The organism is Phascolarctobacterium sp., assembly GCF_045124115.1.
Taxonomy (GTDB): domain Bacteria; phylum Bacillota; class Negativicutes; order Acidaminococcales; family Acidaminococcaceae; genus Phascolarctobacterium_A.
Genome location: NZ_JBGVLF010000044.1, coordinates 1 through 93,851, shown reverse-complemented (window position 1 = coordinate 93,851; position 93,851 = coordinate 1). Strand labels below are relative to the sequence as shown.

Below are 93,851 nucleotides of genomic sequence, written 5' to 3'. Positions count from 1 at the left end.
TACAGATATGAGCGTTACCAAGAAAATCTCAAGCAGAAGACCCCCTTCGAATATAGTAGATATCTGCAACTAGCAGTCTAAATATAAGGGGGGTGTCCAAACTATAGGGTCCACGTCACATAAAAAAGGTCACGCAGACGCCATACTCAGCATCTACGCGACCTTTATATTCACAGTTTTAACGGTTAGTCACCGGTTTATTTTTTATTCTTCAGTTCTTCAAAAAGGAGGTCATTGATAACACGGATATAGGTACCCTTCATGCCCAAGGACTTGGTTTCAATCAGGCCTGCGCTTTCAAACTTACGCAGAGCATTAACGATAACGGAACGGGTAATGCCTACGCGGTCAGCAATCTTAGAAGCAACCAAAAGGCCTTCCATACCATCCAACTCTTTCAGGATATTGGTAATAGCTTCCATTTCAGAGTAGGACAAGGTGGACAGAGCGATCTGTACCATAGCTTTCTTGCGGGCTTCTTCCGCAATCTTCGCTGCACGCTCGTGAAGAATTTCTACGCCCAAAACAGTGGCAGCATATTCCGCCAAGAGTAGATCCTCATCATTGAACTTTTCGTCATATTTAGCAACAATCAAGGTACCGATGCGCTCACCATTGCCGTAAATAGGCACAACAGTGGTCATCTTATCCTTGAAAATACACTTTGTATCAGCAATAAAGGAGCAGTTTTGGTTTTCATGGGGAATATTGGCAACGGTTTCCTTCACACCCATGATAAAGTTCAAATAGTCCTCAGGAAAACGACTACCATCAAGAACCTGCTCGCGCATAATATCGCATTCAAATTCGTGGATCAAAGCGTAACCCTTTACACCGCCTTTACGACCTACAATATAGGTGTTAGCTTGGATTACATCACGAAGCAGTTTGGCAATATCGCTAAACTCAACCTTCTCGCCTTTCTGCAGCAATCTGTTAATCTTTCTGGTTTTCTCTAACAATTCCACAAGGACCCCTCCCTTAATCTATGCTCGCGGATGATTTTTCTTATAAACAGCAGCAATGCGCTCTGTGGTTATGTGCGTGTAAATCTGGGTAGTGGATAAATTGGCATGACCTAAAAGCTCCTGCACCGCACGCAAATCCGCTCCATGCTCCAGCAAATGGGTAGCAAAAGAATGGCGGATAGTATGAGGACTTACGTGCTTCCGCAGTGCCAATTGGGAAATGTACTTGTCCAAAATCCTTCTTACGCTACGGTCCGTCAAAACACCACCGCGACTGTTAACTAATAAATATCCATGCTCCGCGACACCGTACTTATTCATTAAAGCAGAACGCACCGGCAAATAGTGCTCCACTCCTAGGCAACAGGCGTTCCCCAAAGGTACCAATCTTTCCTTATTGCCCTTGCCCAGCAAAATTACGAAACGATTTCCTAAATCAATACGCTCCAAAGTAATACCCACCAATTCGGAAACACGGCAACCGGTGGCATATAATAGCTCCAGCAGAGCCTTATCCCTACTTCCCAAAGCAGTAGCTTCGGGCAAATCCAAAAGCTCCGTAACCTCCTCCTCGTCTAAAAAGGAAGGTAGCTTCTTTTCCAGCTTCGGAGAATGTATTCGTGCTAAAGGACTAACCTCCAGCACATTCTCGCGCACTAGATACTTATAAAAGGAACGCAAAGAGGATACACGTCTAGCAATAGTCCTACGCGCATATTTTTGAGCATTCAACTCTGCTAAATACGCACGGATATCTAGGACGCCCACCTGCTGCCACAGGAAGTTCTTCCCCAAGCGTTTGCTCAGGAACTCCCCACAGCTACGCAAATCCTTACGGTAGTTCTCCACCGTCAGCGGTGACGATGCCTTCTCCACCTCCAGATATGTTAAAAAGCGTTCCGGATAATCCTGACTTGCCATAGCACTACTCTCCTTATATAATCCTACACCAAAAGTAAGTTATTGGCAAGCGAATTTTTCTATTCTTCACAATATTCCAACACATTGTTCACCTGCAAAAAAGAACAGTGCCACGTAGCACTGTTCTTCATTGAATCAGTTCATAGAGAAATAAGAATATTTACACAATCTATGTTAGCCCAAATTAGGTTCCATGTCAAGCATAAATTTTTCCAAAGCGTCCAGTGCACGCGCTGCAATCTGTGCGTTTTTCTCTTTTTTCTTGCGAATGCGGACGGTCAGCGGCGGAATAAGGCCGAAGTTGACATTCATGGGTTGGAAGTTTTCAATAGCAGGATTGCTAATGTAGTTTGCCAAAGCACCATGAGCAGTTTCTGCCGGGAAATCCAATACAGGCAGCCCCAAGGCTTCCCTAGCCGCTGCCAAACCTGCCATCAAGCCGGAAGCAGCAGACTCTACATAACCTTCTACACCGGTCATCTGGCCGGCAAAGTAGAAACGTTTATCGCTACGCAGTTGGAAATGGTTATCCAAAAGTTGGGGAGAATTCAAATAGGTGTTTTTGTGCATAACGCCAAAACGTACAAACTCCGCTTTCTCCAAACCGGGAATCATGCCAAAGACACGGCGTTGTTCCGGCCATTTCAAATGGGTTTGGAAGCCTACGATATTGTACAGGGAAGCAGCGGCATTATCTTGGCGTAGCTGCACTACTGCATAAGCTTCCTTGCCGTTACGCGGGTCAACCAAGCCAACAGGCTTCAACGGACCAAAGCGCATGGTGTCCTCGCCTCTGGCAGCCATTTCTTCAATAGGCATGCAGGCTTCAAACACATCATGCTCAAAATCTTTTACAGGTGCGCTTTCCGCATTGCACAGCGCCTCCCAGAAGGCAAGATATTCTTCCTTGGTATAGAAGGGACAGTTAAGATAGTCGGCGCCGCCTTTGTTATAACGGGAAGCACGGTAAACTTTGTCATAATCAAGGGAATCTGCTGCTACAATGGGCGCTGCTGCATCAAAGAAGTGGAAATACTCTTCCTTGAGCATAGTGCGGATATTGGTAGAAAGAGCATCACTGGTCAAAGGACCGCTGGCAACGATAACAGTGCCTTCCAAAGTAGAAAGGTCCGTTACTTCCTCGTGGACAACAGTAATCAAAGGGTTAGCCTTTACTGCCTCCGTAACACCGGCAGCAAAACCGTCGCGGTCCACTGCCAAAGCTCCGCCGGCAGGCACTTGATGCTTATCCGCCTGCTCCATAATCAAGGAGCCCATACGGCGCATTTCTTCCTTCAACAGGCCAACGGCGTTTTCAATATTGCCTGCGCGCAGGCTATTGGAGCACACCAGCTCTGCGAAATAGTCAGTCTTGTGGGCAGCGTCACTTTTTACAGGGCGCATTTCGTGTAAAATTACGGGAATATTATGTCTAGCCAGTTGGTTGGCTGCTTCACAGCCTGCCAAACCAGCGCCAATTACGTGAATAGGGTTCATTTGCTTCCTTTCCTTGCACTTGTTTTACGAGCAGCAGTCTTGCGCACGGCAGGCTTCGCCTCCGCATTCGCCGTTGCGGCCCGCACCGGTTTAGCGTTAGCGCACTCCGGATTACTGCAGAATTTTTTCTTGCGTCCGCTGCGCTCCGTGTGTTCCACCATCATGGCACCGCAGGTCGGACATTTTTCGTTTAAAGGTAAATCCCAAGTAGTAAAATCACACTCAGGATATTGTTCACAGCCATAGAAAATTTTGCCGGTACGTGTTTTGCGTTCCAGTAACTCATGACCACATTTGGGGCAGGCTACGCCAATCTTCGTCAGAATCGGCTTAGCGTTACGGCATTCCGGGAAACCGGGGCAGGCAAGGAACTTACCAAAGCGCCCTTCCTTGATAACCATCATTCTACCGCACTTTTCGCACTTCACGTCGGAAACCTCCGGTGGCGGTGGCGGTACCAAAGGCATTTCTTCCGTAGCCCGCGCCATATCTTTAGAGAAAGGCTCGTAGAAACTACGCAGAACATCCTGACGCGTCAGTTTGTGCTCCGCAATTTCGTCCAGTTTGGCTTCCATTTCTGCGGAAAAAGGCACGTTGATCAAGCCAGGGAAATACTCCGTCAGCATATCCACAGTCATAAAGCCCAGTTCCGTTGCCAACAGCTTTTTGCCTTCTTTGACCACGTAACCGCGACTGATAATGGTGACGATAGTGGGAGCATAGGTAGAAGGACGGCCGATGCCCTTTTCTTCCAACTCTTTAATCAAGGTTGCTTCGGTGTAATGAGCGGGAGGCTCGGTAAAATGCTGTTCCGCAGGCAAAAGCTTGTGCAGCAGCACTTTCGTTCCGGGAGCGATATAGGGAACGCTCTTATCCTTTTCCTCGTCATTAGCCTTGGGATTCAAAGCTAGAAAACCGGGGAACTTCAGTACGGAACCGCTGGCACTCAACTCATAATCCCCTGCCCCAATGGTCAAGGTAGTAGAGTCATAGACAGCATCGCTCATCTGGCTTGCCACAGCGCGGTTCCAAATCAAGGTATACAGCTTTAATTGATCTACCGTCAAATGACGGGCAATCTCACTGGGAGTACGCAGCACGCTGGTAGGACGAATAGCCTCATGGGCATCCTGAGCGTTCTTTTTGGTGCTGTAGTGATTAGCACGGGCGGGGCAATACTCCTCGCCATGGTTATTTTTAATATATTCGCGGATTTCGTCAATAGCAACATCTGCCAAACGTACGGAGTCAGTTCTCATGTAGGTAATCAAGCCCACAGTGGATTTACCCAAGGATACGCCTTCATAAAGCTGTTGGGCAACCATCATGGTCTTCTTGGCAGAGAAGTTCAGCTTTTTGTTAGCTTCCTGCTGCAGATTGGAAGTCGTAAAAGGCGGTACAGGATGACGTTTCTTGTCCTTGCGTTCCGCCTTAGTAACTACGTATTCTGCCTTGGACAAAGCAGCTTCCGCAGCGCGGGCTTCCGCCTCATTGTGCAGCTCCAGCTTTTTGCCTTGGTATTTGACAGTCTTGGCTTCAAAAATAGGAGCCTTAGGCTGCTCCCTTAGCTTAGCATTGATGGACCAATATTCTACAGGCACAAAGGCCTCAATTTCTTTATCACGGTCAGCCACCAGCTTGACAGCTACAGACTGTACGCGGCCTGCGCTCAAGCCCTTGCGGATTTTCCGCCACAGCAGCGGACTCAGCTCGTAGCCTACAATGCGGTCCAAAATACGGCGTGCCTGCTGAGCATCCACCATATCCATATCAATATTACGCGGATGCTTAATAGCGTCCTTAACAGCTGCCGCCGTAATCTCGTGGAACTCGATGCGGCAGTTCTTATCTTCAGGCAAGTCCAAAATATGGGCTAAATGCCAACTAATTGCTTCACCTTCGCGGTCAGGGTCAGTTGCCAGATAAACTTTATCGGCTTTTTTGGCCATAGTTTTCAATTCTTTGATCAAATCGCCCTTGCCACGGATATTTATATACTTAGGCTCAAAGTTATTTTCGATATCTACACCAAAGGTGCTTTTGGGCAAGTCGCGCAAATGCCCCATGGATGCAGTAACCTTATAGTTTTTGCCTAAAAACTTTTCAATTGTCTTGGATTTCGTAGGTGATTCCACGATAACCAGATTCATCGTCATTATATTTCCTCCTACCTACGGTAGTATCTGCGCGCCTGATCCTGTCCTGCCAATCCGGCAGCTTCCAGTTCCAACAGTTCCAAGCTCACTGTAGCGAAATCGGCACCGCTAGCCTCGGTCAAATCCTCTAGGCTGCGTGCACCGCCCTGTAAAAGCTCTAAAAGCTTATTACCCAGCTCCGTCGCCGCACGCTTAGGTACAGGTGCAGACGTAGGCTGCAGGTCATCAGCCTGCTCCACATAGTCAAAAATGGAAGGCTGGGTAGCCTTGAGGCTCATGCCCAACTCCCATTGCACTTTATCTTCTAAAATATGCTGGGGCGTATCCACAAGTTTGGCTCCTGTACGGATCAGCTCGTGACAGCCAATGCTGGTGCCGTCAAAAATGTTCCCGGGGACGCAGTAGACCTCCCTGCCTTCATCCGCAGCAATATTGGCCGTAATGGTGGCGCCACTGCGTTCGGCAGCTTCTGCTACCAGTACGCCTTGACTCAAGCCCACGATAATACGGTTGCGGGCGGGGAAATTCTTGCTCAAAGGCTTGGTTCCCGGTGGATATTCGCTAATAACGGCGCCTCCCTGCTCCACAATCTTGCGGAACAGACCGGCGTTGCTTTCGGGATAATCAATATCTAGACCGCAGCCAACCACTGCCACCGTCACTCCCCCTGCCAACAGTGTCGCTCTATGGGCAGCAGCATCAATGCCCTTGGCACCACCGCTGATAATAGGGATGCCCTGTCGCGCCAGACTAGTTGCGAAATATTCCGCTGCCCGCTCCCCATAGCCTGTGCAGTTACGGGAACCTACAATGGCGCAACAATATTTTTCCTGGGGCAGTTTGCCCAGAACATACAGCACCACAGGCGGATCCCCAATAGTGCGTAATGCTTCTGGATATTCCTCATCCCACAGAGAAACGAGGTGCATACCCAGCTTGCGGCAGTAGTAATCGATTTTGGCAGGCAGTTGTTTGTCGCGGGTAGTGATGAACGCTTCCACCGCCGCCTCCCGCACGCCTGCGGCGCATAAAGTTTGAGCGTCCGCTTCAAAGACTGCACGAGCACTTCCCAAACGCTTACACAAAGCAGTCAATGTCTTACGCCCCAACCCGGGTACAACGGCACAAGCAGCAGCAAGATATAAATTATCCATAGATACAGTCCTCCCTTATAAACACAAATACAGTAAATATATTATGCGTTATTATGCAGTCAGGACTAACCTACTCGCCTCAGCCTTCATAATATGCAATTTTCTTCATTATAATGAAGAAATAAGTATAGGTCAAGTGTTTTTAAAAAGAGGCTGGGACAAAACCAGTCATCGTTACCATATCCCTAGACGAATCATTGCGATTTTAGCTCACCACCCCCTGTCATCTCGCTACGCTTCAATGACATCCCACTAGATAGGGGGAACGAGGCACTATAATCTATTTTTCCGTAAGAATACTTAAAGCATCTAGTAGACAAACGGAAAAACACCTAAAGTGTCTCGGCTCCCCTGTTAGGGGAGCTGGCACCCATACCACTTTTAGTGGTGTGGGTGTCTGAGGGGTTATAAATGAGCGTTAAAAATCGCACGTGAGTCGGAATATGGTAACATGACTACACATGTCCTAGCCTCTTCTCTAATTGCGTTAATATATATGCTTTTATATCATTGGCAGCCTGCGGTTTGGCGTGCTCATTTAAGTGTGTGTTTTTCTCGCTATTCACAGCTTGACGCACAAATTCCGTCAGTTCCGCCAAGTTATGCGCCACATGGGCGCCGCAGTTGGCAGCGAGGAAGCGGGCGTTGCCCTCCTCCTGTCCAGGCAGAGGCTTAAAAATAATAAAGTCCAGCCCCACCGCCAGCACCTCGGCTGAAGTCAGTCCTCCTGCTTTAGTAATAATCATATCCGCAGCAGCCATCATCTTAGGCACGTCCTCGCGGAAACCGTAAATTTCTGCAGTGTCGCCAAAACGCTGCTTTAAAGTTGCCGCCATTTTCTCGTTGCGCCCGGTCACTGCCACAAGGTGCAGGTTGTTTAGCTGCGCCCCTTGCAAAGCGTTCATAATGTCGTCCATAGGTAATAGGCCCTCGCCACCGCCCATGAGCAGGCAGACGCGCTGCTCCGCGCCCCAACCATAATCAGCACGGCAGGCTGCTTTATCAAGGTTGAGGAAGGCTTGGCGCACAGGGATGCCTGTAGCCTGCACATCACAGCCCATGGTAATCTTATCCCGTAGCAACTCGTCACCAATAAAGTAGGTGTCCACACCTTCGCAGAGCCACCAGCGGTGAATGGTGTAGTCCGTCACCACAGCACCCAGCCAAAGCTGGGGATGCTGCTTCTTATAGCAGCCAATGATGCCTGCAGGGGTAGCGTGGGTAGCGATAACGGCGTCAGGACGCACTTTTTCCAAATACCCCTTGCCCAGATATGCAAGCACATTGTTCAGTGCGCTACGGAGCCATAGAGAGCCTCCCTGCTTGTTGCCCCACTTATAGGCAAGCTCATACAGCCATGGGCAGCAATCCAAAATCCACAAATAGGATTTCAAAAAAGCTGTACCTAAAAAGCCGGGGAAGAAGTCGAAGATATTGCCATGAACTACCCGCAGCCCCGGAACCTGCTCCAGCACCTGCACCAAAGCCTCCGCTGCCAGCTTGTGCCCCGAACCGATGGGCGCCGAAAGCAGCAGCACTGTTTTATTTATCTTATCCTTATTTTTCGTCATCTAGATGCACCTATCAACACTCCCTGTTATGCACTGAAACATCATGTTTGTGCAATCAGAGTGTAAAAAAATTCTTTAAATCACTTGAATAACAAGCGTTATTATTGTATCATATTTCTTATAACATTCAATCATTGATTGTCAAATTCTGAGAAAATTTTTGGGAGGCTCTGCAAATGACGAACAGAAGACCTGTGGAAAGCTTTTCCTTTCCTGTAGAAAAAATTAAAGCCGGTTACTACACCGATGCCTATTTCCTGCGTTCTGAAGAAATTCTCAACGGCGACAATTATCATCCCCGCGTACTGATGCAGGTATTTGCCCGCGACCACGTAGTTGTGTGCGGTACTGATGAAGTAATTGCGTTAATTAAAACCTGCGCCTTCCATCCGGAAAATATCGTGATTCATGCTCTCCGCGACGGTGAAGAAGTTGATGAATGGGAAACCGTGATGACCATTGAAGGCGACTATGCAGATTTCGCTCATCTGGAGACTATTTATTTGGGCATTTTGGCGCGCCAAAGCCGCATTGCTACCAACGTACGCCGCGTAGTCAAAGCAGCCAACGGCAAACCTGTACTGTTCTTCCCTGCCCGCTACGATATTTACCAAACCCAAGAAAGCGATGGTTATGCAGCTATGGTTGGCGGCATTACCGGTTTCTCCACCGATGCTAACGCTTTGGCATACGGCGGCAAAGGCTTGGGCACCATCCCCCACGCTCTCATTGCTTCCTACAACGGCGACACTGTAGCAGCAACGGAAGCTTTTGACAAATATGTTGATCCGTCCATCGCCCGTATTGCGCTGGTTGACTTTGATAACGACTGTGTCAACACCTCTTTGGCAGTTGCCCGCAAGCTTGGTAAAAAATTGGCAGGTGTACGCTTAGACACCTCCGGCAGCATGGTTGACAAGAGCCTGTGGACCCAAATCGGTACCTTCAAACCCACCGGCGTTTGCAAAGAACTGGTTTGCAACGTACGCCGCGCGCTTGATGCAGAAGGCTTCAACCATGTGAAGATTATTGTTTCCGGTGGTTTCGATGCTCCCCGCGTAGCAGCTTTTGAAGAAATGGGCGTTCCTGTAGACACTTATGCTGTAGGTTCTTCCTTCTTCGACGGCAACATCAACTTCACCGCCGACATCGTTAAAGTTAACGGCAAGGACTGCGCTAAAGCAGGCAGAAAATACAACCCCAATCCTAAGATGGAATTAATCGATTAACCCTAGTTTTTACAAGCACCGTCGCTTTTGGCGGTGCTTTTTGTCTATATGCGAAGGAGGTTTTACTATGAGTTTGAACACTACCCCCGCTGCCGAACGTATCCACATCGGTATTTTCGGCAAGCGTAACGCGGGCAAATCCAGCCTGATCAACGCCGTTACTAGTCAGGATCTGGCAATCGTCAGCGAGCAGAAGGGCACCACTACGGACCCTGTTTATAAAGCTATGGAATTGCTGCCCTTGGGGCCTGTGATGATCATCGACACCCCGGGTATTGATGACGAAGGGGATTTGGGCCAGCTTCGCATCGAAAAAGCTTACCAAGTGCTGAACAAGTGCGACATCGTACTTTTAGTAGTGGATGCCCAGACTGGCATCACCAAAGAAGATAAAGAGCTATGGGCGAAGGTACAGGAGAAAAACTTGCCCGGCATTGTGGTTTTGAACAAAGTGGATTTGCTCAGCGAAATGCAGCAGGCAATGCTGACTGTTGCCGCCATGCAGCTGACTAAGCATTGCTATCTGGTCAGTGCTGAAACAGGCTTTAATATTAAGGGTCTGAAAGAAGCCATTGCCGCCCTCAAGCCCAAGGAAACGGAACGCCAACTGGTAGGCGATCTGCTGCATCCTTATGACGTAGTTATCCTTGTTACCCCCATTGACAGCGCTGCGCCCAAAGGTCGCTTGATCCTGCCCCAGCAGCAGGTACTGCGCAATGTATTGGACAACAACGCTATTGGCTTAGTAGTACAGGAAACGGAACTTGCCCAAGCACTACTGAAACTGGTTGAGCCACCCCGCCTAGTAGTTACAGACAGCCAAGCCTTTGCTAAAGTTGCCCAAATCGTTCCACCCAACGTACCCCTCACCTCTTTTTCCATCCTCATGGCTCGCTATAAAGGTAGTTTGGAGAATGCAGTACGGGCAGTGCGCACTTTGGATACGATTCAAGACGGGGACAAGATTCTCATCAGCGAAGGCTGTACCCACCACCGCCAGTGCCAGGATATCGGTACGGTGAAAATGCCCGGGTGGATCCGCCAATACACCCGGGCAGAACCAGAGTTCTGCTTTACCAGCGGTGGCGAGTTCCCTGCGGATTTAAGCGAGTACAAGCTGGTGGTACACTGCGGCGGCTGCATGCTCAACGAAAAGGAAATGCTGCACCGCAACAAGGTAGCGTTGGCACAGGGCGTGCCCATGACCAACTACGGCATCGCCATTGCCTATATGCACGGCATCCTGCAGCGCACTGTATCTCCCCTGCCGGACATCGCCAAACTGTTGGAGTAAGTTGTGAAGCTGAGATAAAAACGGTCATCTTTACCATATCCCTAGACGAATCATTGCGATTTTAGCTCATGAGTGCTTAGAATCACAGAAGTGAAACGTACCGAGGAGCAACATATTTTGCGAACAAGATTGGCCGCGAATCTTCGTTGTGATTCTGCACGAAATGAGCGTTAAGAAATCGCGCGTGAGTCGGGATATGGTGACATGACCATATAGATCAAAAGTTCATTTAATACACATAATACAAAAATCACGTAGACACCGAATTGGTATCTACGTGATTTCTATTTTTAGCCAATTAGTTATGTTTTACTCTGCAGCGGGAATGGTTGCGGCAGTAGCAATGTTCTTGCGTACATCATCGCAGCAACGATGGAAATCTGCCTTTTCCGCTTCTGTCAAGGGCAGCTCCAGCACGCGCTCTACGCCGTTCTTGCCAATGAGACAGGGAACGCCAACGAAAACGTCATGCTCGCCATATTCGCCATCCAGTGCAAAGCTTGCAGGCATAATGCGTTTTTCGTCGTTCAAAATGCAGCGAACCATGCGGGCAGCAGTGGAGCAAATACCGTATTCAGTGCAGCCCTTGCCGCTATAGGTTACCCAGCCGCCGCCAATAGCTTTCTTCTGCAGTTCCGGCTTGTCAAAAGCAAAACGTGCATCAGTCTTTTCCAGTACGCTCAGGGGCACGCCGCCAAAGCTTACGCAGGACCATGCAGCCATTTGGCTGGCACCGTGTTCGCCAATCATATAAGCGCTGATGGATTGATGAGCAACACCGGTTTGTTGGGATAATTGACTTACTAAGCGGGAAGTATCCAGACCGGTACCGGTACCGAAGATATGACCTTTGGGCAGACCGATTTCTTTCGCCAGCAAGTCAGTAATAACATCACAGGGATTGGTAATATTGACGATATAACCCTTAAAACCGCTTGCTTTTACCTTTTTAGCATAACTCTTTACTTGAGCAGCAGTATAGTTCATTTCATCCAGACGGTTGCCGGTAGCACACAATGTAATATCGCCAATGCAGTTGACAATAACGTCGCAATCACCTAAATCAGCGTAAGTGCCGGGAGTAATGGTGACAGTATGGGGGCAGTACATCAAAGCATCGCGCAAATCTTGGGTTTCGCTGGCAACTTTCCCCTCTTTAGGGTCTACCAATACCAATTCGTTAGGAATACCTTGGATAATCAAGCTATAAGCAACATGGGCACCAACATGTCCCAAACCAATAATACCAACTTTTTTCTTCATTTCATTCGTCTCCTCTCATTTGACCAAATCTACAAGCTTTTATTTCTTCAAAATAGGTAAAGTTGCACTAGCATGACCCATAATGGTAATAGTATAGTCCTTCTTGCCTTGCTGTGCCAGTTTTTCCTGGGCCAAATCCCATGCTTCCTGCAAAGTCTTGCAAGGAACATGACCGGTCTTCTTAACGAAATCGAAGTTTTCTTCACGAGTTACCAAATAAGCAGTTACATCGTTGACGATGCAGCGGGATTTAAAAGCAACGAAAGCAGGAATGGTAAAGTTAGCACGAATATCTTTTTCAAACTGCTCCATATCGTTGCGGCTGAAGCAATCGGTAAAGATAGCAGGTTCTTTAATATCAGGGCAATCCAAAGTAAAGATCATGATGCCGCCCTTTTTCACTGCAAATTGAGCGTTCATGTGGCATTTAGTTGCTTGGTACAGGTTCAAATCTTTGGGATAACCACCGGCGGAAGCAATAACTACATCAGCCAATTGGTTGATTTCCACACCGCTCATTGCCAACAGATCCTTACAGCCTTTTGCCCAAGCCTCGTACCAATGACCGGCAACAATTTCGCTGATTTCACCATCAGGAGTGAAAACAGTGTTCAACAGGAAATCAGGATCCAGCAGTGCAGCGGACTCCTTCATATCTTGGTGGATGGGGTTGCCTTCCAACAGGCTGGCATCGCAAGCCTTGTTGCAGCCACCACCTTCCACAGGGGACATGGTCATGCAATGGTTATGCATAATGCTGTCGTAAGCAGCAACGCCGGGCATAACTGCCTTGCGACCACCGCCAAAGCCCGCAAAGGGATGCAGAGTAACAGCACCGGTCAAGATAACGCGGTCAGCGTTAGCAACGTATTTGCTGATAGCAACTTCGTTACCTACGGAAGTTTTACCTAAAGTAACCATATCTTCTTTTTTACGGCTGTCATGCTGGATGATACGCAGACGTTTTACCATTTCTTCGCCGCAAACAGTAATATCTTCTTCATGGGTGTGCCCGCGATGGGTACCGGTAGCAACAACTACAGTAATATCTTCGTCCTTAACACCTACACTGTTCAACTCTTCCACAATAACAGGCAGGAACTCTGCGGTACCGCACAAGCGGGTAATATCACTGATAACGATGGCTACGGATTCACCTGCATGAACTATTTCACGCAAGGGTTTGGTACCGATAGGATTACGAATTGCTTCTAAAGCTGCAGCTTTAACATCGGGGCAGACGGTGGCAGCATTGCCGTGTATATCATAGATTACGTGTTCTTCCGGCAGCAGCACTTCTTCTTGGCGTTTGCCGATAGGCAGATAATATTTTTTCATATCGAAACCTCCAATAAAAAAACAATACGCTTCTATTATACTCCTTTGCAGGAGAAAATAAAAGCGTATTTGTGTTCAGCGAAAAAGTATACAAGGATTACCAGCGTTTGGTACTCTTCCAATATTCGCTACGCAAGAGCGCCAAAGCAGTGAACAGCTCCAAACGTCCCAAAAGCATAGCCAAAGCCATAGCTATTTTACCAAGGGCGCTGACGTCCGCATAGGTGCCTGTAGCACCGATGGAGCCGAATGCAGGGCCAACACTGGCTACGCAGGAAGCAACGCCAAAGATGGCCTCTTCCACCGGCATACCGCCCAAAGTAACCAGCAGCGTCAGCAACGCTACAACTAGAATATAGACGAAGAAGAAACGGCTGATATTGGTTACAGTAGCAATGGGCAGTCTAGCCTTACCGTAGTAAACATTAAGCAGCATTTGCGGATGCAGAGTACGGCGCAGCTCCGCCCCCACGGTCTTCATCAGCACGATTAAACGGCAGATTTTGATGCCGCCTGCGGTAGAACCGGCGCAACCACCAGTAAAGTACATAGCACCAAGCAGCAGTTTGGCAAAGGACGGCCATTGGTCATAATCGTTGGCCACAAAGCCTGTGGTACTACCGAAGGAAGTGACATGGAACAAGGCTGCTCTAAAGCCCTCCTCTACGCCATAGCCTGTAACAATAACAATGTTAGCGGCAATCAGCACGGTAAAAACTAACATCATAATGATGTAGATTTTAAATTCCAAATCCTCCCACAGCGCCTTGAATCCGGTCTGGGTTACTTGGTAGTACACAGCGAAGTTGCCTGCGGCCAAAAGCATAAACAAGCTTAAAGTGTACTCAATCATGGGACTAGTGAAATGAGCGACGCTGTTGTTATAAGGAGAAAAGCCGCCTGTAGCGATACAGGAGCAAGCATGGTAAACAGCATCATAAACACTCATGCCCTCACCTGCCAAAAAGCCTGTAAGGATAATGGTCATCAAAAGATAAATATAGAACAGGGCAATAGCAGTTGTACGGATGCGGGGAAGAATACGGCTGTTAGAAAAGCCTGTAACTTCCGCATTAAAAAGATATACCGCACTGCCTGCGATTTGGGGCAGCAAAGCAACGAAAATTACGATGATGCCGATACCGCCAATCCAATGGTTCATAGCGCGCCAAAACAGAATACTCTTAGGCAGCACTTCTAAATCACTAATAGCCGTAGCACCGGTAGTAGTCAAGCCGGACATAGCTTCAAAATAAGCGCTAACAGGATCAAGGACGCCTAGAAGGCTAAAAGGAATACTTGCCAAAGCCGCAGCCAGTACCCACGTAAAGAATACCGTACCAATGCCTTCACGCACAGTAATATCCTTATGGGAAGTTCCCCTACCGTAGCAATCTAACCCATAACCTAAACCTACAGCAATGGCGATGGAAAGCATAATCTCCTTATAGCAGTCCTCGCCATAGTAAAATGCCAACAGGAGCACAATAAGCTGGGCCAAGCCCATGCCAACTGATATTTTGCCTAAAAGGTATGAAATTACTTTAGTATTCACAAATAAGCCCCCACAAATTACCAGTTTTTCTTATCGCGCCAAAAATCAGGACGCAAAATCGCCAGCAATGTAAAAATTTCCAAACGCCCCAAAAGCATAGCCAAAATGCTGATAAAACGCGCCCAATCAGGCAGCATGCCGTAGGTAGCAGTGGGACGCACTACGCCAAAAGCAGGGCCTACACTACTCATGCAGGCTGCAATAATACCGATGGACTCCATTACTGCAATGCCCGACAAGGAAATTAACACCGTAAGCACTACAAAGACCAGAATATAGAGAAAGAAAAAACGGGTAATATTACCAACTACTACAGGGTCGATTTCCCGTTTCCCCATTTTTACGGAATAGACAATACGCGGATGCAGTGTACGCAAAAGTTCCGCCCAAGCAGCTTTGAGCAAAATAACCACGCGAGAGATTTTGATACCGCCGGCAGTGGAACCGCTACAACCGCCCACGAACATTAAGAGCAGCAAAATATTACGGCTAAAGCTGGGCCAATCGTTAAAGTCATCGGAAGCAAAGCCTGTAGTGCTACCAATGGAAACTACTTGGAAAAAACCGTGGCGCAAGCTGTCAGCAAAAGGCATATAGCCGCTGAAATAAAGATTAATAGTTACTAAAACCGTTGCTACAGCCAACAAGCCCAAATAATAATGGTGTTCGCTGTCCTCCAGCACAGACTGCCAATCGCGACGCCAAATCTTATAGTACAAAGAAAAGTTCATACTGGAAATCAGCATAAAGGTAATAGCGATTACTTCTACAAACACGCTGTGGAAGGAAATCAAGCTATCATGGTAGTAGGAAAAACCACCTGTCGCCATAGTTGCCAGCGCCAAGTTAATTGCTTGGAACAAAGGCACCCCTGCCACAAGGAGCAGCACAATCTCCAGCATGGTCAAGGAGATATAGATGGTCAGAATCAAAAGTGCAGATGCTTTAATCTTGGGCACAGTACGCTCCGCCATACCACCGGGCAGTTCCGCATTGAAAAGATAGCTGGTACCGCTGTTCATTTGGGGCATAATGATGATAAAAAGCATAATTACGCCGATGCCGCCGGTCCAGTGCGTCAGACAACGCCATACTAAAATACTGGGTGGAAAATCATTAAAGGAACTGGCGGTAGTAACGCCTGTAGTCGTAAAGCCGGAGACGCTTTCAAACAACGCTGCCAAAGGGTCGGCAGGGTTCAACAGCAAATATGGTACTGCTCCCATAAAGCAAACTAAAAGCCAGCCGCAGCCAACAACAGCGATAGCCTCGCGGACGCGCAAACGCTGGTGCAGGCGGGATTTGCCATAGATGCTGAAAATCGATGCAACAGTCGCTACAAAGACTAAAGTAACAGCAAAAATCCACATGTGCTCAGGGTCGTAAAACGCCGCTGCAATTAAAGGAATCAACATGACCAGCCCAAAAGCGATAGTCAGCTTTCCCAACAAACTATTTACTAACTTTGAGTCCATAGCAATCAGCCTCGGCCTTCAAACAGAGGCACTGTATTTTTAGCAAGTTCACTCTTAATAAAGAGGATAATACGGTCATCCGCATGGAGAATCGTATTACCATTAGGAATATAGGCTTCGTTGTTGCGGACGATAGCGCACAGCAAACATTCTTGGGGCAGTTTTAAATCGCGGACAGCACGACCGTCCACATCACTGTTTTTACCCACAATGATTTCCAATGCTTCCGCTTGAGCACCTTCCAACAAGGATACGGACACAATACCGCCCTTGCGGACGAAACGCAACACCTCGCCGGCACTGAGCAGACGGGAGGACAGTACGATATCTACGCCGACTTTTTCCATCAGTTCGATGTATTCGTTACGGGCAACACGAACGATGGTCTTGCGGGCACCCAGATGCTTAGCAAGCTGTGCCAGCAACAGGTTCAACTTATCGTCCTCAGTCAAGCAGATTACTACATCTGCTTCGGCTACGCCTTCTTCCGTCAGCAAATCGATATCTGTACCATCACCGCACAACACCAAGCCGTTCTTCAGCTTGGATGCCAACATTTGGCAGCGCTCCTTGTCCTTTTCAATAACCTTGACCTGAATGCCTTGTGCCTCCAGCAAAGGCGCCAAGAAACGACCGGTACGCCCTGCGCCGATAATCAGCACACGCTCCAATTGCTCATAAGTATTGGAGAAATTATTTTCAAAATCACGGATGGCTTCCTGCTTGCCAACAAAATACACATTGTCCCCGGGAAGCACGTAATCGTTACCACGGGGGATAATCATACGGTGGCGGCGGAAAACCATGGCCATCAAAATATCCTTAGGAATATTCAAATCCTTCAAGGGAATGTTGACAAAGGGAGAATCTTCCTTGACCTTGGCTTCAAACATACGCACTTTGCCGTCAGCGAACTCATCTACGTTCAAAGCAGAAGGCGTCATAAGGATATGGTCAATTTCCACAGCAGTAATACGCTCAGGATTAATGACTAGGTCTATCTTCATATCTTTGTTCAACATTTCGGGAGCATGAATCGCATATTCTACATTACGAATGCGCGCTACCGTATGCTTAATGCCATGGTTCTTCGCCATAAGGCAGGTTACCATATTTACTTCGTCACTGTCAGTACAAGCAATTATAACATCAGCATCAGCAACATCAGGATCGGCAAAGGTCGTAGGACTGCAGGAGTTGCCTTCGATTGCCAAAACGTCCAAAGAGTTTTGTACTACCTCCTTGCGCTTGGGGTCACTCTCCACCACTACAACATCAAATTGATCTTCTGCCAGTAGTTGGGCAATGCTGTAGCCAAGCTTGCCGGCACCGGCGATAACAATACGCATTTTGAAAGCTCCTTTATCTCGCTAATATTTCAATTGAGAGAAAATTTTATACCTCACTGTATTATAGCACATTAGCTGTTGCAAAAACAACAAAAAGAAAAACCTGCATCCTTTTGGATGCAGGTTTAAGAAACTATGCTGTTTTATTAGCCTTTGATTTGGGACATAACTTCTGCAGCGAAGTCTTCTTGTTTCTTTTCGATGCCTTCGCCCAGTTGGAAGCGTGCGAATTCAATAACTTCAGCGTTGTTAGCTTTCAACAGTTTAGCGATGGTTTGATCCGGATCTTTAACGAATTCTTGATCAACCAGGCATACTTCTTTGTAGTATTTGTTGATGCGGCCCAGAACCATTTTTTCAATGATTTTTTCGGGTTTGCCTTCGTTACGAGCTTGTTCGGACAGAACTTCTTTCTCGTGTTCCAGTTCAGCAGCAGGAACTTGAGAACGTTCCAGATAGCTGGGGTTAGCAGCAGCAACATGCATAGCAATGTCTTTGCCCAGTTCTGCACTGCCACCGTTCATTTTTACCAGAACGCCGATTTTACCGCCGCCATGGATGTAAGCAGCAACCAGACCTTCCGGAGCTTCGTACAGAGCGAAACGACGAACGGAAATCTTTTCACCAATCTTAGCGATTGCAGCGGTAACCAGAGCTTCTACGGTTTGGCCTTCGATTTCGGATGCCAGCAGAGCTTCCAGGTCAGCCGGTTTAGTAGCTACGATATGAGCAGCGATTTTTTCAACCAATTCTTTGAAACCATCGGTTTTAGCAACGAAGTCAGTTTCGCAGTTAATTTCTACAACAGTACCAACTTTGCCGTCTTCGCTGATAGCATAGCCAACAACGCCTTCAGCAGCGATGCGGCCTGCTTTTTTAGCAGCAGCAGCCAGACCTTTTTCACGCAGGAAGTCGATTGCTTTGTCCATATCGCCTTCAACAGCGGTCAGAGCTTTTTTGCAGTCCATCATGCCTGCGCCGGTACGTTCGCGCAGTTCTTTAACCAATGCAGCAGTAATTTGTGCCATGTGTAATTCCTCCTTGAATTTGAAAGAATAAATTATTCAGCGTCTTCAGCGGTAGCTTCTTCAGTAGCAGGAGCTTCTTCGGTTTGCATACCTTGACGGCCTTCCAGAACAGCGTCAGCCATTTTAGCGGTCAACAGTTTTACTGCACGGATAGCGTCATCGTTTGCGGGGATTACATGATCGATTTCGTCGGGATCGCAGTTGGTGTCAACGGTAGCAACGATAGGAATGTTCAGTTTGTGAGCTTCCAGAACAGCGATGTGTTCTTTGCGGGGGTCAACGATGAACATAGCGCCCGGCAGTTTTTTCATATCTTTAATGCCGCCCAAGTATTTGGTCAGTTTTTCCATTTCGTGTTTCAGGCCGATAACTTCTTTCTTCGGCAGAACGTCGAAAGTGCCGTCAGCTTCCATAGCTTCCAGTTTGCGCAGACGGTTGATACGGGTTTGGATGGTTTTGAAGTTGGTCAGCATGCCGCCCAGCCAACGTTCGTTAACGAAGAACATGTTGCAACGGGTAGCTTCTTCCTTCATAGCTTCTTGAGCTTGTTTTTTGGTACCAACGAACAGAATGCTTTCGCCGGATGCAGCAACTTCACGGATGAAGTTGTAAGCTTCGTCAACTTTCTTCACGGTTTTTTGCAGGTCGATAATGTAGATACCGTTGCGTTCAGTGAAGATGTAGGGAGCCATTTTAGGGTTCCAACGACGGGTTTGGTGACCAAAGTGTACACCAGCTTCAAGTAATTGTTTCATAGAGATAATAGCCATTTTAAATTTCCTCCTGTTTTTTACCTCCGCAGGAATTGGGTTAAATCATCCATAAACTGCGCGGCTGACGCAGACAGCAGACGTATTTTCCTGCGTGTATATTTTTAGACTGAAATATTTTATCACAAAAAACGCTACAGCACAAGTATTTTTTCGTAAAAAGCCTTGTAAACTGTAGCGTTTTTTACAATATGCAACTGTTTCACGCAATCAACTTTTAACTGCGTAAGGATTATAAAAGCTTATAAAAATAAGCAACGTAGCCCAACAGCATCAACGCCCCGCCCCAGCGTGCCAAGCGCTGCTTAGGCAGTACGCACAGCCATAAAAGCACAGCAGCACCAATGGTCACATAGGCATCAAAATGGAAGGCAGGCGCAAAAGGAATATCGATAATCAAAGAGGACAGTCCCACAACAAACAGAATGTTGAATACGTTACTGCCCACAATATTACCGATGGCAATATCCGCATTACCTTTCAAAGCTGCAGTTACAGATGTAAACAACTCCGGCAGGCTAGTTCCCAAAGCCACAATAGTCAGACCGATGAAGCGCTCACTGAGCCCTGCATACTTGGCAATAGCGATTGCAGCGCTAACAGTCATATTACTACCAGCGATAATGACAGCCATACCTCCTACGGTACAGAGCAAACAACGGCTCATAGGAAAACCGTATTCGTCTAAATCATCGTCCACCTTTTCCTTCACCGCCATAGTGTACAGGTACATCAGGTAAACGGCAAAGCACAAGCAAAGCACCATACCATCTGCCAAAGAAATAGTACCATCCATACCTTGGAACAGTAGCAGCCCGCTAATAGCAATCATAAAAGGAATTTCTATCCTTACAGTGGATTTTGCCACTGCCAAAGGAATAATGGCAGCCGCCAATCCCAAAATAACAAGGATATTCATAATGTTACTGCCGAGGATATTACCAATAGTAATGTCTGCATTACCCTTCATGGCTGCAGCGATGCTTACCGCTGCCTCCGGTGCACTGGTGCCCATGGCAACGATGGTGAGACCGATGACCAGTTGCGGTATGCCGAATTTGGCAGCAATGCCTGCAGCACCTTCTACGAACCAGTCCGCACCTTTACCTAACAGCACAAAGCCTAAGGCGAGCAGAAAAAATTGTAAAAGCATTTCCATCTGCTTACTTCTCCCACAAATCTACATTTTTATATTCTTCATCCAGCCTACCGCTGAACCAGCGACCGTTAAGTACATTGCTGATGATGAAAGCTTTGCTTTCTGCGCTAATGGACTTATCGTTAGCCATTTCCGCCAAAGCACCTGCGTAACTGGTACGGCTGTTGACGCTATAGATACGTGCACTGACCTTGTTGGCATCGAAAACCATTTCCGGACGATATTCCGGATTCCACTTGTTCCAAGTGTTGCCTAAAAGCACAGTGTTAGGATTACCGGTACGCATAAAGGAACTCAAGGAAGCAATAAACGCCCTGCTCAGTTCTTGCGGACCTTTAGCATTCAGCACTGCCGCATCCTTAATAAAAGGTGTTGCCTGATCCGTCAGGAAGGGCAGGAAAATACCGTGCATAGCGCCATTACGCGTTCTGTATTCCTCCCCCACCACCTCGTTGTTATGACCGAAGTCAAAGGTGCAGACATAAATATCTTCTTTATAATTGGGGTACAGTTTTGCCGCAGCATCCTGACCATTAAAGAGGCCATAAAGCAGACTGCCGTATTTGTTGGCAAAACGAAACTCACGGGTAGTGTTTTCATCCTTATTAATTTCGTCCAAACGATATTTAAAATAAGGATCACGGGCTGCGAAAGAGCTAAATTCGTCGGAACTTGCCAGCAGCAGTAAAGGTACGCTGTTAATATTTTTAGTAGCGAAGCCTTTTTTATCCAGCACTTTACCATCTGCATAGAGATGCGGAAAAGCACTCATGCGAATGCCTGCACCTGCCATTACAGGAGCCAGGCGTTCCGCTTTCAGATTATGCAGATAGTTGCGCACTGCTTTTTGCTCCTTGCCCTTGTCCGTCAGCAGCCAATTAGTTGCAGTAATCACGTCCCCTGCCTTGCCATCTTCCACAACCAAAGGCGCCAGTTTCTTAGCGATCACCTTTTGGCTGGCAACAGAATCCGCAGTGGTCAAGCCACCGCTGAAGGAAACTGCCTTGTCAAACTTGCCTTGGAACAAAGGAGAAATTAGCATGGCAAGTACGTCACGTCCGCCTGCAGAAAAGCCGGACACGGTAATATTATTAGGATTGCCCCCAAAACGTTTAATATTGGCTTTAATCCAATCCAAAGCTGCAGCTTGGTCGAGCAAGCCGTAGTTGCCGCTCTCTTCCTCCGCACTACCTGTTTGCAAAGCAGGCAGATTATTGAAGCCCAGCAACCCCAAACGATATTGAATAGAAACGTAAACTACATTGGCCTCTTGGGCAAACTTATTGCCCTGCCACATAGCGCTGTTGGAGGTTTGGTTGTTGCCACCATGGATGAACACCATAACAGGCAGGTTCTTCTCCTCCGTATCAGGACGGACGATATCCAAAGTCAAGACGCCCTCCTGACCAATAACAGCTTTACCGTTAAATTGGATGTTAGCAGGAGCTTTTTGGGTGCAATCCAAGGGTGCTTTATGTTTTCTCAAAGCTTTTGGTGCTTGCCAACGCTCTGCATCAGCATAGGGCACCCCCAACCATTCCACAACCTTGTGCTGTTCGTCACAAACACCGGTAACAACACCCTGCTCCGTTTTTACATCAGTACCGAAAACGGCAGCCTCAGCAGCAAAGGAAAAGCCTGCAGCCAGAACAACTGCCATAGCCAAGCTTTTACTGAATATCTTTTTCATTCTTCAACACACCTCTATCTTTGTAATAAAGGAAAATCCCTATACCTAACAAAATCATCAATATGCCTGCAAACTGCTGCAACGTCGGCACCTCTCCTAAAATAAAGAAGCTTAAAATGCAGGTGCCCACTGTTTCTCCCAAAATACTCATGGAGATAACCGTTGCTGCAAGCCATTTCAAAAGCCAATTGAAAATTACTTGCCCTAAAATAGTAGCCACGAAAGCCAAACCCAAAAAGTCCAGCCACGTATTGGTGCTATAGCCTACGAAAGCATCACCGCAAGCCCAGCTGTACAAGCCTAAGAAGAAGGCACCGCTGCTGTAGCCCAAGACGGAGTACGGAATGGCTGCCAGACTTTTGCGTACTTCCTGACCAATGAGAAAATATCCTGCAATGACGGCAGCTGCCACCAACGCCAGAATATCTCCCAGGAAAGCACGCCAGCTAATAGCAAAATCACCCCAGCCAATGACGATACTGCCGCCAATAGCCAAAAGGCAGCCCCACATAGCGGCAGCACTGCAACGTTCCCGCCACAGGATAAAGCTACCCAGAATAGTAAACAAAGGCTGCAGCGTGACAAGTACTACGGAGCTTGCTACCGAAGTAAACTTTAAGGATTCAAACCACAGTACATAGTGCAGCGCCAAGACAAAACCGGAGGCAATGCCTAGAAGCAGCTTGCTGCCTGCAAGCTGCAGGAGCTGGTCCCGCTCTTCGCGGCGCAGCAGTAAAGCGGGCAGTAAGGCCAGCGCAGCAAAAAGCAGTCTGTAAAAAGCAATGATGCCTGACGGTGCCTCTGCCAGTTTAGCAAAAATTGCGGAAGAAGACAGAAAAAACACCGCTGCAAATAAAATAATATACCTAAAACCCATACCTAACCTTAACTAAAAGCAAACGCTATTTATAAAACGCCTGCCGCATACAAAGCACATAAAGATTTAGAGTCATACAATTCGCCTTCGGCTACCATACGGCGCAGTTCTTCCGGTGTAAAGGCTTGCACGCCGATAAACTCGTCTTCGTCCGTATGTTGGGCAAATTTTTCCAATCCCCAAGCTTTATATAAATGAATAATTTCATCAGAAAAGCCGGGAGTGGTGGCGATACTGAGCAAATGCTGCCAATGCTGTGCTTCATAACCGGTTTCTTCGCTTAACTCACGGCGGGCGCATTCCAATTTATCTTCTGCTTCGCCATGGTCCAGTTTGCCTGCAGGAATCTCCCACAGCAAAGTGTTCAAGGGATAGCGGCACTGTTTCACCAGCACCACTCTGCCATCATCGAGCACAGGCACAATAGCCACGGCACCGGGATGGCGGATATATTCACGGGTAGTGTCTGCTCCGTTGGGCAGAGTAACGTGGTCACGCTGCACCTTGAGCAAACGTCCGCTAAAAACTTCTTCATTACTACCATCAACGTAGATTTCATCAAGAGCAGGCTCATGGAATTTTTTCAGCATCATAACACTCCTTTATTTCTGCAGCTGTTGCTTAGTACGGTCAGCAGCCTCCAACAGCTCTGTAGCACTGGCGTAGGCAGCAAGGGAAGTAGTATCCCCCGCCGTCATGCGCACCAACTCCTGCAGCCGTTCGTTATAGTCCAAAACCGTCAGTACGGTAGCAGTACGCCCGTTGGCACTTTGCTTTTCAATATGCAGATGGTTGTCGGCAAAGGCGGCAATCTGCGGCAAGTGAGTTATGCACAACACTTGGCCGACGGTAGCAATAGCAGCAATCTTTTCCGCCATTCTTTGAGCGGTAACGCCGCCAACACCTGTGTCGATTTCGTCAAACACCATAGTACCTGCCAAGCCCTTGTCCATCAGCACCGTTTTCACTGCCAAAGCAATACGGCTCAGCTCGCCTCCGGAAGCAACCTTTTCCAAATCATTGACAGGCTCGCCCAAGTTGGCACTAAAGAGGATACGCACTACATCCTTGCCATGGGGCATAAATTTTTCCGTAGGAGAAATCTTGATTTCAAAACGACCATTGGGCATAGCCAAATCTTGAATATGTTTCGTAATAGCAGCGCTTAAAGCTGTACCGCTGGCAACGCGCTCCTGGGTCAGCACTTTAGCTGCCTTTTCCAATTTAGCCGTAGCCTGTGCCAAAGCTTTTTGCGCACGCTCCAAAGCAGCGGCAATATCCTGCAGTTCAGCTACCTTCAGTTGAGTGGCTGCCAAATATGCTAAAACAGACTCTGTACTACCGCCGTATTTCTTTTGCAAGCGGTAAATAGTATCCAAACGTTCCTGTACTTGCACAGCGCGCTCTTCGTTAAAATCACTGCGGCTCAAGTAGTCTGCCAGTTCAGTACGGCAGTCATCGATGCTGATCCAAGCACTGTCGGCAGCATCGGCGTAGCTTTGCAAACGCTCGTCATACTTGGCGGCATGCTGCAGTTCATCACGCACCTGCGCTAAAAGAGAAAGGACGGCATCGTCCCCGTCCAAAGCTTCGTAGGCTTTGTTGACAGAACGGATAATACGCTCGCCGTTGCGCAGCAAACGAGCCTCCGCCTCCAAGCCTTCTTCTTCCCCTACCTGCAGGCAGGCATCCGTAATTTCTTTGATTTCCCACGCATAGCGGTCTAAAAGCAAATCCTGCTGCTGGCTATCCTGCTCCAAGGCAGCTAACGCTTCCTTGGCAGCTACGTAGGCAGCATAAAGTTCCTTATAATCAGCTAAGGCTTTAGCAAGACCGGAACCGCCAAACATATCCACTAAAAGACGGGGCGCATCAGGTTTAAGCAAAGCCTGGTTCTCGTGCTGACCATGGATATCCACCAAACGGGAGCCCAATTGGCGCAACACTGCCAAAGGCACCTGTACACCATTAACCAAAGCACGGCTTTTACCGCTAGCGCTGACTTGACGCTTTAAGAACAAATCGTCTTCCGCATCAATCCCCTGCTCCGTCAGAATGTTTTTGATATCCTGCTGACCGCTCACATCAAAAACAGCCTGCACCCACAGTCCGTCAGTACCACTGCGCACGTAGTCCGCTGAACCGCGTCCGCCCAACACCATGCCGAAGGCATCTATGAGGATGGATTTGCCGGCACCGGTTTCACCGGTAAAAACATTGAAGCCCTTCGTAAATTCTGCGTGAGCATCCTCTAAAAGGGCAAAATTATGAACATGCAATGACTGCAGCATCTCATCACCTCAGCTTAACGATGATATTCGTGCAGACGTTTCACAAGACTAGTAACGCCTTCCTTATTTTCTGTAGCAATGAACACGGTATCATCACCGGCAATGGAGCCTAAAACTTCCGGCCATTTCATGTAGTCCACAGCAAAAGCTACTGCTTGAGCAGTACCGGGCAAAGTGCGAATTACAACCAGAGTATCGGAATGACGCACACTAACGATAGAATCATGGAAAGTACGGTGCAGTCTATCCAGATTGAGCATCACTCCGTGATCTTTGGGATAGGCGTAATGATAATGACCATTGCTGTCAGGCACCTTCACCAACATTAATTCCTTAATATCTCTAGAAACAGTTGCTTGGGTAACATCAATACCTTGCCCCCGCAATGCGGCAGCCAAATCTTCCTGTGTTTCTATTTTATGTTTGTCGATGATTTCCTTAATTTTTGCATGTCTGGTCATTTTCATAATCATTCACCTCATTTTATCTTCAAAAATTATCAACTAAATATTACGCATAAGTTTCTGCTGCCAAGTCTGGTAGTAGTCGCGACTGGTCAAACGGATAAATTCCATGGTATAGGGACTCTTTTCGATGCGTACCACAGTATCATCCCCCACTTCAATGACGTTCTCACCATCGCATGACAGCATCATCTCTTCACTGCCCGGCACTGCCTTCAGCTCAATGCATTCGGACAAAGGAATAACGAGAGCGCGGGCAGCCAAAGAATGAGCGCACACAGGTGTAATCACGCTTACATCCAGGCCTGGCATTACCAAGGGACCGCCTGCGGACAGAGAATAGGCAGTGGAGCCGGTGGCGGTGGAGACAATCAAGCCATCAGCGTCATAACGTCCGGAAGGCTTGCCGTTAATAAACATCCGCAAATGGGCTAGCTTGCTGAACATGCCCTTGGCAAGCACCAAATCATTGAGCGCATGAGCACTCGCCAATACCTGCTCTCCCTTTACTACAGTAGCCTGCAACATTTTCCTACTTTCTATAGCATAATTGCCCTGTGCCAAGCGGCTGATAGCTTTGCCCATTCCAGGCAGGTCTATTTCCGCCAAAAAGCCCAATTTGCCAAAATTAATACCAAAGGCAGGAACGCCTACCGGTACCAAATAGCGCGCCATTTGCAGCAACGTACCGTCACCACCAAGACTTACAGCGCAGTCCAGCGTTTTTAAGGTCGTCGGCTTGTCCAAATCATAGGCAGCACAGCCATAAGTTTCAGCAACCTGCTGAGGCAGCAAAGGCACTAAGCCCCAATCGCGGCATAGCTCCACAAATTCCGGCAATGCGATGCGTACCTTCTCCTTGCTTAAATTAGGAAAAATACCAAGTCTTTTAGCCTTCATGCTCCGCCTCTGCAGTAGTCTTTTTGTCTAAATCACCATGGCTGCGTCCTACTAGTTCAGATACAAAAGCTTCGCTAATGGCATCATCATCGCCCAAGGTCAGATGCAGCAAATATTCAATATTGCCCTCTGGCCCTTTAATGGGGGAAAAATCCAAGCCGGCAATACCGAAACCTTCCTCCTTAGCGAAAGCAATAACATTATTAATAACTTGCTCATGCACGCGAGCATCGCGCACTACACCCTTCTTGCCCACGTTTTCCTTGCCTGCCTCGAACTGAGGCTTAATCAGAGCCACTACGAAGCCATCAGCTTTCAAAATTTTGTGGACTGCAGGCAGAATCTTATCCAGAGAAATAAAAGCTACATCGATAGTAGCAGCGTCCACCTGCTCTGGCAGGCTGTCTGCCTCCAAATAGCGTACATTGGTGCGTTCCATGTTTACTACGCGCTCGTCGTTGCGCAGTTTCCAAGCCAACTGACCGTAGCCTACGTCGATGGCATAGACTTTAGCAGCACCGTTCTGCAAGGCGCAGTCAGTAAAACCACCGGTAGAAGCGCCAATATCTGCCACAACCTTCCCCTTTACGCTAATAGGGAAAATCTGCAAGGCTTTTTCCAGCTTCAAACCACCACGGCTTACGTAGGGCAGCTTATTGCCCAGCAGACGGATTTGTACGTCAGGAGCAACGGGCGTACCCGGTTTATCTATCTTCTGTTCGTTTACCAGCACCTGTCCTGCCATAATAGCAGCCTGAGCACGGGCTCTGCTTTCGAAGAGAGCCCTATTCATCAGCAGTGCATCCAGTCTTTCTTTCTTCACACTATTCACCCTTTACTAAAGCAGCTGTCTTGCGAACAATACTGTCCACATCCAATTCTAAATCTCGTAAGAGTAACTTTCTATCGCCATGACGGACAAATTCGTCAGGAATGCCCAAAGTCAGCACTTGGCAATGCTGCAGCAAGCCTGCAGTGTTGAGACTTTCCAGAACCGCACTGCCCACACCGCCTGCCAAGACGCCTTCTTCCAAAGTAACGATGGCACCATATTTAGCAGCATGCTCTTTCAGCAGTTCTTCGTCCAAAGGCTTAGCAAAGCGCATATTGACCACGCCTGCACTAATGCCTGCTTCCGCCAGTTTAGCAGCAGCAGCCACAGCGCTGGTTACCATGCTGCCAATGGCCCATAGGCAGACATCCTTGCCCTCGCGGAGCACCTCTGCTTTGCCAATAGGAAGTGTTTCCACAGGCCCTGTAATATCCACGCCCACACCGCTACCACGGGGATAACGGACGGAAACGGGGCCATTGTGCGCAAGAGCTGTTTTCAGCATGTGGCGCAGCTCGTTTTCATCTTTAGGCGCCATAATCGTCATCCTAGGTAAGCTGCGCAGATAAGCGTAATCAAAGACACCATGATGAGTAAAGCCATCATCGCCAACCAAACCGGCACGGTCCAAGCACATGGTTACGTGCAGGTTCTGCAGGCAGATATCATGGAAAATGGAATCGTAAGCACGCTGCATAAAGGTACTATAAATAGCAGTTACAGGTTTCATCCCCGCTGCCGCCATGCCTGCAGCCGCAGTTACAGCGTGCTGCTCAGCAATACCCACATCAAAGAAACGGTCAGGATGATCTTTGGCAAAAATATTCAACCCGGTACCATCAGGCATAGCAGCGGTAATGCCCACGATTTTCTCGTCAGTATCAGCCAAAGCGCTCAATGTCTTACCAAAAACTTCTGTATAAGTGATGGGCGCATTGGGATTAGTAATCTTCCTGCCCGTGGCAATATCAAAAGGACCTGTGCCGTGGAATTTGTTGGGACTTTCTTCCGCAGGCTTGTAGCCTTTGCCCTTCTTCGTCAATACGTGGACGAGGACAGGACCATCAATCTTTTTGGCAGCTTCTAAAACTTCAATCAAGCTTTCTACATCGTGGCCATCAATGGGACCAAGATAAGTAAAGCCCAATTCCTCAAAAATGGAGGTGGGCACCATTAGGTACTTAACACTGCCCTTGAGGCGGCGGATCGCCTTCAGCACATCCGTGCCGAATTCCATGTTCTTCAGCCAACCTTCAATATCATTCTTAATCTTGTTATAAGTTTCCCCTGTGCGCAACTGGTACAGGTATTCGCTCATAGCGCCTACGTTTTTAGAAATAGACATTTCGTTATCGTTCAGCACTACAATCATTTTCTTATGCAGCACGCCTGCATTGTTCAAAGCTTCGTAGGACATACCGCCAGTCATAGAGCCATCGCCAATAATCGCAACTACTTCGTAATCCTCGCCCTGCAGGTCGCGTGCTACCGCCATGCCCAAAGCTGCGGAAATAGATGTGCTGGAATGGCCGGCACCAAAAGCATCATGCTCGCTTTCGCTACGCTTGGGGAAACCGGAAAGACCGCCATATTGGCGCAAGGTACGGAAAGCTTCCCTTCTACCGGTAACGATTTTATGGATGTAGGATTGGTGGCCTACGTCGAAAACAAGCTTGTCCATGGGAGTAGAAAAAACGCGGTGCAAAGCCAATGTCAGCTCCACAACGCCCAAGTTAGGCGCTAAATGACCACCATTAGTAGAAATAACACGAATCATATAGTCGCGAATTTCCACCGCCAATTGCTTCAACTGCCCAATGGACAAAGCCTTTACATCTTCAGGAGAATTAATAGTATCTAATAGGGGATATTTCATTAATTGGTTGTTATCCATATTGCAAGACAAAACCTTTCGTTTTATTACAGATAATATCTGGATTATACAGAGAATGAATTAATTCTTTCTCTTAGTCATCATCTTGGTGATTTGGCGCAAGGGTTCTGCGTTCTCGCCAAAGCTGGTCAGGCACTCCAGTGCTTCGTTAACAGTCTTCTCTGCCAATTCATGAGCAGCCTGCAGACCATACAAGCTTACATAAGTAGACTTGTGGTTCTTCTCGTCGCTACCGATAGGCTTGCCCAATTCTTCCTCGGTACCTTCAACATCCAGAATGTCGTCAGTAATTTGGAAAGCCAAGCCCAAAAGATCAGCAAACTTCGTCAGTGCCAACAGCTGCTCATCCGTAGCACCTGCCAAATGGGCGCCACCGCGGATGGCTGCAATAAAGAGAGCGCCTGTTTTGCCGGCGTGGAGCTTGCGCAGTTCTTCCGGGGTAATCTGCTTGCCTTCAAATTCCAAGTCCAAACCTTGACCGCCTACCATACCGTAGTTGCCTGCACACATAGCCATCTCGCGGACAGTATCAATCAAAGCTTTAGGCTCTACGTTCTTCTGCTCCAGCATAACCTCGAAAGCCAAGGTTAAAAGACCATCGCCAGCCAAAACTGCCATAGCTTCGCCAAAAACCTTATGGTTAGTCAGACGACCGCGACGGTAATCGTCGTTATCCATGCAGGGCAGGTCATCATGAATCAGGGAATAAGTGTGAATCATTTCCAGACCGCAAGCTACGGGCAGATAGTTATAGCCTTTGCTACCCACTGCCTCCGCTGCTGCCATCAACAGAATCGGACGGATACGTTTACCGCCTGCCATCAAGCTGTACTCCATAGCTTCATCAACTTTGGATATACCTTTCTTGGCAATGCGGTTTTTCAAATAATTTTCTACTAATTTACGTTGGTTGTCATAATATGCTGCAAAATCCATTATTTAACCTCCAAGTCTTGGAATGTTTCTAATCTATAGCCATTACCGCCATCAGCGGCAACTATTTTCTCTACTTCCTGTTTAGCTGTTTCCAATTTGCCCGTGCAAATCTGACTAAGTTCAATGCCATACTTAAATACTTCTAAGCTTTCCTCTAAGGACAAGTCACCGCCTTCTAAAAGGCGTACCTGTTCTTCCAATAAAGCCAAAGCTTCTTCAAACTTAATATTTTTCGATATTTTCTTAGTCGCCATCTTTCAGTCTTCCTCCACACCTTGTACTATGGAAACAATGCGTCCGTCACGTACTGTAGTCACCAGTTCCGTGCCCCAGGACACATCCTTGGTAGAATTTATAACCTTAAAATCGCTTGTTTGGGTAACGCTATATCCTCTGCTCAAAACATCTAGAGGACTGAGACCGTGCAAGCGGGCTGCCTGCAAAGCTAATTCATGCTCCCCTTTTTGGATATATTCTTGAGTTCGCTCCACTAGTGAAGCATAGGCACTATCTACACGCAACGCTTTTTCCACCAATAAACGCTGGGGGTCTTGGAAAACACTTGCGCTAGTCAAACGCTCTAAAATCAGTTCATTCTGCTGCAAACGTGCCTGCATTAGCTGCTGCAGCCGTTCTTTGTTGTGTTGCACTTTCATGCTGTATGCCTTTTCCACCAACAACCGCTGCGGATCCTTGAACACGGAGGCTTCCGTAAAGCGCTTCATTACCTGTTCCCGCCGTTGTAAGCCTGTTTGCATAAGCTGCCGCAGGCGAGCTAAATTATGCTGCACCTGCATTCTATAAGCTCCTTGATCCGCCACCACCAGCTCCGCCCCTTGGGAAGGAGTTGCAGCACGTTTATCTGCAGCAAAATCACATAAAGTAAAATCCGTCTCGTGGCCTACGGCGCTGACGATAGGTATCTCGGAAGCAGCAACTGCCCTTACAGTAGCTTCCTCATTAAAGGCCCATAAATCTTCTATGGACCCGCCACCGCGACCAACGATCAAAACATCTGCCAACTTTTCCCTATTGAAAAAGCGGATTGCCGCCGCAATTTCTTTAGACGCACCTGCACCCTGTACCTGTACAGGATAAAGATACAGCTTGATTCCTGGATTACGTCGACGGGAAACAGTAATAATATCACGGACAGCCGCCCCTGCAGAAGAAGTGATAATGCCCACTCTGCGAGGATTCACAGGCAAAGGCTTTTTGCGTTCTTCCGCAAAAAGTCCTTCTTGAGCAAGCTTCTCCTTCAGCATTTCGTAAGCCTGCATCAAATCGCCCACGCCCTGCTGCAGCAATAAATCCGTGTACAGTTGGTAGACGCCGTCACGTTCATATACAGCAATGCGACCTACTGCTACCACTGTATCGCCATTGTTAGGCTGAAAACGCAAGCCATCAGCCCTACGTCTGAACATAACGCATTTCAGAGTAGCGCCTGCATCCTTCAAGGTAAAGTAGCAGTGTCCGGAGGGATAGCGTTTAAAATTGCTGATTTCGCCTATTACCTGCACATTGCGCAGCTCAGGCTCACCATCCAACAAATCTTTGATAAAACTATTTACTTCTGTGACGGAATAAATATTTTCAGTCATGTAGATTACTTCTCCACGCCAAGGCTGCACAGCCTGTAGCATTATCACAGCTGAAACGCCCTTCAGGCACCCACAAACGTACACGTCTTTGAGCAAGCTTCGCTTCTACATGGCTGCGGATATATTGGTTACAGCCTACGCCGCCTACTAAAAGTACATCACGGACACCATATTCCGCTGCGCCATTACGCAGCATTCTTGCGAAGGTTTCTGCTAAGCAGTGCTCCACGCCCAAAGCCATAGCTGCGCCATCAGCGCCTGCAACTAATTGGCGTACCGCAGCCGTGCAAGGCCCGGATAAGCTTACCTGCAGCTTGCGGACGGACACAGGCAGTTCCGCCTTGGTTGCAACTGTTTGAGCTAATTTTTCTAAAGCAGGCCCTGTGGGGAATTGTAAGCCCAAGGCTACGCCAATACGGTCCACAAATTGGCCTGCGTGTAAATCCATACTGCCACCCACTTGGGTGATGTTATAGCGTCCATCCTCACGGCGTTCTGCTAAAAGCAAATCTGTAGTACCGCCACTGGCGTGCAGCGCCAAGAAACGCTCCGCACCGGGACCGCCTGCGGACCACATGCCTGCCTCCAGGTGGTTCTCCTGATGACTGATAATCTCCAGCTTTGCTCCGGTAGCAGCAGCCAAACTGCGCCCTACGGATAAACCTGCCAAAAATGCAGGCATATAGGAGCCCTCTATAGGACGGGGATAACCGCTGACGCCAATGGCAGCAATATGGTAGTCATGACCTTGCAACACGCTTTCCACCAATTCCGGCAGATTACGTGTATGTTGGAACACCATTTCCGACTGCTGCAGACCGCAGCGCCCCGGTTTTACGCTTAAAATCCTTCTGGCTTCGCCCAGCAGCTTGCCTTCCGCATCCAAAACTGCTACGGAAGTAGTATAACAGCTGGTGTCAATGCCAAGATATACGGATGTTTTCATTATTTTGCCAATTTACCCAGAACGCCGTTTACAAAGCGGGGAGATTCTTCAGTGCCATAAGCTTTAGCAATCTCTACAGCTTCGTTAATAGCAACGCCGGGAGCTACTGGTTCGGCAGCAATAAGCATTTCGTAAGCAGCTACACGCAGGATGTTTCTATCGGTAGCAGGCATACGCTCGATGGTCCAATCAATAGCGAACTCGCTTAAACGCGCATCGATTTCGTCCTTGTGATCCACTACGCCCTGTACCAGCATCAAAGCATAATCCCAAGCTTTAGGAGCATTGGGTTCATCATGCTCGGTAATAGCTGCTTCCACAGCAGGCTCCACCTCACATTGATTGAAATCTATTTGAAACAGGCTTTGCAAAGCCACTTCTCTCGCAATTCTACGAATCATTTTTTCACTCATTTCGTCACTCTCCCTATAAATCATCTATGATAACCGGGCGGCAGCAGCCTGTCCAGCCATTCCAAAAGATCTTCTTTATGGTCCAACTTCGTACCAATAAAGAAGCCGACGCCGATACACAGCATCAAAAACAAGGCTTGGAAAAATCCCAGCCATAATACAACAGCACCGATAAACAGGCCGAAAAGCGAGCACAGCAGGCGTCCGCGGTAGTTCTTCCAGATGTCGTTGATAATATCATTAAACATCATCCTACCCCCTATTCTTCCTTCGCTTTAATCTGTTTAAAGAACAGTTCTATATCCTTAACTTCAATGCCAGTTACTTTTTTAATGCTTTCACGGACATTGTTGCGGATTTCTTCAGAGCTTTCCGGAATATTAATACCGGGCTCAATAGAAGCGTTAATGCGTACTTCGATACCGTCATCGTCTAATTTGACAATAACCTTAACATTGTGGACACCATAAATTTCCTGTGCTAACACAGCAATATAGTTTTCCAAAGCAGTTTTGCCTACCAAAACCTTGCCTTTTTCGTTTTCGCTCAACTTCAAGGAGCTCATACCGGTAAGGCCAAGACCGGTAATCAACAGGCGCAGGCTGACTAAAAGCATAATTACGCCACAGACAGCGTACAACCAACTACCGGGAATATGGTCTACCATGAAAATCATGGTTTCGCGGGAAAAAACGCCTAAACTGCACAGTACGACCAGCACGGAAACAACAGCCATTAAAAAAGTATAAAGAGTCAAAATTATTCTATCAGCAATGCCCATCTATCTAATCCTCCTCAAAAAACTTCTTCTGCCGCGAGTCCATATCTTCCTCCGGAGGCAAATCAAAGCGGTGGTCATCACGCAGGTTGGCCAGCTGCTTTTCAAAAGAGTTGGCTTCCGTCTGCTCCGCCCGTTGGGCTTGCGCACGGATAATATCCGCCATAGATTCATCTGTAGTGGTTTCTTTCTCTAAGTCTGTAGCTTGGCGCTTAGCCACGCCCTCCACATTGACGTCAACAAACTGTACATCGTAGCCTGTCATCGCCTCAATGGCTTCTTTGACTTTCTCTTGAACCTCCAAAGCTATTTCAGGAATGCAGTAACCATATTCAATATTAATATATACGCTGGCATTAACCATTTTACCATCGAATTTCAAGCGTACACCCTTAGACGCGTTCTCTTTGCCCAAAAAGCGGTTGATACCGTCGGTAATGCCACCGCTCATGCTGAGTACACCGGGAACCTCTTGGGCAGCCAAACTAGCCACAATACAGATTACCTCGTCGGCTATCCGAATATCACCAATATCTTCCAGATTTTCCTCGTTGGTTTCCGCATCGGTGCGCAGCGTTTCAGACTTCAACTTTTTATCCGTCTCACGCTCCATGGAAAGCACCTCCAGTACATTTATAAAAATATAGACAGTTATCCATATTACTTTTCCTATTATACCACAAATTATGCAATGTGTATGCATAATTTGTATAAAAACAAAGTACTGTTGTTGAAAGCAAATTTAATCAATCTATCAACCCACATTTACGCAATTGGGCGATACTGCTCTCCATGGTTACCATACCTATACGGGAGCCCGTCTGGATAAAGGAAGGTAATTGGTAGCTATTACCTTCCCTAATCAGCGCACGGACTGCATCCGTAGCCTGCAAAAGTTCGAACGCTGCTACGCGACCCTTGCCGTCACGCCTAGGCAGCAGCCTTTGGCAGACCACCCCTTGCAAGCACTCCGCCAGCTGGCTCCGTACCTGTTGCTGCCTGTCAGGCAGCGCGTCAATAATGCGATTGATACTGCTTACAACGTCCCCTGTGTGCAACGTTGCTAGAACCAGATGCCCAGTCTCCGCCGCGGTTAAAGCAATGGACATAGCTTCGCCGTCCCGCATTTCCCCCACCATGATCACATCGGGGTCTTGGCGCAAAGCGCTACGCAACCCACTAGCAAAATCCTCTGTGTCCCGTCCCACCTGTCGCTGATGAATCATAGCTAGCTTATTAGTAAAGTGATACTCTATAGGATCTTCCAAAGAAATAACATGTACAGCCCTAGTTTCATTAATCCGCTGCACCAATGCCGCCAAAGTAGTGCTTTTACCACTGCCTGTAGGCCCTGCTACGATGACCAAGCCTTTGTCCAAAGCTGCCATCTGGCACAACCCTGTAGGCAGCCCCAGTTCTTCACAGCTTGGTATCTGTTCCGCCAGCAAACGAATCGCAACGGCACACTTCCCCTGCTGACGATAGACATTCATCCTGTACCTGCGCCCTTGGCAACAGGACCACGCCCAGTCCACTTCCCCAAGCTGCTTTAATTCCACAAGCTGTTCCTGCGGCAAAAGTGTAAGTACTTCTTCCAGCACCTTCGCAGCAAGTCTTTCCTCGCTCAAGGACTGTAGACACCCTTGCACACGTACTAAAGGCACTTCCCCCGCACATAGATGTAAATCAGAAGCTTGCACTCTCCGCGCCTGCTCCAGTAAAACCTCAAGCATGGTCTTCCTCCTTTACTATCCCGTTCCGCAATAACTCTGCTACCGTAGTTACGCCTGTTAAAACCTTGGCGGCACCGTCGTCATATAAACTGCGTCTTCCCAGCTTGGCAGCCTGTTGCAAAATTGCTGCTTTAGCCGCACCACCGCTAATTAAACTAGCCATATTTTCGTCCATGGGTAAAAGTTCCTGTACTGCCAAACGTCCACGATAACCTGTGCCACGGCAATGTTGGCAGCTTGTTCCATGGTAAAGCTTGCGCTCATCCTTTAAGCCTAGGTACTCACGTTCCAACGCTGTTGCCATATATTCAGTAGCACACAAGGGACAAACACGGCGCACTAAACGCTGGGAAAGCACACCCCGCAGGGATGCTGCCAACAAATAAGGTGCCACACCCATGTCTAGCAAACGGGCAATAGCACCTACGGCACTGTTAGTGTGCAGCGTGCTCAAAACCAAATGTCCCGTCAACGCGGCCTGCACTGCCATGGCCGCCGTTTCTTCGTCACGAATCTCTCCAACCATGATAATGTCCGGGTCCTGACGGACTAAAGCACGCAGACCTCTGGCAAAAGTCAAACCCACCTTACGGTTCACTTCAACCTGATTGATACCTGCTAGCCGATATTCCACAGGCTCCTCCAGCGTCACTAAATTCAAACCTGTGCCCTGCAGTTCCTGCAATGTTGCGTACAGCGTAGTGGTTTTGCCGCTACCTGTTGGTCCTGTCAAAAGTACCAATCCATTAGGTGAAGTGTACATGGCTTTATATAAGCGCAAGTTCGCTGCACTTAACCCCAAAGCCTCCACATGCAGCAGGTTGTTCTGCTTATCCAATAAGCGAACCACAACTTTTTCGCCATTAATCGTTGGCAAAGTTGATAAACGTAAATCGACACTTCTTTCTGCTACCGCCAATTGCCAACGTCCATCCTGGGGCACACGCTTTTCGGCAATATCCATGCCGCTTTGCACCTTAAGCTGTGTTACTAAAGGACTGTAATAACTCCACGGCAAACGACAAAGTTCCTGTAAAAGTCCATCCAATCTAATGCGTACACGCACTTCCTGCTCCAACGGCTCTACATGCACATCGCTAGCGCCCAATTTTGCTGCCTCCGTCAAAATATGCACTGCCAAACGTCCTGTATTACTAAATTCCATTTGCAAAGCCTCCTTATATTTTTCCTTTACCACAATTGTAGCAGAAAAAATCATTTGCGCAAGCAATTTATCTAATTTTTCTGATTTTTATAATAATTCCTCTTGTAAGTGCAGTTACTTTGCTGTACAATATGCTTGGAAGCTTTCAAAATATTCTGTTTACAAAAAGGAGTTGGATCTTATGTATAAATATCTGCGCACACTGCTTGTATGCGCCTACTGCATTTGCCTCACCGTATCCGCTGATGCTGCTACTACCGGCAGGAATCCTTTTCTGCCTGCAACCGTTCCTACACCCATTAGTTCAGCGCACGGTTATACCGCCCCATTGCCTACACCTACCTCTCTATACGTGCATTCCCTTAGCTACGCCAAAGCTAAAGAAGTACTAGAAGCAGTCAAGCCCTTGTTCAGCGGGAAATTAGGTGTGGACACTATTACTAACAGCCTCCTGTTAGAAAGCACTGCGAACGAACAGCAAAAGCTGACGGAACTGCTGCGTAAGTTGGACGTTGCCTCCAAACAGGTCACTTTAGAAGCTAAGGTTATCGCCATAAGCCGTGAAAACAATAAAAGCTTAGGCATCAATTGGGATTGGGACACCATCCCCCGCCGTGGCGACAGCTCTTATGACAGCGATAATGATAGTAGCAATAGCGAAAATCATTACGATGGCAATTTTAAATTTTGGCGCGGTTACGCCTTCCGTTTCAACGCTACACTGCACGCCCTCATTAGCAAAGGTAAAGCCAAAGTTTTGGCAACCCCTAGCATCATCACCATCCCCGGCCGCGAAGCCAGCATCTTCATCGGCGACCATATCCCTGTGCAGACAGAAAAGCATGACAGCAGCGGCAGCTACACTTCCACGGAATACCTAGACGCAGGCATCAACCTCCGCTACACGCCCCTAGTAAGTAATGATGGGCGCATGGTGACAGCACAAGTACATACGGAAGTCAGCACGCCAGTGCTTATCAGCGAACTGAAAAATTATCGTATCACCAGCCGCACAGCGGACACTAATGTGCGTATGTTTAGCGGCGAAACACTGGTTATCGGCGGACTCATCAACGAAGAAGAACAGGACACGTTACAAAAAGTGCCCTTTTTAGGCGACATTCCCCTTTTAGGGCAGCTTTTCCGCAACCGCACCAAAACGCGTAGCAAAGTAGAAGTGCTGTTACTGCTCACACCCCACATTACGGAAGCAGGCGCATCCCCTGCCATTTACGAAAGCAGAAAAGTGGAAAAAAATTGACATACGTATTCACACGTGCTATGATTAAAGCGTCAGGAGATGGACTATGAAAGTCAGCGAACTGATAAAACTATTGAAAATGCATAGCTGTTACTTCGTTGAGCATGGTAAAGAACACGATAAATGGCACAGCGTTGTAACCAGCAAAGACATTAGAATTCCACGACATCCCAGCAAGGAAATCCCTGTTGGTACTGTCAATAGAATTCTCAAAGATGCAGGATTAAAATAAACATATCTTGCAGAAAGGAGTTTGACTATGGCAAAATATACCTACCCTGCCATATTTACCCCGGAAGATAAAGGAGCTTTTTCCGTTTATTTTCCTGATTTAGAAGGCTGCTACACCTGTGGCGATACTTTAGCAGATGCTCTGTTCATGGCTGAAGATGTGCTTGCCTTCACAATTTATGATTACGAGCGAAGCGGCAGACCCATTCCTGTGCCTTCAACTGCTAAAAACCTTTCAACGGAAGCAGGAGAATTTATTAACTTAATTGCTTGCGACACAATGAAGTATCGTAAACTTCACAGCAATAAAGCTGTGAAAAAGACCTTGACCATTCCCGAATGGCTCAACGAATCAGCAACCCTTGCTAATCTTAACTTCTCCCAGGTACTGCAAGAAGCGTTGATTGCGAAGCTGCAAATTTAACAAAAAAAGATATTGAAAGAACCCCCTCGCGAAAAAAGTCCGGTGAGATCTAGATGCTCTAGAATCTCATCGGACTTTAAATTCTTGCAAAACATTATTGCCTACTACATAAAAAGGAGTTGGGCATCAACCCAACTCCTAGATTAGTAAAAATTAAATTACAGAGCAGCTTTTACTTTAGCTACCAGATTTTCTACAGTGAAACCATATTTTTCCAGCATTACGCCGCCCGGTGCAGAAGCGCCGAAGGTGGTGATACCCAGAACATTCTTTTCACTGCCGGTGTAACGGCTCCAGCCGTAAGGAACGCCTGCTTCCACAGCAAACTTGGTAACACCTGCAGGAAGAACGCTAGCCTTGTATTCTTCGCTTTGTTTGTCGAAAAGATCCCAGCTGGGCATGGAAACTACAGAAGCAGCAATGCCTTCTTCTGCCAGTTTAGCTTGTGCTTTCAGAGCCAGTTCAACTTCGCTACCAGTGCCAATCAGCACAACCTTAGCTTCGCCTTGAGCAGGGCTCAGTACATAAGCGCCTTTAGCAGCGTTTTCATGGATGGTTGCAGCATATTCATGCATAACAGGCAGTTTTTGACGGCTCAGCAGCAAGCAGGTAGGCTGAGTTTTGTTCAGGCAGGCTTGTTGCCATGCCATAGCGGTTTCCAATGCGTCTGCAGGACGGATTACGCTTACGTTGGGAATCAAACGCAGACCCATAGTGGTTTCAATCGGTTGATGGGTAGGACCATCTTCACCCAGAGCAATGGAGTCGTGGGTCAGTACGAAGATAGCTTGGATACCCATGAGCGCTGCCATACGGATGGTAGGACGCAGGAAGTCTGCGAATACGAGGAAGGTACCGCCGAAGGGAATGAAACCGCCGTGGAGGGAAATACCATTGAGGATGGTGCCCATAGCGTGTTCACGTACACCGAAGTGAATGTTACGGCCTTTGCGATCCAGTTTGGAGAACCAGCCACCGGCTTTCATAATAGTTTTGTTGGAGGGGCCCAAGTCAGCGCTGCCGCCAACCAGAGCAGGCAGTTGAGCTGCCAAAACTTGGATTACATCGCCAGAAGCTTCACGAGTTGCATTCTTAGCGGTGTCTTTGAAAATATCTTCCAAAGCTTGCAAGTTAACCATGGTGTTGCCAGCCATACGGTCTTGCAGTTCTTTAGCCAGTGCAGGATATACCATTGCGTAGTCTTCCATCAAAGCATTCCAAGATGCTTCTTTAGCTGCGCAGTCAACCAGCTTGCTGTCGAAGTGTTCTTTTACCTCTGCAGGTACATAGAACATCTCTTGCGGCCAACCTGCTTTTTCCTTGGTAGCAGTCAGTGCTTCTGCACCCAGAGGTTCGCCGTGGCAGGAAGCGCTGTCCTGTTTGGGGCTGCCAAAACCGATGTGGGTACGCACAATAATCAGGGAAGGATGCATAGTATCAGCCTTAGCTTCAGCAATAGCTGCTGCCATAGCTTCTACATCTTCACTGTCAGCTACACGCAGAACTTGCCAGCCATAAGCTTTGAAACGTGCTTCTACATCTTCAGTGAAAGCGATGTTGGTGTCGCCTTCAATGGTAATCTTATTATCATCATAGAGGTAGATCAATTTGCCCAAGCCCAAGGTGCCTGCCAAAGAAGCTGCTTCGGAAGAAACGCCTTCCATCAGGTCGCCATCGGAAGTCAGGCCGAAGGTGTAATGGTCAACAACCGGGAAATCAGGTTTGTTGTATTGTGCACCCAGCATTGCTTCTGCAATGGCAAAGCCTACGCCCATAGCGAAACCATGACCTAAGGGACCGGTGGAAACATCTACGCCGGGAGTCAGACCGTATTCCGGATGACCGGGGGTTTTGCTGCCCCATTGACGGAAGTTTTTCAGTTCGTCAATGGACAGGTCGTAGCCTGCCAGATGGAGCATAGCATACAGCAAAGCGCTGCCATGACCGGGAGACAGGATGAAGCGGTCGCGGTTGAACCAGTTAGGATTAGCGGGATTGTAGCTCATGTAACGATCCCAAATGGTGTACATCAAAGGAGCGGTGCCCAGAGGGAAACCGGGATGGCCGGATTTAGCCTTTTCTACTTGGTCCGCTGCCAAAAAACGCAGAGTATTAACGCAAGCTTGGTCGATCTTTTGCATCAGGAAAACCTCCATTTAATCATTTATACTTGGTACTATTATATAATTTTTTTCGCATATTGTACAGCACTTTTCGAATAAAACTGTAAATATAGTACACTAAACAGCAATATTTCCTGTCAATTCGACATAAAAATAAGAGCTGCCTCACTTTACAGCAAAGCAGCTCCTGTTTTTAATCTGTTACCCTTCAGGCTTCAGCTCTTAGTGTTTGCGAGCGTTGAAGCAGTCGCGGCAGTATACCGGACGGTCGTTAGAGGGTTTGAAAGGAACCATGGTTTGTTTACCGCATTCAGCGCAGGTAGCTTCGAACATTTCGCGTTGGGGACGTTCGGTAGCAATACCCATGCGTTGTTTACGAGCTTGACGGCAAGCGGGGCAACGACGGGGTTCGTTGGTGAAGCCTTTTTCAGCGTAGAAATCTTGCTCGGAAGCGGTGAATACGAATTCGTTGCCGCATTCGCAGCAGGTTAAAGTTTTGTCTTCATGCATTGTTAGATCACTCCTAATCATAGATAGAGAATACCCCAAAGAACGTGTTATTACAAAGGCTTCCCCATGTCACCTATGATAGAAGAAGTTAGTAAGTTAACGGACCACTGAGATACACTAGTATCAGTATATATGAGGCATCTATAAAAGTCAACTAAACTTTGCGAAAATTTAAGTAAAGTATAATGTATACTAAATAACTCTGGCTTCTACACTCTTGCACAGAAAATCCGCCACATTCATGGAGTCTACACACAAGGTGCCTTTATAGTCGCTTAAAGTAGAAACGGACACATTGTAGACGCTCATTTTCCACAGATTGGACAAAGGCACTCCCAGCGCTAGGCACAGCTGCAGGCGGATAATGCCGCCATGGGAAACGATGGCAATATTTTTATCGTGCCCCTCTGCAGCGAAGATTTCTTCGAAAGCCAAACGGCAGCGCTCCATAGCTGCGGCAAAGGTTTCGCCGTGGGGAGGCTCCCATTTATGGGGTTGAGTTAAAAACAGCTCCATTTCCTTGGGCCAACGCTTTGTGATTTCCCCGTACTCCAAACCTTCCCAATCGCCAAAGCTGATTTCCTTCAGCAGTTCCAGCGGACGATAGGCTAAATTGCGGCTCATGGCAAGCTCCGCTGCCGTCATCCGTGCCCGCAGCATGGAACTGGAATAAATTACGTCAATCTTTTTATCCGCCATGTACTGCACCATTTGCTTAGCTTGGGCAATACCTGTCGGATTTAAAGGCAGATCAAGCTGCCCTTGAAATTTATGCGCTTGGTTGCTATCAGTTTCACCATGTCTGATTAAATAAATCTTACCCACTTATTTTTGCTCCTTTTTCACCTGTTCTGCTAGGGAAAATTCTTTAACCTCCACGTGTACGCCTGCTTCTTCAAAAGTTTCCATTTCTTTGTAAGCTTTAATGCCTGCGTTAAGCAAAGTAAAGGCTACTGCAGCCCCCTCCCCTGCGCCATCGGGAATATCCAGACGCAAAGGCGCCACTAAGCCCAAAGCTTGGATTGCTTCCTCTGCTCCTGCTTCCGTGCTGACATGGCCGGCGAAACAGTAATCCAATACGGCAGGTGCCAGTTCCGCTGCCTTTTGGGCAGCCTTGCAGGTAGCAACGCCGTCTAGCATAATGCCCACGCCCATAGCCGTAGCCTGCAGCATACCGCCTGTCATAGCAGCGCGTACCAGCTCGTCCTCAGGAGCAGCCATGCAGCCAAAGCCTACAAAGCCCAAGCCATGTTCATGGACAAGTTCCTGCACCAAAGTAGCGCCTTCTTCCAAAGCCTCTGCTTCATCCAAAGCTGTAACCAAAAGACCTACAGTTTTAGCGCCCGTTTCTGCAGCCAGCACATTTACAGGCAGCTGTGCCTGCATCAGCTTTTCCAGCTTGCCTGCATGCTCCATGTCGCACCAAACCAAAATATCACGTTTCGGATAATCTACATCAAGTTTATCATAGGAGCCAATAATTGCGCAATAGCGACAGGTCATGGTTTCCAATTGCGCCAAACTGCCTACGGGCTTAATAAAATTATCAAAACGAAGTTGTGCCAACTTGGCGCAGTCCTTATTGGCAGGCTTAATCTTTTGAATGATTTCTTCTATATGCATCTTTCTTCTCCTTCTTACACAATATAAACAGCTAATAATAAATATGCCACCACACCACATTCTGTCAAAAAGCCGTAGGTATCACCGGTCAAACCGCCCAACTGCCCACACAAAAAGCGGGCAATGCCTTGGCAGATGCAGAATGCGCCCACGCCTGTGTACAAGTAAGGCAAGCCGCAAGCATACACGATGGCTAAGCATAAGGCAAAAGCAATATAAGTATAAATGGGCTTAGCGTAAGCCTTGAACATGTGCCCGATACCGGTTTTGCGGGCATAGGGATAGTTGACGATATAGGGCACCATAAAAGTACGGGTGCACACATACACTGCAACCAATACATATGTCAACTTTGCTGCGTCAATTGTCGTATAGGCAGCCACCTTTAAGAGCACCAAGCACACTAAAGCAATAACCGCATTGGAGCCTACGTGGCTGTCCTTCATAATCTCCAGCATCCGGTCCCTGTCCCGGGCGCTGAAAACACCGTCAGAAGTGTCCATAAAGCCATCGTACATCAAGGCGCCGATAATCACCAGTTCCGCCAACACTAGCATCACCGCCCGCATCAAATCCGGCGTATGCAGGTAGCAGAGTCCGTAGTTCACCACCCCCATAAACAGCCCCATTACCAAGCCTACCAAGGGGAAGCAGGGCACACTGCGGCTAAAATCGTCATCATGCCAATCAGTACGGTTGGAAAAGCGTAACCGCGTTAAAAACTCCAAGCAGGTAACAAAGTCACGCATCTTCTCACCTGCTTAAATTGTTGTATACATCAAGAGCAGCCTGCAATACGACAATTGCAAGGCTGGCACCCGTGCCTTCGCCCAAACGCATACCTGCGTCCACAATAGGTGTCAAGCGCATCAGTTCCAGCATAGCTTTAGCAGATAAATCACTACTCAAATGGGAGCAAAGCATATAATCACGGCACTCCGGATAGAGACCGTAAGCCAACAATGCTGCAGCCGTAGCATTAACACCGTCCACCATGGTAGGTACGCGGCGGCGGGCACCGCCGATAATCACGCCTGCCAAACCGGCGTGGTCGTAGCCACCCACTTTACAGAGAATGTCCATAGCATCGCCTAAAGCAGGTTTATTCTTCGCCAAACCGTCAGCTACTACCTGACGTTTGATTTTCATGCGTTCGTCGTTAATACCGCTGCCACGGCCTACAGTCTGCAGAGGATCCAGCCCCAGGAAAGCGCTGGCAATAGCTGCGGTAGAAGTAGTGTTGCCAATACCCATTTCCCCTGTATATAGCAGGTTATAGCCTTGATCGATACACTTATCCGCCATATCAATGCCCACTTGAAGAGCAGCTTCAGCCTGCTGTCTAGTCATAGCGGCACCTTGAGTAAAGTCTTCCGTACCCCATGCCACTTTTTTATGGTATACCTTGGGCAAATCGCTTAAATCAAAAGCCGTGCCCACATCGCACACAAACACATCTGCTTTCGCATGACGCGCCATAACCGTTGCTCCCGCAGTCCCGCGCATATAGCCGTTGATCATTTGTCGAGTTACTTCCTGGGGATAGGCGCTAACGCCATATTTAGCAATACCATGGTCGCCACACATTAAAATCAAAGCAGACTTTAATTTTTCCGGCAAATCCTTACCGGTCATAGCAGCGTACTGCACCACCATTTCTTCCAATTTGCCTAAATTTTGACCTGCCTTTTCCATTTTGGCAAAGCCTGCACGTACTTCTGCAGCCTTAGCAGTATCTAATGCAGGAATCTCTATCTTTTCCATCTTACACCTCATCCTCAAATTTAAACGCTAATTTTTTTACATCCACAGCCTGACCAGCTACGCACCAAAAGACTTGGTCGCAAGCTTCAGCAACACGCTGATTCACCCAACCTGCCAAATCCCGGTATTCCCTTGCCATAAGGTTGGCAGGGACAATGCTGCTGCCCACTTCATTGGTAACAAAGACAACAATTTTACCGCAGGCACGGGCTGCTTCCAAAACTTTGTCGATTCTTTCGTAAACTGCGTTGCAGCGCTCCAAAAACTCTCCTTGAGGAGCGTTTTTGCCATACAATTGGTTGGACATATAGATAGTCAGGCAGTCAAAAAGCACCGCACCTGTATCTTCCGCTAATTGGGCAAAAACCTTCTCCGCTTCATAGGGCGCTTCATGGTTAATCCAGCGTCCGTTATTGCGGCGTTCGCGGTGCATCCGCACCCGCTCCGCCATTTCATCATCAAAAATTTCTGCGGTAGCAATGTATTCGCACTTGGGAGAATAATGCAACACATAGCGTTCGGCAAAAGCACTCTTGCCGCTTCGGGCACCACCCGTCACCATAATCAATCTTCCGCTCACTTTATAAACCTCCCGTTCTTACGTATCAAGTACTGAAAACGCTCATTACTATCAGCTAGCATTACTCCTAAGTAATAACCCCCTGTCACTACGTGACATCCCCCTAACAGGGGGAACGAGGCACTGTAGCATTTTTCCGTTGGTATACTTAGAATATCTAGTAGACAAACGGAAATAAACCTAAAGTGCCTCGGCTCCCCTATCTAGGGGAGCTGTCAGCAAGCCGCTTTAGCGGCGCAGATGACTGAGGAGTGGTTATATGCAAGCTGACAAATGGGTTTCACAAACGAAAAAAGAGTCCCCAAAAATGGGAGACTCCTATACTTACACCTATGCAAATTAATATTATACACGCAAAAAGCGCGCACGAAACCAGCCCATCTCCCGTAAGCCCACGGCTTCGTAACAGGCAGGTCTCCTGGCTTAGCTTCATCACCCACAGCGCCTTCCCAACTTGCGTCAGTGACATAAATGCCTGGGCTCCACTTACAGTAGCGGGACTGCTCCGGATTCGCACCGGTATTCCCTTTTCAGCAATGACCGCAGCCATCGCACCTGTAAAAAAATTCCAATTATGTTTATTCTACGCTTTTACAAAATCTCCTGCTCAGGGAGCAAAATTTTCTTTACCTCTGCCCCCGTCAAATCCAGCATAACGAGGAAATTGCCTTCGCGTCCATCCTCCCAATGGTTCAAGAACAATTCAATGGGATAGTTTTTGTGGATTTGGCGCCAACTGCTAAAGCTGTAGTCAGGGATAAACCGACGTACCAATTCTTCATTACGCCAGAAGGCGGACACCGCATCAAAAATAGCGTCACTTTGCCACTGCAGCCATTGGGGACGCCAGCCAGGCACAGCTGTGAACACATCGTAACGCAAAATTTCTACCAGCATTGCTGCTTCCTGACCTTGGAAACGCTCCGTAATGAATTGATGCAGTATTTCTGCCACACCTTTAGTATTGTGGCTTTGGGGATAATGGCCAGCTGCCACCCACCATGCGGTTAAATCCTTATAGAAAGCAAAAGGTCCCTGCCATGATACTTCCATCAGCGCCTCAAGAATATGGTTAAAGCTACCGCTGTTGCTTGTTTGATCAAGCACATTCTCCATCCGTTTCAACAGCTGCATATCCTCGTAAGGCATATACTTAGTAGCCAAAATTTCGTAGGGAGGCTCATCCATATACAGCAAGCCATGCTCCGCTGTTTCCTTGTTCATCTGGGTTCCGGGTAGCACTTTTAAGAAACCCAACTGCAGCATGTGGGCATGGAGATTATACACATCGTCAAAGGACTTGCCGAAAGTAGGCAGATCTTCATAAGGCAGACCTGCAATCAAATCCACATGAATATGCATGTTGCCAAAGGCCAGCAGCCTGTGAACATTGGCTGCCAAACGTGCCCAATCATCCTTACGGTTAATGGCTGCCAAGGTGGCAGGATTGGTGCTTTGAATACCAATCTCCAATTGGAAACGCCCTTTAGGTACTGTCTCCAGAAAATCAAGAACTCGTTCCGTCAGAATGTCCGCCTTGATTTCAAAATGGAAGGTTGCATCGGTATCAGCCTTTGCCAAATACTCCATCATGGGCAGAAAATATTTTTCGTCAAGATTATAAGTGCGGTCTACAAATTTCACTAAAGGTGCACCTGCCGCAATAAAACGGTCCACATCCTGCAGCACCATTGCTAAAGGACGCTTGCGCACGGAGCGGGAAATACCGGATAAGCAGTAGGCGCAGTTAAAGGGACAGCCACGAGTGCACTCATAATACACGATTTTATGCTCCGCCAACACCTGCTCCAAATCAGGATACGGAAAAGGCAGTACGCTCATATCTTCGATGACCGTAACGCCACCATTCAGTTCCGCGCCCTGCTCACTGCGGTAGGCAATATGGGCAGGAATCGCGGTTCCCTGCGCCAGCGCATTCAGCAATTGGCTAAAGACTAGTTCCCCTTCGCCTTGGACGATGTAGTCTATGGCGCTGCTTTCTGCAAAAATACGCTCCGCAGCAAAAGCCACCTCCGGACCGCCTACTACGATCACTGCCTCCGGACGCAGCTTGCGCAGCATGGATAGCAGACGGAAAACGAAGGGCTTATTCCAAATGTGCACGGAAAAACCATACACATCTGCCTTAGCAGCCATCAACCTCTCCAGCACTGCCAAAATCGGCGTATTAATGGTTTCCTCCAGCAATGCGACTTGGTGACCTGCGCCTTTAGCGTACTCTGCCACATAGCGAACGCCCAAGCCTGTGTATATATTTACTGTTAATCGCAGTCAACAAAACCTGCATAGTATACCTCTTCTCACCATATATTCATCAGCAGCACCCATTGCCGCATATTTTATGATATAATAATAAAATATGATGACTTATTTTGCAAGGAGCTGAAAACAATGGAAACAAAAAATATAAATATTCCCGCCCATGGCAGCAACGTGCTGCGCGCTGATATTCCTGCGGAATATAAATGGCACGTTCAAGATATTTATGCCGACGAAGCAGCATGGCAGGCAGCCTGCGCTGAATTCAAAGCGCTGCTGCCTCAATTGGAAGCATTAAAAGGCAGTATCACCTCTGCCCAAGGTCTCTACAACGCCTTGCACCTGCAGGACAAAATGAGCCAAATGCTGGACAAGCTTTACGCGTACCCCCGCTTGCAGCAGGACGCAGATAATACGGACCAACATCTGCAAGCCATTGCCGGTGAAGCAGAAGCCTTGGCTGCAGCCTTCAGCAGCGCTAACTCCTTCATTGAACCGGAAATGCTGGGCTTGGGCAAGGAAAAAGTAGCAGCTATGTTAGCAGAACTGCCTGAGCTGGCAGAATACAAGTTCTATGTAGAAAATCTGCTGCGCATTACGGACCACATTCTTTCCGCAGATAAAGAAGCAATCTTCGCCCAAAGCCGTTTGGCAACCGGTACCGCTGCCAGCGCCTTCCGCAGCCTAGTCAGCGCCGACATGGAGTTCCCGCCCATTACTGACGGTGAAGGCAAACCTGCCATCGTCAGCGAAGGCAACTATATGCTCAACATGACTTCTCCCGACAGAGAGCTGCGCAAAAACTCCTTCCGCGGACTTATGGGCACCTACCACAAGTACCGCAATACTCTTGCTACTACTTTGACAGGTAGCGCCCGCACCGCCTACTTCTATGCCAGCGTTCACAACTATAAAGATACTTTGGAGTCCTGCTTGGCTGAAGACAATATCCCCACCAGTTTGTATGATGGTCTGATCCAAACTGTCCATGATAATTTTGCCCCCCTCCATGAATACATCCAACTGAAGAAAGACGTGCTGGGTTACGATGAATTTCATCCCTACGACCTCTATATGCCTTTGTCCAAAGCAGCGGACAGCTTCGCCTGCACCTTCCCCGAAGCCTGCGCCAAAGTCGAAGAAGCATTGGCACCCTTGGGCGAAGACTACATTGCCACCCTGCACAAAGGCTTGACTGAAGGTTGGATTGACATCTACGAAAACAAGGGCAAGCGCTCTGGTGCTTATTCCTGGGGCGTCTACGGTGTTCATCCCTTCGTGCTGCTCAACTACCAACAGCGCTACAGCAGCATTTCTACCTTGGCGCACGAAATGGGCCACGCTCTCCACAGCTACTACAGCAGCATGAACCAAACCTACGTCAACAGCGAATACACCATTTTCTGCGCAGAGGTAGCCTCCACCACCAACGAAAACCTGCTTTTGGAATACACTTTGCAACGTGCTAACGACGAGCAAAAGATTTACCTGCTCAACCAATTCTTAGAAGCAGTACGCACCACCGTATACCGTCAAGTGCAGTTTGCTGAATTTGAAAAATTCATCCACGGCGAAATTACCGCAGGTCGCTCCCTGCAAGCAGAAAAACTGGAAAACTATTGGCTGGAAAGCAACCGCCAATACTATGGTCCTGCCCTCACTGTTGATCAAGAGCTTGCCAGCGAATGGAGCCGCATCCCCCACTTCTACACTCCCTTCTACGTTTACAAATACGCAACAGGCTACAGCGCTGCTACTGCATTCTCCAGCGCTATCCTCAGCGGTGCTCCAGATGCCGTAGAAAAATACTTAGGCTTCCTCAAAGCAGGTGGCAGCGATTACTCCCTGAATATCTTGAAAAACGCAGGTGTAGATTTGAACACGCCCCAGCCTGTAACCGTTACTCTGCAGAAATTTGCAACTAAGCTTCAAGAGCTGAAAAAACTGCTCAAAAAATAATTTAAAATTTTTCAAAAAACCTGTTGACAAATTCACGGGTAGTTAGTATAATAATATTCGTTCCGAGCGTTCGGAACACTGAGTCGCCGAAGTGGCGGAATTGGCAGACGCACTTGACTCAAAATCAAGCGGGCTAACACTCGTGCCGGTTCGAGTCCGGCCTTCGGCACCAAGCAAATACAGCGGTTTCTCGTAAGAGAGACCGCTTTTTTGTATTCCTTAGAAAAAATTATCGCAAAGGAGCATATCATGCTGAGCCCTGCTGAAATTATAACTTTTTTAAAACAAGATGTTACTCCTGCCCTTGGTTGCACGGAGCCTGTTTGTATTGCCTTGGCTGTCGCCCACGCTGCAGCACACGTTAACGGCGCCATCACTAAAGTTACTGTAGAAGTCTGCCCTAACCTATACAAAAACGGTATGTCCGCAGGCATCCCCAACTACCAATGCGTAGGCTTGGAAAAAGCAGCCCTTTTGGGTGCAGTCCTGCGTAACCCGCAAAAAAATTTACAGCTGTTAGAAGATATTACGCCCCAAGTAAGGGAACAGGTAGAAACCTTGTTACAAGCAAAAGCTGTGGATGTTACAATCAACAATGCAGAACAAGGCTTGTACGTTAAAGCTGTAGTTACTACTGTCAAGTCCACTGCCACCTGCATCATCCGCAATGCCCACACCAATGTAGTATACTTGGAGGCAGACGGTAATGTACTCATAAAAAAAGACGCTACCACACTTGGTAGCGACAACACTTTTGTAGAAAAACTTTTAGCCATGACTTTTGCCCAAATCCGCACTGCTGTAGAAGCAGTACCTGTAGCAGAGCTTTCCTTCCTGCAGGCAGGCGTAGCCATGAACGAAGCCTTAGCCGCCTACGCTGAAAAAGATCTTGGTTGCGGTTTAGCCAAAGCTACAGCAAAAAATATGCAGACGGAAATTTTAGGCAGTACCTTGATGGCAAAAATCCAGCACAGCGTTATGGCTGCAGCAGAAAACCGTTTGGACGGCTGCCCCTACCCCACCATGAGCAGTAGCGGTGCAGGCACCAAAGGTTTGGTAGTGAGCCTGCCCATCAGCGAAGCAGCTAAATTTTTGCACAGCAGCGACGCACAGCTGTGGCGCGCCCTTGCCTTCGCCCATCTGCTTAATCGCTATATTAATGCCAAAGTGGGCAAGTTAGCGCCCATCTGTTCCTGTGCCGCTGCCTCCTCTACCGCTGCCACCGCAGGTTTAACCTATTTACTGGGCGGTAACGACCAGCAAATCGCCTACGCTGTACGCAATATTACAGGCACCATTACAGGAATGATTTGCGATGGTGGCAAGGTCGGCTGTGCCCTCAAGGTTGCCACCAGCTCCACCGCGGCCCTGCTTTGCGCTTTGACCGCCATGGAGAACGCCAGCCTGCGCCCCAGCGACGGCATCTGCGCTGCCACTGCGGAAGAATGCATCGACAACGTAGCACGCATCGCCAATCCCGGCATGCTGGCAACGGATAAAGAAATCTTGGCGATTATGCTGGAGAAATAACTAAACGAAACCCCTCTCAGTCTGCTCACTACGTTCGCAGCCAGCTCTCCCCAGGGAGAGCCAAGTTGGTAAAACACAACGCTAACATTCTTGGCTCGCCCCTTGGGAGAGCTGGCAGCAAGCTACGTAGTAGCGCAGCTGACTGAGAGGGGAATATACTCTGCGGAATGATTTTCTCTAGCTTGACAGCTGATTCTTTACTACAAAGAGCACCCATTGGGCAATATTAGTAGAATGGTCTGCAATGCGCTCTACATACTTGGAAATCATCAGATAATCCACGTATTGGGGTACCAGTTGCGGATATTGTTGCATCAGCGCAGTCAAATCCTGACGCATCTGGGTGAAGTAGTCATCCACCTCGTCATCGCAGGCGATTACCTGGGTAGCAAGCTCTGCATCATTTTCGCTGATAGCTGTAATGCTGTCATACACCATCTTCCGCATAACCTGCAGCATTTTCATAAAATTAGGCGGCAGAGGCACTGCCTCCTTTTCTGCCAAGCGCAAGGTATATTGGCTGATATCGCTGCAATGGTCTGCAATGCGCTCCATATCGCCAACAAGTTTCAAGCAGCTGGCAATTTCCCGCCAATCACTGGCTACAGGAGTCTGGGTCAGCACCAATTCCAAGCATTGGCGTTCAATATCAACTTCACTGTTATCAAAATCATCATCGCCACCCATAATTGCTTGGGCGATTTTAGGATCCTTATCCTCTAAATTCTTAATCACCTTATCCAAGGTTTCTTCTAAATTTACGCCCATGACACGGACGCTGTTTAGGAGCAGGGCAAGTTCCTCATCAAATTTATTTCTCGGCATAGTAAATCTCCTTTAAGCCAACACCTATACAAATAACATAATCAACCAAAACGACCGGTGATATAATCCTCGGTCTTTTTTTGTGCAGGATTGCTGAACAGTTTGCGTGTTCTATCGTACTCTACCAAATCACCCAAAAGGAAGAACGCTGTCCTATCACTGATGCGCGCTGCCTGCTGCATATTATGGGTAACAATAACAATGGTATAATCGTGCTTTAATTCCAAAGCCAAGTCTTCTATCTTCATGGTAGAAATAGGATCCAAGGCACTGGTAGGCTCATCCATTAAGAGCACTTCCGGTTGCACTGCCAAAGCACGGGCAATGCACAAACGCTGCTGCTGGCCACCGCTGAAGCCCAAAGCGCTTTTATCAAGACGATCCTTTACTTCGTCCCAAATAGCTGCCTGACGCAGACTGCGCTCTACAATATCGTCCAATTCGCTTTTATTGTGAATACCATGAGTGCGGGGACCAAAGGCAATATTATCATAAACGCTCATAGGGAAAGGATTGGGCTTTTGGAAAACCATCCCCACCCTTTTGCGCAAAGTATTCACATCATCATTAGCAAAGATATTATCACCGTCCAAGAGCACGCGCCCTTCAATACGGCAGCCCTCTACTAAATCGTTCATCCTGTTCAAGCTTTTTAGCAAAGTGGATTTGCCGCAACCGGAAGGACCGATGAAAGCGGTGATTTCGTTTTCTTTGATTTCCATATTAATCCCGTGCAGAGCATGGAAATCACCATAGTACAAATGCAGATTATCTATTAACAGCTTAGTATTAGCATCGTTTTGATCCATCTTTTCCATATCAATTTCCTTTCATCAGCTTGCGCGCTACCTTAGCGCTTAAAGCGTTTATACCTACTACGATTAACACCAGCACCACTGCCGTAGCGTATGCCTGTTTCATATATAAGCCTTCGCTGGCAAGTACATACATATGCACCGCCAAAGTACGGCCGGAGCTCATCACGCCTGCAGGCAGCGCTGCTACCGTACCGGAGGTGTAAATCAAGGCTGCAGTTTCGCCTACAATACGGCCAATGCCTAAAATAACGCCTGCCAAAATACCGGGAATAGCCGCAGGAAGGACGATAGCAAAAACCGTACGCAGTTTGCCTGCGCCTAGGCCATAGCTACCTTCGCGATAGCTATCGGGCACAGCCTTTAACGCTTCTTCCGTGGTACGCATAATCAAGGGCAGAATCATAATCGCTACGGTACAGGAACCTGCTAGCAAAGAATAGCCCATGTGCAGGTAGACAACGAAGAACAGCATACCAAACAAACCGTAGACAATGGAGGGAATACCTGCCAAAGTGTCTGCTGTAACCCGCACAACGCTGACAATCTTATTACCACGTCTGGCGTATTCCACAAGATAGATAGCAGCAAAGATACCCAAAGGCGTTGCCATAAGCAGCGCCAAAACTACCATGATCACTGTATCAAACATAGCGGGGAACATGGATACGTTTTCCGTGCTGTATTCCAATTCAAACAATTTAGGAGTAATGTTAGGCAGCCCCTGCCACAGAATGTAGAACAATAGGAACGCCAAGGAGAGAAAGGTTACAGCAGCTGCCACCCATACACAGGCCAAAAGGCACAGAGATAAATGGTCCTTGCCATAATGAAGTATTGCTTTACGGAAATTCATTGCTGTACCACCTTGCCTTTCAAATAGGAGAAGGTCAGATTGATAATCATGATAAAGATAAATAATACTACCGCCGTAGCAATCAAAGCATCACGATGGAGATCGGCGGCATAACCCATTTCAATGACGATATTGGTGGTCATGGTGCGGACGCCTTCCAGTAAACCTTGGGGCATACGTGCTTGGTTGCCTGCGACCATGATAACCGCCATAGTTTCGCCAATAGCACGGCCTACGCCCAAAATAATGGCCGCCATAATACCGGACTTGGCAGCAGGAACAACAGTGAAGAAAACACTGCGTACATGGCCTGCACCCAAAGCCAAAGCGCCTTCGTAGTAGCTGTCAGGCACGGCACGCAAGGCTGCTTCCGCTACACTGATCAGCGTAGGCAGAATCATCATGCCCAAAAGCAGGGAGGCAGTGAGCATACTGCTGCCCGTACCGCCAAAAGTATCGCGAATAAAGGGTACCATTACTACCAAGCCGAAAAAGCCGTAAATAACGGAAGGAATACCTGCCAACAGCTCCACTGCCGGTTTCAGCACTTTGTAGATGGAGGGAGGGCAGAAACGCGCCATAAAGATGGCGGTCAAAATGCCGATGGGCACGCCGGTAATGACAGCCCCCAAGGTTACGTAAATACTGCCCATAATCATAGGCAGGATGCCATAGATATCATTATTGGGACGCCATTTCTGTCCCAGCAAAAAGTCCGTCACGCCCAGCTTGCCAATAGTGGGCAGGCCGTTGGCAAACAGGAAGATGCAGATCATGGCTACCAAAGCGATGGAAGCACAGGCTGCTGCCAAAAAGACGAACTGCATAATTCTTTCTTTACTATCTTTCATAGGCTGTTCCTCAAACAATTACACGCGGAGATACAAATATAGGCTGGGGTGTGTGCCCAGCCTATGTTCACGTAGAGTACCAAAAGGTTGCCCTCGTTATTTTACTAATTTGCTCCATTCGGTAGTTTTGCCGGTGAAGATATCTGCTACTTGTGCTTTAGTCAGATTGTCCAGCTTGCTGTCTTTGTTAACGATAACTGCGATGCCGTCAGTAGCGATTACGGTAGCTTTTACGCCAGCGTCGATTTCGCTCTTCTTCAGGGCACGGGATGCCATGCCAATATCGCAGATGCCGCCGATAGCAGCTTTAACACCGGTAGTGGAGTCGCTTTGCTGTACTTCGATGTTAGCTTCCGGATTCAGTTTTTTGTATGCCTCTTTCAATTTTTCCATAGCCGGAGTTACGGAAGAAGAACCTGCTACTACGATCTTACCGGATTTCTTGTTAGCAGTGTAATTTGCAGCTTGATCGTTGCCAATATAACCTGCTTTGGAAACAACTTCTTGACCTTGCTTGGACAGGATGAAGTTGATGAAATCTTGGGTAATGGGGCTTACTTGGCCTTTAGTTACGATATTGAAGGGACGGGATACTTTGTAAGCTCCGCTCTTAACATTAGCTGCGGTAGCTTCTGCGCCGTCGATTTTCAGTGCTTTTACAGTGTCGTTCAAGGAGCCCAGGGAGATATAGCCGATAGCGTCCTTGTTGCCAGCAACGGTGGTCATCATTACAGCAGTGCTGTTGGTTATAGAAGCGCTTTCGGTGGTCATATCAATCTTCTTGCCATCTTTCTTTTGTTCGATGCCGAACAGTTCGATAAAGGCGCCACGGGTACCGCTGCCATCTTCACGGGATACGACTACGATTTTGTTACCTGCTGCTTTTTTGTCATCAGCCTTTTTGTCACTGCCGCAGCCCATTGCACCTAAAGCAACGATTGCTGCCAAACCTAAACATGCAAACTTATTCAATTTCATTATTTTTCCTCCTTACAACCATCCTTTGTGGTTTCTGAGGATAGTATATACCGCCATTGTTAAGGAAATATTATGCTAGTGTAAAGGCTTAGTAAAATCAAAAAATTATTTTTTGCCTTAAACTGCGATTGGTATTATAATATTAGCAACACTAAATTGAAGGAGGAACTCTTATGTGCCAAACCCCAGATTGGTCCCTTGGCGACCGCTATCTGCGTGAAAACGCCCCCGAGTTAGCCCCATTAATCGACAAATACTCCCCCTGCCCTCTCAAGGCGCAGCCCTTGGAGCAATACTTCACCATCCTGCTGACAGGCATTGTTGCCCAGCAGCTTCCGCCCAATGTGAGCCAGGAATTGATGGGCAAGCTGGAAAGCCTAACAGGCAAGCCCATTACTCCCCAAGCTATTCTGCAGCTTGCTGACGAGCAATGCTTTGAAATTGGCTTACAAGCGCAAAAAGTGGGTTATATTAAAAATTTTGCTACTGCTGTGGCAGAAGGCCAGATTGTTATGGAAAAATTTGCTGATATGACCGACAGCCAGATTACGAAACAACTGCTGCAGATACGCGGCCTGGGACAATGGACCATTGAGATGTTTCTGCTTTTAGGCCTCTGCCGTACCGATGTCGCTCCCGGTGCGGACTATATTTTCAAAAAGGAATTGAAGGAGCTTTTGCAGCTTCCGGAAATGCCCAAACGCAACGCTATTAACAAGGCTACAGAAGCATGGCGCCCTTGGCGTTCTCTTGCCGTATGGTATTTGTGGCAAAAAGCAGCAGAAAATCAATAATTACGCCAAAAAGTTCTGCAAAATACTTTCGCCTAGTTACATAATCGATTAAATAGTGTATAATAAGGGAAGATATTTTGTACGAAAATTGAGGTAGATAGAGATATGAACGACAACCAAGCAACTTCAGAAAGTGCTACAGCTACCAGTGCGACAAAAATTTTAGAATCAGCCACCAAGCTTTTTGCCCACGATAATTTCAGTGCTGTTTCCATCAAGCAGATTGCTGCGGCAAGCGGCGTCAACAGTGCTTTGATTTCCTATTATTTCGGTGGTAAGAAAAATCTGTACCAAGAGGTACTCTATACCCAAGCGGATAAGTTTCTGCAATTGCAGGATACCATCCGCCAAAAAGACGAATCTCCTCTTGCTAAACTTCGTCATTACGTGGACTCCATTGCTGCTATGCAGATTGAACATCCCTACAGCATCCACTTGATTTATAGAGAACTGCTCAGCCCTCAGCCCATGTTTGAAAACTACGTCAAAAACAGGCTGTACCGCATCCACCAATTTATGTCCGAACTTGTAGATGAAGCTATCGCTTGCGGTGAAATCACCACAGCGATTAAGCCTACCCACGTTGCTTTTACCTTGGAAGGTATCATCATGTTCTTCTTCCTCACCCAAGGACAAATCCGCCAGATTGGTAACTTTAGCCAGAAGGTCGAAACGGATTATCTTTTAGAAGCATTGGACAGCTATTTGGCATCTTTAAGTAAATAAAGGCGTAAGACTAAGGGACCGCATAAACGGTCCCTTTTTTCACACTCTTGTTGCTTGACCTTGACGAATTTCCGTTCTATAATTTAATCAGATAATTAAAAATTCTCCGTGAAGGGGTGTTATATATGTTGAAAGAGTATTGGACACAACCCGCTAATCAAAAGAAACTTGCCGCCGCTGCTGCTATCATTATTATAGCAGGGGGCGGTTTTATGCTTTACAGGAACATTACGGCTAAACCGGAGACAGCCAAACATGTCCCCTACGTCCGTACTGTTACCGTCGGTGAAACGGCTAACGCTACAGCCACCACCTACCCCGGCGAAATCCGCGGTCGTTACGAAAGCAATCTTGCCTTCCAAGTAGCAGGCAAAATCAACGCCCGCCTCGTCAACGTCGGTGACCGCGTCACTGCCGGCCAAGTGCTGATGACACTGGACCCCAAGGACATTAACCAAAGCGTCGAAGCCTCCTCCGCCCAACTGGCAAGCGCCATTGCCAACCAAAAACTAGCAGCGGACAACGCCGCCCGCTATAACGCCCTTTACGCCAGCGGAGCTGTTAGCGAAGCCTTGCGCGATCAATACAACACTCAATTGGAAGCAGCCAATGCCACACTGCGCCAAGCCCGCGCCCAAGCCAACATCAGCAGCAACCAACTGGGCTACACCCAATTGGTAAGCGATGTGGCCGGCGTTGTAGCCACCATTAGCGGTGAAGCAGGCCAAATCGTGGCTGCAGGTACGCCCATGGCAACCGTTGTCCGCAGCGGTGAACGGGAAATCCAAATCAACGTACCGGAGAACGCCAGTGTTAAAGTTGGTCAGCCTTCAGAAATCACCTTCTGGGCATTGCCCAACATTAAGGTAGCAGGCAAAGTCCGGGAAATCTCCCCCATGGCAGATACAGTTACCCGTACCTACAAAGTGTGTGTAGCTGTTCCCGATCTGCCTAGCGAGGCCAAGCTCGGCATGACTGCCAAGGTCAGCTTCCCTGCTACCACCACTACCACTGCGGAGTTCGCCCTGCCTGCCAATGCCCTCTACCGCGTTAACAATCAAAGCCAGGTGTGGATTGTGCGCGATGGTCGCGCCGTCCTTGCAAATGTGGAAGTCGCAGGTTATGACGGCAACATGGTGCGCATTGCCAAAGGCTTGCAAGCAGGTGACAAAGTCATTACTGCAGGCATCGCTAAATTGGCACCCAACCAAGAAGTACGCTTGGAGGAAGGCGGTGACCGCTAATGACTAAGGAAAAGCATGGCGGCAACTGGGCTGCATGGGCCATTGAACACCGTCAGTTAGTGTACTTCTTTGCCTTCCTGGTTCTGGTCATGGGTCTGTTCTCCTTTAAATCCTTGGGGCGTAGCGAAGACCCTAGCTTTGCAGTCAAGCAAATGGTAGTTTCTGCTGCTTGGCCCGGTGCCAGTGCCAAGGATGTGGAAGCGCATCTGACCAATACCATTGAAAAAGAAATCCAAAACCTGCCTCAAATCGATAAAATCACTAGCTACTCCCGCCCCGGTACCAGCGTTATTACCGTTACTCTCAAGGACGAAGTAGAGCCTGCCCAAGTACGCCAACGTTGGCTGGAACTACGCCATATGGTGGACGATGCCAAAAGCAAACTGCCCACAGGTACCTATGGTCCCTACTACAATGACCGTTTTGATGAAGTTTACGGTAATATCTACGCCCTCACAGGCGATGGCTATTCCTTTGAAGATATGCGTAAGGAAGCTGAAAAAATCAAGCTGGACTTTTTCGGTATTCCCGATGTAAAAAAAGTTGAACTGGTAGGCGTACAGCCGGAAAAAATCTTTGTGCATATGGATGTGGAAAAACTTTCCCGCCTCGGGCTGGACATTAACTCCATCGCCACTATTATTAAAGCCCAAACTTCCGTCAACCCCAGCGGTATGGTGGAAACAGACACGGCTAATGCGTATCTGCGTATTACCGGCAGTCCCGATAGCGTAGCGAACATCGCCTCCATCCCCATTAACGCCAACGGTAGAGTCTTCCGCCTCAGCGACATTGCCACCATCACCCGCAGTTATGCAGACCCGCCAGACCCCTTGATGTACTACAACGGCCAACCTGCTGTGGGCATCGCCCTAGCTATGGAAGAAGGTGGCAACAACATCCGCCTAGGCGACAATCTCGCTAAAGAAATTGCTAAAATTCAAGACGAACTGCCCTTGGGCTTGGAATTGAACCAAGTTGCCAACCAACCCGAAGTCGTTAAGAACTCCATTAGCGAATTTGCCGAAAGTCTTTACGAAGCCATTATTATCGTGTTGGCAGTCAGTCTGTTCAGCTTAGGGCGCCGCAGCGGCTACGTTATTTCCTGCTGCATCCCGTTGATTCTTTTAGGCTCCTTTGCTGCCATGTACGCCATGAATATCGACCTGCACAAGGTTTCCTTAGGTGCTTTGGTTATCTCCCTAGGTATGCTAGTTGATGACGCCATCGTCGTAGTCGAACTGATGGAAGTAAAAATGTCCGAAGGCATGGAGCGCAAGGAAGCTGCTGCCTACGCCTTTAAAACTTGCGCTTGGACGCTTTTGGCAGGCACCTTGATTACCTGCTTAGGCTTTATGCCCATTGCTTTCTCCAAAGCTGCAGCCTCCGAGTTTGCCTACAGCCTCTTCCCTGTTATCAGCGTCACCCTGCTCTTGAGCTGGCTGGTATCCGCCACCTTGGCACCTGTTTTAGGCTATGAATGGATTCGTCCTACCGTCATCAAAAAAGACTCCTACGATAGTTTCTTCTACCGTAAGTTCCGCAGCCTGCTCCAGTGGGCTTTAAGCCATCGTACTATTGTTGTTGGCGTCACTTTGGCAACCATCGCTGTTTCCGCCTATATGCTCCGCTTCATTAGTAAGGAGTTTTTCCCTGCTTCCGTACGGCCGGAATTGTTGGTAGAGTTGAACCTGCCCGAAGGTAGTTCCATTAAAACTACGGATGCAGCCGCACGCAAACTGACCAACTTGATTAAAGACGACGAAGACTTGGACCACGTTTCTACCTACGTAGGTAAAAGTGCGCCTCGTTTCGTCCTCGTTATCGACCCTGTTCAGCCACGTGACAACTATGCCCAACTAATTATTGTGGCAAAAGATGTAGAAGCGCGCCAACGCTTGAACAAAAAGGTCATGGCACTGGTAGAAAAAGAACTGCCGGAAGCAGTTTCCTACTCCCGCACCATCCCCTTGGGTCCCCCTGCTCCCTATCCGGTTATGCTCCGTGTCAGCGGCAATGATACTGCCCAAGTTAAAGAGTATGCCCAAAAGGTACGCGCTGTTATGGCAGCCCATCCCTACGTCAACATGACACGTTTAGATTGGTTGGAGGAAACGAACGCTGTCAAGCTGACCATCGACAACGATAAATTGCTACAGTTAGGCTTAACACGCCAAAGTGTTGCTACTGCCCTGCAAGCACAGGTAAGCGGTTACACTGCTGCCACCTATTTGGAAGGCGACCAAGAAATCGGCATTGTCTTCCGTCTTAATCCTGCAGAACGCGCCACTATCGACCAATTGGCAGGCATCCCCATCCCTACATCCCGCGGTGCAGTAACCTTGTCCCAAGTAGCAAAAATCGAATACACAGCGGAAGATAATATGATTTGGCGCTGCAACCTGCGCCCCACTATTACAGTTAATGGTGGTATTGTGGATGGCGTAACAGGCAATGATGTTACCCAGCAGGTCTATGACCAATTGGCGGATTTGCGTGCTAACCTACCTGCAGGCATGAAGATTGAAATCGATGGTTCCTTGGAAGACAGCAATAAGACATTGAACTATTTGATGGAGCCTGTGCCCATAATGGTACTGCTGATTATTATTCTTATCATGGTACAGATGCAGGACCTGCGTAAGCTTTTGGTAATTGTACTGACTGCGCCCATGGGCATCGTAGGCGTTATTTGGGGACTGCTCTTGTTCCACGCCAGCCTTGGCTTCATGGCGGAGCTAGGCGTATTGGCACTGTCCGGTACTATCATTCGTAACAGTATGGTCATCGTGGACCAGATTCAGCAGCATCTGGACAGCGGCATGAATATCCATGATGCCATTGTGGAGTCCGCCATCGTGCGCTTCCGCCCCATTATGCTAGCAGCCTTCACTACAATTTTAGGCTTAATTCCCATGTTCGCCAGCCAGTTTTGGAACGCCATGGCAGTAGCCATCGCCTGCGGCTTAACAGGCGCCACCCTACTAACGCTTGTCGTACTACCTGTCCTTTACGCTATAGTATTTAGGGTAGAAGGGTAGACTTTATAACAAAAATTCCCGAAGGAGTATCGTCCCACGGGAATTTTTTATTTCAAGTAGAGTTTTCTGTGCTATAATGTAGGTGAAGAATAGTAATGGTATTTTTTCATTTTGACGTTAAATACCCTGTTCTAAAAAATCTAAATATGTAGGAGCCAGCGCTGTCAAATATTACAGACAGCGGCTGGGTGGTTCATCCGCAACATACGGTGATTAAAGCTTCGTCCCAAGCGCCACTGTAATAGTAATGTAATATTTATCCTATCCCTAGGGGATGGTACTATTGCACGCCTACGCTTAAAAGGATTTCAGTCAATAGTATCATCCAAATCTCAATGAAAGGACTGATATTATTGGCAAAAAAGCTAAAAGAGGATAAAATTCAATGGCATCCCCCATTCTGTAGCGCTACAGAATTAGAACTTCGACATGACTCCGATATTTTGGAATTTATACAGGAACTTCCACTAAGTAAAAAGCCTCTAAATATTGACTTGTTCATCATAAAGAAAATAGATAATAGAATACTGCAAAACGATATTGGTAAGCTCTTCCGCAAGGATAATATCTGTGAATACAAAGGACCGGGAGACTACATCAGTATAGATGACTTTTATAAAGCTATTGCTTACGCCTGCCTCTATAAAAGTCTTGGTAAAGATGTAGATGAGCGACCTGCATCACAAATCACCATTTCCCTAATTCAAGAGACTCACCCCAAGTTATTGTTCGAAATATTACCTCAAAATGGTGTTACTGTTAATTTAGTTTATCCTGGTATCTACTACATGGATGGAAACATACCTTTTCCCATGCAAATGATTGTTACCAAGGAGTTGGAAAAGTTCAATCATAGTCCTCTTCGAGTCTTAACCAAGAATGCGGATAAGGAAGATGTAAGACAGCTTTTAAAAGTAGCTAGTGAATTAGTGACTCAACGCGATAAAAACAATTTTAAGTCAGTAGTGAATGCTAGTAGTTCTGCTAATATTAAAATCTATAACGATATAAAAAAGGAGGATGCAACTATGGCTGGAATCATAGAAATGGCTGAACGTAAAGGTAGAAATCAAGGTATTCTTGAAGGTAAAACAGAAGCCAACATTTCTACTGCTACGGATATGATTAAGGACGGACTGCCTGCTAACATGATTATCAAATACAGCAAGCTTTCCCTTGAAAAACTTCAGGAATTGGCAAAAAGCATGAATACTACCCTAGTTATGTAAGCATCTATATAAAAAGAAGTTAAAACAAAGCCATCTCAACAATAATTAAAAAACGAGGCATGAATTTGAATGTTATCTGTACATTCAGCTCCATGCCTCATTTTTGTTTAAACATCTATTTTTCCCAATAGCTATTCGGAGCTGTTTTTAAAACAGCTCCTTAAATTTTTGTGCCGCAAAGGCTTGTATTGCTTCATCAAAAGCAGTGAAGCGTGCCAATAGTTCCCTTCCCTCCGGCGTAAGCACTGTGCCGCCGCCACTGGCGCCACCGCTGACACCCTTTACTAAAGCGTATCCCAAATCAGCCTCCGCCCTATGCATAATCTTCCACGCTTTGCTTGAAGACATGCCCATGGACTTATAGGCTGCAGATAGCGATCCTTTTTCCTCCACCAAGCGCAGGATTTGGGCAACACCTTTGCCAAAGGCGATTTCCCCATTATACAACCTTACCTTAATGTGATACTTTGCAGGATTGGTATAGCCCATCTTTACCACCCCTTGCCAAAGCCACAGGCAGGATAGGTACATACAGAGCAGTTCAAGCACAGTCCGCCCTCGCCCAAGGATGCCAGTTCCGTAGGTGTAACCGTGTCGCATGCCAAAACTCGCGGCAGAACTAAATCAAAAATCGTCCGCTTAGCGTACATAACACAGCCAGGTAAACCCATTACAGGCACACGCTTCGCTCCGTAATATGCCAAGAGGAACATTGCCCCCGGAAGTACAGGCGCACCGTAGGAAACGATCTCTGCTCCGGTATTTTTAATAGCTAAAGGCGTTTTATCATCAGGATCCACGCTCATGCCGCCGGTACAGCACACTACTTCTGCCCCACATTCTTCAATAGCATATTTTATGGCCGCTGTTACGGCTTCATTATCATCGCCAAAAACTTCTTTGTAAATAACTTCTACGCCGTACTCCGCCAACTTTTCAGCTACCACAGGGGTAAAGGTGTCCTTAATCCGTCCTGTAAAAACTTCGCTACCTGTAGCAATAATGGCAGCTTTTTTTAATTTATAGGGTAGAAGTTTCAGTAAAGGCTCTGCACCGCACAGGTCCTGTACACTATGCATCTTCTCTTTTTCAATCACCAAAGGAATGATGCGAGTGCCTGCCAACTTGTCGCCTTTCTTTACAGGAGTATTGCCATGGCGTGTAGCAATCATCATCTGGCCAAAGCCATTGACCAAAGCCAGACGCTTGCCATCCACTTTAAAAAGACCGTCATGAGCTGCAGATAGCTCAATTTTGCCTTCCTTAACTTCGGATTCATTCATGCCTTCATTCTTACACAGGTCACAGAGAATGCGGGCTGCATCATTTTCGTGCAGCATATTTTCGTCTGCTTCCCACACGTAGAGATGCTCCTTGCCAATGGAGAGCAGTACAGGAATATCTTCCTCCCGCACAATATGTCCCTTGCGGAACACTGCATCTTTCGTCACGCCTTTGATAATCTGGGTTAAATCGTGGCAGAGAACGCTGCCTACAGCATCCTCCGTTCTAATCAACTTCATAAAGTCCGCCTCCTATTTTTTTACAGGTGCAAAACCATACTTAGCTAAAACTGCGCCTGCTTCCTCCGTCTGCAAGAATTCTGCCAAGGCTTTAGCAGCTTCTTTTTCAGGAGCTTTCTTCAAAATACCGATGGGATAAATAATCTGCTTTTTCAAAGAACCAGCAGGAGCTTCTGCTACAATTTTAACTTTATCTTTTAACAGTGCTGCATCCGTAGCGTACACAAGACCTGCATCCGCACTGCCTTCGCCTACCCAGTTCAGCACTTGGGTAACGTTGGTGCCCAAGCTAGCTTTCGGAAGCACGCTGTCCCAAACGCCAAGGCTGGTCAACGCTTCTTTAGCATATTGACCTGCAGGTACGCTGGCAGGATCACCAATGGCAGGATGTTTTGCTTTAGCAATATCGTTAAAAGATTTAATCGTACTTTCACCTTTAGCAGGCACGATTAAAACCAACTTGTTCTCCAGCAAAGGCTTTACCGTAGCACTGTCCATATAGCCTTTTTTATCAAGCGCTGTCATCTGCTTATTAGCTGCAGAAATAAACACATCCGCTGCCAAACCATTTTCAATTTGAGATTGCAGCTTGCCGCTTGCGTCATACACGCCCTGAATTTTTACTTCGGGGTGTTTTTTATTGAACATGGGAATCAACCGCTGCTCAAAAACTTTTTCCAAGCTGGCTGCCGCTGCCAAGGTCAACTGCTTTTGTGCTTTAGGCTCCGCCTTTTTCTCGCCGGAACCACCGCAGCCTGCCAACATAACTACTAAAGCCAGACTCATTAATACCGCTAAGATTTTTTTCATTTTCATCGCTCCTGTCGGTGTTTACATTGGCATTGATAAACATTTAAGCCTATGACAACTGCTAGACAAATAACAACAATAATAGCTACATACACGCTGGCGCTATCCCAATCACCTGCTGCCACAGCGGAATATACAGCTAAAGGCAGGGTGCGCGTTTTACCGGCAATATTACCTGCCAACATGGCCGTAGCGCCGAACTCGCCCAAACCACGGGCGAAGGCTAGCAAACCGCCGCTAATGATACCGGGAAAGGCGCAGGGCAAATGCAACCGCCAAAAGATACGCCACTCCGTCATACCTAAACTGCGGCCTGCTTCCATAATCCCCTTGTCCACCTGTGCCAATGCGCCACGGGCACTGCGATACATGAGGGGAAAAGCGATAACCGCTGCCGCCAGCACCGTCGCCAACCAGCTAAAGGCAATTTGGATGCCTAAAACTTCGCGAAAGAAACTACCTACCGCACGATTATTGCCAAAGATGACCAAAAGGAAAAAGCCTGCTACCGTAGGTGGCAGCACCATGGGCAGGGTAAAGATACCGTCCACAAGGATTTTCGCACCTTCGCTATGGAGATTTTCCACCCACCATGCCGCAAGAACGCCCAGGAAGAAGACCACCGCAATAGTGGCAGCCGCAGTGTGCAGGCTTATCCATAAAGGCGATAAATCAACGCTCATGATCTACCGCACTCTCCGTCGGTACCTTTTAAAATACGGATGCCATGACCCAGTTCAGGAAGAATGAAACCCAGCGCTTCCTCCACTGCCTTTCTGCTACCGGGCAGGTTGACAACCAGCGTCCTATTACGCACTACGCTAACGCCTCTGCTGAGCATAGCACGCCTTGTAACTGCTAAAGAATCATGACGGATAGCTTCCGCAATTCCGGGCACGTTCCGCGTAGCTACCGCCATAGTCGCCTCAGGAGTGACGTCCCTTGGACTCAGCCCCGTGCCACCTGTAGTGATGATCAAGTCCACTTGGCGTTGGTCTGCCAAACGCTTTAATTCTTGCTCAATTTTACCCTGTGCGTCAGGCAGCATTACCTGCTCCACAATCTCGTAGCCTGCTGCCGCCAGCAGCTCTGCAGCTTTCGGACCGCTAGTGTCTACCCGCTCACCACGGAACCCTTTATCGGAAAGAGTCATCACCGCAGCACGCAAAGGTGCATCGCCACTTGGCAAAACAGCGCTCATTTCCATGCCTACGGCAAGGACGCCACCCTTTTCCACCGTAGCGAATACGCCCTCCCTAGGCATGATGCAGTCACCAACACGGTGGAAGATTTGGCAGTGGCTGTGGCAGTTTTTGCCAATCTGGCTCATTTTTAGCACCACATCCCCTGCAGTTAGAACCGTGCCCACAGGCAGATTTTTAAAATCAATACCATCTACAAGGATATTTTCCCCGAAAGCGCCTACGCCTGCATTGCCACCTTTAGCGTTAAATTCGTCCACTTTATTGGCGCTAAGCAAACTTACCTGACGATGCCAATGGCCTGCATGGGCGTCGTTTTCCAAACCATAGTTGACAATTAAATTAACCTTGTCCACAGGATGCTTTTCCGTGCCTCGTGCTTCACTGATGCACAATGCTTTAATCACGCCTTTTATTTCTGCCATATAAAATCACCACTCTTTCCCCCGCTTTTTTGTACTAAATGAATATCCGTCAGCACCATAGCCTTATCCACTGCCTTACACATATCGTAGATGGTCAAGAGTGCTACCTGCACACCTGTCAGAGCTTCCATCTCCACCCCGGTCTTGCCGTCTGTTTTTACAGTACACTCCGCTTGCACAGCGCAAGTTTCTGCTTCCTCCAGCATAGTAAAATCCACGGCGCACTTAGTCAAAGGCAGCGGATGGCAAAGAGGAATCAGCTCGCTGGTCTTTTTGGTAGCCATGATGCCTGCTATACGCGCCACTCCCAGCACATCGCCTTTAGCCATGGTACCTGCGGCAATCTTGTCAAAAATTTCCTTGCTAACGATGATTTTGCCCTGAGCTACTGCTGTCCGTGTAGTAATGGCCTTAGCAGAAACATCCACCATCACAGCATTTCCAGCCGCATCAAAATGGTTTAATTCGCTCATCTTATCCTCCAATCCTACTCATAGCAAAAGCTGCTGCCCTGTGGTTAAAATCATGCTCCCGAGGCTTAGCGTAGATAGCCTGCTGCATAGCTTCCTTAAGCTCCGCATCCGTCGCACCTTGCCGCAGGAGCGCCTTCACGTCGCAACCTACATCGCTGTATAGGCAAGGTTTAAGGAAGCCTACGCTGGTCAAACGCACACGGTTGCATAGACCGCAGAACTTATGATGTAGAGGTTCAATAAAGCCTACTGGAACCTTAAACACATTATTACGGTAGTACACAGCAGGACCATTGCCATAGCTACCCTTTTCCCTTACCAGTTCCATACCCAGTTGCTCCAGCATCTGTCGCACTTCGTCCCCTGTGTAGCCAACTAAAGCGGTGTTGCAACTTAAAGGCATTAGCTCGATAAAACGCAAAGGCAATCCCCATGTATCGGCATAAGCCATCAAAGCAAGAATATCGTCTATCTTCATGTAGTTTTTAAGAGGGACACAGTTCAGCTTGACCTTTAGCCCTGCTTTTAGGGCGGCCTGAACGCCTGCTAAAGCATCATCAAGATTACCACCGGTAATATCGTGATATTTTTGAGGATTAAGCGTATCCAAGCTGATATTTACTGCATCAATACCGATGGAAGCAAGGGAGTGGGCTGCATCTTTCAAAAGGATACCATTGCTAGTCAAGGTCACCTGCTCCACACCCTCCAGCTGTTTCAAACTGCGGATGAAGTCCAACGCCCCTTTGCGCAGTAAAGGCTCGCCTCCTGTCAGCTTGAAGCGGGTTATGCCAAGTTCTACCGCAATACGGCACAGACGCAGCAGTTCCTCATAACGCAAAATCTCCCCGTGAGGCACGAACTCCGCCAGCTCCGGTTGGCAATAGCTGCAGTGCAGATTGCAGCGGTCCGTCAAGGAAATCCGTATGTAGTTAATAGTCCGATTAAATTGATCCTGCATAATAAAGAACACCCCCACACCCCTCATCAACGAGCGTAGCGAGTTGACAGAGGTTTTTCATTACGCCCGTTACTCTAACGTTAGAATAACGCTGGCCCAAATAAATGGGACAACGCTAAACATTGTCCCATAAAAATTTTTAGAAATTACTCGTTCTCCTCGCCCATAGCAATCTTTTCGGGAGTGATGGGCAGAACAAAGAAACGATGACCTGTTGCTTGGTAAATAGCGTCGGCAATAGCAGGTCCCGGAGTATTGATAACCAATTCACCGATGGATTTAGCGCCAAAAGCACTGCTATCTTCGTAGCTGCAAGCAAAGTCTACATGGATATGCCCAATATCCTCACGGCAGGGCACTTTATATTGCATAAAGGAATTTTCATAAATACGTCCTTTAGGACTGTAGGTAACATTCTCCATCAAAGTCATACCAATACCTTGGAGCAGACCGCCTTCGGTCTGTACCTTAGCCAGATTGGGGTTGATGGGCGTACCGCAGTCTACGGAAGCATAGTAGTTGACTACATGAGTTTCGCCGGTCAAGAGGTCGGTTTCCATCTCAGCCACACCTGCCATAAAGGGCGGCGGACTCAGAACACTGTTCATCTCCACTACTGCCTCCAAAGCAATGTCGTTGTTCACTTGGGAAGCAACGCCAACGTCAAAGAGACTGACAGCTTTATCCGTAACCGTGTTGCGCACAGTCTTGCCATCAAAAACAACTTCTTCTACCGAGCACTCCAACAATTTGGCACCAAGTTGGCAAATCTTTTCACGTACCTGCATTGCAGCAGCGTGAACAGCGTTACCTGTAATATAGGTGGTACTGGAAGCATAGGAGCCGGAATCATAGGGAGAAGTATCCGTATCGGCACCGAAAACAACGATATCGTCTACATCACATTCCAAAACATCAGCAGCCATTTGCGCCAAAACAGTATCACAGCCTGTGCCCATGTCGGCAGCGCCAATGCGCAGAGTATAAGTACCATCATCCTGCAGTTTGATATCTGCACCGCCTACATCGCAGAAGGGAATGGAGGAACCCTGCATTGCAATAGCCACACCCATGGTGCGTACCTTGCCGTCGGGCATAATGCGTTTGGGGAACTTTTCATCCCAACCGCTCATTTCCCGAACCTGCGCCAAGCATTTGTCCAAAGCGCAGCTAGTGTTGGGAGCACCATAATATGCGTGCATAATATCGCCTTCGCGGGTAATATTCATCTCACGCAGGGTAATGGGGTCAATATTCAACTTCGCTGCCAATTCGTTAACAGCGCTTTCCACAGCAAAAATGCCTTGGGGCGCACCATAGCCACGGTAGGCACCTGCAGCCTGCAGATTGGTGTACACTACATCGTAGCTAAAACGATGAGCTTCCGTACGGTACAAAGGAATGGACTTATGACCGGACAGGCCTACGGTAGTGGGACCGTGTTCGCCATAAGCACCGGTATTAGACAAAGTATACAGGTCAATAGCACGGATTTTACCTTCTTTAGTAGCGCCTAAGCGTACAGTCACTTCCATCTCATGACGAGGGCTGGCAGCAATATGGCATTCTTCACGGCTATAAACAATCTTAGAAGGTTTCTTTAAACGCCAAGTTACGAAAGCAGGATACAGTTCGCTGACGCAGCTTTGCTTAGCACCGAAACCGCCGCCGATACGGGGTTTGGTTACACGCACCTTGGTCTTAGGCAAGTGCAAAGCGTTGGCAATATTACGACGGGCGTGGAAAACGATCTGAGTGGAGCTAACTACGTTCAAACGACCATAGGTATCAATAGTACAGAAAGTACAGAAAGGCTCCATCATATCCTGTTGTACTGCTTTCACGCGATAGGTGCGGTCGATAATAATATCGCAGTCCGCCATCACCGCATCAATATCACCATGACCATCCACCTCATGAGCGCACAGATTGCGTTTGTTATCTGCGCCTACGGGAACCAAGGATTCCCAAGTGTCTTCGGGATGCACGAGGATGGGATTATCTAAAGCTTTGTGGAAGTCCAATACGGGTTCCAACACATTATATTTAACTTTAATCAAAGACATAGCCTTGTCAACAGCTTTTTCCGTCTTACCGGCAACAATAGCTACTACGTCGCCTACGAAACGCACATGGCGATCCAACAGCAGGCGGTCATAGGGACTGGGCTCAGGGTAGGTCTGGCCTGCGTAGGTGCAGCGTTTACCGTTCTGATCCACGTCTTCATAAGTAAAAATAGCCTCGATATCAGGCACCTTGCTGGCGATCATGGTATTAATGCTTTCAATAATCGCGTTAGCATGGGGAGAACGCAGCACTTTAACAATCAAACAATCTTTGGGAGCCAAATCATCGGTATAGACAGGCTGGCCTGTTACCAGCTGCATGGCATCTTTTTTACGGATGGATTGGTTAACAAATTTCATTGTTTACGCCTCCTTCCCGTTTTTCCAAGCAATAAAGTTTTGAATACCGCGGAGCTGGCCTTCGTAACCGGAGCAACGGCACAGGTTGCCTGCCAGATATTCTTTGATTTCTTCTTCCGTAGGATTAGGATTTTCTTTAAATAAAGCCAAAGCGTTCATAATCATACCGGGATTGCAGAAACCGCATTGTTCTGCACCTTGGTCAGCAATGAAGGCACCAAACTCTGCTACTTCTGCCTGCATGCCTTCCATAGTAGTTACCTTGTGGCCGTTGGCACGGGCAACAAGCACGCTGCAGCTCAGTACAGGCTTGTCATCAAGATAAACAGTGCACAGACCGCAGTTACTGGTGTCACAACCACGCTTTACACTGTAGCAGCCTTCGTTGCGTACAAAATCTAATAATGCCATATCCGCATCTACGGAGCGGGTAATTTTTTTACCATTTAAAGTAAGTGTTACATCCATCAGTCGTTACCTCCCAAGGCTACCAAGCATCGTTCCACCAGCACCTTGATTAAATGAGTGCGATATTTAGCACTACCGCGGGGATTGCTTTCCGTATACAGTACGGAAGCAGCGTATTCTGCATAAGCACGCGCCTTTTCTGCAGTAATAGGTAAAGCTAAAGTTTCACCCTTTACCAAAGCTGCTTTTGCCGGACGAGCGCCCACTGCCACCTTCACGCCTTCAGCAGTCACCGCCGCTGCGCAGGTCAGTACAGGGAAGTCGGTCTTGGCGATACGCACGGATTGATAAGCGCAAGACGCTGCTCCCTTAGGAATAATAACACGCACTAAAATATCACGATCATATTTCATATCTACAAATTGCGCCAAAGGAATAATGCCACCCTTGTACAATTCTACTTGAGCATTCAGTGCCAGCATAATGGTCAGTACATCGCTGAAACCAAAGCGGCCGAACACACTGCCACCTACGGTAGCAAGATTGCGGAACTGCACGCCTACAATGTGGCGCAACGCTTCCTTCATAGCGCATTTGGTGTAGGCAGCAATGCCTTCATGGAGCTCCAGTTGACGCAGAGTAACCATGGCACCAATGCTGAAATTTTCTTCCGTTTCCTCAATTTTGTCCAAGCCTAAATCACACAAATCAATCATGGTTGCCACATTGCCTTTGGGCAAGCGCATCCACATCATACCGCCCATAACACGGTTAGGCTTCTTTTGATTCAGTTGCCACGCTTCTTCCAAAGTCGCAGCTTTTTTGTATTCACGAATCGTAAGCACTCTAACTCCTCCTCGTTTTTTATGCTTCTAAAATGGAGCAGGCTCTTCCAACCTGCACGCAGACATTCTCTATTGTATTTTATCATATTATCTGAATAATTAAAAGGATTTTGTATACAAGGGAGAGAATAATATAGCATCCTAAAAATTGTGAGGAAGAAATCATGCTCTACAACATCCCTTATCCTATTGGCTGCGTGATTATGGCTAGCGGCAATGCCCGTCGCTTTGGCAGCAACAAGCTTCTAATCAACTTTAATGACAAGCCTTTGATTCAACATATATTGGACACTACGGCAGAGCTCTTCGCCCGCCGCGTAGTAGTGACGCGCTACGAAAAAGTTGCACAGCTGTGCGAGCAGCAGCGTATCACCTATATTTTACATGATAAACCCTATTTAAATGACACCATCCGCTTGGGCATGGAGTATTTGGACTGCGCCCAGCTTTTAGGCTACGCCTTTTGCACGGGAGACCAACCTTTATTGAGACGCAACAGCGTGGAGGAACTGTGCCGCAGCTTTTTGCGCTCCCCCTACTCCATCAGCCGCTTGGGCTTCGGCACTTCGCCCGGCAGCCCCATGCTTTTCCCCAGCGACGTGGCGGAAGAACTGAAACACTTGCCCCAAGATGTAGGCGGCAGCTTCGTGGCAAAAAAATATTCTGAACGGGTACGCATTGTGCAGGTACAGGACAAGTACGAGCTTTTTGACATCGATACAGTGCGGGACCTGCGCCAGTGCCTGAGCCAAGCAAAAAATTTATAAATAAAAAGCAAGAGGCTGGGACAAAACCAGTCATCGTTACCATATTCCTAGACGAATCATTGCGATTTTAGCTCATAAGTGCATAGAATCACCGAAGTGAAGCGAACCGAATAGCAGATTGTTTTGCGAACAAGATTGGCCGCGAATCTTCGTTGTGATTCTGCACGAAATGAGCGTTAAGAAATCGCACGTGAGTCGGAATATGGTAACATGACTATATAGCTCCCAGCCTTTTTCCTTTATTCCCATATAAACCTTGCCTAAAAACGTTTTATACTTTATAATGTTAAAGTGTGTAAATTTTCTAACAGTTACAACAAAAATATTGCTCACGAAAGGATGACTTCTTTGAAAAAACGTGAAGGTTTTTCTTCCCGCATAGGTTTTATATTGATTTCTGCAGGATGCGCCATAGGTCTTGGTAATGTGTGGCGTTTTCCCTTCGTTACAGGCATGTACGGTGGTGCTTCCTTTGTCCTTGCCTATCTGATTTTCCTGTTACTTTTAGGCTTGCCCATTATGGTAGCAGAACTTGCCGTAGGCCGCGCCAGCCAGCGCAGTTCCGCCCGCTCCTTCGACGTGTTGGAACCACAGGGCACTCATTGGCATTGGTTCAAATACTTCTCCTTTGCAGGCAACTTAATCCTGATGATGTTCTACACCACCATCTCCGGATGGATGCTGTACTACCTTTACAAAATGGCTATAGGCGGTTTTGTAGGTCTTGACGCCAAAGGCATTGAAGCAGTCTTCGGAAATCTGCTGCAGGACCCTGTAACCATGGGTGTCAACATGGTCATTATCGTCTTGATGTGCTTTGGCATTTGCTACTTAGGACTGGAAAAAGGCGTAGAACGCATCACCAAAAATATGATGGTAATGTTATTACTGTTAATGTTGGTTCTAGCAGTTAACTCCGTTATGCTGCCCAACAGCAGTGCCGGCCTCAAATACTACCTATCCCCTGATTTCAACAAGATTCTTGAGCACGGTATCCAAGAATTCATCTTTGCAGCCATGGGACAAGCCTTCTTCACCCTCAGCATCGGTATGGGCGGTATTGCCATTTTTGGTAGCTATATTGGTAAAGAAAAACGTTTGACCGGTGAAGCCATGTGGATTATCGCCTTGGACACTTTTGTAGCCATTATTTCCGGCCTTATTATCTTCCCTGCCTGCTTCAGTTTCGGCATCACTCCCGGAGGAGGCCCGGGGTTGCTCTTTATCACCCTACCCAATGTGTTTAACGCTATGAGCGGTGGACGTTTATGGGGGACTTTGTTCTTCCTCTTCATGCTTTTTGCTGCCATGTCCACAGTTATCGCAGTTTTTGAAATAATTATTTGCTGGCTCTGCGATTTAAAAGGCTGGGAACGTCGCCAAGTTATTCGTTGGCTGATTCCCACTATCATTATCCTCTCCCTGCCCTGCACTTTGGGCTTCAACCTGTGGAGCGATCTGCAGCCCATGGGCAAAGGCACCTGTGTCCTTGATTTAGAGGACTTTTTAGTAAGCAATAACGTATTACCTTTAGGAAGTCTTGTCTACTTGGCTTTCTGCACTAAACGCTACGGCTGGGGCTGGAACAACTTTATCCGCGAAGCTGATACGGGTAGCGGTATCCCGTTCCCCAAAGCACTGCGCTTCTACGTCACCTATATCCTGCCTTTAATCGTCTTGGTTATCTTCGCCAACGGTTATTGGGCATTGTTTAGCAAATAAGATTACCCCGTTTTAAATTGACATCATATCACGAGAATTGTATAATTAAATGTAGACTATTTATAAAAAAACGCCGTTTTTACGGCCTTGGAGGTATATACTATGGCAGAAAAAATTATTTTGACCGGTGACCGTCCCACAGGACGTCTGCATGTGGGCCACTATGTTGGCTCCCTGCGTGAACGCGTGCGCCTGCAGGACTCCGGCGAATTTGATAAAGTATTTATTATGATTGCTGATGCACAAGCATTGACTGATAATGCCGAGCATCCGGAAAAAGTACGCAAGAACATTATCGAAGTAGCTTTGGACTATTTAGCTTGTGGCTTGGACCCTGCAAAGACCATCATTTTCGTACAATCCATGGTACCCCAACTTACCGAGCTTACCTTCTACTACATGAACTTGGTAACCGTGTCCCGCGTACAACGTAACCCGACCGTAAAGAACGAAATCAAAATGCGTAATTTTGAAGCCAGCATTCCCGTAGGCTTCTTTGTTTACCCCATCAGCCAAGCTGCTGATATCACTGCTTTCCGTGCTACCACAGTTCCTGTAGGCGAAGACCAAGAACCCATGCTGGAACAATGCCGTGAAATCGTGCACAAATTTAACAGCGTGTATGGCGATACCCTTACCATGCCGGAAATCGTACTGCCAAGCAACAACGCTTGCATGCGCCTGCCCGGTATCGATGGTAAAGCTAAAATGAGCAAATCTCTTGGCAACTGCATCTACCTTAGCGACAGTGCCGCAGAAGTAAAGAAGAAAATCATGTCCATGTACACCGACCCCAATCATGTACGCGTAGAAGACCCCGGCCAAGTAGAAGGCAACTGCGTCTTCACTTATTTGGACGCTTTCTGCAAGCCTGAACATTTTGCTAAATACCTGCCTGATTACGAAAACTTGGATGCTCTCAAAGAGCATTACAAACGTGGCGGTTTAGGCGACGTAAAGGTTAAGAAGTTCCTCAACAAGGTATTGGAAGAAACTTTGGAGCCCATCCGCGAACGCCGCAGCCAATGGGAGCAACGTATCCCCGAAGTATACGAAATCCTGCGTAAAGGCAGTGAGGTTGCTGCTGCCGCTGCAGAAAGCACACTCCACGATGTACGCAAAGCAATGCGCATCAACTACTTTGAAGACGAAGAATTGATGCACCAACCCTACGAGAAACAAAACTAATCTTTTTTCTAAGGCGTTGTAACTACAGAAAGTAAGATACTATGATCATCACCGAGACCAAAGTATTAGCTTTATTAGCAAAGCACCGCATAAACTACGTATTGCGCGAACACCAACCCATCTACACTGTTGCAGAAGGCAAGGCATTGGGATTGCCCAATGTAGAAGCCGCTGCCAAAAGTCTGCTAGTGACTGACGATAAGCATGCGCACTTCTACTTAGTAGTGCTACCGTTAGACAAGCGCTTGGATTTGCAAAAGTTGCGCGCTGCGCTGAGCTCCCGTCGCTTGACCATGGCAACTGCGGAAGAACTGCAGAAACTGCTCGCCCTCACCCCGGGAGCAGTGACGCCCTTGGCGCTACCCTGTGACGAACACAAGCAAGTCCACACTATTATAGATGAAGATTTGCGTGATAACACCATTGCCCTCCCCCTGCTCTGCAACACCAAAACCATTTGGCTCAGCTGCCACAAGCTGATGAAAGCACTGCAGGAAATGGGACACCCAATTTCATATTTACCCCTGTAAACGTAAAGGAGATGCAGTATGATGAGTGCTACATCTCCTTTTTGATTGGACGCTTTAAAGTAATGTTACAGCGTAAGTGAAACTTCAATCTTAAACGCGTATATAAGAAAGAATGTGTTCAGGTTGTTCTTAATACCATTCTAGAGCGTAATGATTTACACATTATCTCTGTAGATACGGAACGTGAACAAGCAAACTTTAATAATCATTCCGTTATTCTCGATGTGTACGTAGAAGACGCTGACGGTAAAATCTACGATATCGAAATCCAGAAGGATAATCGCGGTTCCATTCCGGAAAGAGCTCGTTACAACAGCAGCAATCTAGATACTCACTCTTTGCTTGAAGGTGAAGATTATAAAAATCTTGCCACAACTTATGTTATTTTCATTACGCTGAAAGATGTTCTAGGCGGAGGATTTCCAATATACAATATCGAGCGTACCATACGTCAACTAAATCATGCTCCCTTTAATGACCGTTCTAATATAATATACGTCAACGGTTCATATAAAGCAAATGATGATATCGGTAGACTCATGCAGGATTTTCAAAATCCAACGCCGAATACTATGCATAACAAAACATTAGCGAAAAATTTACGAGAACTCAAAGGAGGTAAAAGCACTATGTTAGGTCCTGCTATTGAAGAATTAGAAAGACGTAGAAGGTTAGAAGGCGAAGCTATTGGCGAGGCACGTGGCAGAACAGAAGGTATGTTCCAAAAAGCAATGGATATGGCGTACAAGCTCAAGGCACGTCGCACAATGAGTGATGAGGAAATCGCAGAGCTCACCTCCCTCACTGTCGAACAAGTAAAGGGTATTCCTGCGTAAGTTTCTCAAGAAATAGAATACTGGTTGTAAGAACGAAGGAGACGCAGCATGACGAGTGCTACATCTCCTTTTTGAGTTGGGAATTCTAAGATTCTTATAGATGTCCTTCTCTTTTTAGTTTCTCTTTTTCCTGTTTTATAGCAATCTCATAATCATTCAGCGTTTTCTCAATCTCTTCAATAAATTCTAAATCGGAGTTCTTTAATACTGCTGTTACATTTTTTATTTCAGCAGTCAATACAGCAGTAATAAAATCAGCCAACGCATCCAAGGACTTTACTTTTTTAAAAGCCTGATTTATTTCCTGCTTATTAAGATATATCTCTTGCACCCTAGTTTTCAAAGCATCTAAAGAATCTTCTTGTGCAAATCTACATTCGTCATCAATGTCATATAGTTTAGCAATTCTCGACATAGCCTTTGAAAACGAATTTATCTGTTCATCATATTTAGCTCGTACTCCCTCTAATTGCTCCTTCTTATATTCAAAAACAAAAAATTCCATTGGCTTAAATCTTTTATCTTTTTGTTCTTGCATGCGAGCTGCCAATGTATTAATTGTATCGGTAACATTTGTATAATCTACTGGAGTAACCCTTTGAATAATCAATGATGAGTTGCTCTTAAACGTATAGCCAGCATATAATACATACGCCTTATGTCTTCTTATTAGGGCTTTTAGTTGTTCAAAAGGATCACCAAAAATATATCTCCATGCTTTCTTCGCGCATGATGCTATTACACTAGTAGCACACAAAACAACTGCTATCTCCGCAAAATCTTCACAAACATCTCCCAAATCACAATCTCCGGGTAAGAAAAAATTTTCAGTGATATCATTTACTGAGTCTTGTAAAGATAAGTTCAAATTATCACATATAAAACCAGTTGCAACCGCAGTAGTTCCACTAATTACTGTTTGACGTGTGACATCCCTTCCTATATTATAGGCTCCCTGCTTAACATCTATTATTCCCTCAGAATACATTCTATAATTTTTCCATCCACTAATAGCTGCCCTAGAAGCTGCTGCAATCCATGGAAAATGAAAGTCTGATGTATAGTCATCAAAATGACTACACTCAATTCCTTGCGGAACGTCTGGCACATCTCCTCTTTTTATTATATCAAAATCATACTTAATTTGTTTTTCTAAATCTATATCATTTATACCTATGCAAGAAGTACGGATACACTTTTCAGTATATTCCTGAGGCAAGTTTTCGTAAATTTTATCACTACAAACAACAGGTATATCCGAATACTTTGAAAAATGATTTAGGGTATTCCCAGTAAAATCATGTGCATCGCCAATTGTACTCTTTACTTGTAAAAGCCCCATTTCGGGATTATCTTTACATTCAGGTAAATTTATTCCAAACCTTTTGAAAAATTCTTCCCTATTACAAAGTATATCATACCCTGGAGTATTACTTGATGCTGGTATAAATGACTCTATCCCCAAAGCATTAAGTTTTTCATTTACAACATGTTCTAATGCATGACCATAAAATTGTTCAATACTTTCTCCAGAACCTTCGTATGCTTTGATCATTGAATCTAAATGGCTATTGGGGATTAATGGAATTCCACTAATAATCTCTGTATCTCCAATCTTATCAATACCTACAGTAACATCATTATAAATATAATGGAACTTTTTGCCATGATACAACAAATATTGTAATGATGAATTTCCAGACAAATCAACAGCTTCACTAGGAAGGACAATGCCATAACTTTTTGCAATTTGAATAATCTCGTACTCGTTTATAGCGGTAGAAACCAACAAATCTCCTAATGTTAAAACAACGTCACTATCAAAAGGAGAGCGAACTTTAACGTTCATTAATTCTCTAACTCTTTTTCTGCATTCTTTATCAGGAGAAACAATAGAATAATAAATTTTTCTAAAGAAGACATCAATCCACATATAGTATATCCTCCATTTAAGTAAAGTTTATGATTTTACATAGGGATGTTGTATAGTTTGAAATGTTATTGTCCTTATTTTACCACCACTTTACCCCCCCCGCAACAATTTTACTAAATTCAGTCATTGCCCAGTTTTTATTCGTTTAAGACTGTATAGTGAGGTGGTCCCCTAAAGTTGGACACGTCAAGAACGCAAAAAATTATTTTTGGTTTTCTTGAAAATCGTGTTATTATTATTTTAGGAGGCTCACAATATGGCTAGAGGAATTTTAACAGAAGAAGAAATTAAGATCCTTTCACAAAACAAATACGTGGAAATCGTTTCTTCTCATTCAATTAAATATACTTATAAATTTAAATGCCACTTCATCACTGAACTACAAGCTGGCAAAAAGCCTACTCAGATATTCAGAGAAGCAGGACTAGACCCTGCTATCCTTGGTAGCAAACGTATCGAGAGAGCTACCGCTAGATGGAAAGAGTCTTATTCTCAAAATGGTTTCGAAGGATTTTTGCATCGCGTAGCTGTCGCAAAAAACTCTAAAGCCCAAAAAGCTATTATTAAACGCCAAAAAGAAACCATTCAATGTATACGAGAATCCAAAAACACTACCATTGCTACGTTAAAACAAGATAAACGTAACATCAGGGCATCTAAAAACGAAACTATCGCTTCACTCAAGGAGCAGAAAGCTATTCAACTCGCTAATGAATATGCAAAACGCATAGAGCAACTGGAAAAGCTGAAAAATGAAATGGAAGCTAAGCTCCTTGCCCAACAGGAGAACAACAAGCAATTAGAAATACAGGTAGAAGCATTAAAAAAAGCTGGCTCGCTAGAAGGGAGGCGATTAAAAGGGCAACTACTGACAAGAAAAAACCTCTGTGAACTAATCAAAACAACTGCAGAGCACCATCCGGGCATCGCTTGCGTAAAAGGACTCTGCAAAGCCTTAAACATCCCCAGAAGTAGCTATTATTACTATATATCTTCTCAAAACGGACGTGCTGAAAAAGAAGAACGCGATCTACAAGCACTGCACTGTATCAAGCTTGCCTTTAACAGCAATCCATATTACAAGAAGGGTTCCAGAAGTCTCAGAACTGTTCTGAAAAACAAATTCGACATTATTTTTAACCGCAAACGCATCCAACGCATAATGCGTAAATATAATATTATCTGTCCTATGAAATCTACTAATCCCTATAAAGGAATATGGAAAGCAAATAAGGAAGACCGCATTGTCCCCAACCTCCTCCAACGGCGTTTCAAGCCTGGCATTCCTAACAGTGTCTACCTTACCGATATTACCTATATCAGATACAGACAAGGATTTGCCTATCTTTCCATTGTAATAGACAGTCAAACAACAGAACCTGTTGCATATAAGCTTTCCCGTTCCCTAAAAGAAGACTTCGTTCTGGATACTCTTAAGCAGCTTTCCAAGCTGCCATTCGCCAACGGTGCTCTCATCCATAGCGACCAAGGAGTTCATTACACTTGCAAAGCATTTAGAACTGCAGTTAAAAATTTGGGGCTAATCCAGTCTATGTCACGTAAAGGCAACTGCTTAGATAACGCATTATGCGAATCATTCTTTGGGCATATGAAACAAGAAGTAAAATTTGACGAGAATTGTAGCTTTGAAGAACTCCAATCTGTCGTAGATTCTTACATCCATTTCTACAGATATGAGCGTTACCAAGAAAATCTCAAGCAGAAGACCCCCTTCGAATATAGTAGATATCTGCAACTAGCAGCCTAAATATGAGGGGGCCTGTGTCCAAACTATAGGGTCCACGTCAGGGTCCACGTCAACATTTTGTCCAGCGCTGTAATTTTCGTCCCGCTTAAAACAACTATGGATAGTTGTTTTACTAATATAAAAGCAACACTAACACAATTAGTAGATAAAGAAAAAGGAGCAAGTCTCTAGACCCACTCCTTTGTAGATGAACACAAGAAACGTAAATAGCAAATCTTACTTTTTAATCTGCAACAACGCATTAGCAAGATCTTCCAGCGTAAACATCCCCTGTTCCGCCTTAACCTGCTGCTCCACGCCATCTAAATCAACAAAAAAATCCCTCAACTTTACATCTAAAACTTCACTCAGCTTAATCAAATTCTCCAAAGTCACATGACTGCGCCCACATTCAATATTGCTCATATGGGCTTGGCTCATACCAACCTTCTCCGCAACCTCACGTTGAGGCAAATGCTTTCCCATGCGGATAAACTTGATACGCGCACCCACAAGCCTTGTTTTTTCAGAAATCATACAATCCCCTCCCAATAAATTCAAAGATCTCGTGTCTGACTATAATATTTAATAATCAAATTGATACGGGACAAACTATTGGTTTTCTCATAAATACTGGTCAAATACCGCTGGCACACACGCTCAGAGATAAACAGCTTTTCCGCAATATTCTTCGTCGTAATATCCGACTCCACTGCCAACTCCAAAACATCCTTTTCCTTGGCAGTCAGCCCATGAGCCTTAGCAAAAGCAGTTAGCGCATCCCCTGCATCCTGCTCTTCTTCCATGTTCTCTAAAATATCTTCAGCATGAGCCGCATTATTTTCATCAACAAATTCCTGTGGCACATTGCCTTGAACATCCTGCTCCAACACAAAATCTTCCGCAGCTTGCTTTTCCAGCATAAAAGCTTCCATCGCTTCCTTTTCTGCCGTCAAAGAAGCTACCAGATTATGCGCCTCCGCCAAATCTTCCTCCAACTTAGCAGCCTTGGCTTCAGCAGCAGCCACCGCCTCTGCGCTAGCTTGACGCACATTGCGCAAATAATTGCTAAACTCCATCTCGCACCGGCCAAGCTTGGCCTTGCATTTAGCCTCCGCCTCTTTCGCCACCAAAGCGTAGGGAACACAGACAATACTCAACAATGCTGCAATAGTAAGATATGCTAAGATCCAATGCCCATCCCACACATCCAAATAAATCCCCGGAATCAGGATAAAGCTTTCTAAAAAGATATAAGCAATACTAACCTGCAGAAACAGCTTTTGGTAGAAAATAGCATCCGCTAATAATTTATTAAAAAAATTGTAAATAGAATACGTTAAAACAGTGCAGAACAGGCCGCCAAAGTAAATTGATAGCATCTGATCTTCCACAAACTTAGGTGACATATCCTCGGATATGAGCATCAACAAACAGAAAGAGCCTAAGAAAAATGACATCCGTTGCTTAGACAACAAGAATTCTTCTATAGCCATATGAGTCACCTCACAGAGTACAAACGTTATCGTTTCTAATATTATAGTTGTTTACTACATATTTTGCAAGCCTTTTATATATATAGCAAAAGTATCTTTATATTGTATAAATTCTTTGACTATTCCAATAATGTATTTCTCCAATGGCGTACCTCCGCCAGAGTCTTTGCTATAAAGATTTTTTAATTAATTTAACTTCGCTAAACTTGGCGCCCTCTCGCCAGTACACAATTATTTCACATTTTCCTCACTGGCGTACCTCCGCCACTTAACTAAAATGCTTGCTTTCAGCCAAAATAAAAACACAGCCCCATCTAGAAGCTGTGTTCATATTTATACAGTTTTATTTTTCCGTTGTCACTAGGTGTACCAGCACTTCCGTAATCTTCTGCAAGGATTGCAAAGGCAGGTACTCAAAACGCCCGTGGAAATTGTGCCCACCCGTAAACAGGTTGGGACAAGGCAACCCCATTGCTGAGAGCAGAGAACCATCCGTGCCACCGCGCACAGGTACCAAAATAGGCTCTACCCCTGCAGCACGCATAGCGTTCTCTGCACGCTCAACAATCTCGTACACAGGCATAATATACTCGCGCATATTGCTGTAGCAATCCTTCAAGCTGCACTCCACTGTACCTGCACCATATTTGCTCTGCATATAACGGGTCAGGTTCAGCAGGAACTCCTTACGCTGCTCCAAAATCTTCTTATCATGGTCGCGGAGGATCATATCCAGCTCTACCTTGTCCGTACCGCCTTCAATGCGCAGGCTGTGGTAGAAGCCTTCGTAGCCTTCCGTATATTCCGGGCGTTCCCCTGCAGGCAGTGCCATTTGCCATTCTGCCGCCATCGTTACTGCATTACGCATCTTGTTCTTGGCGCTGCCGGGATGCACGGATACGCCATGGAAAGTGATATGGGCATTGCAAGCGTTAAAGGTTTCGTAGTTCAGTTCGCCTACAGCTCCACCATCCACAGTATAGGCAAAGTCTGCACCGAAACGTTCCAGGGGAAAATGCTCCGTACCTCTGCCAATCTCCTCGTCAGGAGTAAAGGCAAGGCGCAGCTTGCCGTGCTTTACTTCCGGATGTGCCAGCAGATATTCACAGGCAGTAATAATAGCGCAAATACCTGCCTTATCATCAGCACCCAAAAGAGTGGTGCCATCACTGGTGATAATATCCTGTCCCACATAATTGAGCAGCTCAGGGAAATCAGCAGGACGCAGAGCAGCGTTGGGACTTAATTGAATATCGCCACCGTTATATTTTTCATGTACTTCTACCTGTACATTGGCACCGCTGGCTTCACAGCTGGTGTCCATGTGGGCAACCAAACCGATTACAGGGCTTTTGCCGCCATCATTAGCAGGCAGGGATGCCAACACATACCCATGTTCCGTCATCTCTACTTCGCTCAAACCCAATTCTAGCAGTTCATCAACTAAAAAACGTGCCAAATCCAACTCCCGCAGTGCGGAAGGAAAAGTTTTGGAACGGTCATCACTGGTAGTATCAATACGTACATAAGCAGAAAAACGGTTTAACAGTGTATTTTTATCTATTTGCATAATAACCAACCTCCATAATCATATTGTACTTTCTATATATTATAAAAGCAAATATCTATGTAAAAAACTTCTACTCTTGACCATTATTAATAAATCAAAATAACGAATACTTTTTCGCTAACAAACTTGTATTTTCGTCAAATTTGTTGTATACTATAAATTAGATAAAGCGGAAGGAGATAACTATATGAGTCAAATAAAGCTTTTTCAGTCTAAAAGTATTCGTTCTCTATGGAATGAAGAAGAACAACAATGGTACTTCTCTATTGTCGATATTGTTGGCGCTTTAACGGATCAACCCACCCAAGACCGAGCGCGCAAATATTGGAGTGTTCTAAAAGGTAGATTAAAAAAAGAGGGTGTTGAACTGACTACAATTTGTAGTCAGTTGAAAATGACAGCTGGTGACGGAAAGATGCGATTGACGGACGTAGCCAACACCAAAGGTATCCTACGTATCATACAAGCCATTCCTTCACCTAAAGCTGAACCATTCAAAGCATGGCTTTCCACTGTTGGTGCTGAACGCATTGCCGAAATTGAAAATCCAGAGTTAGCACAAAAGCGTATTAGAGCTCTTTATCAAGCCAAAGGGTACAGTGATGAATGGATAGATCAAAGAACCCGCGGAATCGCAATACGCGATACTTTAACCGAAGAATGGAAAAAGCGTGGCATTAAAGAAGGAAAAGAATATGCTATTCTTACCTCAGAAATAAGTAAGGCTACATTTGGTATAACTCCGTCAGAACACAAAAAGATAAAATCTCTAGAACGCCCATCTGAAAATCTTCGTGATCACATGACAGATCTAGAATTACTTTTTACAGCATTAGGTGAAGCTTCTACTACAGAGATAGCCAAAACTCACGATGTTTATGGTATGACAGAAAACAAACAAGCCGCCATAGCCGGTGGAAAAATCGCAGGAGATGCACGCAAAGCCTTAGAAAAGAAAACTGGACGTAAAGTTATCTCTTCTTCCAATTACAAAGAACTTCCGGAAAAAGATGTACGAATGATGTTAAATATATCATCATCGAAACCTAATAAGAAATAACAAGTTAATTAGATACCCATGATTTCCACTATGGAAGTCATGGGTATGTTTGTTATTTAATAAGATTTAACAATTCTTTAATCTTTTTCTTAAACACGGGATGCACTTCGTCTCCAGCGATTTCTACCAAGGGAAGCAGCACAAAATCTCTGTTCTGCATATCTGGATGGGGCAGGCGCAGCTCCGGCGTATCTAGAACCACGTTCTCGTAAAGGAGTAAATCAAGATCAATGTTCCGTTCGCCCCAATGGCGCAGACGCACTCGCCCCATTTCCTGCTCGATAGCCAAAAGTGTACGCAAAAGCTCCAAGGGAGTCATAGTCGTGCGCACCTTGCAGGCACCATTTAAAAATTGTGGTTGGTCCGTCACTCCGTAGGGCTCCGTAGTGATAAAGGTGGAAACACGTTCTACCTGCACTCCGTGCTGCTTCAAAAGCTCTAAAGCACGGCGCAGGTTGCCTTCCCTATCACCCAAATTAGTACCCAAAGCGACGTATGCCGTATGTTGTACTTCCGCCATAATGTTACCTCTGGCGCAGGATGGCTTCCAACATCCGAATAGCGCGAGTGTGTTCCTTGACATCGTGTACACGTACCATTTGCGCCCCTGCATAGACTGCCTGCATGCTGGTAGCAATGGTGCCTTCCAAGCGTTCTTCAGGAGGCAGACCGCCCAAAACTTGGCCTACTACAGTCTTACGGGAAGCAGCCAGAAGTACGGGGTAGCCAAAACTGGTTAAAGTTGTCAGATCACGCATCAAAAGCAGGTTCTGCTCCTTATTTTTGGCAAAACCAATGCCCGGGTCCAGAATAATCTTGTCCGCACCTACGCCACGTTCACGTAAAATGTTAGCGCGCTCTGCCAAATAGGTCGCCACTTCTTGGACAACATCGCCATATTCGCAGTTCTGCTGCATATTTTTCGGCGTACCACGCATATGCATCAAAATAATGGGCGCTTTGCTACGTACTACCAAATCCGCCATATCCGCATCTGCTTCCATGGCAGTAACGTCGTTAATAATATCTGCACCTGCAGCCAACGCTGCTTCAGCAGTAGAGGCGCGGTAGGTATCAACAGAAATAACGGCTTCAGGATATTCCTTGCGCAAAGCAGCGATTACAGGCACTACCCTGCTGCGTTCTTCCTCGCCGCTAACGCTGTCGCTGCCGGGACGGGTGGACTCGCCACCAATATCAAGAATACCTGCGCCATCGGCAAGCATACGTCCTGCACGCTCCAGCACAGCCTGCATTTGGGGCACACGGCTGCCTGCATAGAAGGAGTCCGGAGTAACGTTCAAAATACCCATCACACACATTTCTTCATAGGTCAGCTGGCGACCGTCCGCTAAAGTCGTCACCATAGGTGCAGGGTTAAGAGCCTGTTCCAGTTCCGCCTTCACTTTGCTTAAACCGAAGTAGCCCATTACCTCCAATTTTTTCAAAAGTAGTGCGTAATGCTTACGGGTTCCCAAAAGCAGTACGTCCACGTATTTATCGGCATTGAGGATACAGCCTGTAGGCACTACTGCATCACCACCTGCAGCCAACATCTCCTGCTTCAAAATATTGGCAGCGGGAGTGCGCACCTGCAGTAGTTTAAAGGGCAGGATTTCCGCCTTATTGGCAAAAATCGGCAGGCTGGCGGGATGGGCGCCGATGGAGGCAATAGCTTGCTCCAGTAATTCTTTGTTAATCTTTAACAGCATTTATCTTCACTCTTTTCTACAACAGCAAAAGCATTATGGTTATGGATACTTTCCACGCTTTCTACTTCTGCTCTGTACCAATCAATACGTGTATCCGCTTCCAAACGCAGCGCCAGTTCACGCACTGCATCCTCTACAAAGCGAGGATTTTCGTAGGCGTGTTCGGTGACGAACTTTTCGTCGGGACGCTTGAGCAAACCATATACGGGAGCGCTGGCGGCGGCGTCTGCCATCTCTGCCAGTTCTTCCAACCACACTAGTTCGTGAGCGCGGATTTCCAACTTCGCCCACGCACGTTGGTTATGAGCACCATAGTCGCTGATTTCCTTAGAGCAGGGGCACAAGGTCTGCATGGGTACCACCGCTTGGATTGTCAGCTTAAAGTCCCTGCCCTTCTCCGCCTTATAAACGCAGTCAATATCCATAGGTGCAGTCATGCCACTGACAGGAGCAGTTTTCGTAATAAAGTACGGGAATTCCAACTGCAGGAAAGCTTTTTCCGCCTGCAAGTGTTCTTTCAGCTTATCCAAAATGCCTTCAATCTCGTTCAAGCCTACGGGACCAAGGTCACGCATACATTCCACAAAACGGCTCATGTGGGTGCCACGCATATCATGGGGCAGATCCACTGCTAAAGTAACTCGTGCCACGCTGTGTTGGGTACCACGAGTACGGTCTTTCAATTCTATAGGCCAGCGCAAATCCTTAATGCCCACGTGCTTTAAGGGGATGCGTCGTAAATCCTTTTCGCTTTGTACGTCTTTCAAATTATTCACCTCTATATACGCAACCACTGGTGCGGGTTTCCCACACTTCTACCTCGTACAGATGGTAGTGGTCGCTTCGGAGTAAGTCTTCCAGTTTTTGCCAAATCCACACGCAGATGTTTTCTGCAGAAGGCACAGGAATAATATCATTCAGGCAGGCGTGATCCAAATGGCTCAGCACCTGTTCCTTTACCAAATTCTTCAGCTTAATAAAGTCGATAACCATGCCCTCATGGTCAGGCGTGCCTTCCACTTTTACCACCAGCTTGTAGGTGTGGCCGTGGAGGTGCTCGCATTTGCCATTATATGCAGGCAGATAGTGGGCAGCGTCAAAATCAAATTCTTTAATAATAATCATTTGTATTCGCCTCCGTATAAAGTGAGTCCTGCAAAATTATCTACTTGGCGTAATGCTTCATAAGCTACGATAGCAACGGAGTTGGACAAGTTCAGGCTGCGTGCTTCCTCAATCATAGGAATGCGCACGCAGGATTCAGGATATTCCTCGCGGAGTTTATCCGGCAAGCCTGCCGTCTCCTTACCAAAAATCAGCAGACTGTCCGCATCATATTTTACATCCGCATAGGATTTGTGGGCTTTAGTAGTCAGCAAGAATTTGGAATTGTCCTTATATTTCTCCAAAACTTCGTAAACGCTGTCATAGTAATGGATATCAACCAAATGCCAATAATCCAAACCTGCACGTTTTAAATATTTATCGTCCACAGAAAAACCCAAGGGACGAACCAAATGCAGATGACAGCCTGTAGCAGCGCACAGGCGGGCGATATTACCGGTGTTACCGGGAATTTCCGGCTCAACTAATACGATATGCATGTTATTTTTCCTCCATTATTTCTTCTATACGTTGACGCATGGATTTGCGTTTTTTAGCTTTTTGCTTATCTTTACTGCTACCCTTGACTTCTTCCTGCTTTTCTGCTCCCTCCATGGCTAGCATTTTTTGGTACATAGCCATGATTTTTTCGCAGTAGTAGGAGCCCATCGCCCAAGTGCCGTTGAGACCGTACCATGTATCCACCACGCCACGCTCCAAACGGATATTGTGAGCAAGTTCGTAACGCGGGTCTACGATTTTAGTAGATGGTCGTTTCTTTTGGGTATAGGCAAGCAGGTGCTGGATGTGGGCACGAGCGCCAAGTTCCGGCGTTTTAAAGGAAGCACCACGAACACCGCCGCCTGTTGTTCCCAAGCCGCAGAAATTGTTCTGATGATGCTGCACGTCACCGCCATAGCTATAGGAGCCTGTTTCTACTAAAGATTGGGCTAACGCCAAGTCGGGACGAACATTTTCCCTGCCCGCTTCCTGCCAATAAAGGTCCACTAGTTCTTCCACACTGCAGGCCAAACGCACTTTGGGATTATTGTTTTTAATAAGGTTTACAGCTTGCTTTTTGCTGGCCACAGCATCACCAAAAATGCTAATGTTTTTGTAGTCGCTAGGTAGTTCCGTCCCTAAAAAGAAGGATTTACCTGTCTTTTTGTCTTCCACCAGCATAGGCTTCACGTCTTTGGCACGGACGGACTTTTGCGCTGTCTTTACAACAGGAGGATTTTGGGTATTTGCTTTTACGTCTACTTTTTCTATAGCAGACGCACTCCCCTTGTCCCCTTGCTTAGCATCCTTAGACTCAGTATTGATGACAATACCGCCTTTGCTACCTGGGCGGATAGAAACATTATCTGCGCCGTTGCGCTTGCGCACTTCCTGCAGCAGTTTTTTGGCAGCCTTTTGCTGCGCCTTCTCCACTTTAGAGGCAGCCTCCGCTTGGATGCAGCCAGCCAAGCACGCCAAAGTAAGGCAGCACGCCGTAAGTTTTTTATAGTTCATTTTCCATAGTCTCCTAAAATATCAATCCTTATTATTTTACCCCAAAAGGCGTACTAATGTAAAGTTTTTCGCAGAAAAGGATGGGGTTGGGAAAGTAAAATAACGCCGTAACAGAATCGTTATGGCGTTATTTTGTATACTTTATAGCAAAGTCATATATGTTAACTTAAATATTTCTGTATATTTTCAAAGTCTCTAGTAATAGATAAATATCTGCTAACTAATTCAAATTCTACCAATATTCCCATTATGGAGTTCTCAGGAACTACACCATAATAAATATATACACCAAAAACACTTGCCAGCTTTTCATGTGCTTTACGCTTGCCTTCCACATCAACACTTGCCCACTGTTCAGAAGTCATTCCTACATAGTCTAGCAGTGCTTGTCTGTCATTTTTAGCCTGTGCCGTTGCTGTTTCCAAAGCACTATCGTTCATAAAGTTCTCAACGAAATAATGTCCTGTTTCATGAATAACTGTAGACGCGTCCGCCCCTTTAAACAAGCTGATAATAGCCTTGCCCTCGTTCGTCCAGCTAATCATACCTTTAGCATTGGCATTATCTCCTTGATAATAGCCTGGATATTGATTTTTTAATTGCTTTAAGTCGACTTCCGTCTTGACGTTCGGATTATATTGTTTTATACTGTTGGTAGTAAGACTGCTAGTTGACTGTCCCGTGGGGAAGTAGACCCCGAAGGTGCCAGCCCAGCTAGTGGTCTTTTTTCATTCATATATAAAACTTCTCCATTGCTAATCTTCTTTATGAAAAAATCATTGGAAGGAAGATTGGTCTTTTTATCCGTTTTTCCAAAAGCACTAGTAAGTTTGTTGATTTGATAAGCATTATTTTGAGAATTACTTAACAATTCAACAGGAACAACAATTATTGCCCCGTTATTATCCTGCAATTCTAACATAGCAACAACTCTAGTGTTACCAGTTTTGCCGGGATATGTTTTGAAAATCATTACAGGGTCAGTTAAAGCCCGCGGAAGTTGCTTTATGATGTTAGCGTCAATCTCAGGGTGCTTTACGTTCAGAATCTTATTGAGAACAGCATAGCTTACCTCTACAGGTTTTAAATCCGCACCAACAACTTTAAGTGCAAGCGGCATTGTCATAACAGGGACATAACTACCTGTTGGCAAAGTTCCGTTCAGAAAAGAGTCAACATTTTGACTAAATAGTGCTTCGTCACGTTGCAATACTTGCTCTGCTGTTTCATCCTGCAAGTATCCTTTTTGACGTTTCTTGCCGGCATTGGCAAACACTAAAGGATGTGCCTTGAAATACTCGGCAGGATTTTCAGGATTGCCGTTCCTTGCTATTTGAAGAAAAAGATTATATAAAAATTCTTCATAAAAATCTTCCATACCAGCATTCAGAGCACTTTTAGCGATTTTATCTATAGCTGCTATTAATTCTTCATCATCTCTATGTAAACATTGACGTTTTTTCAATTCAGCGTCTAGCAAAGATTTTTGATTAGCAATAACATTTCTAAATATATTATGCCGACGTCTATAATTTAAAAGACCAGTTTCATCCGCTTTTAGCAATTTAGATGTAACCTTATCTTCTTTCTTGTCCAAATATTGCACAACTAAGCTTTGCATAGCTACAGGAAAAAAATTAGTATGAAGAGTACACAAATTTATAAGCCCCCTTTTCTAATATTTTATTTTAAATATGCAGTTAAAACAATAGATGGTATTAACTGTAATATTATACCACAGCATTTGGTACATTTGACCATATTATCAAAAATACTTTAAAACTTGTTTTCTTACCTACAACATTATTTGCAACATATTCTCATTAATATTTACAAATATGAATTCTTGACTTTAACCACATCTCGTTTTACAATATACTCATAAGTAAGTAACTTACGAGTATATTAAGCGAGGTGATATAGATGTTTTTAGGTAGAACCCATGAATTACAGCAATTAGAGCGTCGCTACGCACAAGATAATTTTCAATGTATGGTTATCTACGGACGCAGACGTGTGGGAAAAACAGCTCTAATCAATGAATTTTGCAAAAACAAAAAAACTATTTTCTTCTCTGCATTAGAAGCAACAGCTGGAGAAAATCTCGTCGCACTTTCTGATGCAATTCACGCCTACAAAGAACAAACCATCGGCTCAGGTCCTGTATATGCCAACTATGATAGAGCATTTGAAGAGATAACTCGTATCGGTAATCAAGAGCAAATAGTTTTTGTCATTGATGAATTCCCATACCTCGCCAAAAGTTATAGTAGCATTTCTTCACGCTTACAGCATTTGATAGATCACAAATGGCAGAACAGTAAAATTTATTTAATTTTATGTGGTTCCTCTATGAGCTTTATGGAAAACCAAGTCTTGGGCTACGAAAGTCCCTTATACGGACGAAGAACCGGTCAGCTTAAAATCCAACCGTTAAGCTACAAAGATATCACTGCCTTTTACCCAAAGTTATCCTACTCTGAGCAAGCTTTACTTTATGGTATAACAGGAGGTATCCCTCATTATATTAATAAATTACAAGTAACAAGCACTCTTGAGGAAGCGCTTATCGAAAACTTCTTTGATAATTCCGCCTATCTTTTCGAAGAGCCCAATAATCTTTTAAAACAAGAATTAAGAGAACCTGCTGTATATAATACCATCATTACAGCTATTGCAGGAGGTGCATCTCGCATTAACGAGATTGCAACCAAAGCTAATTTACCAACAAGTGCTTGCACAAAATATATCAATGTTTTAATAGAATTAGGAATACTGAGAAAAGAAACGCCTATAACAGAAAAGCCGGGACGTAAAACGATTTACCAAATTGCAGACAACTTCTTTAGATTCTGGTACCGTTTTGTTCCGCAAAATTACTCTGCAATTAACACAGGTCGTATACCGGAGTTATATAAGCTAACTGTTCAACCTTATCTTTCTACTTACATGGGTCTTGTTTACGAAGAAATGTGTAAAACCTACCTTTTACGGTATGCTGAAAACCTTCCTATTCCACTTGCAGACGTTGGACAATGGTGGGGTACGGATAAGCAAGCAAAAAAAGAAGTGCAGATTGATATTGTCGGCACTCCTGCCATTGGTAATGAATATATCATTGGTTCCTGCAAATTTAAGAACGAAAAAATAGGCGTTGATGAATTGGAAATTATTAAACACTATGCTTCTGTATTTGGTAGAGGCAATAAATATCATTACTATATTTTCTCTAAATCAGGCTTCACACAAGAACTTTTAGATTGTGAAAAAATGGGCAAAGTCCACTTAGTAGACCTACCCGCTCTTTATCAATGAAATATTTAATTGTTGCAAACCGACTTTAATATACTCATAAGTAAGTAACTTACGAGTATATTGTCAGAATCCTATCAAACTGCATAAACAACAAAAAAGGCTTTCCTCCCGGCGTACAGCCTACGCCAGCAGGAAAGCCTTTATCTTTTATACACTTTGCGATTATAAATCCGTATTCACAATATAGAAATCTTTAGGTACCTGTTCTCCCTTGGGCACTGTCAAAAAATCACCATCAAAATTATTTTGGGCAATTTTCTTTAGAATCCCATAGCCTCCGGGCACAATATCAAGTGTGCCATGTAAAATTTCCAGTAAAGGCTGCAAGCCTTCAGCAACCTTGGTTACATCGTAGACACCGGTATCTATAATGTAGAAATGCTCGAAGCCCTTGTAAATCTTACGCAGGAATTCCTTGGCACCCTCCTGCCCGTATTTTGCTTCCAATCTCGGCAAAGCCAAGGAAGAACGCTGCATATACGCAAACCAACTGTCAGTTACAAAAATACCATGCTTAGGACGATTAATATCAGCAACACCTGTGCCGGAAAGTAAAATATCCAAGCAATCACGAGTACGCGGAATAACAAGCTCGCAATTTGTTGCAATTAAACCATTAGTACCACCACCGCAACCGGATGGGCACACTACAATACGCTCTGCATCCACAAGTTCATTGATTTTTTCTTGCACATAGCTTCTCAATACATTAGGATCATTATGTAGTTGGTCCGGTAGAAAAACAACTTTGGCATCACTGCCAAACTCTTTTAAAGCATGCAAAAGTTCTTTTCCTAAAGTAGGACAACACAAGATATAAGTTTTCATACTACAGTCAACCTCCTTGGGAATATGTTAAACCTAAGAACTTATGATCACATTGTCGACTTTTCTAATGGAAACCTTATTACTTCCACTTTTCTAACATAAAGTGTGTCTAGCCATAATTATCGCATCAAAATTTTCTACATTCAAATTCACTATCAAATTACTATTGCAATTTAGAAGTTAATTTAGGATAATAAAACAAAGACATACTACTAAAGCAAAACAGAAAGTTCATTATCAAAAATGGCACTTTTTACAAATGAAGAAATCTTCATTATCAAAAATAGCACTTTTTACAAATGAAGAAAGGAGAAAACCGATGAGTTATATGTCATTGTCAAAAATATTTTATCAAGACACCCACAGATATGAAGAAGTATACACACAAAGATATAATTCTACAGTAGCAAAACATTTTGATATCTAAATTGCAATAGCAAGTTGCACACTTTTTTCAATCCTCTAGGCTGCATATATGCGGTCTAGATATTCATCAAAATACTCATTGGGGGACTTGTACCCCAAGCACTTCCTAGGTAGGTTGTTAGCCCACTCCGTTGC

Annotated in this window: 86 protein-coding genes, 1 tRNA gene, 2 pseudogenes and 1 riboswitch; of the genes and pseudogenes, 21 read left to right on the top strand and 68 right to left on the bottom strand. The window is 46.3% G+C overall.

Annotated elements, in window-relative coordinates; all coding sequences use genetic code 11:
• Positions 1-197: 197 nt before the first annotated feature.
• From codY to ACJMM4_RS06570, 6 genes are all read right to left on the bottom strand, one after another.
• The gene (gene codY, locus ACJMM4_RS06595; RefSeq protein WP_405381584.1) at positions 198-968 is read right to left on the bottom strand and encodes a GTP-sensing pleiotropic transcriptional regulator CodY; all 771 of its coding nucleotides are present in this window, start codon (positions 966-968) and stop codon (positions 198-200) included.
• A gap of 18 nt (positions 969-986) precedes the next feature.
• Positions 987-1,889 carry a tyrosine recombinase XerC gene (xerC, locus tag ACJMM4_RS06590; RefSeq protein WP_405381586.1) on the bottom strand — a complete coding sequence of 301 codons (903 nt, stop codon included), beginning with the start codon at positions 1,887-1,889 and terminating at the stop codon, positions 987-989.
• A 174-nt stretch (positions 1,890-2,063) separates the two neighbouring features.
• Positions 2,064-3,386 (bottom strand): methylenetetrahydrofolate--tRNA-(uracil(54)-C(5))-methyltransferase (FADH(2)-oxidizing) TrmFO, encoded by a 1,323-nt coding sequence (gene trmFO, locus ACJMM4_RS06585; RefSeq protein WP_405381588.1) that lies wholly within the window; start codon positions 3,384-3,386, stop codon positions 2,064-2,066.
• On the bottom strand, positions 3,383-5,542 hold the full coding sequence (gene topA / locus ACJMM4_RS06580; RefSeq protein ID WP_405381590.1) for a type I DNA topoisomerase: 2,160 nt from the start codon (positions 5,540-5,542) through the stop codon (positions 3,383-3,385). Before topA ends, trmFO begins: the two co-directional genes overlap by 4 nt.
• An 11-nt stretch (positions 5,543-5,553) precedes the next feature.
• Positions 5,554-6,696, bottom strand: a complete 1,143-nt coding sequence (gene dprA, locus ACJMM4_RS06575) for a DNA-processing protein DprA (RefSeq protein WP_405381592.1) — start codon at positions 6,694-6,696, stop codon at positions 5,554-5,556.
• Between the two features lie 455 nt (positions 6,697-7,151).
• On the bottom strand, positions 7,152-8,267 hold the full coding sequence (locus ACJMM4_RS06570) for an MGDG synthase family glycosyltransferase (protein ID WP_405381594.1): 1,116 nt from the start codon (positions 8,265-8,267) through the stop codon (positions 7,152-7,154).
• 176 nt (positions 8,268-8,443) lie between these two features.
• On the opposite strand from ACJMM4_RS06570, the gene ACJMM4_RS06565 reads away from it, so the two are divergent.
• Positions 8,444-9,496 carry a nicotinate phosphoribosyltransferase gene (locus ACJMM4_RS06565; protein ID WP_405381596.1) on the top strand — a complete coding sequence of 351 codons (1,053 nt, stop codon included), beginning with the start codon at positions 8,444-8,446 and terminating at the stop codon, positions 9,494-9,496.
• Positions 9,497-9,563: 67 nt separating this feature from the next.
• A complete protein-coding gene (hydF, locus tag ACJMM4_RS06560; protein ID WP_405381598.1) occupies positions 9,564-10,790 on the top strand; it encodes a [FeFe] hydrogenase H-cluster maturation GTPase HydF in 1,227 nt (408 codons plus the stop codon).
• A 309-nt stretch (positions 10,791-11,099) separates the two neighbouring features.
• On the opposite strand, the gene ACJMM4_RS06555 is transcribed toward hydF, so the two are convergent.
• The 26 genes and pseudogenes from ACJMM4_RS06555 to ACJMM4_RS06430 form a co-directional block, all read right to left on the bottom strand.
• Positions 11,100-12,053: an L-lactate dehydrogenase gene (locus ACJMM4_RS06555; RefSeq protein ID WP_405381600.1), complete on the bottom strand. Its 954-nt coding sequence runs from the start codon at positions 12,051-12,053 to the stop codon at positions 11,100-11,102.
• A 39-nt stretch (positions 12,054-12,092) separates the two neighbouring features.
• On the bottom strand, positions 12,093-13,391 hold the full coding sequence (gene larA / locus ACJMM4_RS06550) for a nickel-dependent lactate racemase (protein WP_405381602.1): 1,299 nt from the start codon (positions 13,389-13,391) through the stop codon (positions 12,093-12,095).
• Positions 13,392-13,488: 97 nt separating this feature from the next.
• Positions 13,489-14,946, bottom strand: coding sequence for a TrkH family potassium uptake protein (locus ACJMM4_RS06545; RefSeq protein ID WP_405383673.1), 1,458 nt, complete (start codon positions 14,944-14,946; stop codon positions 13,489-13,491).
• A gap of 17 nt (positions 14,947-14,963) precedes the next feature.
• Positions 14,964-16,421: a TrkH family potassium uptake protein gene (locus ACJMM4_RS06540; RefSeq protein WP_405381606.1), complete on the bottom strand. Its 1,458-nt coding sequence runs from the start codon at positions 16,419-16,421 to the stop codon at positions 14,964-14,966.
• Positions 16,422-16,426: 5 nt separating this feature from the next.
• Positions 16,427-17,770, bottom strand: a complete 1,344-nt coding sequence (trkA, locus tag ACJMM4_RS06535; protein WP_405381608.1) for a Trk system potassium transporter TrkA — start codon at positions 17,768-17,770, stop codon at positions 16,427-16,429.
• 146 nt (positions 17,771-17,916) lie between these two features.
• Positions 17,917-18,798, bottom strand: a complete 882-nt coding sequence (tsf, locus tag ACJMM4_RS06530; protein WP_405381610.1) for a translation elongation factor Ts — start codon at positions 18,796-18,798, stop codon at positions 17,917-17,919.
• Positions 18,799-18,830: 32 nt separating this feature from the next.
• Positions 18,831-19,568 carry a 30S ribosomal protein S2 gene (gene rpsB / locus ACJMM4_RS06525; RefSeq protein WP_405381612.1) on the bottom strand — a complete coding sequence of 246 codons (738 nt, stop codon included), beginning with the start codon at positions 19,566-19,568 and terminating at the stop codon, positions 18,831-18,833.
• Between the two features lie 232 nt (positions 19,569-19,800).
• Positions 19,801-20,727 (bottom strand): calcium/sodium antiporter, encoded by a 927-nt coding sequence (locus ACJMM4_RS06520; RefSeq protein WP_405381614.1) that lies wholly within the window; start codon positions 20,725-20,727, stop codon positions 19,801-19,803.
• A gap of 601 nt (positions 20,728-21,328) precedes the next feature.
• Positions 21,329-22,387: pseudogene (locus ACJMM4_RS06515) on the bottom strand (carboxylesterase family protein); the annotation flags it as partial.
• Between the two features lie 10 nt (positions 22,388-22,397).
• Positions 22,398-23,294 carry a DMT family transporter gene (locus tag ACJMM4_RS06510; RefSeq protein WP_405379292.1) on the bottom strand — a complete coding sequence of 299 codons (897 nt, stop codon included), beginning with the start codon at positions 23,292-23,294 and terminating at the stop codon, positions 22,398-22,400.
• A gap of 29 nt (positions 23,295-23,323) precedes the next feature.
• Positions 23,324-23,884 (bottom strand): NUDIX domain-containing protein, encoded by a 561-nt coding sequence (locus ACJMM4_RS06505; protein WP_405379294.1) that lies wholly within the window; start codon positions 23,882-23,884, stop codon positions 23,324-23,326.
• Between the two features lie 12 nt (positions 23,885-23,896).
• Positions 23,897-25,585 carry a DNA repair protein RecN gene (recN, locus tag ACJMM4_RS06500; protein WP_405379291.1) on the bottom strand — a complete coding sequence of 563 codons (1,689 nt, stop codon included), beginning with the start codon at positions 25,583-25,585 and terminating at the stop codon, positions 23,897-23,899.
• A gap of 14 nt (positions 25,586-25,599) precedes the next feature.
• Positions 25,600-26,052 (bottom strand): arginine repressor, encoded by a 453-nt coding sequence (gene argR / locus ACJMM4_RS06495; protein WP_405379290.1) that lies wholly within the window; start codon positions 26,050-26,052, stop codon positions 25,600-25,602.
• A gap of 36 nt (positions 26,053-26,088) precedes the next feature.
• Entirely contained in the window at positions 26,089-26,949 is an 861-nt protein-coding gene (locus ACJMM4_RS06490; RefSeq protein WP_405379289.1) for an NAD(+)/NADH kinase, read from the bottom strand.
• Entirely contained in the window at positions 26,939-27,772 is an 834-nt protein-coding gene (locus ACJMM4_RS06485; RefSeq protein ID WP_405383671.1) for a TlyA family RNA methyltransferase, read from the bottom strand. The genes ACJMM4_RS06490 and ACJMM4_RS06485 overlap by 11 nt, the downstream gene beginning before the upstream one ends.
• A 1-nt stretch (position 27,773) precedes the next feature.
• The gene (dxs, locus tag ACJMM4_RS06480; protein WP_405383669.1) at positions 27,774-29,675 is read right to left on the bottom strand and encodes a 1-deoxy-D-xylulose-5-phosphate synthase; all 1,902 of its coding nucleotides are present in this window, start codon (positions 29,673-29,675) and stop codon (positions 27,774-27,776) included.
• A 60-nt stretch (positions 29,676-29,735) separates the two neighbouring features.
• Positions 29,736-30,611, bottom strand: a complete 876-nt coding sequence (locus ACJMM4_RS06475) for a polyprenyl synthetase family protein (RefSeq protein ID WP_405383667.1) — start codon at positions 30,609-30,611, stop codon at positions 29,736-29,738.
• Positions 30,611-30,865, bottom strand: coding sequence for an exodeoxyribonuclease VII small subunit (xseB, locus tag ACJMM4_RS06470; RefSeq protein ID WP_405383665.1), 255 nt, complete (start codon positions 30,863-30,865; stop codon positions 30,611-30,613). Before xseB ends, ACJMM4_RS06475 begins: the two co-directional genes overlap by 1 nt.
• 3 nt (positions 30,866-30,868) lie before the next feature.
• Positions 30,869-32,215 (bottom strand): exodeoxyribonuclease VII large subunit, encoded by a 1,347-nt coding sequence (xseA, locus tag ACJMM4_RS06465; RefSeq protein ID WP_405383664.1) that lies wholly within the window; start codon positions 32,213-32,215, stop codon positions 30,869-30,871.
• On the bottom strand, positions 32,208-33,161 hold the full coding sequence (locus ACJMM4_RS06460; protein WP_405383662.1) for an O-sialoglycoprotein endopeptidase: 954 nt from the start codon (positions 33,159-33,161) through the stop codon (positions 32,208-32,210). Before ACJMM4_RS06460 ends, xseA begins: the two co-directional genes overlap by 8 nt.
• Positions 33,161-33,574 (bottom strand): transcription antitermination factor NusB, encoded by a 414-nt coding sequence (gene nusB, locus ACJMM4_RS06455; protein ID WP_405379282.1) that lies wholly within the window; start codon positions 33,572-33,574, stop codon positions 33,161-33,163. Before nusB ends, ACJMM4_RS06460 begins: the two co-directional genes overlap by 1 nt.
• Before the next feature lie 20 nt (positions 33,575-33,594).
• Positions 33,595-33,825, bottom strand: coding sequence for a DUF2273 domain-containing protein (locus ACJMM4_RS06450; RefSeq protein WP_405379281.1), 231 nt, complete (start codon positions 33,823-33,825; stop codon positions 33,595-33,597).
• Positions 33,826-33,833: 8 nt separating this feature from the next.
• A complete protein-coding gene (gene amaP / locus ACJMM4_RS06445; RefSeq protein WP_405379280.1) occupies positions 33,834-34,355 on the bottom strand; it encodes an alkaline shock response membrane anchor protein AmaP in 522 nt (173 codons plus the stop codon).
• 4 nt (positions 34,356-34,359) lie between these two features.
• Positions 34,360-34,965: an Asp23/Gls24 family envelope stress response protein gene (locus tag ACJMM4_RS06440; protein ID WP_405379279.1), complete on the bottom strand. Its 606-nt coding sequence runs from the start codon at positions 34,963-34,965 to the stop codon at positions 34,360-34,362.
• Positions 34,966-35,098: 133 nt separating this feature from the next.
• Complete coding sequence (locus ACJMM4_RS06435) at positions 35,099-36,085, bottom strand: type IV pilus twitching motility protein PilT (RefSeq protein WP_405379278.1); 987 nt, start codon at positions 36,083-36,085, stop codon at positions 35,099-35,101.
• Positions 36,078-37,250: a GspE/PulE family protein gene (locus ACJMM4_RS06430; RefSeq protein ID WP_405379277.1), complete on the bottom strand. Its 1,173-nt coding sequence runs from the start codon at positions 37,248-37,250 to the stop codon at positions 36,078-36,080. Before ACJMM4_RS06430 ends, ACJMM4_RS06435 begins: the two co-directional genes overlap by 8 nt.
• A 181-nt stretch (positions 37,251-37,431) precedes the next feature.
• Between ACJMM4_RS06430 and ACJMM4_RS06425 the strand changes: the two genes are divergently transcribed.
• From ACJMM4_RS06425 to ACJMM4_RS06415, 3 genes are read left to right on the top strand one after another with little or no spacing between them, the layout of a single operon-like run.
• The gene (locus ACJMM4_RS06425) at positions 37,432-38,511 is read left to right on the top strand and encodes a type II secretion system protein GspD (RefSeq protein ID WP_405383660.1); all 1,080 of its coding nucleotides are present in this window, start codon (positions 37,432-37,434) and stop codon (positions 38,509-38,511) included.
• A gap of 46 nt (positions 38,512-38,557) precedes the next feature.
• A complete protein-coding gene (locus tag ACJMM4_RS06420) occupies positions 38,558-38,743 on the top strand; it encodes a type II toxin-antitoxin system HicA family toxin (protein ID WP_405380684.1) in 186 nt (61 codons plus the stop codon).
• 27 nt (positions 38,744-38,770) lie between these two features.
• Complete coding sequence (locus ACJMM4_RS06415) at positions 38,771-39,166, top strand: type II toxin-antitoxin system HicB family antitoxin (protein ID WP_405380682.1); 396 nt, start codon at positions 38,771-38,773, stop codon at positions 39,164-39,166.
• Between the two features lie 158 nt (positions 39,167-39,324).
• Here the strand turns inward: ACJMM4_RS06415 and tkt are convergent, their stop codons facing one another.
• The 8 genes from tkt to ACJMM4_RS06375 all read right to left on the bottom strand — a co-directional run bounded on the left by tkt (position 39,325) and on the right by ACJMM4_RS06375 (position 48,028).
• The gene (gene tkt, locus ACJMM4_RS06410) at positions 39,325-41,307 is read right to left on the bottom strand and encodes a transketolase (protein WP_405380679.1); all 1,983 of its coding nucleotides are present in this window, start codon (positions 41,305-41,307) and stop codon (positions 39,325-39,327) included.
• 204 nt (positions 41,308-41,511) lie between these two features.
• Positions 41,512-41,799 (bottom strand): zinc-ribbon domain containing protein, encoded by a 288-nt coding sequence (locus ACJMM4_RS06405; RefSeq protein WP_405380676.1) that lies wholly within the window; start codon positions 41,797-41,799, stop codon positions 41,512-41,514.
• 192 nt (positions 41,800-41,991) lie between these two features.
• Positions 41,992-42,624: a histidine phosphatase family protein gene (locus tag ACJMM4_RS06400; RefSeq protein ID WP_405380674.1), complete on the bottom strand. Its 633-nt coding sequence runs from the start codon at positions 42,622-42,624 to the stop codon at positions 41,992-41,994.
• Positions 42,625-43,422 (bottom strand): nicotinate-nucleotide--dimethylbenzimidazole phosphoribosyltransferase, encoded by a 798-nt coding sequence (locus tag ACJMM4_RS06395; protein ID WP_405380672.1) that lies wholly within the window; start codon positions 43,420-43,422, stop codon positions 42,625-42,627.
• A gap of 14 nt (positions 43,423-43,436) precedes the next feature.
• The gene (cobS, locus tag ACJMM4_RS06390) at positions 43,437-44,171 is read right to left on the bottom strand and encodes an adenosylcobinamide-GDP ribazoletransferase (RefSeq protein ID WP_405380670.1); all 735 of its coding nucleotides are present in this window, start codon (positions 44,169-44,171) and stop codon (positions 43,437-43,439) included.
• Between the two features lie 4 nt (positions 44,172-44,175).
• On the bottom strand, positions 44,176-45,186 hold the full coding sequence (gene cobT, locus ACJMM4_RS06385; protein ID WP_405380668.1) for a nicotinate-nucleotide--dimethylbenzimidazole phosphoribosyltransferase: 1,011 nt from the start codon (positions 45,184-45,186) through the stop codon (positions 44,176-44,178).
• Position 45,187: 1 nt separating this feature from the next.
• A complete protein-coding gene (cobU, locus tag ACJMM4_RS06380) occupies positions 45,188-45,766 on the bottom strand; it encodes a bifunctional adenosylcobinamide kinase/adenosylcobinamide-phosphate guanylyltransferase (protein ID WP_405380666.1) in 579 nt (192 codons plus the stop codon).
• 390 nt (positions 45,767-46,156) lie between these two features.
• Positions 46,157-46,340: riboswitch (cobalamin riboswitch) on the bottom strand.
• A gap of 17 nt (positions 46,341-46,357) precedes the next feature.
• Complete coding sequence (locus ACJMM4_RS06375; RefSeq protein WP_405383658.1) at positions 46,358-48,028, bottom strand: DUF4080 domain-containing protein; 1,671 nt, start codon at positions 48,026-48,028, stop codon at positions 46,358-46,360.
• Positions 48,029-48,178: 150 nt separating this feature from the next.
• Here ACJMM4_RS06375 and pepF point away from each other — a divergent pair, with 150 nt between their 5' ends.
• The 3 genes from pepF (at position 48,179) to ACJMM4_RS06360 (ending at position 51,535) form a co-directional block, all read left to right on the top strand.
• A complete protein-coding gene (gene pepF / locus ACJMM4_RS06370) occupies positions 48,179-50,005 on the top strand; it encodes an oligoendopeptidase F (RefSeq protein WP_405383656.1) in 1,827 nt (608 codons plus the stop codon).
• A gap of 85 nt (positions 50,006-50,090) precedes the next feature.
• Positions 50,091-50,177 (top strand) — tRNA-Leu (locus tag ACJMM4_RS06365).
• A gap of 77 nt (positions 50,178-50,254) precedes the next feature.
• Positions 50,255-51,535 carry a serine dehydratase subunit alpha family protein gene (locus tag ACJMM4_RS06360; protein WP_405381823.1) on the top strand — a complete coding sequence of 427 codons (1,281 nt, stop codon included), beginning with the start codon at positions 50,255-50,257 and terminating at the stop codon, positions 51,533-51,535.
• 177 nt (positions 51,536-51,712) lie between these two features.
• On the opposite strand, the gene phoU is transcribed toward ACJMM4_RS06360, so the two are convergent.
• The 5 genes from phoU to ACJMM4_RS06335 form a co-directional block, all read right to left on the bottom strand.
• A complete protein-coding gene (gene phoU / locus ACJMM4_RS06355) occupies positions 51,713-52,360 on the bottom strand; it encodes a phosphate signaling complex protein PhoU (protein WP_405381825.1) in 648 nt (215 codons plus the stop codon).
• Positions 52,361-52,401: 41 nt separating this feature from the next.
• On the bottom strand, positions 52,402-53,169 hold the full coding sequence (gene pstB, locus ACJMM4_RS06350) for a phosphate ABC transporter ATP-binding protein PstB (RefSeq protein WP_405381827.1): 768 nt from the start codon (positions 53,167-53,169) through the stop codon (positions 52,402-52,404).
• Positions 53,170-53,179: 10 nt separating this feature from the next.
• On the bottom strand, positions 53,180-54,031 hold the full coding sequence (pstA, locus tag ACJMM4_RS06345; protein ID WP_405381829.1) for a phosphate ABC transporter permease PstA: 852 nt from the start codon (positions 54,029-54,031) through the stop codon (positions 53,180-53,182).
• Positions 54,028-54,882 (bottom strand): phosphate ABC transporter permease subunit PstC, encoded by an 855-nt coding sequence (gene pstC / locus ACJMM4_RS06340; RefSeq protein WP_405383654.1) that lies wholly within the window; start codon positions 54,880-54,882, stop codon positions 54,028-54,030. Before pstC ends, pstA begins: the two co-directional genes overlap by 4 nt.
• Positions 54,883-54,978: 96 nt before the next feature.
• Positions 54,979-55,860 (bottom strand): substrate-binding domain-containing protein, encoded by an 882-nt coding sequence (locus tag ACJMM4_RS06335; protein WP_405381833.1) that lies wholly within the window; start codon positions 55,858-55,860, stop codon positions 54,979-54,981.
• A gap of 173 nt (positions 55,861-56,033) precedes the next feature.
• On the opposite strand from ACJMM4_RS06335, the gene ACJMM4_RS06330 reads away from it, so the two are divergent.
• From ACJMM4_RS06330 to ACJMM4_RS06310, 5 genes are all read left to right on the top strand, one after another.
• Entirely contained in the window at positions 56,034-56,654 is a 621-nt protein-coding gene (locus tag ACJMM4_RS06330) for a DNA-3-methyladenine glycosylase family protein (protein ID WP_405381835.1), read from the top strand.
• Between the two features lie 105 nt (positions 56,655-56,759).
• Positions 56,760-57,380 carry a TetR/AcrR family transcriptional regulator gene (locus tag ACJMM4_RS06325; protein WP_405381837.1) on the top strand — a complete coding sequence of 207 codons (621 nt, stop codon included), beginning with the start codon at positions 56,760-56,762 and terminating at the stop codon, positions 57,378-57,380.
• A gap of 212 nt (positions 57,381-57,592) precedes the next feature.
• Positions 57,593-58,624, top strand: coding sequence for an efflux RND transporter periplasmic adaptor subunit (locus ACJMM4_RS06320; RefSeq protein ID WP_405383652.1), 1,032 nt, complete (start codon positions 57,593-57,595; stop codon positions 58,622-58,624).
• Positions 58,624-61,665 (top strand): efflux RND transporter permease subunit, encoded by a 3,042-nt coding sequence (locus ACJMM4_RS06315; RefSeq protein ID WP_405381841.1) that lies wholly within the window; start codon positions 58,624-58,626, stop codon positions 61,663-61,665. The genes ACJMM4_RS06320 and ACJMM4_RS06315 overlap by 1 nt, the downstream gene beginning before the upstream one ends.
• 353 nt (positions 61,666-62,018) lie before the next feature.
• The gene (locus ACJMM4_RS06310; RefSeq protein WP_405381843.1) at positions 62,019-62,894 is read left to right on the top strand and encodes a hypothetical protein; all 876 of its coding nucleotides are present in this window, start codon (positions 62,019-62,021) and stop codon (positions 62,892-62,894) included.
• A 147-nt stretch (positions 62,895-63,041) separates the two neighbouring features.
• Here ACJMM4_RS06310 and ACJMM4_RS06305 read toward each other — a convergent pair whose 3' ends face one another.
• The 10 genes from ACJMM4_RS06305 to ACJMM4_RS06260 form a co-directional block, all read right to left on the bottom strand.
• A complete protein-coding gene (locus ACJMM4_RS06305) occupies positions 63,042-63,383 on the bottom strand; it encodes a winged helix-turn-helix domain-containing protein (RefSeq protein ID WP_405381845.1) in 342 nt (113 codons plus the stop codon).
• Between the two features lie 2 nt (positions 63,384-63,385).
• Positions 63,386-64,417, bottom strand: coding sequence for a molybdopterin-binding protein (locus ACJMM4_RS06300; RefSeq protein WP_405381847.1), 1,032 nt, complete (start codon positions 64,415-64,417; stop codon positions 63,386-63,388).
• Between the two features lie 12 nt (positions 64,418-64,429).
• Entirely contained in the window at positions 64,430-65,227 is a 798-nt protein-coding gene (gene modA / locus ACJMM4_RS06295; protein ID WP_405383650.1) for a molybdate ABC transporter substrate-binding protein, read from the bottom strand.
• A 2-nt stretch (positions 65,228-65,229) separates the two neighbouring features.
• Positions 65,230-65,910: a molybdate ABC transporter permease subunit gene (modB, locus tag ACJMM4_RS06290; protein ID WP_405380708.1), complete on the bottom strand. Its 681-nt coding sequence runs from the start codon at positions 65,908-65,910 to the stop codon at positions 65,230-65,232.
• Positions 65,907-66,854, bottom strand: coding sequence for a molybdopterin-binding protein (locus tag ACJMM4_RS06285; RefSeq protein WP_405380706.1), 948 nt, complete (start codon positions 66,852-66,854; stop codon positions 65,907-65,909). Before ACJMM4_RS06285 ends, modB begins: the two co-directional genes overlap by 4 nt.
• A complete protein-coding gene (gene moaC, locus ACJMM4_RS06280; RefSeq protein ID WP_405380704.1) occupies positions 66,842-67,327 on the bottom strand; it encodes a cyclic pyranopterin monophosphate synthase MoaC in 486 nt (161 codons plus the stop codon). The genes ACJMM4_RS06285 and moaC overlap by 13 nt, the downstream gene beginning before the upstream one ends.
• Before the next feature lies 1 nt (position 67,328).
• Entirely contained in the window at positions 67,329-68,288 is a 960-nt protein-coding gene (moaA, locus tag ACJMM4_RS06275; protein ID WP_405380702.1) for a GTP 3',8-cyclase MoaA, read from the bottom strand.
• 146 nt (positions 68,289-68,434) lie between these two features.
• On the bottom strand, positions 68,435-70,714 hold the full coding sequence (locus tag ACJMM4_RS06270) for a xanthine dehydrogenase family protein molybdopterin-binding subunit (RefSeq protein WP_405383648.1): 2,280 nt from the start codon (positions 70,712-70,714) through the stop codon (positions 68,435-68,437).
• Between the two features lie 3 nt (positions 70,715-70,717).
• Positions 70,718-71,182, bottom strand: coding sequence for a (2Fe-2S)-binding protein (locus ACJMM4_RS06265; protein ID WP_405380698.1), 465 nt, complete (start codon positions 71,180-71,182; stop codon positions 70,718-70,720).
• Complete coding sequence (locus tag ACJMM4_RS06260; protein ID WP_405383646.1) at positions 71,182-71,967, bottom strand: FAD binding domain-containing protein; 786 nt, start codon at positions 71,965-71,967, stop codon at positions 71,182-71,184. The genes ACJMM4_RS06265 and ACJMM4_RS06260 overlap by 1 nt, the downstream gene beginning before the upstream one ends.
• Before the next feature lie 164 nt (positions 71,968-72,131).
• On the opposite strand from ACJMM4_RS06260, the gene ACJMM4_RS06255 reads away from it, so the two are divergent.
• From ACJMM4_RS06255 to ACJMM4_RS06235, 5 genes and pseudogenes are all read left to right on the top strand, one after another.
• The gene (locus ACJMM4_RS06255; RefSeq protein WP_405383644.1) at positions 72,132-72,734 is read left to right on the top strand and encodes an NTP transferase domain-containing protein; all 603 of its coding nucleotides are present in this window, start codon (positions 72,132-72,134) and stop codon (positions 72,732-72,734) included.
• Between the two features lie 348 nt (positions 72,735-73,082).
• Positions 73,083-74,456, top strand: coding sequence for a sodium-dependent transporter (locus tag ACJMM4_RS06250; protein ID WP_405383642.1), 1,374 nt, complete (start codon positions 73,083-73,085; stop codon positions 74,454-74,456).
• Between the two features lie 102 nt (positions 74,457-74,558).
• Positions 74,559-75,644, top strand: a complete 1,086-nt coding sequence (gene trpS / locus ACJMM4_RS06245; RefSeq protein ID WP_405383640.1) for a tryptophan--tRNA ligase — start codon at positions 74,559-74,561, stop codon at positions 75,642-75,644.
• A 41-nt stretch (positions 75,645-75,685) separates the two neighbouring features.
• Positions 75,686-76,174 (top strand): YbaK/EbsC family protein, encoded by a 489-nt coding sequence (locus ACJMM4_RS06240; RefSeq protein WP_405380688.1) that lies wholly within the window; start codon positions 75,686-75,688, stop codon positions 76,172-76,174.
• 119 nt (positions 76,175-76,293) lie between these two features.
• A pseudogene (locus tag ACJMM4_RS06235) lies at positions 76,294-77,010 on the top strand (Rpn family recombination-promoting nuclease/putative transposase); the annotation flags it as partial.
• A 94-nt stretch (positions 77,011-77,104) separates the two neighbouring features.
• On the opposite strand, the gene ACJMM4_RS06230 reads toward ACJMM4_RS06235, so the two are convergent.
• Positions 77,105-78,943 carry a hypothetical protein gene (locus tag ACJMM4_RS06230; RefSeq protein ID WP_405380686.1) on the bottom strand — a complete coding sequence of 613 codons (1,839 nt, stop codon included), beginning with the start codon at positions 78,941-78,943 and terminating at the stop codon, positions 77,105-77,107.
• A gap of 256 nt (positions 78,944-79,199) precedes the next feature.
• Between ACJMM4_RS06230 and ACJMM4_RS06225 the strand changes: the two genes are divergently transcribed.
• The gene (locus ACJMM4_RS06225; RefSeq protein WP_405383638.1) at positions 79,200-80,711 is read left to right on the top strand and encodes an IS3 family transposase; all 1,512 of its coding nucleotides are present in this window, start codon (positions 79,200-79,202) and stop codon (positions 80,709-80,711) included.
• A 216-nt stretch (positions 80,712-80,927) separates the two neighbouring features.
• Here the strand turns inward: ACJMM4_RS06225 and ACJMM4_RS06220 are convergent, their stop codons facing one another.
• From ACJMM4_RS06220 to pepT, 3 genes are all read right to left on the bottom strand, one after another.
• Positions 80,928-81,227, bottom strand: coding sequence for a helix-turn-helix domain-containing protein (locus ACJMM4_RS06220; RefSeq protein ID WP_405379971.1), 300 nt, complete (start codon positions 81,225-81,227; stop codon positions 80,928-80,930).
• 20 nt (positions 81,228-81,247) lie between these two features.
• Positions 81,248-82,072 (bottom strand): helix-turn-helix transcriptional regulator, encoded by an 825-nt coding sequence (locus ACJMM4_RS06215; protein WP_405383636.1) that lies wholly within the window; start codon positions 82,070-82,072, stop codon positions 81,248-81,250.
• Positions 82,073-82,529: 457 nt separating this feature from the next.
• Complete coding sequence (gene pepT, locus ACJMM4_RS06210) at positions 82,530-83,756, bottom strand: peptidase T (protein ID WP_405383634.1); 1,227 nt, start codon at positions 83,754-83,756, stop codon at positions 82,530-82,532.
• A 187-nt stretch (positions 83,757-83,943) separates the two neighbouring features.
• Between pepT and ACJMM4_RS06205 the strand changes: the two genes are divergently transcribed.
• The gene (locus tag ACJMM4_RS06205) at positions 83,944-84,816 is read left to right on the top strand and encodes a Bro-N domain-containing protein (protein WP_405379965.1); all 873 of its coding nucleotides are present in this window, start codon (positions 83,944-83,946) and stop codon (positions 84,814-84,816) included.
• A gap of 52 nt (positions 84,817-84,868) precedes the next feature.
• Here the strand turns inward: ACJMM4_RS06205 and folK are convergent, their stop codons facing one another.
• The 8 genes from folK to ACJMM4_RS06165 form a co-directional block, all read right to left on the bottom strand.
• The gene (gene folK, locus ACJMM4_RS06200) at positions 84,869-85,336 is read right to left on the bottom strand and encodes a 2-amino-4-hydroxy-6-hydroxymethyldihydropteridine diphosphokinase (RefSeq protein WP_405379963.1); all 468 of its coding nucleotides are present in this window, start codon (positions 85,334-85,336) and stop codon (positions 84,869-84,871) included.
• A 4-nt stretch (positions 85,337-85,340) separates the two neighbouring features.
• Positions 85,341-86,528, bottom strand: coding sequence for a dihydropteroate synthase (folP, locus tag ACJMM4_RS06195; protein ID WP_405379961.1), 1,188 nt, complete (start codon positions 86,526-86,528; stop codon positions 85,341-85,343).
• On the bottom strand, positions 86,519-87,295 hold the full coding sequence (gene folE2 / locus ACJMM4_RS06190; RefSeq protein WP_405379959.1) for a GTP cyclohydrolase FolE2: 777 nt from the start codon (positions 87,293-87,295) through the stop codon (positions 86,519-86,521). The genes folP and folE2 overlap by 10 nt, the downstream gene beginning before the upstream one ends.
• A 1-nt stretch (position 87,296) precedes the next feature.
• Complete coding sequence (gene queD / locus ACJMM4_RS06185; RefSeq protein ID WP_405379957.1) at positions 87,297-87,653, bottom strand: 6-carboxytetrahydropterin synthase QueD; 357 nt, start codon at positions 87,651-87,653, stop codon at positions 87,297-87,299.
• On the bottom strand, positions 87,650-88,132 hold the full coding sequence (trmL, locus tag ACJMM4_RS06180) for a tRNA (uridine(34)/cytosine(34)/5-carboxymethylaminomethyluridine(34)-2'-O)-methyltransferase TrmL (RefSeq protein ID WP_405379955.1): 483 nt from the start codon (positions 88,130-88,132) through the stop codon (positions 87,650-87,652). Before trmL ends, queD begins: the two co-directional genes overlap by 4 nt.
• Position 88,133: 1 nt before the next feature.
• The gene (locus tag ACJMM4_RS06175) at positions 88,134-89,147 is read right to left on the bottom strand and encodes a glucosaminidase domain-containing protein (protein WP_405383632.1); all 1,014 of its coding nucleotides are present in this window, start codon (positions 89,145-89,147) and stop codon (positions 88,134-88,136) included.
• A 161-nt stretch (positions 89,148-89,308) separates the two neighbouring features.
• Positions 89,309-89,587, bottom strand: coding sequence for a hypothetical protein (locus ACJMM4_RS06170; protein WP_405383630.1), 279 nt, complete (start codon positions 89,585-89,587; stop codon positions 89,309-89,311).
• A gap of 203 nt (positions 89,588-89,790) precedes the next feature.
• A complete protein-coding gene (locus tag ACJMM4_RS06165; protein ID WP_405383628.1) occupies positions 89,791-90,804 on the bottom strand; it encodes a hypothetical protein in 1,014 nt (337 codons plus the stop codon).
• A 266-nt stretch (positions 90,805-91,070) separates the two neighbouring features.
• Here ACJMM4_RS06165 and ACJMM4_RS06160 point away from each other — a divergent pair, with 266 nt between their 5' ends.
• Entirely contained in the window at positions 91,071-92,462 is a 1,392-nt protein-coding gene (locus tag ACJMM4_RS06160) for an ATP-binding protein (RefSeq protein WP_405383626.1), read from the top strand.
• A 162-nt stretch (positions 92,463-92,624) separates the two neighbouring features.
• Here ACJMM4_RS06160 and ACJMM4_RS06155 read toward each other — a convergent pair whose 3' ends face one another.
• Entirely contained in the window at positions 92,625-93,290 is a 666-nt protein-coding gene (locus tag ACJMM4_RS06155; protein WP_405383624.1) for a DUF1638 domain-containing protein, read from the bottom strand.
• Positions 93,291-93,851: the final 561 nt, after the last annotated feature.

Excerpts from the sequence above, each read along its gene's own strand:
- xerC (WP_405381586.1), bottom strand. The coding sequence starts at position 1,889 with ATGGCAAGTCAGGATTATCCGGAACGCTTTTTAACATATCTGGAGGTG.
- trmFO (WP_405381588.1), bottom strand. The coding sequence starts at position 3,386 with ATGAACCCTATTCACGTAATTGGCGCTGGTTTGGCAGGCTGTGAAGCA.
- topA (WP_405381590.1), bottom strand. The coding sequence starts at position 5,542 with ATGACGATGAATCTGGTTATCGTGGAATCACCTACGAAATCCAAGACA.
- dprA (WP_405381592.1), bottom strand. The coding sequence starts at position 6,696 with ATGGATAATTTATATCTTGCTGCTGCTTGTGCCGTTGTACCCGGGTTG.
- ACJMM4_RS06570 (WP_405381594.1), bottom strand. The coding sequence starts at position 8,267 with ATGACGAAAAATAAGGATAAGATAAATAAAACAGTGCTGCTGCTTTCG.
- ACJMM4_RS06565 (WP_405381596.1), top strand. The coding sequence starts at position 8,444 with ATGACGAACAGAAGACCTGTGGAAAGCTTTTCCTTTCCTGTAGAAAAA.
- hydF (WP_405381598.1), top strand. The coding sequence starts at position 9,564 with ATGAGTTTGAACACTACCCCCGCTGCCGAACGTATCCACATCGGTATT.
- ACJMM4_RS06555 (WP_405381600.1), bottom strand. The coding sequence starts at position 12,053 with ATGAAGAAAAAAGTTGGTATTATTGGTTTGGGACATGTTGGTGCCCAT.
- larA (WP_405381602.1), bottom strand. The coding sequence starts at position 13,391 with ATGAAAAAATATTATCTGCCTATCGGCAAACGCCAAGAAGAAGTGCTG.
- ACJMM4_RS06540 (WP_405381606.1), bottom strand. The coding sequence starts at position 16,421 with ATGGACTCAAAGTTAGTAAATAGTTTGTTGGGAAAGCTGACTATCGCT.
- trkA (WP_405381608.1), bottom strand. The coding sequence starts at position 17,770 with ATGCGTATTGTTATCGCCGGTGCCGGCAAGCTTGGCTACAGCATTGCC.
- tsf (WP_405381610.1), bottom strand. The coding sequence starts at position 18,798 with ATGGCACAAATTACTGCTGCATTGGTTAAAGAACTGCGCGAACGTACC.
- rpsB (WP_405381612.1), bottom strand. The coding sequence starts at position 19,568 with ATGGCTATTATCTCTATGAAACAATTACTTGAAGCTGGTGTACACTTT.
- ACJMM4_RS06520 (WP_405381614.1), bottom strand. The coding sequence starts at position 20,727 with ATGGAAATGCTTTTACAATTTTTTCTGCTCGCCTTAGGCTTTGTGCTG.
- ACJMM4_RS06510 (WP_405379292.1), bottom strand. The coding sequence starts at position 23,294 with ATGGGTTTTAGGTATATTATTTTATTTGCAGCGGTGTTTTTTCTGTCT.
- ACJMM4_RS06505 (WP_405379294.1), bottom strand. The coding sequence starts at position 23,884 with ATGCTGAAAAAATTCCATGAGCCTGCTCTTGATGAAATCTACGTTGAT.
- recN (WP_405379291.1), bottom strand. The coding sequence starts at position 25,585 with ATGCTGCAGTCATTGCATGTTCATAATTTTGCCCTTTTAGAGGATGCT.
- argR (WP_405379290.1), bottom strand. The coding sequence starts at position 26,052 with ATGAAAATGACCAGACATGCAAAAATTAAGGAAATCATCGACAAACAT.
- ACJMM4_RS06490 (WP_405379289.1), bottom strand. The coding sequence starts at position 26,949 with ATGAAGGCTAAAAGACTTGGTATTTTTCCTAATTTAAGCAAGGAGAAG.
- dxs (WP_405383669.1), bottom strand. The coding sequence starts at position 29,675 with ATGGATAACAACCAATTAATGAAATATCCCCTATTAGATACTATTAAT.
- ACJMM4_RS06475 (WP_405383667.1), bottom strand. The coding sequence starts at position 30,611 with ATGGATTTTGCAGCATATTATGACAACCAACGTAAATTAGTAGAAAAT.
- xseB (WP_405383665.1), bottom strand. The coding sequence starts at position 30,865 with ATGGCGACTAAGAAAATATCGAAAAATATTAAGTTTGAAGAAGCTTTG.
- xseA (WP_405383664.1), bottom strand. The coding sequence starts at position 32,215 with ATGACTGAAAATATTTATTCCGTCACAGAAGTAAATAGTTTTATCAAA.
- ACJMM4_RS06460 (WP_405383662.1), bottom strand. The coding sequence starts at position 33,161 with ATGAAAACATCCGTATATCTTGGCATTGACACCAGCTGTTATACTACT.
- nusB (WP_405379282.1), bottom strand. The coding sequence starts at position 33,574 with ATGAGTGAAAAAATGATTCGTAGAATTGCGAGAGAAGTGGCTTTGCAA.
- ACJMM4_RS06450 (WP_405379281.1), bottom strand. The coding sequence starts at position 33,825 with ATGATGTTTAATGATATTATCAACGACATCTGGAAGAACTACCGCGGA.
- amaP (WP_405379280.1), bottom strand. The coding sequence starts at position 34,355 with ATGGGCATTGCTGATAGAATAATTTTGACTCTTTATACTTTTTTAATG.
- ACJMM4_RS06440 (WP_405379279.1), bottom strand. The coding sequence starts at position 34,965 with ATGGAGCGTGAGACGGATAAAAAGTTGAAGTCTGAAACGCTGCGCACC.
- ACJMM4_RS06435 (WP_405379278.1), bottom strand. The coding sequence starts at position 36,085 with ATGCTTGAGGTTTTACTGGAGCAGGCGCGGAGAGTGCAAGCTTCTGAT.
- ACJMM4_RS06430 (WP_405379277.1), bottom strand. The coding sequence starts at position 37,250 with ATGGAATTTAGTAATACAGGACGTTTGGCAGTGCATATTTTGACGGAG.
- ACJMM4_RS06425 (WP_405383660.1), top strand. The coding sequence starts at position 37,432 with ATGTATAAATATCTGCGCACACTGCTTGTATGCGCCTACTGCATTTGC.
- ACJMM4_RS06420 (WP_405380684.1), top strand. The coding sequence starts at position 38,558 with ATGAAAGTCAGCGAACTGATAAAACTATTGAAAATGCATAGCTGTTAC.
- ACJMM4_RS06415 (WP_405380682.1), top strand. The coding sequence starts at position 38,771 with ATGGCAAAATATACCTACCCTGCCATATTTACCCCGGAAGATAAAGGA.
- tkt (WP_405380679.1), bottom strand. The coding sequence starts at position 41,307 with ATGCAAAAGATCGACCAAGCTTGCGTTAATACTCTGCGTTTTTTGGCA.
- ACJMM4_RS06405 (WP_405380676.1), bottom strand. The coding sequence starts at position 41,799 with ATGCATGAAGACAAAACTTTAACCTGCTGCGAATGCGGCAACGAATTC.
- ACJMM4_RS06395 (WP_405380672.1), bottom strand. The coding sequence starts at position 43,422 with ATGCATATAGAAGAAATCATTCAAAAGATTAAGCCTGCCAATAAGGAC.
- cobS (WP_405380670.1), bottom strand. The coding sequence starts at position 44,171 with ATGCGTGACTTTGTTACCTGCTTGGAGTTTTTAACGCGGTTACGCTTT.
- cobT (WP_405380668.1), bottom strand. The coding sequence starts at position 45,186 with ATGGAAAAGATAGAGATTCCTGCATTAGATACTGCTAAGGCTGCAGAA.
- pepF (WP_405383656.1), top strand. The coding sequence starts at position 48,179 with ATGGAAACAAAAAATATAAATATTCCCGCCCATGGCAGCAACGTGCTG.
- ACJMM4_RS06360 (WP_405381823.1), top strand. The coding sequence starts at position 50,255 with ATGCTGAGCCCTGCTGAAATTATAACTTTTTTAAAACAAGATGTTACT.
- phoU (WP_405381825.1), bottom strand. The coding sequence starts at position 52,360 with ATGCCGAGAAATAAATTTGATGAGGAACTTGCCCTGCTCCTAAACAGC.
- pstB (WP_405381827.1), bottom strand. The coding sequence starts at position 53,169 with ATGGATCAAAACGATGCTAATACTAAGCTGTTAATAGATAATCTGCAT.
- pstA (WP_405381829.1), bottom strand. The coding sequence starts at position 54,031 with ATGAATTTCCGTAAAGCAATACTTCATTATGGCAAGGACCATTTATCT.
- pstC (WP_405383654.1), bottom strand. The coding sequence starts at position 54,882 with ATGAAAGATAGTAAAGAAAGAATTATGCAGTTCGTCTTTTTGGCAGCA.
- ACJMM4_RS06335 (WP_405381833.1), bottom strand. The coding sequence starts at position 55,860 with ATGAAATTGAATAAGTTTGCATGTTTAGGTTTGGCAGCAATCGTTGCT.
- ACJMM4_RS06330 (WP_405381835.1), top strand. The coding sequence starts at position 56,034 with ATGTGCCAAACCCCAGATTGGTCCCTTGGCGACCGCTATCTGCGTGAA.
- ACJMM4_RS06325 (WP_405381837.1), top strand. The coding sequence starts at position 56,760 with ATGAACGACAACCAAGCAACTTCAGAAAGTGCTACAGCTACCAGTGCG.
- ACJMM4_RS06320 (WP_405383652.1), top strand. The coding sequence starts at position 57,593 with ATGCTTTACAGGAACATTACGGCTAAACCGGAGACAGCCAAACATGTC.
- ACJMM4_RS06315 (WP_405381841.1), top strand. The coding sequence starts at position 58,624 with ATGACTAAGGAAAAGCATGGCGGCAACTGGGCTGCATGGGCCATTGAA.
- ACJMM4_RS06305 (WP_405381845.1), bottom strand. The coding sequence starts at position 63,383 with ATGGGCTATACCAATCCTGCAAAGTATCACATTAAGGTAAGGTTGTAT.
- ACJMM4_RS06300 (WP_405381847.1), bottom strand. The coding sequence starts at position 64,417 with ATGAAGTTGATTAGAACGGAGGATGCTGTAGGCAGCGTTCTCTGCCAC.
- modA (WP_405383650.1), bottom strand. The coding sequence starts at position 65,227 with ATGAAAAAAATCTTAGCGGTATTAATGAGTCTGGCTTTAGTAGTTATG.
- modB (WP_405380708.1), bottom strand. The coding sequence starts at position 65,910 with ATGAGCGTTGATTTATCGCCTTTATGGATAAGCCTGCACACTGCGGCT.
- ACJMM4_RS06285 (WP_405380706.1), bottom strand. The coding sequence starts at position 66,854 with ATGGCAGAAATAAAAGGCGTGATTAAAGCATTGTGCATCAGTGAAGCA.
- moaC (WP_405380704.1), bottom strand. The coding sequence starts at position 67,327 with ATGAGCGAATTAAACCATTTTGATGCGGCTGGAAATGCTGTGATGGTG.
- moaA (WP_405380702.1), bottom strand. The coding sequence starts at position 68,288 with ATGCAGGATCAATTTAATCGGACTATTAACTACATACGGATTTCCTTG.
- ACJMM4_RS06270 (WP_405383648.1), bottom strand. The coding sequence starts at position 70,714 with ATGAAATTTGTTAACCAATCCATCCGTAAAAAAGATGCCATGCAGCTG.
- ACJMM4_RS06265 (WP_405380698.1), bottom strand. The coding sequence starts at position 71,182 with ATGGATGTAACACTTACTTTAAATGGTAAAAAAATTACCCGCTCCGTA.
- ACJMM4_RS06255 (WP_405383644.1), top strand. The coding sequence starts at position 72,132 with ATGCTCTACAACATCCCTTATCCTATTGGCTGCGTGATTATGGCTAGC.
- trpS (WP_405383640.1), top strand. The coding sequence starts at position 74,559 with ATGGCAGAAAAAATTATTTTGACCGGTGACCGTCCCACAGGACGTCTG.
- ACJMM4_RS06240 (WP_405380688.1), top strand. The coding sequence starts at position 75,686 with ATGATCATCACCGAGACCAAAGTATTAGCTTTATTAGCAAAGCACCGC.
- ACJMM4_RS06230 (WP_405380686.1), bottom strand. The coding sequence starts at position 78,943 with ATGTGGATTGATGTCTTCTTTAGAAAAATTTATTATTCTATTGTTTCT.
- ACJMM4_RS06225 (WP_405383638.1), top strand. The coding sequence starts at position 79,200 with ATGGCTAGAGGAATTTTAACAGAAGAAGAAATTAAGATCCTTTCACAA.
- ACJMM4_RS06220 (WP_405379971.1), bottom strand. The coding sequence starts at position 81,227 with ATGATTTCTGAAAAAACAAGGCTTGTGGGTGCGCGTATCAAGTTTATC.
- ACJMM4_RS06215 (WP_405383636.1), bottom strand. The coding sequence starts at position 82,072 with ATGCTATCAATTTACTTTGGCGGCCTGTTCTGCACTGTTTTAACGTAT.
- pepT (WP_405383634.1), bottom strand. The coding sequence starts at position 83,756 with ATGCAAATAGATAAAAATACACTGTTAAACCGTTTTTCTGCTTATGTA.
- ACJMM4_RS06205 (WP_405379965.1), top strand. The coding sequence starts at position 83,944 with ATGAGTCAAATAAAGCTTTTTCAGTCTAAAAGTATTCGTTCTCTATGG.
- folK (WP_405379963.1), bottom strand. The coding sequence starts at position 85,336 with ATGGCGGAAGTACAACATACGGCATACGTCGCTTTGGGTACTAATTTG.
- folP (WP_405379961.1), bottom strand. The coding sequence starts at position 86,528 with ATGCTGTTAAAGATTAACAAAGAATTACTGGAGCAAGCTATTGCCTCC.
- queD (WP_405379957.1), bottom strand. The coding sequence starts at position 87,653 with ATGATTATTATTAAAGAATTTGATTTTGACGCTGCCCACTATCTGCCT.
- trmL (WP_405379955.1), bottom strand. The coding sequence starts at position 88,132 with ATGCATATCGTATTAGTTGAGCCGGAAATTCCCGGTAACACCGGTAAT.
- ACJMM4_RS06175 (WP_405383632.1), bottom strand. The coding sequence starts at position 89,147 with ATGAACTATAAAAAACTTACGGCGTGCTGCCTTACTTTGGCGTGCTTG.
- ACJMM4_RS06170 (WP_405383630.1), bottom strand. The coding sequence starts at position 89,587 with ATGAACGATAGTGCTTTGGAAACAGCAACGGCACAGGCTAAAAATGAC.
- ACJMM4_RS06160 (WP_405383626.1), top strand. The coding sequence starts at position 91,071 with ATGTTTTTAGGTAGAACCCATGAATTACAGCAATTAGAGCGTCGCTAC.
- ACJMM4_RS06155 (WP_405383624.1), bottom strand. The coding sequence starts at position 93,290 with ATGAAAACTTATATCTTGTGTTGTCCTACTTTAGGAAAAGAACTTTTG.